This window comes from Mycobacterium pseudoshottsii JCM 15466, from assembly GCF_003584745.1.
Lineage (GTDB): Bacteria > Actinomycetota > Actinomycetes > Mycobacteriales > Mycobacteriaceae > Mycobacterium > Mycobacterium marinum.
Genome location: NZ_AP018410.1, coordinates 807,400 through 922,742, shown reverse-complemented (window position 1 = coordinate 922,742; position 115,343 = coordinate 807,400). Strand labels below are relative to the sequence as shown.

Below are 115,343 nucleotides of genomic sequence, written 5' to 3'. Positions count from 1 at the left end.
GGCCTCGGTGGTCACCCGATTGCGTAACGCCTCGGCGAACTCGGCTGCGGCGGGGTTGCTGATAGCAGGCTGCGGTTGTGTCTGCGTCTGCGTCTGCGTCTGCGTCTGCGTCGACCAGCGAACGCAACCCACCACAAGGAAAGCAACAACAGCCACGGCAACCATCGCCGGCATGGTCCGTGATTTTTTCACCATCGCGCCCAGATTAGACCGCATCGGATGCGCTTCGCCGCTTGACCGGCCGCCGGACCGGGGCGTGAACCCTTCCCTATTGCGAAAGCCGCACCCGCACAAGCGGATACGGCTTTCGTGGCGTACCAAATCAAATCAGACGAACAGCGCGTTGAACGGCGCAACCGGTATGTTGCGCACCACGAACCAGACCAGCACCAGCGACAACGTCACTGGTGCTGCCCAGCGACTGCGTTGCCAACCGCCTATTCGCCGGCCAACCAAACGACCGTACGTCCAAACCAGGTAGGCCCACACCAAGAGCGCTGTGGCCGCCAGACCAAGCGCGTTGAATCTGGCTGCGGCCAACAGATCGCCGTGCATCAGGCTGTACAGCATTCTCAGGCTGCCGCAGCCCGGGCAGTCAATTCCCAGTAGTGCCTTGGTGGGACACACCGGTAGTGGGCCGTGCGGAGTGGTTGGATCCCCCACCCAGATGGCGGCGCACACCAATGTCGTGGACGCCGCCACCGACAGCGGCGCGCCCAGACTCAGCCGGACCGCCCCTTGGTGGGTCACCATGAACTCAACCCTGCTTAGAACATCCCCGCCGCGAGCATCGCAGCGTTCGACGTCCCCGCGTTCAGCGCGCCCACGGCCATCAGGATGCCGTAGATGACGAACACGATGATCCCGGCGATCGCCGACCACATGGTGAACTTCTTGGCAGAGTCAGCAGCCGCTTGGGCCTCCGCGTAACGCCCTTGCGCCCACAAGCCACTCACCTGCGTGGACTTGACGATCGCAACGATCCCGAGGGGAAGACAGCAGAACAACGTCACCAGAATGGACCAGACCAAATAGTTGTCGGGTTGCTGCCCGGCAGGCGGCTGCTGCGGCGGGTATCCGGGCGGTGGTGGCTGTGTCATGGATTCTCCAGATCAAGAGAAGTTAGCTGACGTAAAGCGGTGCTTACCATACCGGAGTGACCGTCTCGATGGCAGCAACTACGAGCAAATTGTGCGGCCACGCATCTGCGGTCCAAGCACCCATGCACTCGTCGAAATTTTCGGCCCCGCTTGGCCGCCGCGCCGGAGCCTGAACCAGGCCCGTTCGGCCGAGCCTCGACGCCGGTTTCGCCGCCCCGGAGTATCCACTAAATAGACTGCTCCCCTTGTTATTTCAGCGAGACATCAGCTCGCGCCGGGGCTCGCCTGGAGGTACCTCGAAACAGTCGCGAATACGAGCGCGTGCACCGCGTATCACTATCGATTCCAAGACAGACAATTGCTATCGGAACATGTTGCATGGTCACATCGTCATGCCGCCAATTGCCGGAAAGGGTCTGTTTTCCCATGTGCAACACAAATAAACTCCTGGGTGCCAGCGTGAATCCGCCTCGCCCCGACGACCCGAAGGAGTCATGGATGACTCACCTCACCACCGTGCTGCGCGCCGCCACGACTGCCGCACTGATGGGAAGCTTCGCCTACCTAGGTATTGGCATCGGTACCGCAAGCGCAGAATCCGCCAACGGCAACCCGGCCGATGTGGACACGCTTGCCGAGTCATTGTCGAAGGGCTACGACCTCACCAATTGCGCCCCCCAACCCATCAACCCAGGCGAGCTGGCCGAACTCGTGTGCGACCAGAGCGCCGACTCCGCCGGACCCGCTGAGGCCAGGTACATCCTGTTTGCCAACACCGACGCCATGAACGGCAAGTTCAAAGCGGGTCTCAACGACGAGACACTGACCTCCTGTGGGGAGAGCCAGTCACCCACCACCTGGCACCAGGGCACCTCCGGGACAGCTGGACAGGTGGCCTGCGGCACCCACGACGGTGCGGCCGAGATCATCTGGACCACCGATGCCAAAAACGTTCTCAGCGACATACGTGGCGCCAATACCGACGTGCCCTCGCTCTACCGGTGGTGGCAGAACAACGGCTGACCTCACCGCCCCCACTGCGCTGTGATCGCCCGCGCCACCGCGTGCATCCCGGCCTCGTTAGGGTGAAGTGGCGCAGGCCGGCCCGGCAGCGGGACAACGTATCTCGCGAGTCTCCCGGTTTTTTCCGCCCAGGGTTGCACCGACCACGCGTGATGGTCGCGGCTGGCCGCCGCGGCACGCACGATCTCGCAACCCGTCTCGACGGCGGCCTCGGCGGTGAGTCGCTCCAGCGTTTCGGCGACATGGCGACCAAGCGCCGCGTCGGCCTCGGACAACGGCGGGGCGCCAACTCCCGCCGGCGGCAACAACGTCAGATAGTCGACAAACAGAACCCGGGCACTTGGAGATCGCTTCCGTATCGAACGGCCAACCTCACACAGTGAATCGAATACCGTTGCCAGGGCACGATCCCGGGCGTCACGGTCAAGCAGATCTGCTACCCAGCCGCGAAGCATCGGTAGTCGCCGCGCGAAGTTGGGCAGCGAGGCGACTATCAGCAACGGGATGTAGCCGACGTCGTTGCCCCCGACGGTGACTGTTACCAGGGCTTCCGATCCGTCCAATGCGCAGATCTGGGGCGGCGCCCCCCGCTGGTTGTCGGTCAGCACGGCAGCGGTGGTCGCACCCGAGTAGGTGACGTCGACCAGATCCAGATTCAGTCGTTCGGCCACCAGGTGCGGGTAGTTGCGTGCCGATCGCCCCGATCCCCGAGGCGCGCCCGGTGCGCGCGGGGAGATGCCTGGACCTGCCGCCATCGAACTACCGAGGGCGACATAACGTTTCATCGCCGTGGGGATGGAACTCAATTGCCCGACTCCGCACCGGGTGACTGCGTCGTCACCAGGGTGGGGCTCGACGCCTGGGCCCAGAAGCGCTTCGGTATCCGGCCGGCACGACGCGCCAGGTAGCCGGCGGTGACGGCGGCCGACATCGCCGCGGCCATCGCCGCCGGGTCCGCCGCCCGCGTCACCGCGGTGGCCAACAGCACGGCGTCACAACCCAATTCCATCGCCAGCGCCGCATCACTGGCGGTGCCGATACCCGCATCCAGAACCACGGGAACACCCGCGCTGGCAACGATCATCTCGATGTTGTGCGGGTTGGTGATCCCCAGGCCGGTCCCGATCGGCGATCCCAGCGGCATCACTGCCGCGCAACCGGCGTCTTCCAGGCGACGGGCCAGCACCGGGTCGTCATTGGTGTAGGGCAGCACGACGAAGCCGTCGTCGACCAACTGTTCTGCCGCTCTGACCAATTCAATCGCATCGGGCAACAAGGTGCGTTCGTCGGCGATCACCTCGAGCTTTACCCAATTGGTGGCGAGCGCCTCGCGAGCCAATTGCGCGGTCAGCACCGCCTCGGCCGCGCTGCGGCACCCGGCGGTGTTGGGTAACGGCGTGATCCCGAGCCGGTTGAGCAGGTCGAGCAGTCCGGTGCCGCCCTCGGCGTCAACCCGGCGGATCGCGACGGTGGTGAGTTCGGTACCCGAAGCCACCAGCGCCTCCTGCAGCACCGCCAGATTGCTCGCTCCCCCGGTGCCCATGATGAGCCGCGAAGCAAAGCTGCGGTCGGCGATCGTCAGCTTGGACTCAACCACCTTGCACCGCCGTTACCACCTCGAGTCGATCACCTTCGGAAAGCTCTGTCGCCCAGTCAGATCGTGGCAGCACCGCCAAGTCCAATGCCACCGCGATGCCCCGATCGGGGAAACCCAACGACTGCAACAACGCTGCCACGGTGGTCTGCTCCTCGACCTCGACACGGCGCTCGTTGACAACGACGATCATGAGTGCGCTCCGATCGGAACAAGCTCGGACACGATCTGCTCGGCGGTCCACGGTGCCAACAGGAATCCCGATCGGCCTAGGCCCGCGGCCACCAGCGTGCGTGCGTCCAGGCGGCCCACGATGGGCAGGTTGTCCGGTGTCATCGGACGCAATCCGGCTGTGCACTCAGCCAACTCGTACTCGCCGAGGGCCGGCATTACCGCACAAGCATCCTCGAGCAGGTCACGCACGCCCGACACCACCGGGGCCAAGTCACGTCCGTGCTCATACTGGGTCGCCCCCACCACCACCCCATCCGCGCGCGGCACCAAATACACCTGGCGCCCGTGTACGCGGGCGCGTACCACCCGCTGCAGCAAAGGCATACAACCCTTTCTCCAACGCAACCGCAGCACCTCACCCTTCACCGGACGAACCGGCAGGCCCGGCCACAAGGCGGGAGCGTCGATGCCATTGGCAATCACCACCGCGTCACCGGTGGCATCGGACAAATCGGCGACCGGCCCCGCCCAGGTGACGCCACGTCGCTCACAGTCGACGGCCAGTGCGTCGAGCAGGACGCGATTATCCACCGCCAGCTCGGTGGTGGCACGGAAGCCGTGCCGGATGCCCTGGGCCAGCAGGGGTTCGACATCGCGGGCGGCCGATTCCCAACTCGCCGGGTGCCCCTGCTCGGACAACCAATCCGCGACGGTGCGCAGGTCAGCGACGTCGGCTCGGTCCACCGCCACCACCAGCGATTCCCGCGCGGTAACCACCTGCGGTGGCAGCCCGTCCAGAAAGCCGCTCTCGTGCCACAGCCGCAGCGACTCCAGCCCGAGCCGCAGCAACCGTTCTTCACCGGGCCAACCCTCGCTGTGCGGGGCAAGCATTCCACCGGCTGCCCAGGAGGCGCCCGGTTCGGCACGGCGATGTACCCGCACGGCCCATCCGGCCTGTGCTGCCCGCCGTGCCACCGACAGGCCAATAACGCCGCCACCAATGACAGCCAGCGACCCCATGGATGGGGATGACATCTACTGCTCCCTTCGCCGGCATGACCCGGATCAGGTGTGACGGTCAGGACAGGCCCGGTTGTACACCGGCTGTGCCCACTCTCAGCCCCGCTGGTTACCCGGGATTCCCGTGTTCTTCAGGGTTGCGCTCCGGTTCTAAGCTAGCGCGCTAACGTCTCGGTATGCACTCCCGACTGGCTACCGCAAGGCTTTATCTGTGCACCGATGCCCGCCGTGAGCGCGGTGACCTGGCTGATTTCGCTGACGCCGCCCTGGCCGGCGGTGTCGACATCATCCAGCTGCGCGACAAAGGTTCGGCCGGTGAACAGCGGTTTGGCCCCCTCGAAGCGCGTGACGAGCTCGCCGCCTGCGAGATCCTGGCCGACGCGGCCGCTCGACACGCAGCCATGTTCGCGGTCAACGACCGCGCCGATATCGCCCGCGCGGCGCGCGCCGACGTGCTGCACCTCGGTCAGCGTGACCTTCCGGTCGACGTGGCACGCGCAATCACCGGACCGGCCACGCTGATCGGCCAATCCACTCATGACCGCGACCAGGTTTCCGCGGCCGCGATCGGGGCGGTCGACTATTTCTGCGTCGGGCCCTGCTGGCCCACCCCGACCAAGCCGGGCCGCACGGCGCCGGGCCTGGACTTGGTCCGTTTCGCCGCCGACGTCGCCGGCGCCAAACCGTGGTTTGCCATCGGCGGCATCGACGGGGTGCGCCTGCCCGAGGTTCTCGCCGCCGGTGCCCGACGGATCGTGGTGGTGCGGGCGATTACCGCGGCCGACGACCCGCGGGAGGCCGCGGCAAAGCTCAAGTCAGAGCTTCTAGCAGCGATATGACCCGCGGACTCAGCTGCGAGGGCACCTGATCGGCGTCCCCGGGCATGCGCCAGACGAACACGCCCGGCTCAACCTCCACAGTGCGCGGCAGGAGTTCACGACGTTGATCGCCCCGCTCCAGCGGCACGGTCACCGGGGCGCAGCGCAGCCCCTGCCAACTGGCGGCAAATCCGGGATGCAACGGAAAGTCCACCACTTCGGCCTCGGCAACCCAGCGCAGCTCCGCGCTCTCCCGATCGGGGACCGCGTGCAGCAACTCCCGGGTGTCGGCGATCACCGTCGTGTAGGTCCATGCGGTGCCGCTGGGCCTGGCCGTCACCGTCACCGCCCGCACGGTCAGCCGCTCGGCCGGCAGTCGTGCCTCTTCGTGGGCTTCGCGCAGCGCCGTCTGTTCCGGAGTCTCGTGGCTGTCGCGGGCGCCCCCCGGCAAGCCCCAGGTGCCGCCTTGATGGCTCCAGAACGCTCGATGCTGCAACAACACGGCTGCGGTGCCGTCGGGTCGCGGCGCTCGAAGCAGCAGCCCGGCCGAGCCAAATCGGCCCCAGTAGTGCACACCGCTCTCGGAGATGACCCAACCGTCGCCGTCGCCCCGCACGGATCAAGGATAGGCAGGCGGAGGTTCAACGAAGTTCCGGGGAATTTGGGGGCCAAATTTGGTCCGTCGCCACCGGCATCTGTCGGAACATTCTCTTAGAATCCGCTTATACGGTTTCCTGACACGGCCGAAAGACGAGGTCCAAGCAGACGTGACGGTTGAGTTGGCGCACCCGTCGACCGAACCGCTGGGATCGCGGTCACCGGCCGAGCCGGCCCATCCCCGCTGGTGGTTCGTCTCGACGACGCCCGGGCGCATTCTGACGATTGGCATCGTGTTGGCGGCGCTTGGCGTTGCCAGCGCGTTTGCCACCTCGACGACCATCAACCACCGCCAGCAGGTGCTGACCACGGTGCTCGACCACACCGAGCCGCTCTCGTTCGCGGCCGGACGGCTCTACACCACGCTGTCGGTGGCTGACGCCGCGGCGGCCACCGCATTCATCGCACAGGCCGAACCCCGCGCCGTCCGGCTCCGCTACGAACAGGCCATCACCGACGCGTCGGTGGCGGTGACCCGCGCGTCCAGCGGCCTCACCGATGAATCGCTGGTGCAGCTGCTGGGCCGAATCAACGCCGAGTTGTCCGTCTATACCGGACTCGTCGAGATCGCGCGCACCAACAACCGAGCGGGTAACCCGGTCGGGTCCTCGTATCTGTCCGAAGCATCGGGACTGATGCAGTCGACGATCCTGCCCGACGCGCAACAGCTCTACGAGGCGACATCGACGCGAGTGGACAGCGAGACCATCGCGTCCACCCAGATCCCGGCTCCGGTGATCCTCGTCGTTGCCACCACGGTGGCGTTCGGCGCATTCGCGCACCGCTGGCTGGCCCGCCGGACCAGGCGACGAATCAACCCCGGCCTTGTGGTCGGAGCGCTCGGTATTCTCGTCATGGTGGTGTGGGTAGGAACTGCGCTGACACTCTCAACGGCCGCGAGCCGTATCGCTAAAGACACCGCGGCCGAGTCCCTCAAGACGGTCACCAACTTGGCCATCACCGCCCAGCAGGCACGAGCCGATGAAACGCTGTCGCTGATCCGGCGCGGTGATCAAGAGGTCCGCAAGCAATCCTTCTACCAGCGCATCGAGGACATGCATCGCCAGCTCGACGAGTACATGGCCCGCCCCGATGCGGTCGACAAGCCCGACTTACAGGGCGCCGAACAGCTGTTGGTGCGCTGGCAACAGGCCAACGACCGGATCAACTCCTACATCTCGGTCGGCAACTATCGTGCCGCTACCCAGGTGGCACTGGGCGAGAGTGAGGACGATTCCACCCCGGCTTTCGACAAGCTCGACGAAGCGCTGACCAGGGCCATGGATCAAAGCCGCAATCACCTGCGTACCGACGTCCGCAACGCGCGCCGAGGATTGGCCGGCGCCCAAATGGGTGGTGTCGTGCTGAGCTTGAGCGCCGCGATCGCGGTGGCCCTCGGTCTGTGGCCCAGGCTGAAAGAATATCGCTGATGAGGCGCCTGCCCGGACTCCGGAGGGCGGCATCTGCGCTCGCAGTGCTCGCCCTGGTCATCACGCTGGACGGGTGTGGTCACTCCGAGCCGCTGAAAGTCGAGTCGACGCCCACCCTGCCGCTGCCCACCCCGGTCGGCATGGAAGTCATGCCGCCGGAGCCTCCGCTTCCAGCGGACAGCTCCAGCCAGGACTGCGATCCCACCGCCAGCCTGCGCCCCTTTCCCGCCAAAGCCGAGGCCGACGCCGCGGTGGCCGACATCCGCGCGCGGGGACGGCTGATCGTCGGACTCGACATCGGCAGCAACCTGTTCAGTTTCCGCGACCCGATCACCGGCGAGATCACCGGCTTCGACGTCGACATCGCCAGCGAAGTGGCACGCGACATCTTCGGCGGCCCCACCCATGTCGAGTACCGGATCTTGTCGGCGGCCGAACGCATCACCGCGCTGCAGAGCTCCCAGGTCGACGTGGTGGTCAAGACCATGACGATCACTTGCGAGCGGCGCAAGCTGGTGAACTTTTCCACCGTCTACCTCGACGCCAACCAGCGGATTCTGACCTCACGCGACTCGCCGATTTTCAAGGTGTCCGACCTGTCCGGCAAGCGAGTCTGCGTGGCCCGCGGCACCACGTCGTTGCGCCGCATCCGCGAGATCGCACCGCCGCCGGTCATCGTGTCGGTGGTGAACTGGGCTGACTGCCTGGTGGCACTGCAGCAACGCGAGATCGACGCCGTCAGTACCGATGACACGATCCTGGCCGGGCTGGTGGAAGAGGACCCCTACCTGCATATCGTCGGGCCAAACATGGCCAATCAGCCCTACGGCATCGGGATCAATCTGGACAACACCGGACTCGTCCGATTCGTCAATGGCACGCTCGAACGCATCCGCAATGACGGGACCTGGAACACACTCTACCGCAAATGGTTGTCGGTGCTCGGGCCGGCGCCCGCACCGCCCCGGCCTAGGTACGTGGACTGATGGCCGAGGCGGTCAAGAAGGGCCTGCAAGACACGTCGGGAACCGAGAATCCGCGGCCCGCCGAAGACGAACAGGAAGCGGGCCCCGGAACGCCGCCGGCCGACGTGCAGACCGGCGCGGCCGCCTGGAGCCGGCCGATCGGCACCCAGGCACTGTTCCGGCCGAATTTCGACGATGACGACGAAGACGACATCACGCTGGGCACCCTCGATATGCAGCCGCAGGGACCGCTGGCGGCCGCGACGCGAGCGCGGCTACCGGTCCGACGACTCGGCGGCGGCCTCGTCGAGATCCCGAGGGTGCCCGATACCGATCCGCTCAAAGCGCTGATGACCGATCCGGTAGTCCCGGAAGCCAAGCGGTTCTGCTGGAACTGCGGGCGTCCGGTCGGCCGCAGCGACTCGGAGACCAAGGGGGCATCGGAAGGCTGGTGCCCGTATTGCGGCAGCCCGTATTCCTTCTTGCCCCAGCTCAGCCCCGGTGACACCATTGCCGGCCAGTACGAGGTCAAGGGCTGCATCGCGCACGGCGGAATGGGCTGGATATACCTGGCCCTGGACCGCAACGTCAACGACCGGCCAGTCGTGCTCAAAGGCCTGGTGCATTCGGGCGATGCCGAGGCCCAGGCCATCGCAATGGCGGAGCGACAGTTCCTCGCCGAGGTGGTCCACCCGTCGATCGTGCAGATCTTCAACTTCGTCGAGCACACCGACAAGCACGGGGATCCGGTCGGCTACATCGTCATGGAGTACGTCGGCGGGCGGTCGCTCAAACGGCGCAAGGGCGAGAAGCTTCCGGTCTCCGAGGCGATCGCCTATCTCCTGGAAATCCTTCCGGCATTGGCCTACCTGCATGCTCTCGGCCTGGTCTACAACGACTTGAAGCCGGAGAACATCATGCTCACCGAAGAACAGCTCAAGCTCATCGACCTGGGTGCGGTGTCGCGGATCAACTCCTTCGGTTACCTCTATGGCACTCCCGGCTTCCAGGCGCCCGAGATCGTGCGGACCGGCCCCACCGTGGCCACCGACATCTACACGGTGGGGCGCACGCTGGCCGCGCTCACCTTGAACCTGCCTACCCGCAATGGCCGCTACCTCGATGGATTGCCCGACGACGATCCGGTGCTGGCCAGCTACGACTCGTTCGGCCGCCTGCTGCGCCGCGCCATCGACCCGGACCCACGGCGGCGGTTCGCCAGCGCCGAGGAGATGTCCGGGCAGCTGATGGGTGTCTTGCGCGAGGTGGTTGCCCAAGACACCGGGGTCCCCCGCCCCGGCCTGTCGACAGTGTTCAGCCCCAGCCGCTCGACGTTTGGGGTTGACCTGCTGGTCGCGCACACTGACGTATATCAGGACGGTCAGGTGCATTCGGAGAAGCTGACCGCCAAGGAGATCGTGACGGCACTGCAGGTACCGCTGGTCGATCGGACCGACGTCGCGGCCTCCGTCCTGCAGGCGACGGTGCTCTCCCAGCCCGTCCAGACCCTGGACTCACTGCGCGCCGCCCGACACGGCGCGCTGGACTCCGACGGCACCGACCTCTCCGAATCGGTGGAACTGCCGCTGATGGAGGTTCGTGCCCTGCTGGATCTCGGCGACGTCGCCAAGGCCACCCGCAAACTCGACGACCTGTCCGAGCGGGTGGGCTGGCGCTGGCGGCTGGTCTGGTACCGGGCCGTCTCCGAGTTACTCACTGGCGCCTATGACGCCGCGATCAAACACTTCACCGAAGTTCTGGACACCTTCCCGGGTGAACTTGCGCCCAAACTGGCGCTGGCCGCGACCGCCGAACTGGCCGGATACACCGACGGGACCAACTTCTACCAGACCGTGTGGAGCACCAACGACGGCGTCATCTCGGCGGCATTCGGACTGGCCAGAACCCTTTCCGCGCAAGGCGAACGCGCCGGTGCGGTACGCACCCTCGATGAAGTCCCACCTAGCTCGAGGCATTTCACCACGGCGCGGTTGACCAGTGCGGTGACCCTGCTCTCGGGACGGTCGCACGGCGAGATCACCGAAGAACAGATCCGCGACGCCGCACGCAGAGTCGAGGCACTGCCACCTACCGAACCGCGTGTGCTGCAGATCCGCGCCCTGGTACTGGGCGGCGCGATGGACTGGTTGCAGGACAACGAGGCCAGCACCAACCACATCCTTGGCTTTCCCTTCACCGATCACGGGCTCCGGCTGGGCGTGGAGGCCTCGCTGCGCAGCCTGGCCCGCGTCGCCCCCACCCAGCGGCACCGCTACACCCTGGTCGACATGGCCAACAAGGTGCGGCCCACCAGCACGTTCTAGGGTGCGCTCACGCTCTTTACATCGGGTGTGTGTCGGTGGACTCGGGTGTGCGATCCGGGCGTAAAAATCCGGGAACCATATCCCTGCCGGCACCTTCGAAGCCGCACACGCGCAGTCAAACTCGCTACGGCACGGCCGATCTGCGCTCAGCCAGGGCAGCGGTCACCCGGCGCAGGATATCGACGCGGCGGTCCTCGGCCACCACCCGTATGACGATCCACCCCATCCGCTCGAGCATTTCACCGCGCCGAATGTCTTTGACGTACTGCTGGCGGTCGCTGCGATGGTGATCGCCGTCGTATTCGACGGCCACCATGTACCGCTCCCACCCCATGTCGAGATACGCGACGGGCATACCGTTGACGCCCAGCACGGGCAGCTGGGTCTGAGGCCGAGGGAGTCCGGCGTCGATCAGGAACAGCCTCAGATAGCTCTCTCGCGGCGACTGTGCTCCCGGGTCGACCAATTCCAGCGCGGTCTCCAGTTGCCGCAATCCACGAGTTCCGCGGTGGTTTCTGGCGACCTGCAGCACATCGGCCACCGTGAACCCGGTTGCGCGCGCCAGCGCGTCCAGCCGTACCACCGCCGAACGCATGGCTCCACGGCGGCCGATGTCGAAAGCGGTGCGCTCGGCCGTGGTGACCGAGTACCCGCCCAGGAACTGAGTTTCGCCATCGATCAGCACGTCGCGGCGGGTCAGCACGCCACGAGGTGGGCGGGAGCGAGCACAGATCAGCTCAACCGGGACGTCCTCGGGAATCCACTTCGCGCCGTGCAAGGCCGCTGCCGCCGCACCGCCGACCGTCGCCGAACCGCGCGACCACAGCCAGGCGGCGGCAATCCTGCTCTGCAGGCACGGGTGCACCCCGGCGGACAGATAGACGTTCGGCAGGACCGGCCGGTACCGGGTCCGCAATTGATGGCGCGTAACCGCTCCACACGCCAGTGCCTTACTACCGATAAACGGAGCTCTCAAATCACACATGACGCGAAGACTCGCACGCCAACCGCGTTCGGCGTCTTCGTCTTTGCACAGGTTCGGCATCGAGTGTGCGCTGTGGGCTTCGGGCGTGCGCCGACGGCACCGCGGCTGGGCAGATTCCGCCCGACAGGCACGCTCAAAGCCCTGGACGCACGCTCACAGATCTCCCGCGCTCGGCTTCCTATACGGCGACCAACACCGAGCAGCAATGCCGGGCAATAGCCAGTTCTTCGTTGGTCGGTATCACCAAAACGGTGACCGGCGAGTCGTCGGCGGAGATCCGGCGCGCGCCACCGGACGGGCAGGCGTTACGCCCCTCATCCAGGCTGATCCCCAGTTCGGCCATCCCGGCCAGGGCGTCTCGGCGCACCGCCGCGTCGTGCTCGCCGATCCCGGCGGTAAAGCTCACCACGTCGGTGTGGCCCAGCACCGCCAGGTAAGCGCCAACGTACTTGCGCAGCCGGTGAATGAAGACGTCGTAAGCCAATTCAGCCGCCGGGTCGCCGTCGTCGATCATTGCCCTCAGCCGGCGAAAGTCCCGCTCGCCTGCCAACCCCAACATCCCGGACCGGTGGTTAAGCATTGATTCGATCTCATCAACACCCAACTTTGCGGTGCGCCAAAGGTATCCAATAACCCCGGGGTCCAAGTCACCACTGCGGGTGCCCATCACCAAACCCTCCAGCGGCGTCAGACCCATCGACGTCTCCACCGGCCGTCCTCCCGCAACCGCTGAAGCCGACGCGCCGTTACCCAGATGCAGCACAATCTGATTCAGATCACCAATAGGCTTGCCCAGGAATTCCGCGGCCTGTTGGCTGACGTACTCATGGGATGTCCCGTGAAAGCCATAGCGGCGAATTTTCCAGACGTCCGCCAACTCGCGATCGATGGCGTAGGTGGCCGCCGCGGGCGGGAGCTGGTGAAAGAAGGCGGTGTCGAAGACCGCGATGTGCGGTACGTCGGGCAGCAACGCACGCGCCACCCTGATGCACAACACCGCGGGCGGATTGTGCAGCGGGGCCAGCGGCGATAGCTCATCGAGCTTGCCGATCACCGCATCGTTGAGCAACGTCGGTTCGTAAAAGTCCTTGCCGCCGTGCACTACCCGATGCCCCACCGCGACCAGGCCGCAGGACTGAAGGTCGATGTCGTCTTCGGCCAAGATCTCGAACACTCGGCGCAGGGCCGCGTCGTGGTCGGGCACCGATGACGATTCTTCGCCGATGCGCTCGATGTTTCCCGTCGCCCGTGACATACCTGAATCGGGTTCGACGAGCTGAAACTTCAGGGATGAGGATCCAGAGTTGAGGACCAGCACAACACGATTCGGACGGCTAGCGCTCATGAACACCCTGAGCTTGAATTGCGGTGATAGCGACGGTGTTGACAATGTCCTCCACCAGAGCACCCCGGGACAAGTCGTTGACCGGCTTGCGCAGGCCCTGCAGTACCGGGCCGATCGCCACCGCACCGGCGCTGCGCTGCACCGCCTTATAGGTGTTGTTGCCGGTGTTGAGATCCGGGAAGATTAGCACCGTCGCCCGGCCGGCAACCGCAGAATCGCGCATTTTGGTAGCCGCGACCGACAGGTCCACCGCGGCGTCGTACTGGATGGGGCCTTCCACCATTAGCTGCGGATCCCTTTCGCGCACTAGTTCGGTTGCCGCTCTTACCTTGTCGACGTCCGCCCCGGATCCCGATGCGCCGGTGGAGTAGGAGAGCATGGCCACTCGCGGCTCGACGCCGAACTGCGCGGCGGTGCGCGCCGAACAGACAGCGATATCGGCCAGCTCCTCGACGGTCGGGTTCGGGATGATCGCGCAGTCACCGTAGGCCAGCACCCGATCGGGCAGGCACATCAAGAAGATGCTGGAGACGGTGGACACGCCCGGAACGGTTCTGATGATCTGCAGCGCGGGGCGAACCGTGTGGGCCGTGGTATGTGCGGCGCCGGAAACCATGCCGTCGGCCATGCCGTTGTATACCAGCATGGTACCGAAATAGGTTGCGTCGTTCATGATCTCGCGGGCCTGCTCGTGGGTGATCCCCTTGGCCTTACGCAGCTGCGCATACTGATCGGCGAACTCGTTGCACAAGCTACTGGTACGCGGGTCGATCACCGTGGCGCTATCCAGGCTGACACCGAGTTCAGCCGCACGCAAACGGATTTCGGCCTCGTCACCGAGAATGGTCAAATCGGCAACGTTGCGCTGCAATAGCCGCCCAGCGGATTTGAGAATCCGGTCGTCTTCACCTTCGGGCAAGACGATGCGCTGGCGATCCGAACGCGCCTGCTGCTGCACGCGGTACATGAACATCTGCGGTGTGGTGACCGTCGGGATCGGGATCGCAAGCTTCGCCAACAGATCCTCGATGTCAACGTAGCGGTCCATCAATCCCAGAGCGGTGTCGATCTTGCGCTGCGACGTCGCCTTGACCCGGCCGCGAGCCGTCGCGGCAGCGCTGGCGGTGTCAAAGGTGCCCAGATCGGTTCCGATGATGGGCAGTCGCAGCCGCAGCCCGGCAACCAGCGAGGCGATCGACGGGTGCAACTCGAACCCGCCATTGAGGACGATGCAGGAAAGCGATGGAAAGCCCTCGGCCGCATGGGCACTGGCCACGGCGAGCACCACATCGGAGCGGTCACCGGGAGTTATCACGGCCATGCCGTCACGCAGCCGCTCCAGCACATGATCGGCGGTCATCCCGGCGACCAGCAGGCTGGTGACCTCCCGGCCCCACAGCGAGGCATCGCCACTGATCGGTGTTCCGTTGACGGACTTCTCCAACTCGGACACCGTCGGCGCGGACAACAACTGTTCTTCGGGCAGCACATAGCTGGGCGGGGCGAAGGCCCGCAACGCATCACCGACGGCCGCCAACTGCGCGGGCTCACATCGGTTGGCCACCACGGCCGCGGTGTGGGCGTGCTGTGCGGCCAGCTCGGCCAGGCACACCGCGACGACTCCGGAGACCTGATCCGCGTCACGGCCTTTTGCGCTCACGGCCAGCAGCACCGGGGCTCCGAGGTCGACCGCGATGCGCGCGTTGACCGACAGCTCGGTGGGCGTAGTGACGTCGGTGTAGTCGCTGCCGACGATCACCACCGCGTCGCACGCATCGGCCATCGCGTGGTAGGCGGCGACGATGTCCGCTATCGCGGCTTCGAGGTCGTCGTGCAGCTGTTGGTAGGTGACGCCGACGCATTGCTCGTAGGACAGTCCGGCAGTGGTCTGCTCCAGCAGCAATTCGAGAATGTAGTCACGCCGCTCGCCGCGGCGGGTGATCGGCCGGAACACACCGACCTTGGCCACGGTGGCGGCCAATCTGTGCAGGATACCCAGGGCAATGGTTGACTTGCCGCTCTCCGGTTCCGGGGCGGCGATGTATATGCCGGTGGCGCCCGAGCCGGTCGACACCTGTTGGTCAGCCAAGTCGCCGCAATCTGGGGGCCAGGTCCTTTTCGAACAGTTCCAGGAACCGGAGCTGGTCGTGGCCGGGCGCGTGCAACACCAGATGGTTCAGACCCCAGGCCACGTACTGGCCGACCTTCTCGACGGCTTCGTCGGGGTCCGAGGCCACGATCCAGCGCTTGGCAATCTGCTCGATGGGCAGTGCTTCGGCGGCCGCCTCCATCTCGATCGGGTCCCCGATGCTGCGCTTCTGCTCGGCGCTCAGCGACAGCGGCGCCCAGAACCGAATGTTGTTCAAGGCCAGTTCAGGATCGGGGTCGTAGGAGATCTTGATTTCGATCATCTTGTCGATGTCGTCGATATTGCGGTTGTTGATCGCGGCGCCTTCGCGGACCGCTGGCATCAGCTTCTCGCTGTAGAGGTCCTCGCCCTTGCCGGAGGTGCAGATAAAACCGTCGCCGGCACGGCCCGCATACTTGGCCACCGCCGGACCGCCCGCGGCGATGTAGACCGGCACTCCCCCTTCCGGCACGTCGTAAATCGAAGCCCCTCGGAGCCGGTAGTACTCGCCGTCGAAGTCGACGCGGTCGCCGCGCCACAGTTCGCGCATCAATCGCACCGATTCGCGTAGCCGGGCGAATCGCTCCTTGAATTCGGGCCAGACGCCCTGGTAGCCGGTGGCAACCTCGTTCAGCGCCTCACCGGTACCAACGCCGAGGAAGATCCGGTTCGGGTAGAGACAGCCCATGGTGGCAAACGCCTGGGCGATGACGGCGGGGTTGTAGCGGAAGGTGGGGGTCAGCACCGAGGTCCCCAACTGCATCCGTTTGGTCCGCTCGCCCACCGCGGTCATCCAGGCCAGCGAGAACGGGGCGTGCCCACCTTCGTGACGCCACGGCTGAAAGTGGTCGCTGACGGTGGCGCTGTCCATGCCGTGCGCTTCGGCGGCCACGGCAAGCTCGACGAGCTCACGCGGCGCAAATTGTTCGGCCGATGCCTTGTATCCGAGTTTCAGTTCAGCCACTAGTTCTTTCTACTCCTAGGCCCTCGGGCTGGGAGTAGGACCTCGGTCGCGACCCGCCGCGCCCGGCTCCGCCGCGCTCGCGATCGCTCCACGCCCTCGGTCGCGACCCGCCGCGCCCGGCTCCGCCGCGCTCGCGATCGCTCCACGCCCTCGGTCGCGACCCGCCGCGCCCGTCCTACACTCGCGGGCATGCCCCACCAGCGCACGGAGCTCGTCCAGGTCACCGACAAGGTCCATCTCGCCCAAGGACCCGCGGTCAACTGGGTGCTGGTCACCGACGAGACCGGTGTCATGCTGATCGATGCCGGCTATCCCGGCGACCGCAACAACGTGCTGACGTCGCTGCGCACGCTGGGCTACGGCCCCGGCGACGTACGCGCGATCCTGCTGACTCACGCCCACATCGATCACCTGGGCACCGCGATCTGGTTCGCCGCCCAGCACGGCACCCCGGTGTACTGCGATGCCAACGAAGTCGGGCACGCCAAGCGCGAGTACCACGAGAGCGCCTCGCCGCTCGACGTCGTGTTGCGCAGTTGGCGCCCACGCACCGCGTTGTGGGGCATTCATCTGGTGTTTAGGGGCGGCCTACGGCGCGCCGGCGTTCCGAGCACGCAGGCCCTGAGCGCCGAAGTGGCTGCGGCCCTGCCAGGTCACCCGATACCCATTCCCACGCCGGGTCACACCAGCGGACATTGCTCATATCTGGTCGACGGCGTACTAGCCAGCGGCGACGCACTGATCACCGGTCATCCCATGCTGCGCCATCGGGGGCCCCAACTGCTACCGGCGGTGTTCAGCAAGGTCCAGGAAAGGTGCATCCGCAGCCTGTCCACGCTGGCCCAGGTGGAAGCAGACACCTTGGCGCCCGGCCATGGGAGCCTCTGGCGCGGGCCAATTCGGTTGGCCACAGAGGAGGCCCGGGCTCGCGCCCAACGCTGAGCCGGCGTCTGGGATCGCGCCCTTTACCCGGCGCGGATCAATCCAGAAATCCACCCGTGAAGCGCCGTCGTTGTCGCATCACTGGATGTGGTGATCATGTCGAAATGATCACCGGGGACTTCAACCACAGAGTAGGAAGCCTCTGCGGTGGCGACTCGCCAGCGATTGATCCGTTCTGCGCGCACCCGCTCGCAGGCAGCTGTTTCGTCCATCGCGATCATGTTGAGCAGCGGAACAGCCGACACGACGGGTTCCCAGGTACCAAAGAGCGCGGCGTAGCTTGCGGCAGCGGTCAACCGGGTCGCATTCAGTTGATCCAGCTCGCGGGCCATGCTGGTCACTCGCCGGGAAAAGAGGGCTCCCGTTTCGTTGACGCCGACCTGATCGGGGTTGTCGGCGTTCACGATCTGGCTCGGCAGATAGGTGTCGATGAGGGCGACTCCGAGCGGTGTCCGTTGGTGTCGCTCGGCCAGATAGGAGCCGAGGGCATGGGCCAACACCCCACCCGAGGAAGAGCCGGCCAGCACCAAATGCGGATGGTCGCCCACGGCATGAAGGATTGCCTGGGCGGCGCCTTCGAGAACCACCTCTCGGTCTTGGGGCAACGCGTCGTCGGGATCGAAACCAGGTAGCGAAAGAGCGTGGACTGAATGGCGGCCCGCCATCGCACGCGCAACATCGAGATACGCATGCGGACTGGACAGGACTGTCAAGGTGGGCAGGCACATCACGGCCACATCCGATCCGCCGCCCGCTAGTAGAACGACCTCTTTCCACTCCCGCTTGGGGACCGGCGTGGTCATCCGCTCGCGGCCGTTGGCCGCCAGCGCGACGATCTGCCAGCCGTCATCATCCCGACCCGCGTCGCACGTTTGAAGAAACAGGTCGGTGAGCGCATCGACTCGATCGAGTTCTGGCGTTGCACCGGTGGGGTTTTGGTGGTGTAGGTGCGATAGCAGGTGATCGGCTAGTTGGGTTGGGGTGGGGTAGTCGAAAGCGGTGGTGGCTGAAAGTGTTACCCCGGTCAGGGTCTTGAGCCGGTTACGTAACTCGACCGCGCTCAGCGAGGTGAGCCCGGCGTCGCTAAACGCCTGCCCGGCATCGAGCTGGGCTGCCCCGTCACGACCCAACACCGCCGCGGTGTGTTCACACACCATCGCCAGCACCGCCGCCTGCTGCTCGGCATCGGACAAACCCTGCAACCGGGCGGCAAACCCCTGGCCCACCGCCGCGCCAGCAGCCTCGTGGGCGCCCGGACCGGCCTCATCGGCGAGCACCTGCCCAACACAAACCTGCTGCCCCACCCCGAACCGATCGGCCAGCCAAAACCGTTCATGGGCAAAGGCATAGGTCGGCAACCCCACCCGCTGCCCACCACACCCGGCCAACACCGAAGCCCAATCCACACCCGCACCCCGGACAAACGCCTGCGCCACCGCGCCCACCACAGCGAAAGGCTCGGGCCGATCCTTACGCAACGTCGGCACCGCCACCACCGACACCTGCGCCAACGACTCCTCGATCAACGACGTCAAACCACCGGCCGGCCCCACCTCAACAAACCGGGTAGCCCCCGCCGAATGCGCGAAACACACACTGTCGGCAAAACGCACCGCCTCCCGAATGTGGCGCACCCAATAATCAGCCGACCCGTAATCCTCAGCCACCAACTGACCGGTCACATTCGAGATCACCGGAATAGCCGGCCGCCCCGCATACACCTCATCAGCCACCGCCCGGAACTGCTCGAGCATCGGCTCCATCAACACCGAATGAAAAGCATGCGACACCGCAAGCCGACGCACCCGCCGCCCCTGAGCCGCCAACCGATCCACGACCACACTGACCGCCTCCCGGGCACCGGAAAGCACCACCGACCCCGGACCATTGACCGCGGCCACACTGACCTGCTCACCCAGCAACGGCCGCAGCTCCTGCTCACCAGCCTGCACCGCATACATCACCCCACCACCGGGCAACGCCTGCATCAACCGCCCCCGCATCACCACCAACAACGCCGCATCCGCTAAATCCAGCACCCCACTGACATGAGCAGCACTCAACTCCCCCACCGAATGGCCCATCACCAAACCCGGCCGCATCCCCCACGATTCCAACAACCGATACAGCGCCACCTCCACGGCAAACAACGCCGGCTGCGCAAACTCGGTGGTGTTCAACAGCTCCGCGTCAGCACCCCACACCACCTCACGCAACGGACGAGCCAAATGCCGATCCAACTCAGCAACCACCGCATCAAAAGCCGCAGCGAAAACCGGATACCCCGCACACAACTCCCGACCCATACCCAGCCACTGCGCACCCTGACCGGGAAACACGAAAACCGTCTTGCCCCCAGGCATCGCCACACCACTAGCCACCCCAACACCCGGACGGCCCTCAACCACCTCAGCCAACCCCGCCAACAACTCATCACGGCCCGCACCGACCACCACCGCCCGATGCTCAAACAACGACCGCGTCGTCACCAACGAATACCCAACATCCCCCGCATCAAGCTCCCGACCAGCCCGCACAAACTCCAACAACCGCCCCGCCTGAGCACCCACCCCCGCCGCCGTCCGCGCCGACACCACCCACGCCAACACACCCGGACCCACCTCAACAACCCGCTCAACAACCCGCTCAACAGCCTGCTCAACAATCACATGCGCATTCGTGCCACCAAAACCGAATGAGGACACCCCAGCCCGCCGCGGCCGCCCCACCACCGCCGGCCACTCCTGAAACTCTTCGACGACCGCAAGTCCCAATTCTGCGAACGGAATATTGGGGTTCGGAACCTCAAACGCGCCGCTGGGCAACAACTGTCCGCGCTGCAGCATCAAGACGGTCTTTATCAGGCCGGCGATTCCGGCTGCGCCTTCCAGATGCCCGATATTGGGCTTGATGCTGCCAATCATCAGGGGCTTGGCCGCCTGTCGCCCGCGGCCAAAGACTTGGCCTAGCGCGTGCGCCTCGATCCTGTCGCCCACCGATGTTCCGGTGCCGTGGGCTTCGACATAGTCGATTTCCGCGGGATCGATGTCGGCACACTTGCAGGCGCTATCAAGAACAGAAATCTGCGCTCTGGGATTGGGGGCCATGATCCCGTTGGACCGGCCATCCTGATTGACTGCCGAACCGGTCAGGACCGCCAGCACGGTTCGCCCGGCACGTCGCGCATCACTGAGACGTTCCAGGACGACAACGCCACACCCCTCACCGCGCACCATTCCGTCGGCTCGCGCGTCGAAAGCGCGGCAGGATCCGGTGGGCGACACCACGCCGGCTTCTTGAAATCCGCGCCATACTTCCGGCGAGATAAGAACGTTTGTTCCCGCCACGACGGCCAGGTCGCATTCCCCCGAAGCCAGGCTCTTGCGGGCCAGGTGTGCGGCGACCAGCGACGATGAGCAAGCCGTGTCGATAACGAGTGACGGCCCGTTCACGTCCAGGAAGTACGAAAGCCTGTTGGCGATGATGCTTGACGATCCACCCGTGTTGTCCCAAATGGTGGGCTTTCGCCCGCCGGGGAACAAGAGCCGCACATAGTCGGTCGACGAGACCCCGACAAATACCCCGGTGTGAGAAAGCTTCAATGTCTTGGGAAGAATCCCCGCGTGCTCCAGCGCGGCCCATGACGTCTCCAGCCGCAAGCGCTGCTGCGGATCCATCAGCGCGGCTTCATCCGGCGGAATGTCAAAGAACTTGTTGTCGAATCCTTCGACGTCTTCCAAGAAACAGCCATAGATCGTCTCTTGTTCGTCGCCGAGCCAGTCCGCCGCTGCCGCACCCAACCTGCGAGCCGGATATTCGGTGATTGCCGATTTCTTCTCGGCGAGAAAGTCCCATAGCGGCCCTACTCAGGGCTCCGGCGTTGTTGATTAGCAGGCTTGTGAGCTGGGGAATTGTGGATTGAGGAGGTCGAGGCGGCGGTTGGCGGTCAAAGCGGTGATCCGGCAGGCTTCGGCGATGTTGTCGGCGCCGTTGAGGCGGTGCAGATTGATCGCGGTGTTGCGTAGCGTTGCTAGGACCTGTGCGCCGTTTCCGGTATGTGCCCTTTGACGGTCTTCGTCGAAGGTGACGTCGCGTATCCAGTGCAGGCTGTTCTCGATTCCCCAGTGTTGACGCATCCAGGTCATGATCGCGGTAGGGCGGGCGTGCTCGAACGGCAGGCTGCAGATGGCATAGACCACCTCCACGCTGCGCTGGTCGGTGTGCCCGGCCGATTCCGAGGCGAGCCGAATGCTCCATGTAGTCGCACAACGACGGCGGCGAGCAATGCCGATTCGATTGTTGCATTTAATCCGAAGCGCGTCCTGTACGAAGTCACCGGCCCGCCAGGATCGTTGGCCACCATCAACTACCTGGACGCCGAGGCCCAACCACACGAAGTCACCAATACGGCGATACCGTGGTCGCTTACCGTCGTGACCACACTTTCAGCCGTCATCGCAAATGTGGTGGCGCGAAGCGACAGTACATCTTTGGGTTGTCGCATCACCGTCAATGGCGTGGTCCGCGCCGAACGGGAAGTCGAGTCATATAACGCTCATACAAGCTGCCTAGTGAAATCGGCATGAGTTCCTTGAATTCAACCGGGTACGTACTTGGCGCCGCCCGGTGGGTGCGGAGATTGTCGCTGCCGATCGTCTTGTTCTGGGTGGGGCTAGCCGTCCTCGTGAATGTCATCGCACCGCAACTGCAAGCGGTCGTCAAGGCGCGTTCGGTGGCGCTGGGGCCACACGACGCTCCGTCGCTACTCGCAATGAAGCGCATCGGCAAGAACTTTCAGCAATTCGAGTCCGACACTATAGCGATGGTGGTGTTGGAAGGGCAGCACGAATTGGGCGAGGACGCGCACCGCTACTACGACAGGCTCGTAGGCAAGCTGGCGCAAGACAAGATTCATGTCGAACATATCGATAACTTCTGGGGCGATACGCTCACCGCGGCCAGCTCGCAGAGCGCCGACGGCAAAGCCGCCTACGTCCAGCTTTATCTCGCCGGGGATCAGGGCGGCTCGCAAGCCAACGAGTCGGTCACCGCTGTGCAACGCATCATCGGCGACATGCCGCCGCCGCCCGGTATCAAGGCATATCTAACCGGCCCGGGCCCGCTAGGCGCCGATCGCGTCATCTACGGCGACCGAAGCCTGCAAGTGATTACCGGTATCAGCATCGCGGTGATCGCACTGATGTTGGCAATTACCTACCGCTCACTTTGGACGGTTCTTTTCACGCTACTGACGGTCGGGATTGAACTCATCACGGTCCGTGGCGTCATCGCGGTGCTTGCCACCAACGGACTGATGGACCTGTCGACGTTTACCGTCAATGTCCTGGTGGCACTGGCGATAGCCGCATCAACGGACTACATCATCTTTCTGGTCGGCCGCTACCAGGAGGCGGTAGCTGCTGGCCAGGACCGAGAACTGGCCTACTACACCATGTTTCGCGGCACTGGTCACGTAGTCCTGACCTCGGGCCTGACCGTCGCCGGCGCGATGTACTGCCTGAGTTTCACCCGGCTTCCCTACTTTCAAACCCTCGCACTGCCGTGCTCGATAGGTCTGTTCGTGGTAGTCCTGGCTTCGCTGACCTTCGCGCCCGCCGTGATCGTGCTCACCAGCCGCTTCGGTGCGTTCGACCCCAAGCGCGCGACCACCACCCGCCGCTGGCGACGCATCGGCACCATCGTGGTCCGCTGGCCCGGCCCGGTGCTGGTGGCCACCCTGCTGATATCGCTGATCGGGTTGCTCGCCTTGCCCAAGTACGAGACCAATTACGACGAGCGCCATTACATCCCCGCCGAGGCACCCTCCAACATCGGCTACCGAGCGTCAGACCGGCATTTTCCACCAGCCCGCATGGAGCCAGAGCTTCTGATGGTCGAGGCAGACCACGACCTGCGCAACCCCACAGACATGCTGATCCTGGACAGAATCGCCAGAGGCATCTTCCACACCCCCGGCATCGCCCGAGTACAGGGCATCACCAGGCCGTTGGGTTCCCCCATCGAGCACAGTTCGATCCCGTTCCAGCTCAACATGCAAAGCGCGGTGACACTCGAGAACCTCAGCGACCTCAAAGAACGCGTCACCGATCTGTCCACGCTGACCGATCAGATTCAACGCATGATCGACATCACCCAGCGTCAGGAGTACCTAACCCGACAGCTCACCGAGGCAAACCACGACGTCACCGCTCATACCAGGCGGATGGAGCAGAACACCAACGAGTTCCGCGACCAGCTCGCGGACTTCGACGACACGTGGCGGCCGATTCGAAACTATCTGCACTGGGAACGCCATTGCTTCGATATCCCGATCTGCGCGTCGCTGCGGTCCCTGTTCGACGCCATCGACGGTGTCGACAAGCTCAGCGAGGACGTCGGCGGTATGGCTCGTGCCACGGATCGAATCGACATGATCCAGCCACAGCTGCTCGCGCAACTACCCCAGTTGATCGCCACGATGCAGACCGTCAAGACGCTTGCCTAAACCCTGGCCAGCACCTTCTCGGCACTGATCACTCAAATGGAGGACATGACCCGCAACTCGACCCAGATGGGCCAGGCACTGGACGGGTCAAAAAACGACGACTCCTTCTACCTGCCACCAGAAGCCTTCCAGAACCCAGACTTTCAGCGCGGACTGACGCTGTTCCTGTCCCCCGACGGCGCCTCGGCCAGATTCGTCATCACCCACATGGGTGATCCCGCCACCGCCGAAGGCATCTCACATATCGACAAGATCATGCTGGCCGCCGACGAGGCCGTGAAGGGAACACCGCTGCAGGCGGCTCACATCTACCTGGCCGGCACCGCGGCCACATTCAAGGACATCCACGAGGGCACCACGTATGACCTGATGATCGTGGTCGTTGCCGCGCTCTGCCTGATCTTCATCATCATGCTGGGCATCACCCGAAGCCCGGTCGCCTCCGCGGTCATCGTCGGCACAGTCGCCCTGTCGCTGGGCTCAGCGTTCGGGCTGTCCGTGCTCATCTGGCAACACATCCTGCATATGCCCTTGCACTGGCTCGTGCTACCGATGGCAATCATCGTCATGCTGGCCGTCGGTTCGGATTACAACCTGCTGTTGGTCGCCCGGTTTCGGGAGGAAATCGGTGCCGGCCTCAAAACCGGCATGATTCGATCGATGGCCAGCACCGGGCGCGTCGTCACCACCGCCGGCCTGGTCTTCGCTTTCACCATGGGCTCGATGCTGTTCAGCGATCTACGCGTGGTGGGCCAGATCGGAACCACGATCATGATCGGGCTGCTGTTCGACACCCTCGTCGTGCGGTCGTTCATGATGCCCGCCGTCGCAACGCTATTGGGCCGCTGGTTCTGGTGGCCACGCCCACTAGCTGGGCAAACCCGCAAGCCCCAGATGGTCTCGCAGCGTCTGACCGGTGTAGGCAGTGCGAAAGGCGCCGCGCTCCTGCAGTAGCGGCACCACCCGGTCGACGAATTCATCCAGACCGTGCGGTGTCAGATGTGGCACCAGGATGAACCCGTCACAGGCATCGGCCTGAACGTAGCGGTCGATCTCGTCGGCGATGTGCGAGGGGGTACCGACGAACTGCTGACGGCTGGTCACCGCGATGACCAGCTCACGGATCGAGAGGTTCTCGGCCTGGGAGCGCTCGCGGTACCGGCGGGCGACGGCGACCGGATCGGCATGGCGGACCCGCCCCTGACTGATGGCGGCATCGGCGATCGGGTCGATGTCGGGTAGTGGACCGTCCGGATCGTAATCGGAGAGATCACGACCCCATACCTGCTCGAGCATCGCGATCGCGGTCGCGCCACTGACCTGCTGGTAACTGATCTGGCGGGCCTTTCCCCCGCCTGGTCCGGGGTATCGCCGATGACAAAGGTTGCCGCCGGAAAAACCTTGAGCTGGTCGGGATCTCGCCCGTAGGACCGCGCCCGCCCTTTGACGTCGGCGTAGTAGCGTTGGCCGTCCCGCAATGACGAGTGCAGGGTGAACATGGCATCGGCATGCCTGGCGCCGAAAGCACGCCCCTGCTCGGAATCGCCGGCTTGCAACAACACCGGGTGCCCCTGCGGTCCCGCCGGCAGGGTGGCGAATCCACGCACCTCGAACTGCGGGCCCGAGTGTTCAACGCTGCGTATCCGCTCCGGATCAACGTAGTCGCCGTTCTCGATGTCGGCCAGCACCGCGCCGGGCGCCCAGCTGTCCCAGAACTTTCGGGCTACGGTCAAGAACTCCTCGGCCCGCTGGTAGCGGTCAGCATGATCGAGATAGCCGCCGCGCCGGAAGTTAGCCCCGGTGAATGCGTCCGATGAGGTGACGATGTTCCAGCCGGCGCGCCCCTCGGACAAGTGGTCCAGCGTCGCGAATTGCCTCGCCACTTCGAATGGTTCGTTGAAGGTGGTGTTGATCGTACCGGTCAGACCGATACGATCGGTGACCCCCGCCAGAGCCGCCAGCAAGGTAAAAGCATCGGGGCGTCCCACCACATCCAGGTCGTGGATTCGGCCACGGTGCTCACGCAGCCGCAGGCCCTCGGCCAAAAAGAAGAAGTCGAACAACCCGCGTTCGGCGGTACGGGCAAGGTGCACAAACGATTCGAACTCGATCTGACTGCCCGCGCCGGGATCGGCCCACACGGTGGTGTTATTGACGCCCGGGAAGTGGGCGGCCAGGTGAACCGGTTTGCGGATCATGACCACAGCCCCCAACGCCGTGCAATCAGCTCATGGGAACGAAGGCGGTCTTGGTGCCCGTGCGTTACCGAGGTCACGACGAGTTCGTCCGCGCCGGCGACCCGCTGTAAGGCCAGCATCCGCTCGGCAACCTCGTCCGGGTTACCGGCGAATTGCGTCGCCAGTCGATCCGACACCACCGCAAGCTGGTCATCGGTCAGCGCGGCGCAATCGTCGGGATCCGGGTAGGGGGCTGCGCCGCCACCAGCCCGAATCGAATACACCCAGTGGCCGTAGCTGGATGCCAACCGCCGCGCGGTCGCGGAGTCTTGGGCAACAACGATGTCGGCCGACACGACGACGTATGGGCGCTGCAGCGCCGCCGACGGAACAAACGCATCGCGATAGGTCTCGATGGCTTCCAGCGCGGTGGCCGGGGTGAGATGATAGCTGGCCACGAAGGGCAGCCCCAGCGCGCCGGCGACCTGGGCGCTTCGCCCCTTGCTGCTGCCGAAGATCCACGGAGTAAGTGCCGCATTCTCACCCGGCACCGCATGTACGTCAAAACCCTCCGCCCGGTAGGTGCCGGCCAGCAGCGCGAGGATGTCGCCGACCTGCTCGGCGAAGTCGGGCGCGACGGCCTCGGGTTGCTGCAGGATCGCCATGGTGGCTTGGACCCGGCCGCCCGATAGCAACGTGCGCAGGTCGAACGGCGGCGGGATCACCACGCCATCGCTTTCCCGCCACTCCGGAGCAGGTTGTGGGGCACGGGATTTGGCTGGGTCCCTCGGCTTCACGCCGCGTCGCTGCGCCGATCGGCCAACGCCCAGGTCGATCCGTCCGGGATGGAAAGCATCAAGCATGCCGAAGCTCTCGACAACCGCGGCCCCAGTGGTATGGCTGAGTTGAACGGCCGCCGATCCCACCCGGATTCGATTGGTGGCCGCGGCGATTTGTCCGATCAGTACGGCCGGTGACGCACTGGCGACAGCCACAAAGTGGTGCTCGGCGACCCAAAAGCGGCGATAGCCCCACCGCTCGGCGTGCTGGGCCAGCTCGATGGTGTTGCGCAGCGCGGTCGCGGCGGTGCTGCCGGCGCTGATCGGTGACAGATCCAGGATGGACAGCGGGATCATCGGCTCACCGCCGCATAGCGGTTGGGCGCCGGGGGCAGGCCGAGTCGCTCCCGCAGTGTTTCGCCGTCCCGATAGCCGGTGCGGAAGCACCCGGCGCGCTGCAACAGCGGCACCACCTCATCGACAATGCCGGCCAGGTCGGTGGCGTTGACGGCGGGCCGCAATCGGGCTCCGTCGATGCCGAGGCGTTGCCAATCCAGCAGCATCTCGACCAACTCGGTGGGGCTGCCCGCCCAGACCAGCGCATCAGATCTGAAGTCGGCGCCATCATGCAACGAAACCACCACGTCAGCAAACACTTTCAGCGCCGCACCGGTTGCCCGCACTTCGCCGAGGATGCTGCGCAGCGAGTCTTCGTCGGTGGGCGTGATGAACACGACGTCGGCGCTGGCCGCGGCAAATTCGTAGATGGGCCCCGCGTGCGCCAGGGCAGCCACCACCGGCTGGCCTTGCGGTGGGCGCGGGGTTATCGAGGGGCCCTTGACCGAGAAGTATGTTCCGACGAAGTCGATGTAGTGCACCTTGTCCCGGTCGATGTATCGGCCGGTGGTCACATCGCGGATGACCGCGTCATCCTCCCAGCTGTCCCAGAGCTTGCGCACCACTTCGACAAAGTCGCGGGCCTCGCCGAAGGCCTCGGCGGATGACTCGCCGCGGCGCACAGTACGACGGCCGAACAGGGCCACTTCGTGCGTCGTTGCGCTGACCCGAGCCTGCCAGCCCACCCGGCCGTGCGAGACATAGTCCAGAGTGGCAATGGCTTTGGAGATATGGAAGGGCTCGGTATGGGTTACCGTGGCCACCGGAATCAGCCCGATGTGCCGCGTCAGCGGGGCAATGCGGGCGGCCACCAGCACCGCGTCGGCGCGTCCCGCCAGCCGCTTGGGGTCGATCCGCTCGCGGCGGCCTGGCTGCGGCATCAAGGTGTCGTCGATGGTGAGGAAGTCGAGCAGCCCGCGTTCGGCTGTGATCGCCAGATCGGCCCAGTAGTCACCGCTAAGCACCGACCGGGTCTGTGCGTCGGCGGCCAACGTCGTTTGCCATGCCTGCGGGTGCCACCCGTACCCGTCCAGCGCCACGCCCAGATGCAGTGGGCGCGTCATGGCAGCGCCTTGCCGAACGCGATGGGCAGAACCGGGCCCTCCGAAGGCTGCGGTGCAGGCAGCCGGGTGTATCCGCAAGCCCGGTACAGCTCTTCGGCCTCCGGCTGACGATTGCCGGTCACCAGATAGACCTTCCGATAGCCGCGAGCGGCGATCTCGCCCTCCAACCTGGCCAGCAGTGCTCGAGCGTGTCCGCGGCGGCGATGTTCGCGGTGCGTCCAGATGCGCTTGAGTTCGGCCGTGTCAGGGTCATGTCGGCAAAATGCTCCGCCGGTGACCGGGCGCCCATCCCGCAGCCCGATCAGCATGCCGCCATCGGGCGGGGCGAACTCGAGCGCCGCGCCGTCCTGCAGCCAGGCCAGCACCGCGGGCTGCTCGACACCGTATCGCTGCGCGTATTCGGCGGCCAGTTCCGTCAGCAACGGCTGAGCCAGCGGATCCCCCAGGGCCACCGGGACAAATCGCAGCTCGACGGCTCCGGTTGGCTGGGTGGCTTCGGGCATCGGTTATCGCTCCAACGCTTTCACTCGCCGCTAGACCAGTAGCCGAGTGCGGGTGGCGACCAGGTCCATGGGTGGGCGCACCGCCCTGGCGGTAGCGCCGAAGATCGCGGTGATCTCGGCACCGGTGGCCGTACCCCGCTCCTCGCCCGTCCGAACCATCAGGCTCGGCTTCGTCAGGCGTCCGGGCGGTGTCGCAGCCTGAGCCCGACGACCGCCCGCCAGCCGAGCAACAGCACCGCGGTGACCGACGATGCCACTATGACGAAGCTGGTAGCCACACCCGCCGAACTGGCCTTGCGCAACACCATCCCGACGGTGACGGTGGATACCCACACGATCACTCCGGTTGGAGCCACGCTGGTAGGTCGGCGCCAGCCGCGCGCCACCAGCCAACCCAGGATGGTCCCGGTGAGAAACGGCCAAGCCGTGCTGGCAACGCCTCCGATGGTGACGCCTTCGGCATGACTGCGGCGACCGACGGCACAAAAAACCAGTACCCCGACGATGTCGGCGGCCAGCCAACCCAGCCAGGAGAGCCCGCGGCGTGGTTGCATGCAGCGAGACTACCGGGCCCAGGCAGGATTGAGTCATGAGCACCGAGACACCGCCCACCTTCGACCCGCACGACCCGCTCGGACTGGATGCTTCGCTATCCGACGACGAGATCGCGGTCCGCGACACCGTAAGAAAGTTCTGCGCCGAGCACATCACTGCCCATGTCGCCGAATGGTTCGAGAACGGGGACTTGCCCGCCGCGCGCGACCTGGCCAAGCAGCTAGGCGGACTGGGCCTGCTCGGAATGCATTTGCAGGGCTACGGCTGCGGCGGCGCGTCGGCCGTCCACTACGGCTTGGCGTGCCTGGAATTGGAAGCCGCCGATTCCGGGATCCGGTCGCTGGTTTCGGTGCAGGGATCGCTGGCAATGTTCGCGATCGCACACTTCGGCTCCGAGGAGCACAAGCAGCGGTGGTTGCCGCCCATGGCCGCCGGTGAGCTGATCGGCTGCTTCGGCCTGACCGAACCCGACGTCGGTTCCGACCCGGCCGCGATGAAAACCCGGGCGCGCCGCGATCGTTCGGATTGGGTGCTCAACGGCCGCAAGATGTGGATCACCAACGGCTCGATCGCCGACGTGGCGATCGTGTGGGCCGCCACCGAGGAGGGAATCCGCGGCTTCGTCGTGCCCACCGAAACGGCCGGCTTCGCCGCCAACACCATCCACCACAAACTGTCCCTGCGGGCATCGATCACCAGCGAGTTGGTCCTCGACGATGTGCGGTTGCCGGCCGAGGCGATGTTGCCCGGCGCGACCGGCGTCAGGGGACCGTTGACCTGCTTGTCGGAGGCTCGCTACGGAATCGTCTGGGGAGCGATGGGCGCGGCGCGTTCGGCCTGGCAATGCGCGTTGGACTACGCCAAAGAACGCACCCAATTCGGCCGTCCCATCGCCGGGTTTCAATTGACCCAGGCCAAGCTGGTCGACATGGCGGTCGAACTGCACAAGGGACAGCTCCTAGCGCTACAGCTCGGCCGCCTCAAAGACAGTGTCGGCCTGCGGCCCGAGCAGGTCAGCTTCGGCAAGCTCAACAACACCCGGGAGGCGATCAAGATCTGCCGGACCGCCCGAACCATACTGGGCGGCAACGGAATTTCGCTCGAATACCCGGTAATTCGGCACATGGTCAACCTGGAATCGGTATTGACCTACGAGGGCACACCCGAGATGCATCAGCTGGTGCTAGGGCAGGCTTTCACCGGTCTGGCCGCCTTCCGCTGAGCCGGTCCGCGATGACCTCCCGGCCCGAGTACACACCCGAGCATCACCAGTTCCGGCAATTGGTCCGCGATTTCGTCCACCGCATCGTCGTCCCGGCCCACGAACCCGGGGAACGCCGGGGGCAGTGGGATCGGGCACTGTTCACCGAAGCCGCAAGGCTGGGGCTGCTGGGATTCTCGGTTGCGGAACGGTTCGGCGGACCGGGAGTGAACGACTTCCGCTACAACGCGATCGTCATCGACGAACTGCAGCGAGCCGGCGCCGCATCCGAAGCCATCGCCTTCACCCTGCAAAACGATGTCGTGCTGCCCTATCTCACCGACCTGACCACACTCGAACAGCAACAACGCTGGCTACCCGGCGTGGTGACCGGTGACACCGTGCTCGGCATCGCGATGACCGAACCCGGCGCCGGCAGCGACCTGGCCGGTATCCACACGACAGCGGTACGAGACGGTTCGCACTACGTTGTCAACGGCGCCAAGACATTCATCTCCAACGGTCAAAGCGGCGACCTGTTCGTCATCGCGGTGCGCACCTCACCGGAACGCCACCAGGGGCTCTCGCTGCTGGTGGTGGACGCAACCACACCGGGCTTTCACCGCGGCCGCAGTCTGGAGAAGATCGGCCTGCACGCCCAGGACACCAGCGAACTCAGTTTCACCGATATGCGGGTTCCCGTGGAGAACCTGTTGCAGAACGAGGGCATGGGGTTCTACCAGCTCATGCGGAACCTGCCGCAGGAGCGACTGGCCTTGGCAGTTGGCGCGGTCGCCGCCGCCGAAGGCATCTTGGCCGAGACTCTGGACTACGTGCGGCAGCGCAAAGCCTTCGGTTCGCCGATCGCCAGCTTTCAGCACAGCCAGTTCCTGCTGGCCGAACTAGCCACTGAGATCGACATCGCCCGAACCTATCTCGATGACTGCCTGGCCCAACACCTCGCCGGCGAGCTGACCGCCGCCCGCGCGGCACGGCTGAAATGGTGGACCACCGAACTTCAGGTGCGTACCGCAGACCGCTGCCTACAACTGCATGGCGGCTACGCCTATATGCGGGAATACCGGGTGTCGCAAGCATTTGTCGATGCCCGCATCCAGGCCATCTACGGCGGCACCAACGAAATCATGAAGACCATCATCGCCAAGGACTTGGGTATCTGAATTACCCCGAAATCGGTGCGGTCGGGTGGGTTGCGGTAGAACAAAGCACATGCCAATTCTGCGGCGAGTTGCTGGTGTGGTGTTCGGCGTCTGTCTATTGGCAGGGTGCGCAGCGCTGCACCCACCGCAACAATCCTCCGCACCGACCGGACCGGACGGCAAGGGCACCAAGGCAGATGCGGTGATGAAGGTCGTCCGCGACTTCATGGGGCCAGCTCACCTGCGGTCGGTGATCGTTCGAGTCAGCGTGGATGGCAAGGAGATCGTCACCGAGGCCGTGGGCGATTCGATGACCGGTGTACCGGCCAGCACCGACATGCACTTCCGCAATGGCGCGGTCGCCATTTCCTACGTGGCGACGCTGTTGCTCAAGCTGGTCGACGAACACAAACTGAGCCTCGACGACAAATTGTCGAAGTGGTTGCCCGATTTTCCGCACGCCGACCGGGTCACTTTGGGCCAACTCGCCCAGATGACGTCGGGGTATCCGGACTACGTCCTGGGTAACGATGAATTCGGCGACGCGCTTTATGCCGACCCGTTCCGGCAGTGGACGCCCCAGGAGCTCCTTGCACAGATATCCTCTCGGCCATTGCTCTACGAACCCGGCACGAACTGGAATTATGCGCACACCAACTACGTGCTGTTGGGGCTGGCGCTGGAGAAGGCCACCGGCCAAGACATGGCGACGCTGCTGAAACAGAAGGTGCTTGCGCCACTGGGGCTGACTGCCACCGCCAACTCCGAAACACCCAGCATCCCCGACCCGGCCCTGCACGCGTTCAGCGCGGAGCGTCGCGCGTTCTTGAAAATCCCGGCGGATACCCCGTTTTCCGAGGAGTCGACGTTCTGGAATCCGTCCTGGACCATCACTCACGGAGCCATCCAAACCACCACTATCTACGACATGGAGGCCACGGCGGTAGGCATCGGATCAGGCAAGCTGCTCTCGGCGGACTCCTACCAGAAAATGGTGTCCACTGCGCTGCGTGGCAAGACCCGCGCCCAGCCCGACTGCCCCACCTGTTTCGGGCAAAGCGAGGGTTACACCTACGGCCTGGGGATCGTCATCTCCGGCCACTGGTTGCTGCAGAACCCCTTGTTCTCCGGGTACGCGGCCACCGAGGCGTACCTGCCATCGCAACGAGTCGCGATCGCGGTCGCCCTCACCTACACCCCCGAGGCCTTCGACGACGAATGCAACTACCCCAACCAAGCGGATATCTTGTTTCGCAAGATCGCCGCGGCACTAGTCCCCGATGACGCCCCACCGATGCCGCCAGGGAGATAGCCAATGAAAGTTGTCGCACCTCGGATCAGATGCATTGCCACCGTCGCCACCTGCGTCCTGTCGCTAGCCACGTTGGCGGCGCCGGCCACAGCGGCGGCCGATCCGACCGTGACGCTGCCGCCGATGACTTCAACCGGCAGCGGACCGATCATCGGCGGCGGCAGTACATCGCTTGGGCAGCTCATCTCGCAGCAACTGATCAGCTTCGACAAACCTGACATCCAGGAGGTCGACGGCTCCGATGCCGCGCAATTCGTTGCGGCCGCGGCCGGGGTGGACGACCGTGAACTTGCCTCCGTTTTCCTGCTGCTGCAACGGGCGTTGGGATGCCAGCCGGACCCAGCAGGATCTGGTACCGGATTCGGGGCCCGCGCCTACCGTCGCAGCGACGGGCAGTGGGGTGGAGCGATGCTGGTCATCGCCAAGAGCACCGTCACCGACGTCGACGCCCTCAAGGCCTGCATCAAGTCCGGTTGGCGCCGGGCCACCGCGGGCGGACCGGATTCGATGTGCAACAGCGGTTGGACCTATCCCCCCTTCACCGGCCGCCGCGGCGGCGAAGGCTACTTCGTCTTGTTGGCCGGAACGGCCTCGGACTTCTGCAGCGTGCCCAACGCCAAATACCGAACGACGGCCAGCTCCTGGCCGATATGACGCCGAACTGAGGGGATCGGCCACCGCCGGGCGGTCCGGTACCCCATACCCGTACTAGGAATTTGCGGCTACGACGCCCGCCCGCCACACTCATCGCGGCAGGTGGGCCCGAGGGCACACCCTCAGACCGGCGCTCGACAACCGGTGCCGAGGCCAGGAGAACCTGCCCGCACGATTCTTGAGACATTCGGCTATAAAAATTGACATTGTCGTATCAAATTAGACATTCTCGTTTCGAGATTTTCGATATGACTTCAATGTCAAATCATTTGACTAATAGTATGAATTCCCTATTCGTGATGTCAGCGAAACCATTCATTGAAATACTGCTGCCCAAGTCAGCGAAACACGGAGGGCACTGTCAAATGTTGAATGCATTATCGCCAGACGCACAACAGGAATCGGGTGCCGCCTGCGCCATCCCCTCCAGCGGCGGAGCCCAACCCCAGTCCAGCACGGAGTCGGGCGGGCCCGCGAGTCACGACTACACCGACGCCATGACCCGTGACTTCTACGACCACGAGGACTCGACCTACCGCGGATTCTGGGATCCAGACGGCAGCCTGCATTGGGGTGTCTTCGAGGACGACGACACCGGGTTCATCGCCGGCTGCCAGCACTGGAACGAACAGATGCTGCGCGCCGCGCGCATCGGGCCGCAGTCGCGAGTGCTCGACCTTGGCTGCGGCAATGGGACCGTCTCCGCATGGCTGGCACGACAAACGGGTGCACAGGTCACGGGAATCGACCTGAGCGCCGTGCGGATCGCCAACGCGCAACGGCTGGCGGCGGACAATCCGCAGTTGCAGCTCGAATTCATGGCCAGCTCGGCGTCGGCGCTGCCATTCGCCGACGGCACGTTCACCCACGTCTTCAGCCAGGCCGTCCTCTACCACGTGCACGACCGCGAGCGAGCGCTTGCCGAGGTGGCGCGGGTACTGCAACCCCAGGGCCTGTTCGTGTTCGACGATCTGGTGACACCGCAGCGCCCGGTGAGCGCGCTCGCCCGCGAGGTGGTCTACGACCGGCTGCTATTCGAGCCAACGTTCTCGGCCGACGACTACCGCAAGGCCCTGGCCCGGCACGGCTTCGTCGTCTACGAGACCCGCGACCTGAGCCCACACCTGGCGCAAAGCTACAAACTGCTGGCGGATCTGGCCGAGCCATCGTGTCCACGGCTGGCCACGGCCTACCGACAGATCCCGGAAGTCATCCAGGACGCGGAGGTCGGCTGGAGCTTCTTCCTCGGCAAGAAAGTCGTCGACCGGCTGGAGTGGATCTACAACAGCGATCCTGACCTCAGCCTCGAACAGAAATATGACGCCTGGGCCGAAAGCTACGACTCCGACCTGCGCGATAACTATCAGGAGAATCCCCGTCGGGCGGCGGCGTTGTTGGCGGCGCACCTGCCCGAGCGCAGCGGACCCGTGCTCGATGCGGGTGCGGGCACCGGGTTGGTGGGCGAGGAACTGCACAAGCTCGGCTATGACAACCTGACCGCGCTGGATCGCTCACTCGGCATGCTTTCCCACGCGCGTGCCAAGAATGTCTACCGCGACGTGGTTCACGGCGCGCTGGGAGCAGCGCCGACCCTGTTTCCGGATCAACGTTTCGCGGCGATCGTCGCCGTTGGCGTCTTCACGTTCGCCCACGCCGGGCCGGAGGACCTCGCGGCGCTGGACCGGGTCCTCGAGCCCGGCGGCTGGCTGGTCATCGCGGTGCGCGCCGACTACCTCGATCAACATCGCACGCTAGAACAAACGCTCGCCAAACTCGGCTACCGGATCGAGGCACGCGACGAATACGAGATCTTTGACGCCGAGCCAATGGTCGCGCTCGGCTGCCGCAAGCCCATCAACGACGACGGCGCATCGCGATGAGCCGGATCAGACTGTTGCGCGCCAAGCTCCATCAGGTGCGGGTGACGCACCGCGAACGCGACTACGTCGGCAGTATCGCCGTCGACGTCGACCTGATGGAACAAGTCGGGATGCTGCCGTTGGAGGAAGTCGAAGTCGTCAACCTCGAAAACGGCAATCGGTGGTCGACCTACCTCATCCCGGCCGACCGTGGATCTTCGCGGATCTGCCCGAACGGGGGCGGGGCGCTGCTGTGCGAGCCGGGCGACCGGTTGATCATCTTCAGCTACGCAACCGTGCGCAGCGGCGTGCTGCGTCGCCGCCCGCACGTGGCTCGGGTATTGCTCAGCGACGCCGATAACCGCGTCGAGAGCTTGTTCGAACAAGTCCTCGAGCAGGACGACGACCGTCTTCGATACAGCGTGCGCGGCTGTTATGGGGACATCCCGGCCCAGCCCGATCTGCTACTGCGCGCCGAAACACAGCTGCTCGACGGGCCGCACTGATGCACAGCGACGTGGTCCTCGAGGTCTCCCCGCTCGGATCGGTTCGCTTGGACTTCGATGGGCGATCAACCGAACTGAGCCCGTGGTGGCTGCGAAGCCAATGCCCCTGCCGGAATTGCCGAACCGAAAGCGGACAGCGCACCACAGCAGCGACGGCGCAGGACACCCGGCTGGCCGAGCTGCGGCGTGGTCGAGGCCGCGTAGTCGAGGTCCTGTTCCGGGACGGACACCGCAGCACTTTTGCCGAAGAGGAGCTCATACGGTACGCGAACTGGCGCGAGCAACCACTGCCGTTCGGATTCGCCAGCAGATCCGCGCTTGGGCTCGAGCGGCGGCGCTGGGAACCCGACCCCGATGCGGCCACGATCGGTGACTGGCTCGGCGCCCTGGCGGACAACCGGGTGCTGGTGCTCGAGGGAGCCCCTACCCGGGTCGGAGTGGTAGGCCCGACGGCGGCCCAGATCGCGCCCGTCATGCCGACCATCTATGGCGACACCTGGCTGGTGCGGGTCGAAGACAGGCCGGTCAACATCGCCTATACCGCTTGCGCGCTGCCATTTCACCAAGACTTGTGCGCCTACGAGACGCCCCCCCGGCCTGCAGCTGCTGCACTGCATCGCGTTCGACGCCGCGGTAACCGGCGGGCAGACGTGGTTCTGCGACGGACTGGCCGCCGCCGAGCGGGTGCGGGCCCAAGCACCCGACGACTTCGAGACGCTGTGTCAGGTATGGGCGACGTTTGCGACGGTGAATCGCCAACAGCACATGGTGGTCCGAAAGCCCCACCTGGTGGTCGACGATCGCGCCAATCTGGTCGGCATCAACTGGGCGCCCCCGTTCGAGGGGGCGTTCGCCGGCGACCCGGCCGACGAGGAGCGCTACCGCCACGCCTACCAGACCTTCACCAGCGCCGTCGAGGACGGACCACGGCTGGCTCTGCGGCTGCAGCCGGGCGAGATCGTGGTGTTCCAGAACCGTCGCACGCTGCACGCACGCCAGGCATACACCCAGCCGACCGCATCGGCCCGACGCGTGCTGGAGGACTGCTACCTGTCGGCGGACGACGTCGCAAACCGATCTCGGCTGCTGGCGCGGACCCGTCCGGCACCGGTGGGGACGGGGCCGACGACATGACCTACCTGGGTCTACGCATGGAACTACTGCGTCGGCTGCTCACCTGGCAGGGCTGGATGGACGCTCCGTCATCGCGGCGCACCAAGGCATGGGGGGGCGGCGGTGCGCGCCCTGAGTCCGAACCAAACCGGGCCAGGCGCACTCGACCGGTTCGAGCAGGTACTTCCGCGGCTGCCACTTCCGTCGATCGAGGAGACGCTGCAGACGTTCATCGCCTCGGTGGACCCACTGCTGGACGCCACCGGACGGGCCGAAGTGCGCACCGCCGCGGACCAATTTCGCGGCAGTGACACCGCCGCATACCTGCAGGACCGCCTCGAGACACGGCGAGCCCGGCACGAAAACTGGCTGGCGGAGTACTGGGAGCACTACGCCTACCTCATCGACCGCCGCTCGCTGCTCTACAGCACCGGCTACACGGTCGACTCCCCGACGATGGCTCGCCTCGGCGTCTCCCAGCTGCAGCAGGCCGCCATGACAACGGTGGCCTTGCTCGACATTCGCCGCCGCCTCGCTGCGGAGCAGGTCGCGCCCCAGCGAATTCAGGGCGTGGTGCCGCTGTGCATGAAACAGCTCCGCAACTGCTATTCGATCGTTCGACTGCCCGGCATCGACGTCGACACCATCGAGCGCTTCGACGACCAACGCGCCATCGTGGTGCTGGTCAACGGACACTTCTTCGAGGTCGAGGTGATCTTTGACGAGGGCCGACGCGACATCTCCTACCCGCAGCTGTTGGCGGCCCTAGAAGAAATCCAGCAAGTGGCCACCGCGCTGCCGCCCGGTCCACCGATTCCCGCTCTGACTCTGGAACAACGCGATGTCTGGTCCCGGGCGCGGGCGGGGCTGATCCGGGACGGCGGGGTCAACGCCGACAGTCTCGACCGCATCGAGCGGGCTCTGCTGGTCGTCATCCTCGATGACGCCGAGCCCGAGGGGCTGACCGAGCTGGGGCGCACGTCGCTGTGCGGTACCGGCGCCAACCGCTGGCTGGACAAGTCGATGAACCTTGTTGTGTTCGCCAATGAGCGAACCGGCGGCATCATGGAGCACAGCAGAGGCGACGGCGAAGCGATGATGCTGCTGTGGGAGGAACGGCTGCTCTACGAGCGCCGCTTTGCCTCCGCGTTCGACCAGAAGCCGACGCCACCGCCATCGCCCCCGCGCCGCCTGGTGTTCGAGGTGACCCCCACCCTGGACCGGGCCATCAGCGCTGCCGTCGCCAATGCCCGCACCCTGATCGACGACGTCGACGTCTACGCCGATGACCTCGGCGCCGCCGGGGCCGCGGCAATCAAGGCGGCGCGCTGCTCCCCCGATGCCTTCATACAGTTGGCGCTGCAGCTCGCTTATGGCCGCCTGCATCCCGACCGGGGACCGTGCCTTACCTATGAGACGGCCACCACGCGGCTGTTCGCGGCGGGACGAACGGAATGCTTGCGCTCGGCAACCGCCCAAAGTCGGGCCTTCGTGCTGGCGATGATGGACCCCACCTGCACCAGGGCCCGCCGCGCCCGCCTGCCCCGGGCCGCCGCCAGCGCCCACCGCGCCAATCGGTTGCGGGCGATGCGTGGACGAGGCTGCGATCGCCACCTCCTCGGACTTTTCATCGAAGCACTGCGCGAGGGCAAGGACGTTGCGCTGTTCGGCACGGACGCGTGGAGCCTGCCGTTCGAGCTCGCGACGTCACAATCACCCGTGCGCCAGACGGCCGCCTGACGCCCGGAGAGCTCCTCGCGCGGGGTCGGGTTCCTGCCCATAACGCAAACGGGCTACGGCGTCTCATACGCCTTTGTCGGCGACGACGACGTGTACCTGTTCGTGAGTGCGTCCAACGGCTGCGACCAGACTTCCGCTCAGCGGTTCTGCGACGCCGTCGGGGCAGCCATGCGTGACATGCTGCGCGTTTTGAGCGGCCACGCCGAGCTGGCGACCACCCCGGCGCCCGCACCGGAATTACAGCTGCAGTGACCGACGCCCTCAGGCATCGCTGACCGCTCGCCGGACCACTGCGGCGTGGACGAGTGCCGCCAGCACACCGCAGGTCAACGTCACAACGGCGATCAGCATCGCGGCATCTTGAAATGAGCGAAGGTCGGCCATCCAGCCGGCAAGCGGGCCACCTGCCACCGTGCCGGCACTGAAGGCGAGGTTGTAGGCGGCCGCGGCCGTCCCGGGCCGCTGGGCTCCCCCCGCCGACTCCATGGCATCGGCAAGGGCGGGCATGATCGTCGCGATCATCGCCCCGAGGCCGGCCCCCAGCAAGACCAACGCGGCCGCTTGGATGCCCACCGCCGACGGCACGCCCATGACGGCCAAGGCGACACCGAGGGTGACCCAGCCCGCCGCCAGGACCGGCGCCCGGCGTCTGATAGTCGGCCGGCGTACTGCGAGGTGACGATGAAGGCCACCGTGGTCAGCGCGAACAGCAACCCAACGGTTACCCCCGAGGCGTCGAAGCGGGCGACCAGGTCGATCGGCAGTGTTGCCTCGACGGCGCCCAGCGCGAGCCCCACCGCCAGGCCCGCCACCAGCCACGGGACCGCCAGGCCCGGAAACGCCCGCTCACCGGACCACATGCCCGGCCCCGACGCCTGGCCGCCCGCCGCCTGCGGTAGCGACGCGGCGAGGGCGGCCACCGCCAGCGCGGACAACCCGGCCGCGCCTAGAAAGGGCGCGTGGGGTCCGCTGGCCTCATAAGCCAGGCCGCCCAACGCGGGTCCGAGAAGCGCGCCCAGCGCGGTACCGATGCTCGCCAGCCCCACCGCGCGACCGCGCTGCTCACGCGGGAATATCTCGACCAGGGTCGCGTAGCCCGCCACCCAGGTTGCCGCCGCCGCACCACCCTGCAGTACGCGGCAGGTCACGAGTCCGACGGGGCTGCTGGCGTAACCGAACGCGAGCGTCGCCAGCATCAGGATGATGGCCCCGGACAGGAACACCTACCTGCTTCCGCGACGATCGATCAGCCATCCGGCCACGGGGGTCAGGACGAAATACGCCAACCCGTAGCACGCGAAGACCACACCCACACCCAAGAACTCGAGCCCGGCGGGTTTGGCCAACCTCGGCAGTACCGGCACGACGATGCCGTACACCAGCATGTCGATGAAGAACGTGAAGCCGACGGCGGCTAGGACCACCCGCCGCGAGGAGTCGGTCATCGTCGCGGTGACCGGCTCTATCCGCCCGATCGGGTGGCGCCACCCGGAACTTCGCGACTGCCGCCCCCGGCCTTCCGGCCCGGAAAGTGTCGGGCACCCGACCCGTGGTCGAGGCGAAGCCGCTCTCGAGCCGACCCGCTCGCTGTAGCGGTGACGCTTCTTTGATAACCGAGCAAGAAGCGTCACCACCATAAGAGAATATTGTCGTGGAACGTCGGCATGGAAGTGGGGTTATCACCGAAAAGGATGCCCGAATGATGGGGCAACGACCCGATCCGGAAATCCATTTCGTAAGCACTCCGTAAATTGCGTGTGACGCCATACCGCCGTCAGCCCAAATATCGGCACCACTCACCGGCCGGCAGCCGTCCGAGCATCGATGAGCTGTCCTGGCCAGCAAGCCGCCGCAGCTTATTGGATAGTCCCAGCTCGGTGGGGCGATGCCGGATTCCGGACATACCGCATACCCGTATGTCTGTGCGGCCAAAGGTCTCGGGAAGGCACGGGCGCGACTATCGCGCCCAGCATCGGCGGACGCCGCGGCCAAACGATCGACGTGGCCACGGCGGAGTCGTACGGTGTACATGCGCCGCAGTGATCACCACGGCTGACGGAGAACTGAAGGAGGACCATGACGCCCCCATCCAGCGAATCCTCGGCCGCAGGCAGGCGCCATCACGTCGTCATCATCGGAAGCGGATTCGGCGGACTGAGCGCGGCCAGAGCGCTCAAGCGGGCCGACGTCGACATCACCCTCATCTCGAAGACGACCACTCATCTGTTCCAGCCGCTGCTGTATCAAGTGGCCACCGGGATCTTGTCCGAAGGTGACATCGCCCCGACCACGCGGCTGATCCTGCGCAGGCAAAAAAACGTGCGGGTCTTGCTGGGTGAGGTCATAGGCATCGGCCTGAACGCGCAGACGGTCACCTCGAAGTTGATGGACATGACGATCGTGTCGCCCTATGACAGCCTCATCGTGGCGGCCGGCGCGCAGCAGTCCTACTTCGGCAATGACGATTTCGCCATCTTCGCCCCCGGCATGAAAACCATCGATGACGCGCTGGAGCTGCGCGGCCGCATCCTCGGCGCGTTCGAAGCCGCCGAAGTCGCCACCGATCACGACGAGCGCGAGCGGCGCCTGACCTTCGTCGTGGTCGGGGCCGGGCCCACCGGTGTCGAACTCGCCGGAGAGATCGTGCAACTCGCCGAGCGCACCCTGGCCGGGGCATTTCGGACCATTACCCCCAGCGAATGCCGGGTCATCCTGCTGGATGCCGCGCCAGCGGTGTTGCCGCCCATGGGCCCGAAGTTGGGCCTTAAGGCGCAGAAAAAGCTGGAAAAGATGGACGTCGAAATTCAGCTCAACGCGATGGTGACCGCCGTCGACTACAAAGGCATCACCGTCAAGGACAAGGACGGAACCGAGCGCCGCATCGACTGTGCGTGCAAGGTGTGGGCGGCGGGGGTGCAGGCCAGTCCGCTGGGCAAGATGATCGCCGAGCAGTCCGATGGAACCGAGACGGACCGCGCCGGACGCGTGATCGTGGAACCCGACCTCACCGTCAAGGGGCACCCGCACGTCTTCGTGATCGGCGACTTGATGTCGGTACCCGGCGTACCCGGGATGGCCCAGGGCGCGATCCAGGGAGCGCACTACGCCACCAAGACCATCAAGCAAGCGGTGAAAGGTCACGACGACCCGGCCAACCGCAAGCCATTCCAGTATTTCAACAAGGGCAGCATGGCACTTATCTCCCACTACAGTGCCGTCGCCAAAGTCGGCAAGGTGGAGTTCGCCGGCTTCATCGCCTGGCTGGCATGGCTGTTCCTGCATCTGCTGTACCTGGTGGGCCACCGCAATCGCGTCGCCGCCGCGTTCTCTTGGGGGCTAGCCTTTTTGGGCCGCACTCGCGGTCAGATGGCGATCACCAGCCAGATGGTCTACGCCAGATTGGCGATGCGCTATCTTCAGGCGCGGACCGAAGAAGACGCGCTGTCGGCGGCCGAACACGCCGAACAGGCCGAGCAACGGGCGACCGGTTGATGCGGCGAAATTCGCCCTAGCACAACGGCTTTAGCGGGTGCATCCGCGTTGCCGCTAGCCGAGTGCCTGATCAATATCGGCGATCAGATCCTCGGCGCCCTCCAGCCCGACCGAAATGCGCACCACTGCGTCACCGAGCCCGATCGCGGCGCGACCCTCCGGGCCCATCGCCCGGTGCGTCGTGGTTGCCGGGTGGGTGATCAACGATTTGGTGTCGCCGAGGTTATTGGAGATGTCAATCAATCTCAGCTTGTCGAGCACTTCGAAAGCGCGCCGCTTGGCCGCACTTTCCGGGGCGTCGAGTGCAAACGTCACCACGGTTCCGCCGCCAGACATCTGACGCTTGGCCAGGTCATACTGCGGATGTGAGGGCAGATACGGATAACGCACCCATCGCACCGCGGGGTGGCCCTGCAGAAACTCGGCGATGCGCAGCGCCGAGGAATTACTATGCCGAACCCGAATCGCAAGCGTATCAAGACCTTTGAGTAGAATCCAGGCGTTGAAAGCGCTGAGCGCCGGACCGGTGTGGCGCATCAGCTTCTGCACCGGCCCATCGATGTAGTCCTGGCCGCCAAGAATGGCACCGCCCAGCACCCTGCCCTGACCGTCGATGTGCTTGGTACCCGAGTACACCACCACATCGACCCCGAGCGGAATTCCCTGCTGCAGCAGCGGAGTAGCAAAAACGTTGTCCAGCACAACTTTTGCGCCCGCGGCATGCGCCAGCTCGGTCACCGCGGCGATGTCGACCAGCGATTGCATCGGGTTGGACGGCGTTTCGAAGAACACCGCCTCGGTGGGCACCGATAGCGCTTGCTCCCACTGCTCGAGGTCGTCACCGTCAACGAACACCGTTTCCACGCCCCAGCGCGGCAGGATCTCGTTGCACACCACAAAGCACGACCCGAACAGACTGCGAGACGCCACCAGCCGGTCGCCCGCACCCAGCAGCGCACCCAGAGCGGTGAATACCGCTGCCATACCGCTGGCCGTGGCGAACACGGCCGGAGCTGCTTCGATCAGCCGAAGGCGTTCTTCGAACATGGCCACGGTCGGATTGCCGTAGCGCGAGTACAAAAAGTGGTCGAGTTCGCCGGCGAACGACTGCTCGGCCATCGCGGCCGACTCGTATACGTAGCCCGAGGTCAGATACAGCGCTTCGGCGGTCTCGTCGAATCCAGACCGCAACATGCCCCCGCGCACGCCGATGGTGGCCTGGCTGACGCCATCGGGCAACTTCCGGGGATTCTTGGGCCGCTCGGCCTCTGGCACCGACCGATCGTCGGTCACGGGCGCAGTCCTGCGACACAAGCCGTCGTCGGCATCGCCAGCATCGGCAGCGCCTCCACGTACTTGTCGACGCAGGTCATCGCGGCTTCATCCCTGCCGCCAGGGCAAGCCGACCGCCCGCCAGCCCACCACACCTCGATGCCCCTGGGCGTCCAGGTGTCCTTCGAACCCGTCCAGCACGTTGTAGGCCGGCGTGATCCCCGCCGCGGTCGCGGCTTCTGCGGCGCCGATCGAGCGGGCGCCGGAGCGACACAGGAAAACGACGGGCCGCTCCCCCTCCGCGGTGGAACCCGCTGGCGCGACGGCATCCTGCAGTTCGGTGAGGAAGTCCGCGTTGGGCCTACCGTCGAGAGTGCTCCATTGGATGTAGATCGCGTCCCGGCCAAGGCTCGACAGGTCCGGTACGCCGACGAAATGCCACTCGGCGGTGGTGCGCACGTCGACCAGCACCGCCGCAGCGTTGTCGCGCAGCATCGTCCAGGCCTCGAGCGGCGTGATATCTCCCGCGTAACTCACCCGCGTGAGTCTCGCACATTCAGCCGGTGCACGACCTCGCGGGCGCAATCGCGAGCGACAGCGACATCGGGTGCGGTGGCCAGTGCCACGCCGAGGCCGGAGGAACCGGCACGCGGACGCCCGAACACCCGGACATCGCTTTCGGGCACGGCGAGTGCCGCGGCCAGCGCATCGGCGCCCGGCACCGGACCAACGGTCGCCGCACCGATCAACCGAGCGGCACCGGGTGACACCATCAACGTGTCCGCCGCAAAGCCCAAGATCGCCCTTGCTTGCAACTCGGAGACAGAAAAGCGCTGGCTAAGCAGGGTAACCCGCGCGGTATCCCTCGGGAATGGTTGGACGTCGACAAAGTAGACCTCGTCGCCGTTGACCATCAACTCGACACCGAAAACCCCACATCCCCCCAGCGCCTTGACGATGCGGGCGGCGATCGACTTCGCCGCATCGAGTGCGGCCACACTCACCTTCTGCGGCTGCCAGGATTCCTGGTCACCACCGTCGCCACCGTGGCCGATGGGTGCGCAGAAGTCGATGCGCGGACCTTGCGGCCCCTGGCTGCACACCGCGATCAAAGTGACCAAAAACTCGACCTCAACCTGGGTCTCGGCCCACACCCGGGGTGGGGCTCCCGCAGGCCCGCCCGCGACAGCCCGCGCCCAGGCGGCCTCCACTTCGTCGGGCCCACGGACCAAAGACCGCCGCGGACCGTCGGCGCCGGCTACCGGCTTGACGAGCAGCGGGTAGCCCACGTGTGCGGCGACCGCCTCGAGCCCGCCAAGGGATCCGACGAACCAGAACGGCGCGGTGGGCAGGCCGAGCTGGTCGGCGGCCAGCTTGCGCAGGGCCTCGCGATCGCCAGCAAGCCGGACACACCGGGCGCTGGGCACCAGCCCGATCGACCCGCCTTCGGAGGGCGCGCGGTCAGCCAGGGCGTCGAGGGCAGCGACGCTCACCGCGTCGGTAAGCGGCACCACAAGATCCGGCCGTAGCCGCGTGAAGACCACCTTCAGCTCGTCGGCATCGGTCATCGCCACCACCAGCGCCTGATCGGCGACGCGGCGCGCGGGCGCATCGGCGTCTGTGTCAACGGCGATCACCTCGGCTCCAAGGCCCTGCAGCGCGATCGTCAGCTCGCGGCCCTGCTCGCCACCTCCCAAGAGCACGACCCGAGGCCTGACGTGGACGTCGGCTTCGGCTCGCCGTGGTGTCCCAACGGGCGGAACCGCGATGGTGGTCGTCTTGTCGCCTTCGGGAGCGTTGGCGCCTTCGGTCGCCGGGCGTTGATGCTTGCCGATGGCTTCGTCGTGTCCTTCGGTCAAGCCGTCAGTCACCAGCTCACCCTCTCGCTCGGAATTTCATCCCTGCCGCTCAAGGATAGGGGCGCCAGATGGAGCAGCGAACGGCGCTAGGACTCCTCTACCAGAGGGCTCTATAGGAGAACGGCGCTTCCGTGCTCATTTTTTGACAAATTGTGTAACTCTGCAAACAGCTCGCTGTGTAACTTGGCCATAAGGAGGTGGGGGCGAGTGAGCGACGAGCGATGGTCCGAGGTACCCGAAATCTGACGGCCGCAGGCGCGGACTGAACCGGTCAGCGCGGCCCCATCCGATTTCAGCGGCAACGGGGGCCTTCGCGGTCCCACCCAATCCGTCGAGGAGAAGCCGATGTTCCTGACGACGCAGCCTGAGACGCTGGCACCAGCCAACGTCGCTCGGGTCGTCACCGACGCGGCTTCCCACGCCCAAGACGCCGTCGCCGGCGTCGCCGCGGCCAGCCGGGGAGGTAGGCCGCAATGACCATGGGGATGGACTTCGGGGCGCTGCCCCCGGAGATCAATTCCGCCCGGATGTATGCCGGTCCGGGCTCGGCCCCGCTGGTGCAGGCGGCCCGGGCCTGGGGGCGGCTGGCAAACGAACTGAACGCCACGGCCGCCTCCTATTCTTCGGTGATCGCCGGGCTTGGCGCCGCTGACTGGCAAGGCCCCTCGGCACTGTCAATGGCGGCCGCCGCGGCCCCCTATGTGGCGTGGATGCGGTCCACCGCCGCACAGGCCGAGCAGGCCGCGGCCCAAGCCATCAGCGCCGCCAACGCCTACGAGTCCGCGCACGCGGCGATCGTTCCTCCTGGCCAGATCGCGGCCAATCGCAGCACCATGCTGTCGTTGGTGCGGAGCAACATTTTCGGGCAGAACACCCCGGCGATCGCAACCAGCGAAGCCGACTACAGCGAAATGTGGGCCCAGGACATCGTCGCGATGGACGGCTACGCCGGCACCTCGGCGGCCGCGACGGACTTGGCACCCTTCACCTCGCCACCTGCGACAACCACCGGGACCGAAGCGCTCAGCGCGGCCACGGTGCCGGCGGCCGCCGCCGCTGCCGCACCGGCGGAAACCAGCATTTTGCCCCTCCTCCAGTCGTTCCTGCCCGCCCCGTTCAACGCCATACCAAACCCATTCGAGGACCTCGACCTGCTGGTCCTCGCAGCCGTGGTGGTCTCCCTGGGCGCCTTGGGCGTCTCCGCGATTCAGCTCGGCGAGGTGTACCGCCACGACATCGTCGACGAAGACGAGAACGCTCCGCTCTGCGGCGGGGAGTACGACGAGCTACCGGCCGCGGGCCTGAGGAACCCGGACCGAGACGCCATCACCACACCGGGCGGGCAACGGCCGGCGAGCCCGCCGTCGCCGCCGGTGGCTGCACTTTCGGGCTACTCGGCCAACATCGGCGGACTCTCGGTGCCACCGGCCTGGAATCTTCCTCCGGCGGTGCGCCAGGTGGCGGCGATGTTCCCCGGCGCAACCCCGATGTATCTGACCGGCGGGTCCGATGGCCAATACACCGGTATCGCGGCGGCGGGGATAGCCGGGGCCAGCCTGGCCGGTTTTGCCGCCCGGGGCAGCGGTTCGGCACCCGCGCCAACCACGGGAGCGCCATCAGCGGGCGGCGGTGGGGCCGCGGCGGCCGCCAGACCGGCCGCGAACACCCCATCGGTTCCGGCCGCCGCCGCCGCGGCAAACATTCCGGGGTTGCCCTCTGGTCTACCGCCGGGGGTCGTCGCCAACCTGGCGGCCACCCTGGCGGCAATTCCCGGAGCGACCATCATCGTGGTTCCGCCCGATCCGAACGCCGCCCAATAACCCCACCGCGACGGCCGGCGACCGGCCCGAACTGCCGCACGCCCGTCACCAACTTCGGTTGCGGGCTTGCAGATAGTTGTCAATTACGGTTGCCTACTCTAGCGAGCGTCGCTAATATACATAGCCGGGTGCGCATGTGTGCATGCGTAATCCGTCCCTATAAAATAGATTCGCTATGCATTTATGTGCCGGAGGCATGGTTGCCTGACATTGATTCATGTCGTCGGGGCCAGCCGAGTGCACCGTCAAGCGCGCGAACGACCGCGTCCAGTGGACCGCAGCGTCCAGATGCGAAGGAGTACCGGAGTACCAATGCCCCGAAAGAGCGCAACGTTTCGCAAAGTACCCAGGGCTCCGGCGTTGTTGATTAGCAGGCTTGTGAGCTGGGGAATTGTGGATTGAGGAGGTCTAGGCGGCGGTTGGCGGTCAAAGCGGTGATCCGGCAGGCTTCGGCGATGTTGTCGGCGCCGTTGAGGCGGTGCAGATTGATCGCGGTGTTGCGTAGCGTTGCTAGGACCTGTGCGCCGTTTCCGGTATGTGCCCTTTGACGGTCTTCGTCGAAGGTGACGTCGCGTATCCAGTGCAGGCTGTTCTCGATTCCCCAGTGTTGACGCATCCAGGTCATGATCGCGGTAGGGCGGGCGTGCTCGAACGGCAGGCTGCAAATGGCATAGACCACCTCCACGCTGCGCTGGTCGGTGGCGGTGATCAAGCGTTCACGAGTGATCCGGATGATTTGTTTTGCGTAGGGGAAGCCGATTCCTCGTGCAGCGGTGATGATTTGCAGGGTGCGGGTCTCGACACGGCCGTGGCCGCGGGAGTCGTCGGTAGCGGCTGCGGGCACCTCGGCCCAGGGCAGCGCGGTGATACGCGCAAGTATTTTGGCTTGGTTGGACTTGACGATCATCAGGTAGTGCGACTTCAAGGTGGCGCAGATCAACTTCGCGGTGACGACCTGGGTATGCATCGCATCCACGGTGACCAGCCACCGCAAGCTACCCGGCAGCAGCGTGAGCAGGGCACGTACGCAGGGAATTTCATTGCTTTTCTCGGCGACAGCGAGTTGACCGAGCACCAATCGGGCACGGTGGGCGAACACCGACACGAGATGCGTGGCTGTCGCTTTGGCGCGTAAAGCACCACGCAGCATCTTGCCGTCCAACGCGATCGGCACCAATCCACTGGGGTCGCTGCTGGCCACGTGTGCAGTGAAGTAACTGCCCATCCTGGCGTTGAGGTCGGCGGGGTCTAGCCGAGACAAAACAGCGCGGAAGGTCTTCTCACTGGGCCGCCGGAACCGGACCCCTAATTGGGCCAACACATCATCGGGAGCGGTGGCCGCCCATGTGGCAAAACCAGCATAGCCGCGCATCCCCGCGGCAGTGGCCAGAACCGCGATCGCCAACAAAGCCATCAGCGAATACCTCCGACCGCGTGGGCCCCTCGGGTCTGGCACCGAGGCCAACACATCGAGAAACTCCGATCCGATGAGCTCGCTGCGCTCACCAGGACTCCAGCGGTCGAACACCTCTGGAACCGACGACACACGCAATACTGAAACGGTAGGCACGGGCAACTCCAGACCAACGACGAACAGTAACCAACTCGATCGTTCTCCAGATAGCCCGTGCCTACACTCCGGCCCCAATAGCGCGGCACCAAAGATCATCAACCCAGCTCACAAGCCTGCTAATCAACAACGCCGGAGCCCTGGTCATCTGTTCCAACCCCATCCAGTCGGCCGATTTGAGGTCGACAGCCAGCGCCGCCTCGCTGCGCGGAAAGGTGGGCACGCGGTAGCGGTCCGCGAGCGGCCAACACATTGGGGTACTGCGGTGTGATGACGACGGCACCCAGGTCGTAGTCGCGACCATCGACTTCGACCGAGCAAGCCTTGCCCCCCACCTGTTGCGCGCCTTCGAACACGGTGACGTCGTCGTAGCCGCGATCTCGCAACCGCACCGCGGCACTCAGTCCGGCGGCTCCGGCGCCGACTATCGCGATCCGCTTGGTCATGATGCATCCGCCGCGGTACCGGTGGGCCCCGCCAACGTCGGCCGACCGGGAGGGCGCAACGGCATTGACGATTTCCTCTCCAAGGATCTGACGCTCAGCCCGGATCGGTTGATCCGCGACGACGGGGCCGAGCCGATCTCGGCACCAGCTACATTTAGCATCGCTAAAAATTCGTGTACAACTCGCATTTAAAACGCGGGGAACTTGCCGTCGGCAATTGCGAGAACATCGACGTTGTTGCTCATTTTCTTTCGGTGATCCGCCGCCGGAGCCAAACCTGATGTCGCCAATACTCGCCGCCCGCTCGTAGCACCGCCCGCCGAATTTGGCCCGAATTGTTCAACCATCCGCTCGGGACAGCTCGCGGGAGACACCACCACCAGAGGGTGTCCGCGGATCGCCAGAGCCCGGACCGGACTCCGGGCCCAGCCGCCCTAAAGTTGGCCTTTGGCTACATAATCCGCACAGCACGTCTACTCGGATGGCACGCCACCGCCGTGGGACGTGCGGCAATCCCGGCGACCCTAGCTGGCGAGCGGCGCCCGAGCCGGCACCCCCCGCCGCGCCACCGCGACCGCGTTGACCAGCCGTTCCGCCGCCGCGCGCGGCGCCCAGAAATGCGAATAGAACGCGATCGAGAATTTGTGTTATCCATAGCGCTCTAGAAACATCCGAACGATGGGTCTAGAGGGAGTATTGACTGCCGACATCAATTGTTGTGGCAACGATTCTTGCGGAAAGAACAACAACGCGTGAAGTGTCACGAGTGACCACATTTGACAAGCTATTCGGCCCGCCGTACGACGCGATTCGCCCGCGTCGGAATCGACGTGTGGGGCGCAGAGCTGCGAGCGGCCACGGTGCCCACGTCGAGGTCGTCGAGTCCGGCCCCAGTATCGCTGCCCGGGTGGTCTCGCTGGCATCCCGACTGACGGTCCGCCCGGTTATTGCGGTCGCTAGCCACTTCCCGCACCTACCGTGGCCGTGGAGCCTGGTCGATTTCGCGCTGCTGCCCATCACCTGGGCATCGGGCATCATCGGGGAAAGGGTGAGCCTGCCAAATGCCTCGGGACATCTGGTCCGCGCGTCGGGCGTGCCACCGCCAGACGGCAGCCGTCGGGTAGTCCTTTACATGCACGGCGGCGCCTTCCTGAAGGGTGGAATTCACTCGCACGCCAGGCTCGCCGGCACGCTGTCAAAATTTGCGGACTCACCTCTTCTGGTCGTGAACTATCGGCTGGTGCCCAAGCACACGGTCGGGATGGCGCTCGAGGATTGTCATGACGCGTACCTGTGGCTGCGGCTGCGCGGACATGCCCCGGAGCAGATCGTGCTGGCCGGCGATTCTGCGGGCGGCTACCTCGCGTTTGCCTTGGCGCAGCGCCTGCGAGCACGCGGCGAGGAACCGGCCGCCCTGGTGGCAATCTCACCACTGCTGCAGCTGGCAATGCGGTCCAAGAAGGCCCATCCCAACATCAAGTCAGACGCGATGTTTCCGGCCAGGGCGTTCGATGCGCTGGTCGCCATCGTTGCGGGCGCTGCCGCCCGCAACGAAACCGCCGGCCGGCGTGAAGAAATCTACGAGCCGCTCGAACACATCGCCCCCGGCCTGCCCCCTACCCTCATCCACGTCTCTGGGGCCGAAGCGCTCTTGCACGACGCACGGCTGGCCGCGGGCAAGTTGGCGGCAGCGGGGGTTCGGGCCGAGGTTCGCGTCTGGCCCGGCCAACTGCACGACTTCCAGGTGGCCGCGCCGATGCTGCCCGAGGCGACGTACAGCCTGCGCCAGATCGGCGAGTACATCCGCCAGGCGACGGGCTAGGGCTGGTCCGGTAGCAGTCGCACCATCAGACCGTTGGCTTCGGCCAACAACACCTCGTCGGCGTCGACCAGTTCCGCGGCCACGAACGCCTTGCGGCCCTCGGTGCGGGTGACCCGCCCACGCACCAGCAACGGGGTATCGATCGGGGTGATCCTGCGGTAGTCGACGTGCAGGAAGGCGGTTCGGCTAATGGGCCGTGCCGCCGCGTGCGAGATCATGCCGAACATGTGGTCAAACAACAGCGGCAGCACGCCACCGTGCACCGCCGAGTTGCCGCCGACATGGAATCGGCTGAACGATCCCCGCATTTCCACACCGTCGGGGGCGTAGCGGGTCAATGTCCACGGTGGCAGCAGCAGGCTGCCCATGCCGGGCAGATCGGGTGTTCGCCCGGCGGGCCCTTGTCCCTCATCGGCCTGGAACGGACCGAGCAGGCTTGCCAGTGCGTCGGCCTGCTCGGCGGCTTGGTCCCACACGCCGTCACCGGGATCGGCAGACACGGCCAGATCCTGCAATCGGCGCATCGCTGCCACGAATCGGCCAAAGCCAGGACCGGGGCTGGCGGGTGCGTACTCCGGGAACCCGCCGTGATGCTCGTATTCGGGATCGACTTCTTCCCCGGATCCTTCCGATCCGAGCGAAGAATAATGGGTCACGCGCGTTCCTGCAGGATGTCCCGTCGAACGATGGTCTGGTCCCGTCCGGGACCGACACCGATGCACGAAACCGGCGCTCCGGCAATCTCTTCGAGCCGCAGCACATAGTCGCGGGCCTTGGCCGGCAGGTCGTCGAATTCGCGTGCCGCCGAGATGTCCTCCCACCAGCCCGGTAGCTCCTCGTAGACCGGTTTGGCACGGCACAGATCGCTTTGGGTCATCGGCATCTCACTGGTGCGTTTGCCGTCGATCTCATATCCGACGCACACCGGCACCGTTTCCAGGCTGGAGAGCACGTCGAGTTTGGTCAAGAAGTAGTCGGTGATGCCGTTGACCCGGGTGGCGTAGCGCGCGATGACGGCGTCGAACCAGCCACAGCGGCGGCGCCGGCCGGTGGTGACGCCGAATTCGCCACCGGTCTTGGACAGGTATTCGCCGCTCTCGTCGAACAGCTCGGTGGGGAACGGGCCGGAGCCCACCCGGGTGGTGTACGCCTTGAGAATCCCCAACACCGTGCGAATCCGGGTGGGTCCGATGCCGGAACCAACGGCAGCCCCGCCGGCCGTCGGATTGGAGGACGTCACGTACGGGTAGGTGCCGTGGTCGACGTCGAGCAGGGTGCCCTGGGAACCTTCCAGCAACACCGTCTCGCCGGCCTCCAGCGCGTTGTTGAGCAGCAAGCGAGCGTCGGCGATGCGATGGCGGAAACCCTCGGCCTGCTCCAATAGCGACTCGACCACCTGGTCCGGATCCAGCGCCTTGCGGTTGTAGATCTTGACCAGCACCTGGTTCTTGAATTCGAGGGCCGCCTCGACCTTGTGCGCGAGCTGGTCGGTGTCGAGCACATCGGCCACCCGAATGCCCATTCGGGCGACCTTGTCCTGGTAGCACGGGCCGATACCGCGACCGGTGGTCCCGATTTTCTTGCTACCCATGTAGCGCTCGGTCACCTTGTCGATGGCCACGTGGTACGGCATCAGCAGATGCGCGTCCGCGGAGATCAACAGCTTGGAGGTGTCGACCCCGCGATCTTCCAGCCCTTTCAGCTCGCTGAGCAGGACCCCTGGGTCTATCACGACTCCGTTGCCGATCACGTTGGTGACCCCCGGCGTCAGCACGCCGGACGGAATGAGGTGCAACGCGAAGTTCTCGCCGGAGGGCAAGACCACGGTGTGCCCGGCGTTGTTACCGCCCTGGTAGCGCACCACCCACTGCACCCGTCCACCGAGTAGATCGGTGGCTTTACCTTTGCCCTCGTCGCCCCACTGGGCTCCGATGAGGACGATTGCCGGCATGACGCGCTCCCTGGTCTCACGGGTTAAGCCCGCTTGTTTTATTGTGTTCCAGCCGGTGACCTACCCTACCCAGGAGGTCAGGAGGAGCTTCAAGAATGGGCAGCAATATGGGGGTGAAATCGGCCGCGAACACGCCAAGCATGGCGGTACTGGTGTTCGATGGTCAAGCCGTGCCCGCCGCACTGACCGGCCTGCCGGCCCATCAAGTCGGCGATTCCGCCTCCATCGACGCCGCGCTGGCCGCCTACCCACGGCTCGCTGTGATCGGCGGTGATGCCGACCTGGCCGCGATGCTGACCCGGCTACTGCGGACCGACCGACTCGACATCGAGGTGGCCTATGTGCCGCGCCGGCGCACCACAGCGACCCGGGTGTACCGGTTGGCCGCGGGACGCCGCGGCGCATGGCGCGCCCGGCGCGGCAGCGCGGGGCGGGTGCCGCTGATTCGCGACGAAACCGCGACGGTGATCGTCGGCCGCGCCCGCTGGCTACCCGCCGATGACGAGCAGACGATCCACGGCGAGGCGGTCGTCGACGACAACACGCTGTTCGACGGCGACATTGCCGGTGTCTACATCCAGCCGACGCTGGAGCTTCCCGGCCTGCGGGCCGCCTTGCACGAGCGCAGACCATGGCGACGTTGGATTGGCGGACGCGCCGCCCAGCTGGGCACCAGCGGCGCCCGAGTGATCCGCGACGGTATCCCGGCACCCCGGGCCGTGCGGCGCTCCACGTTCTACCGCAACGTCGAAGGCTGGCTGCTGGTCCGGTAGCTTTCGACCGGTGAGCGAAATGGGCCTGCACGAGTCGGTGCGACCCAGCCCGATCTTTCTGGGCCTGGTCGGGCTGACGACAGTTGGAGCGGCGCTGGCCTGGCTGGCGGGATCCAGCGTCCGCCCCTTGGCGTATGCCGGGGTGTTCGTCTTCGTCATCGCCGGCTGGCTGGTCTCGCTATGCCTGCACGAGTTCGGGCATGCGTTCACCGCCTGGCGATTCGGTGATCATGACGTCGCGGTGCGCGCTTACCTGACCCTGGACCCGCGGCGCTACAGCCACCCCGCGCTGTCGCTGCTGTTGCCGATGGTTTTCATCGCGTTGGGCGGAATCGGACTACCGGGTGCCGCGGTGTACGTGCGGACGTGGTTCATGACGCCGACCCGGCGCACCTTGGTCAGTCTGGCGGGGCCGGCCGCCAACGTGGTGCTGGCGGTGTTGCTGCTTACCGCAACCAGATTGTTCTATGACCAGGACCACTGGGTGTTGTGGGCCGGAGTGGCGTTCCTGGGTTTTCTGCAGATCATGGCGGTGGTGCTGAACCTGCTGCCGATCCCCGGTCTGGACGGCTACGACGCATTGGAGCCCCATCTGAGCCCACAGACTCAGCGCGCGCTGGCACCCGCCAAGCAATTTGGCATCTTCATCCTGCTGTTCTTGCTCTTGGCGCCGGTACTCAACCAGTGGCTGTTCGAGTTTGTCGGTTGGGTCTTCGATTTTTCCGGGGTGCCCCATCTACTGGCGATGGTCGGCAACTCGCTGACCCGCTTCTGGAGTCAGTGGATCTGACCGCGGTTGCAATATATGCATAAGTAAGCATATATTGCTCTGCCATGGGCGCTGGACACAATCACACCCCCGCTACGGCCTACGCCTCACGGATGATTCCCCGGATGGTCTGTGCGGCGACGATCCTGGCGATGTTTTTCGTGGTGGAACTGACCACCGCATGGCTGATCAATTCGATCGCGCTGCTCGCCGATGCGGGCCACATGCTCACCGACGTGGTCGCGGTGTTCATGGGACTGGCCGCCGTCATCCTGGGCAGGCGGGGCAGCTCGTCACCAAACCGCACCTACGGCTGGCATCGCGCCGAGGTGTTCACCGCGGTCGCCAACGCGGCGCTGCTCATCGGGGTCGCGCTGTTCATCGTCTATGAAGCGATCGATCGCCTGCGCGAGGCGCCCTCGGTGCCCGGCCTGCCGATGATCGTGGTGGCACTCGCCGGCCTGTCCGCCAACATCGTGGTTGCGCTGCTGCTGCGTTCGCACGCCGATAGCAGCCTGGCGGTCAAGGGCGCCTACATGGAAGTGGTCGCCGACACCGTCGGCAGCCTCGGTGTGCTGGCCGCGGGCGTGGTTACGGTCACGACCAGCTGGCCTTACGCGGACGTTGTGGTCGCCGTGCTGGTCGCGCTGTGGGTGGCACCGCGGGCGGTCTCGTTGGCCCGCGCCGCGCTACGAATCCTTTCCGAATCCTCGCCGAGACATATCGACGTCGACGAGCTTCGTTCGGCGCTGCGCGCCGTGGACGGCGTGACCGAGGTGCACGACCTGCATGTGTGGACGCTGGCCCCCGGCAAGGACATGGCTACCGCCCACCTGACCAGCAGCGCGGACTCCGCGCGGGTGCTGCACGACGCGCGGGCCGTGCTCTCCGACCGTGGGCTGCACCATGCCACGGTCCAGATCGAGCACACCGCGGGCATCCAGGAATGTCCCGATAGCTGTTCGGACGCGGTGCCCGCGATCGGCTGAGCCAAGCGGGCCCGCTTCGGCCAGCCTGCCTACCCGACAGCGGGGTCGCGGGCGTGCCGACCGCCGTGCGCCCAGGCGGCCAAATCCGGCGGAGCCAGTGCGGCGACACGCTCCTCGTATCGCTGTTGCTCAGCCCCACAAAGGATCTCCCGCCACTCACCCCGACCCCCCGCCCGAAAGAAGCGCTCGTTACTACGCCACACACCGTCTGTGGCGTTGGGAGCGAAGTCGAAAGCGCGCTCCCGCATGGCATCCAGCGTGGCGTAGGCGGCCAGCTTCCGGGCGCGAGCACACCCCAGCTCAATACCGAGCACCTCGGCCAGCCGGATCAGCTCACCCACCAAATCCGCTTGATAGTCGGCAAAGTGGAACATGGCGACGTTGGGCAGATGGCGCCGCTGCCAGAGCGAGCCGAAGTGATGCAGGATGGCGGCCAGGGATCCGATCTCGGTAGGCGGCCGAAACCGCATCTCCGACGACGGCACGGCCGCCGCGTCCATCCAGCTTCGGAACGCCTCAATCCGGCCAGGGGCGCAATCCAAGGTGAGCCGGAAGTCGGCGCCTGACTGAACAAATCGCTGGTGCGGCATCGCCGTCACTTCGGGGGTCCGCAATGCGCTGGCTTCCACGTTGGCCCACTGGAACAGCTCCGATACCGCGGCGTCACGCGGATCGCGGCCCACACCGATGTAGGTAACCCGATCGTCGAGCACCAGACCATCCAACGGCGTGTGAGTCTTGATGAACCGGCGATGCCGCTGCGCATCCAGGGCCCTCACCACATCCTCGATCGGGCGAATCGTCTGGTCGAGCCACGGTGACACCCTCGACATTGGCGCCGGCAGCTGCGGGCCGTTGAAGACGAGCAGTGAGACCAACCGCTGGGTCCAAGTCACGCCGCATTTCCACGGCGCGGAAATGACGATGTCGCCCTCGCGCAGTTCAAGCGCGTACCAACGCAGGTTGTCGCTCATCAACGAGCGGTACAGGACAGGTCCGGCCATCTAGGGCAACTTCTCTCGATCGTGGCCCCACTCGCCACGAAGCATTTGCGCTGACTTGTTGCCGATACCGACGGGATGTGAGCCCAACTTGCCCACATCCCGTCGGATCGGCGTCTCACTGTGCCGGTCAGAAGCCAACTCTCACTCGGTGAGTTCGTTGGCGCTGAACACGTAGCACGAGTGGGTGCTCTCTTTCTCGCAGAACAACACTTCGTGGGACATACCCTCACCTCCTGTCGGTGCTCGACGATGCACGTCGGCGCAGCCTATATACAAAAACGTATGGTTGTCCATACGAAATAGTTCGTACCAGGGCAGTGGAGGCAGCACCCGACGGGCGACGATGCCGCAGGAGAGGCCGAGATGGGCTTGCGCCCTTAGTGATTCAGTTGCCGTCGGCAACCCGCCGACCGGCCTTAGAGCGGCTTGCGAGCCTCAATGAGTGCCCGGGTTGAATGTGTGACAAACGAGCCTTCGGACTGGATATGGTCGTGCAGCGCCCGCAGCTGATCGTGGTAGCACTCGACGGTGAAGTCCGGCAGAAACCAGATCACCTTTCGCAGAAAATAGATGACGGCCCCGACGTCGAAGAACTCCACCCGAAGCCGCTCGATCCGCATATCGACGATCTCGAGGCCGGCGCCGGTGATTTCCGTGCGCACCCGGTCGGCGTACTGATCGGGCCGGCCGTGCTGTCGCGGCCCCAGGAAATGCTCGCGCAGGCTCCACAACGTGGCAGGCCCGACGTGCTGGGCAAAATACGTGCCACCCGCCTGCAGCACCCGGGCGACCTCTCCCCAGCACAGGTTGGACGGGTGACGGCTGGTCACCAAGTCGAACGCGGCGTCCGTGAACGGCAACGGCGGCTTGTCACCGGTGGCGACCACCACCACACCCAACGGATGCAGCAGCTTGGTGGCCAGAGCCGCGTTGGGCGGCCATGATTCGGTGGCGGCCATGGTGGTCGGGAAGTTGCCCGCACCGGCTAACACCTCGCCGGCGCCGGTTTCCAGGTCCAAGGCGGCCGTCGCGTTCGCCAGACGCTGACCTAGCAATCGTTGATAGCCCCATGACGGTCGTTCTTCGGTCGCGCGGCCAACCAACCAAGAGAAGTCCCAGCCCGCCACGGGCACTGACGTAGATTCGGCCACCAGATCGTCGAACGTTCTTGCCACGCCTCACGTTATCAAGGCTTCTCAGGGCTTCGGGGCTCCTTATTGGATGGCGAACCGCACGAAGGGTGCCGCGAAGTGGCTTCGGTGCATGACACACGGATGCCCGCGAAGCGGCTAGCGTCGCCAAGCTCGGAAGTGTCGGGATAACGCCTGGGCCCGGTTCGCAGCCTCGACGGCCGGCGCCAGTTGGCCAGCAAGCCGCCCAGCAAGCAGAGTTGCTCGCCTAGAACCCGAGCACCGAACGGGCCGTCGGGTCGCAATCGTCGAGCAGGTCCAAACACCGCCGGTACTCGTCGGTCTCGCCGATGGAGTCAGCGGCACGCGCCAGAGCGGCCACGCACCGCAGGAAGCCTTGGTTGGATTCGTGCGCGTAGGGCACCGGCCCGAAGCCTTTCCAGCCGTTGCGGCGCAACTTGTCCAGGCCACGGTGATAGCCGGTGCGCGCGTACGCGTAGGCGGTGATGACCTTGTCGTCGTCGAGCGCCTCCTCGGCAAGCGCCGCCCAGGCCACCGACGCCGACGGATGGGCGGCGGCGACGGTGGCGGGACTTTCGTCTGCCAGCAACTTCTGCTCAGCCTCACTGTCGGGGGGCAGCAGAATAGGATCGGGCCCCAGAAGATCACCCATCGACGTCATGGGCGTCATTTTGCCAACCGCTTTGGGCGTGGCCAAACCCGCCTGCCTGGCCGCCACTCAAACGGTTCCTAGCTCGGCAATCACCCCAAGCGGGGGTAGGGTCGCTAAGCTCCAACCTACCCACTCAATAGCGGGAGGAAAGCAGCACTCATGCCCAACGCACCCGAGCCCGACCGCGACGGGACCGAAACCAGGGACGCAGCGGCCGGGGAAGCAGGCACCGAGAGCTTTCCCCTGATCCCCGATGACACTGAAACCGAGACTGTGGTCATCTCCAAGGCTGATCCCGTTACCGATCCCGAACCGTCAGGCGCGGACGCGCAACCTGAGCGGCGCTTCACCGCGCCAGGCTTCGACGCCAAGGAGACCCAGGTCATTGCGACCGCACCCGAGCCGGCCACCGAGGTGTTCCAAACCCACCAAGCGCCGCCCGCTGGCCCACCGCCAATCGGCATGCCACCGAAAACTGCGGTGCCGCAATCGATCCCGCCGCGCGATAGCGGCAGACCGGCTGCCCTGAAACAGCGCAACTGGGGCTGGGTACTGGCAATTGTCGTGATCGTGTTGGCGTTGGCGGCGATCGCCATCCTGGGCACCGTCCTACTGACCCGCAACAAGCACCCGAACGTGTCCCAGGAAGACCGGGTGCGCCAAACCATCCAGCACTTCGACGCCGCGGTGCAGACCGGCGATCTAACCGCTCTGCGCAGCATCACCTGCGGTACCACCCGCGACGGCTATGTGGACTACGACGAACGCTCGTGGGACGAAACCTACCGCCGGGTCTCAGCGGCCAAGCAATATCCGGTCATCGCCAGCATCGACCAGGTCGTGGTCAACGGCCAGCACGCCGAGGCCAACATCACCACCTTCATGGCCTACGACCCGCAGGTTCGTTCGACGCGCAGCCTTGATCTGCAGTTCCGCGATGATCAGTGGAAAATCTGCCAGTCACCGAGCAGCTAGTAGCGCACGCCGCAGCTTCCACCGGGCAACAATTCTCCCGCTCGACCCGCCTGCGCTTCGCGCAAAATCTGTTGCACTGCAATAACTTTCAAATATGACCGCGGTTAGCACTGGCCCCGGGTGCGCCAGCGCGCATTTTCCAGGTCCAACCATTTGTGGCCAATTCCCGGACTCGATCAAGAACAGATTCGCCGCGGGGGCTTTCGGCGGCGACCGGTTGCACTGTTCGTCGAGGAACCACGACTCCCCCGAGGCATTCCCCATCCAGCCCCATCCAGCGGGACCCACGTCGCACCGGCCGCGCCGGGCAAGCTGCGTCCCGCCAGGATTGAGGCGGGCTTCACGACGGTAAAAGGCGCGCAGTGATCCGCTCGCAATGACCTCGACTATTCGTTTACCACCGCCGGGGGTCTACCCTGTGAGTCGCGGCGGCTACTGCATATTCGGATGTCTCCACAAACACCGAAGAATGCCGCGGTCACCGCCCCCCATCAGTGCAGACATGCCAGAACACGCGAACCACAGTTGCGGAACTAGCCGAACAATTGGCCCATTCGTTACCTGTAGTTTCGGGCTAGTTCCGGCCCGCACCACCCGTTCGTCAAATTGACGGAGTAGCTCGGTTTCCAGCGTGGGGGATCGACTGCTGCCGAAATGCGCCGACATGCATTCTGTGGCAGGGTGTTGGCGAATTGCCTGCTCCTGCGGGGATTTCGACCCGATTCGCTGTTCCAGGAGAGGCAGGTGAGTTTCACGTGAGCATCCACTACCCAGGGCTCCGGCGTTGTTGATTAGCAGGCTTGTGAGCTGGGTTGACGATCTTTGGTGCCGCGCTATTGGGGCCGGAGTGTAGGCACGGGCTATCTGGAGAACGATCGAGTTGGTTACTGTTCGTCGTTGGTCTGGAGTTGCCCGTGCCTACCGTTTCAGTATTGCCTGTGTCGTCGGTTCCAGAGGTGTTCGACCGCTGGAGTCCTGGTGAGCGCAGCGAGCTCATCGGATCGGAGTTTCTCGATGTGTTGGCCTCGGTGCCAGACCCGAGGGACCCACGCGGTCGGAGGTATTCGCTGATGGCTTTGTTGGCGATCGCGGTTCTGGCCACTGCCGCGGGGATGCGCGGCTATGCTGGTTTTGCCACATGGGCGGCCACCGCTCCCGATGATGTGTTGGCCCAATTAGGGGTCCGGTTCCGGCGGCCCAGTGAGAAGACCTTCCGCGCTGTTTTGTCTCGGCTAGACCCCGCCGACCTCAACGCCAGGATGGGCAGTTACTTCACTGCACACGTGGCCAGCCGCGACCCCAGTGGATTGGTGCCGATCGCGTTGGACGGCAAGATGCTGCGTGGTGCTTTACGCGCCAAAGCGACAGCCACGCATCTCGTGTCGGTGTTCGCCCACCGTGCCCGATTGGTGCTCGGTCAACTCGCTGTCGCCGAGAAAAGCAATGAAATTCCCTGCGTACGTGCCCTGCTCACGCTGCTGCCGGGTAGCTTGCGGTGGCTGGTCACCGTGGATGCGATGCATACCCAGGTCGTCACCGCGAAGTTGATCTGCGCCACCTTGAAGTCGCACTACCTGATGATCGTCAAGTCCAACCAAGCCAAAATACTTGCGCGTATCACCGCGCTGCCCTGGGCCGAGGTGCCCACAGCCGCTACCGACGACTCCCGCGGCCACGGCCGTGTCGAGACCCGCACCCCGCAAATCATCACCGCTGCACGAGGAATCGGCTTCCCCTACGCAAAACAAATCATCCGGATCACTCGTGAACGCTTGATCACCGCCACCGACCAGCGCAGCGTGGAGGTGGTCTATGCCATCTGCAGCCTGCCGTTCGAGCACGCCCGCCCTACCGCGATCATGACCTGGATGCGTCAACACTGGGGAATCGAGAACAGCCTGCACTGGATACGCGACGTCACCTTCGACGAAGACCGTCAAAGGGCACATACCGGAAACGGCGCACAGGTCCTAGCAACGCTACGCAACACCGCGATCAATCTGCACCGCCTCAACGGCGCCGACAACATCGCCGAAGCCTGCCGGATCACCGCTTTGACCGCCAACCGCCGCCTAGACCTCCTCAATCCACAATTCCCCAGCTCACAAGCCTGCTAATCAACAACGCCGGAGCCCTGATCCACTACCCGACCGTCGAGCAATCGACTATTGATATCCGACAAGTTGTCGGCATCGGGACGCCCAAAGCCGTCGATTTGTGGCTCGATGTGGTCACCGACGCGCCGGATCGCGTCCGTGAACTTGCCTCCTTGTCCAAAGCTGAATTGGCCAAGCTCGGTGACCTGCTCGACACCACCAGCGGCGTTGAGTTGTTCGAATCGGTTGACGACATGCTGGCTGCCGAGGCGCTGCAAGCGATGGACTCGGCGGTGGCGGCCAGCCTGCTGGATGCGCTGGACTCCGATCACGCCGCCAACATTCTGCGCGAGTTCAAGACCGCCAAGCGCGATGCCCTGCTGGCCTCGCTGCCGCTGAAGCGCGCGGTTGTCCTGCGTGGCCTGCTGAGCTGGCCCGAGGACTCCGCCGCGGCGCACATGGTGCCCGAAACGCTGACCGTGGGCGCCAATATGACTGTGCTGGATGCCATCGCTACCGTGCGCGAGCACGCCGCAGGATTGCGCAGCGACTCCCGGACCACCGCCTACGTCTACGTGATCGACGCCGACTCGCATCTGTTGGGCGTCGTCGCCTTTCGGGCCCTGGTTCTGGCCGACCCCGAGCGCCTGGTATCCGAATTGATGACCGAGGATCTCATCGTCGTCTCACCGCTGACCGACAAGGAATTGGCGGCACAGACGCTGATGACTCACAACCTCATGGCGGTCCCCGTCGTCGATGGGGAAAACCGCCTGCTCGGCATCATCGCCGAGGACGAAGCCCTCGACATCACCCAGGAGGAAGCGACCGAAGACGCCGAGCGTCAGGGCGGGTCGGCCCCGCTGGAGGTGCCGTATCTGCGTGCGTCGCCATGGCTGCTGTGGCGCAAGCGCGTGGTGTGGCTACTCGTGCTCTTTGTCGCCGAGGCCTACACCGGCAGCGTGTTGCGGGCGTTCGCCGACGAGATGGAGGCGGTGATCGCGCTCGCCTTCTTCATCCCGTTGCTGATCGGCACCGGCGGCAACACCGGCACCCAGATCGCAACCACGCTGGTGCGCGCGATGGCCACCGGTCAGGTCAGGTTCCGCGATGTCCCCGCGGTACTGGTCAAGGAACTGTCCACGGGCGCACTGGTCGGCTTCACCATGGCGGTGGCCGCGGTGATCCGCGCTTGGACGCTGAACGTGGGTCCGCAGGTCACGGTGACGGTGGCCGTCACGGTGGCCGCCATCGTGGTGTGGTCATCGCTGGTGGCGGCGATCCTGCCGCCGCTGCTCAAGAAGTTGCGCATCGACCCCGCGATCGTTTCGGGGCCGCTGATCGCCACCATCGTCGACGGCACGGGGCTGATCATCTACTTCATGATCGCGCACCTGACCCTGACGCAGCTGCAGGGCCTCTGACCTGCTCCGCTAGCCGGCTCCGCTCAGCCGGCTGGCCCGGCTCCGCTCAGCCGGCTGGCCCGGCTCCGCTCAGCCGGCTAGCGACTTCCCAGCGCAGTGCAAGTCGTTGCAGGCCTCGATCACCCGTTCAGTCATCCCGGCCTCGGCCTTCTTGAGGTAGCTGCGCGGGTCGTAGACCTTCTTGTTGCCGACCTCGCCGTCTACCTTGAGAACGCCGTCGTAGTTGGTGAACATGTGCCCGACGATCGGTCGGCTGAACGCGTACTGGGTGTCGGTGTCGACATTCATCTTCACCACGCCGTACCGAAGTGCCTCCTCGATCTCGGACTTCAGGGAGCCCGAGCCGCCGTGGAAGACGAAGTCGAACGGCTTGGCGCTGTCGGGCAGCCCGAGCTTGGCCGCGGCCACCTTTTGCCCCTGGTCGAGAATGTCGGGGCGCAGTTTGACATTGCCCGGCTTGTAGACGCCGTGCACGTTGCCGAAGGTCGCGGCCAGCAGGTAGGTGCCCTGCTCACCGGCGCCCAGCGCGTCAACCGTCTTCTCGAAGTCCTCGGGGGTGGTGTAGAGCTTCTCGTTGATCTCGGCCTCGACGCCGTCCTCTTCGCCTCCGACCACGCCGATTTCGATCTCGAGAATGATCTTGGCGGCTACGGCCGCCTTGAGCAGCTCCTGCGCGATGACCAGGTTCTCATCGATCGGGACCGCCGAACCGTCCCACATGTGCGACTGGAACAACGGGTCTTTTCCGGCCGACACCCGTTCGGCGGAGATCGCCAGCAGCGGCCGGACGTAGGTGTCGAGCTTGTCCTTGGGGCAGTGGTCGGTGTGCAGCGCCACGTTGATCGGGTACTTGGCCGCGGCGATGTGAGTGAATTCGGCCAGCGCGACGGCGCCGGTCACCATGTTCTTGATACCTAAGCCGGAACCGAACTCCGCACCACCGGTGGAGAACTGGATGATCCCGTCACTGCCGGCGTCGGCGAAGCCTTTGAGCGCGGCGTTGACTGTCTCCGAAGATGTGCAGTTGATGGCAGGGAAGGCGTACGAATTCTCTTTGGCACGTCCCAGCATCTCGGCATAGACCTCGGGCGTTGCGATGGGCATGAAAGACTCCTCCTGAAGGCTGGGTGTACCCAGTATTGCAAGACCGGGGAATGTGTCCACTCCGGTGGGCCACCTGTTCAAGCCGGTATGTTGAGACACCATGAACACCGCCGAGATGGCCTTGCCGGACATTCTCGACCCGATGTATTGGCTGGGCGCCGACGGAATTTTCGGGTCCGCCGTGCTTCCCGGCATATTGCTCATCGTCTTTATCGAGACCGGTTTGCTGTTTCCGCTGCTGCCGGGCGAATCGCTGCTGTTTACCGGGGGCCTACTGGCCGCCAGTGCGCATCCACCGGTCACGATCGGTGTGCTCGCCCCGGCCGTGGCTGTGGTGGCGGTCCTGGGCGACCAGACCGCATATTTCATCGGGCGCCGGATCGGACCCGCGCTGTTCAAGAAGGAAGATTCGCGGTTCTTCAAGAAGCACTATGTGACCGAATCGCACGCCTTCTTCGAGAAGTACGGGCCCTGGACCGTCATCCTGGCCCGCTTCGTGCCGTTCGCGCGAACCTTCGTGCCGGTGATCGCCGGCGTGTCCTACATGCGCTATCCGGTGTTTCTGGCATTCGACATCGTCGGCGGGATCAGCTGGGGCGCCGGAGTCACGCTGGCCGGCTACTTCCTGGGCAATGTGCCATTTGTGCACCACAACCTGGAAAAGATCATCTTGGGCATTCTGATCGTGTCCCTGATCCCGGCCGTGACTGCGGCCTGGCGGGGCTACCGGTCGCGGCGGCGCTCCCCCAACAACGAGTCCGACTCCTCCAACCCGGTAGTGCTACCCGAGTGAGCTGACCGCCGCGACACTGTGGGCCGCCTCCATCAGCATCCAGCCCGACAGTTGCACCGACAGGTCTCGCTCGGCGATCTCCGAGCCCTGCACCGCGCCCTCGACAAACTGTGCCTGCTGCCCCTCGGCGGTGGGCAACTCGGCGTCGCGGTCCCAGAACGCCCCGAACACCGGCAGCCCGTCCGCTGTTTGCCGGCAATCCCACGCTGATTTCGCCGACGCGAGGACTATCGCGCGGGCGGTGTCGCGCGCTTGCGCGTCGTCGGCGGAATCACCCGGCAGGGTGGTGGCCACCAGAGCCAGATACCGAGCGGTGATTCCCGCGAAGAGGCCGCCGTCTCCGCCGCCCGCCCCCTTCAACACGCCTGCGGAAGCCATGTGTTCGGCAACAGCGGCGACCAGTCGATGGACGCGAGGCGCATGCCGATCGTTTCCGGTCCGCGCCGCCAGCTCCGTCTCCAAACCGAGCACCACCCCCTGGCAATAGGTGTACTGAGCGCGGACCAGCGACCCGCCCTTGATGCCGTCGAAGACCAGGTGCGTCTCCGGGTCGATCAGCGTGCGGTCGATCCAGTCACCCATCTGCTCGGCGCGAGCAAGCCGGTCGTCATAGCGGGCCAGAAATATCCCCGCCGGACCATTGGCAGGAGCATTGAAGAACTGGTCCTGCTTGCGCCACGGGATGCCGCCACCGTCCTCGGGCACCCAGGCTTTGACGAACTGGTCGGCGAGCTTGGGCAGCGCCCGGCGCCGCTGCACACCTGCTATCCGCGCCGCCCGTTCCAGTGCCAGCGCCAGCCAGGCCATGTCGTCGTAATAGCTGTTGGTCCAGGAGAAATTGTTGCGCAACCGGTGTGAGCGGACCTGCCGATTGATCCTGCTGCGCCGCTCGGCCTGCGGGTCGCGCAACTCCGCGTCGATCAGGCAGTCCAGCAGATGCGCCTGCCACCAGTAATGCCAAGTGCCGAACATGCGGTCTTTGCGTTCCGACGGCCATGACACCACGCCCAACTGGGTTCCGGGTAGCCCCCACAGCCGCTTGAAGTGACGCCCGGTGATGGCGGCTTCAGAACTCGCGGCCCGGTTCGCCCATAGCTGGTCCATAGCCCCCGATCCTGCCTCAGACATTCCGGGCCCACGCCGCCAGTGCGGCACCAGCCGGCTTGGCATCCAAGAACCAGGGTCGCAGACGTGGACGCTCGTCAATCACCGGCGGCCACGACGGACCCACCCACCGGCGATGACTCGGAGGTGCGCTCGCCGACCAGAAACCAGGTGTGCAGCATCCCCTTGCCCTTCACCGCCACGGTGCCGCGCTCCTCGAAGACAAAACGCTCCCTGAGGCGCTCGTACACATCCTGCGGAACCTGAATGCGTCCCGGGAAACCCGTGGACTCCATGCGGGCAGCGACGTTGACGGGATCGCCCCAGACGTCATAGAAGAACCGGCTGGTGCCGACCACGCCGGCCACCACCGGACCGGCCGCCAGGCCGATCCGGATCGATACCGTCTCACCGGTGTGATCGGTAAGGTGACCCACCGAATCCGAGAGGCTGAGCGCAAACCGGGCCAGCGCCTCCAGGTGGTCCGACTTGGGCTGCGGCACACCGCTCACCACGATGTAGCAGTCTCCGGAGGTCTTGACCTTCTCGAGCCCGTGGCGCTCGACCAGGTCGTCGCATTCGCCATAGAAGCGGTTCAGAAACTTCACCAGCTCCTCCGCAGTGGCGCGACTGGCGCGTTCGGTGTAGCCGGCAATATCGGCGAACAGTATCGAGACGTCGTCGTAGTTGTCGGCAATGATCTTGGTCGCCGGGTCCTTGAGCCGGGCCGCCACACTCGCCGGCAAGATGTTGGTGAGCAACGACTCCGCACGTTCATACTCGAGCTCGATGGCCTCCTTGGCCCGCTCAATCTCATTGAGCGCGTACCAGATCGTCGCCATGACTACCACCGATGCCGAAATCGTGGTGACCGCAAAGCCCGCATCGGTGGCCCAGACCGGCATCTTTCTGGCATGGAACGGGGCCACGACTCGCGCCGCGATGTTGATCACGACCCCGAAGGTCACCACCGCCGCCGCCAACATGAGGTGATCGATGCCCAGCACGAGCGCCGCAACCAACACCGACATCAGGAAGTAGAACGCGATCCCGACGTGCGAGTCGATCATCCAACTGACCACGACCAGTGACACGTTGGCGGCAATCACCAAGGCCAGCGCCGGAACCAGCTCGCCGAGCCGGTATAGCAGCGGTATCACCGCAAACACCACGGCCATTACGGCGTTGAGCGAGACCACGTACCACTGACTGGTGGCCAGCACCTCGATCACCGCGAAACTCGCGCTGACCACCGAAGCGGTGCACGCAACGATGGCAACGACGCGACGACGCCTGGTCAGGCTATCGGCGTATTGGCGGTCGCGATCGACAATCGCCGACTTCAGCCACAGCAACGGCCCGCTAAACGACCAACCGGCCGGCTCCGCTGTCAGCTCCGTGGATTCGACATCGACGTGAGCCACACCGGAAGCCTATCGGAAAAGGCCCCGAATTAACCGGCTTCACCTCGACAATTCGCAGTTCGGCCACTACCCGCGCACGATCGACGCCAATCGCCGATCCGATTTATCAAGCCCGACACGCACCCTCGCTGCGGCCGCCAAATACCGAGACCGCTGGTCCCAGAATGAATCCGGACCGCCCGCCGCGCACCGCCTCGATCCGCCACTCCCCGAAGGGTTCCCAGCGGCACCCACCGTCGTCTAAGGTGGCGCGCAGCCGATGGCGGACTGGGGCTCACGGCCCCGGTTTGCCCGTGCCCGGTCACCACCAACCGGGCGGGCTGCACCGTTGACCCAGCCGTCCCAGGCTTGCTCGTAGACCGACCGCCAACCCTTGTCGACCCGGCGCAAAAAGTTAAGTCTGTATTGCACCGGTTGGCTTTCCCGCGGGCCGGAACAGATGCTGAAGGCCCATCGATTGAACGGAGGTCGACGAGGTGGCAGGCGATCACGAGGTTGCACACCTCGCGGGGGGACACTTGGCTGGCACCGACAGCCACCTGGAGTCACCGACCTATCTGCAGAAACGACAGTTGTGGACCGGTAGTGCCGGCTGGCTGCTGCTGGCGGGGCTGGGCGTGAGCTACGTGATCTCGGGGGACTATTCGGGTTGGAACTTCGGGCTGGCGCGCGGCGGCTTCGGCGGATTGGCGATCGCGGCCGTGGTGATCGCCGCGATGTATCTGGCCTTGGTGCTCAGCATGGCCGAATTGTCCTCGGCACTGCCGGCCGCGGGCGGCGGGTACACCTTCGCCCGGCGCGCGCTGGGGCCGTGGGGCGGATTCGCAACGGGCACCGCCGTCCTGATCGAGTATTCAATCGCACCGGCGGCGATCGCCACCTTCATCGACGCATACGTACAATCGCTGGGCCTGTTCGGCATTCGCAATGGATGGTGGGTTTACCTGACCATTTATGCACTCTTTATCGGCATTCATCTGTCGGGTGTGGGTGAAGCACTGAAGGTAATGTTCATCATCACCGGTGTGGCACTCTACATCGGGCTGGCCGGTCTGGTCGCCAGCTTCTTTTCCATCATCTATGCCTACTCGCGGCAGCTGTTTGCGCTGTCGCGGGCGGGTTACCTGCCGACCGCGCTGTCGATCACCAACTCCCGCAAGGCGCCGACGCTGGCCCTGATCGTTCCCGGTGTCATCGGTTTCGCGCTGTCGGTCACCGGTGAAGGTGATCTTCTGCTGAACATGGCGGTCTTCGGAGCCACTCTCAGCTACGTGTTGATGATGATCAGCCATATCGTATTGCGGCGGCGGGCAGCCGATATGGCCCGCCCTTACCGCACCCCGGGCGGTATTGCCACGTCCGGCTTCGCATTGCTGGTCGCCGCGACCGCGCTCATTGCCACATTCCTGGTGGACACCGTGGCCGCTTTGTGCTGCCTGGGCGTATTCTGTGCGTTCATACTGTATTTCGCCTTATATAGTCGGCATCAACTGGTCGCCAATTCTCCGGACGAAGAATTGGCGGGCTCGCAAGATTTCGAAAGCGAACTGCAATGAGCTACCGGCAGACTATTTCGGGTACCACGTATGCCTTCGACGGGCTGGTCGACGTGTTGGCCAAGGCAACGCCGCTGCGCTCTGGTGACCAGCTCGCCGGCTGTGCCGCCGAACATGACGCCGAACGTGCCGCCGCCGCTTGGGTACTCGCCGACATGCCGCTGACAACGTTTCTCAGCGACGTGGTCGTGCCCTACGAAACCGACGAGGTCACCCGGCTCATCATCGACAGCCATGACCGCCAGGCATTCGCTCCGATCTCCCATCTGACGGTCGGCGGCCTTCGCGATTGGTTGTTGGACACCGCGGCTCGCGACGACAGTGCGGCACGCATCGCGGCGATCGCGCCGGGCCTGACCCCGGAGATGGTTGCCGCGGTCTGCAAGATCATGCGCAATCAGGATCTGATTCTGGTCGCCGCGGCCACGACCGCCACCGCCGCCTTCCGCACCACCATCGGGTTGCCGGGCCGGCTCGCCACCCGGCTGCAGCCCAACCATCCCACCGACGACCCGCGTGGAATTGCGGCCGGGATGCTCGACGGCTTGCTGATGGGCTGCGGCGACGCCGTGGTCGGCATCAATCCGGCGACCGACTCGCCTCAGGCAACCGCGGACCTGCTTCACCTTCTCGATGACATCCGGCAACGTTTCGAGATCCCCATGCAGTCGTGCGTGCTGTGCCACGTCACCACCACCACGGAATTGATCGACAAGGGTGTGCCCGTTGACCTGGTGTTCCAGTCCATCGCCGGCACCGAGGGCGCCAATTCCAGTTTCGGTGTGAACATCCCAATGTTGTTGGAAGCCAACGAAGCCGCGCGGTCGCTGGGCCGCGGCACCGTTGGCGACAACGTCATGTACCTGGAGACGGGACAGGGTTCGGCCCTGTCTGCCGGTGCGCACCTGGGCACCGGTGGCAAGCCCGTCGATCAGCAGACATTGGAGGCGCGGGCCTATGCGGTGGCCCGGACGCTGCAGCCGCTGTTGATCAATACCGTGGTCGGATTCATCGGTCCGGAGTACCTCTACGACGGTAAACAGATCATCCGGGCCGGGCTCGAAGACCACTTCTGCGGGAAACTACTGGGCCTGCCGATGGGCGTCGACGTCTGCTACACCAACCACGCCGAAGCCGACCAGGACGATATGGATACGCTGCTCACCCTGCTGGGCGTGGCGGGCGCGGCCTTTGTGATCGCCGTCCCCGGCGCCGATGACATCATGCTGGGCTATCAAAGCCTGTCGTTTCACGATCCGTTGTACGTGCGACAGGTGCTGCGGCTGCGCCCCGCACCCGAATTCGAAGCCTGGCTAACCGGTCTGGGGATGGCCGACGCCAACGGACGGATTCTGCCCATCGATCTGGCGACCTCGCCGCTGCGGGCATTGGCAACCGGTGCATGAACGCACCGGACGCACGGGCCGCCGATGAGGTGTGGGCATTGCTGCGCGACGTCACCCAAGCGCGCATCGGACTCGGCCGCGCCGGCAACTCATTGCCCACCCGGCGGGTCCTGGAGTTCCAGGCCGCCCACGCCGCCGCGCGGGACGCCGTGCACGACCCGCTCGACGTCGCAGGGCTCACCGAACAGGTCCGCGACCTGGGCCTCGGCGCACCGCTGGTGGTGCGCAGTCAGGCCAGCTCACGTAGCGAGTACCTGCGCCGGCCTGATCTAGGCCGCGCTCCGGCGGACCTGTCCATCCTGCCCAACACCGGCGCCGGCATCGGCATCGTGCTCGCCGACGGCCTATCGCCTCGCGCCCTCACCGATCACGGCGCCGGCCTGCTGGGTGCGCTGGTGCGCGAGTTCCATGACCGCTATCGCATTGCCCCGCCAGTGATCGCGACCCAGGCGCGCGTTGCCCTCGGCGACCACATCGGTCAGGCGCTGGGAGTGCGCACGCTGCTGGTGATCATCGGCGAACGCCCCGGGCTATCGGTTGCGGACAGCTTGGGCATCTACCTGACGCACCTGCCGAGACCGGGTTTGACCGATGCGGATCGAAACTGCATCTCCAACATCCACCCTCCCGACGGCCTCGACTACCAGACCGCCGCCGGCATCGCCGCTGCCCTGGTCACCGGGGCCCGTAAACTCGGCCGCTCAGGGGTGGCCCTCAAAGACACCTCGCGCACCGAACTGACCGCCGACGACACGCTCGGCATCGGCTGACGTCACCGCAGATCGCCGCCCAGCGCCCGGAGCAACTGCTGTACCCCGGTCAACGAATGCGCCGGCAAGAACAGGTCACAGTAGGGCAGCGCCGCGGCCATCGAGCCGGTCAGCGGCTCGAAATCGCTCTGTGCCGCACGCGGATTGAGCCAGACCAGCAACTGGGCGCGCCTGCGCACGCGAGCCAGCGCGTGACACAGGACCTTAGGTGCTTCGCTGTCCCAACCGTCGGAGGCAATGATCACCACCGCGCCGCGTAACGCGTTGCCGTGCGGCGGTTCCAGCAGCGCACCGACACTACGACCGATAAAGGTGCCGCCATACCGGTCGGCTACCTTCGCATTCGCCCGGTCCAGGGCCACCTCCGCCCAGGGCTCCGGCGTTGTTGATTAGCAGGCTTGTGAGCTGGGTTGATGATCTTTGGTGCCGCGCTATTGGGGCCGGAGTGTAGGCACGGGCTATCTGGAGAACGATCGAGTTGGTTACTGTTCGTCGTTGGTCTGGAGTTGCCCGTGCCTACCGTTTCAGTATTGCCTGTGTCGTCGGTTCCAGAGGTGTTCGACCGCTGGAGTCCTGGTGAGCGCAGCGAGCTCATCGGATCGGAGTTTCTCGATGTGTTGGCCTCGGTGCCAGACCCGAGGGACCCACGCGGTCGGAGGTATTCGCTGATGGCTTTGTTGGCGATCGCGGTTCTGGCCACTGCCGCGGGGATGCGCGGCTATGCTGGTTTTGCCACATGGGCGGCCACCGCTCCCGATGATGTGTTGGCCCAATTAGGGGTCCGGTTCCGGCGGCCCAGTGAGAAGACCTTCCGCGCTGTTTTGTCTCGGCTAGACCCCGCCGACCTCAACGCCAGGATGGGCAGTTACTTCACTGCACACGTGGCCAGCAGCGACCCCAGTGGATTGGTGCCGATCGCGTTGGACGGCAAGATGCTGCGTGGTGCTTTACGCGCCAAAGCGACAGCCACGCATCTCGTGTCGGTGTTCGCCCACCGTGCCCGATTGGTGCTCGGTCAACTCGCTGTCGCCGAGAAAAGCAATGAAATTCCCTGCGTACGTGCCCTGCTCACGCTGCTGCCGGGTAGCTTGCGGTGGCTGGTCACCGTGGATGCGATGCATACCCAGGTCGTCACCGCGAAGTTGATCTGCGCCACCTTGAAGTCGCACTACCTGATGATCGTCAAGTCCAACCAAGCCAAAATACTTGCGCGTATCACCGCGCTGCCCTGGGCCGAGGTGCCCGCAGCCGCTACCGACGACTCCCGCGGCCACGGCCGTGTCGAGACCCGCACCCTGCAAATCATCACCGCTGCACGAGGAATCGGCTTCCCCTACGCAAAACAAATCATCCGGATCACTCGTGAACGCTTGATCACCGCCACCGACCAGCGCAGCGTGGAGGTGGTCTATGCCATCTGCAGCCTGCCGTTCGAGCACGCCCGCCCTACCGCGATCATGACCTGGATGCGTCAACACTGGGGAATCGAGAACAGCCTGCACTGGATACGCGACGTCACCTTCGACGAAGACCGTCAAAGGGCACATACCGGAAACGGCGCACAGGTCCTAGCAACGCTACGCAACACCGCGATCAATCTGCACCGCCTCAACGGCGCCGACAACATCGCCGAAGCCTGCCGGATCACCGCTTTGACCGCCAACCGCCGCCTAGACCTCCTCAATCCACAATTCCCCAGCTCACAAGCCTGCTAATCAACAACGCCGGAGCCCTGCACCTCCGCCGAACGATGAGCCAGCACCGGGGTGAGCCGGGTCAGCGAGGTCGAAAACGCGAAGACCTCCGGGCGAATGCCGGGTTGGCGCGCCACCAGCGCCCGCATGAGATGCAGATAGATCGCCGCATAGGGCTGCATCGAGCGGCTTACGTCGCAGAGCAACACCACCCTCCTGGGCCGTCGGCGCGGCCGGATCCGCGCCAGGCGCACCGCTTCCCAGCCGGTGGCGCGCGAAGCGTTCATCGTGGCTCGCAAGTCGATGCGCTTGCCGTGCGGGCTGGACTCGAAGCGCAGGCTGCGCCGGCGCGGCCAGCGCGCCACCGTCGACTCCAGCCAGCCACCAATACGCCGCAAGTCTTCGGCGTCGAATTGGTCGAACGGTTCCTCGGCGAGTGCGGCGATCCGGCTGGGCAGCAAGTCGGGCAACTTGATGCTGGGTCGAACACTTCCGTCCTGATCCCCGACCCGGCTGGCCCAGGGCAGCGGTTGGCCGCCGGCGGCACCGGAGGGCCCGCCGTTGCGATGCACGATGCCGGCCGCCGGTGTCTTGGGGCCCGGCAGCGGCCGGGCAGCATCGGCCGCCTCAGGCCCGGCCGCATCGAGCGCGCCGAACACGGCGGCAAAGGCGAGGTCAAAGGCAACCAGATCCTCCATCCGATTGACCAGGGTCAACCTCGCGGCCCAATACAGCGCGGACCGGGAGTCGGGCACCAACTGCCGCATTGCCTGCACAAAATTCGCCTGACCGCTGGCCGACACCAGCACCCCGACCCCGCGCAGCCGTGCCACCAGCGCGGCGGCGAACGCCGCCAGGTCGACGCCGCGCAGCAGCAACGGAGCGGTCATCGGCGTTCAGCCCCGTCTGCGCAGCACCCAGATCAGCACCAGCACGGCCAGCACAGCCAGCACGGCGGGGCCATACTTCTTGAGCTGGTCACCGCCGGCGAGCTCGAGCAGATCGATCGGCTCGGGCTCCGCAGACGTGGTGGGCTTGCGGGCCTCGACGGGCCGCGGCTGCGGGCTGACCGGGCTTTCCGGACTTCCGGGGCTTTCCGGGCTTTCGGGAGCCGCCGTCGCGGCATTGCGGGAGGCCAGTTCGGCTTCCAGCGAGTCCACGAATTGACCGAGCAACTTCTCCGACACCTGCTGCAGCATTCCGCTGCCGAACTGCGCCAGCTTGCCGACGATCTTCAGGTCGGTGTCGACGGTGACCTGGGTGCGCTCGCCCGCCTCCGCCAACTGAGCGGTCACCGTCGCGGCCGCGTTGCCGGTGCCGCGCGACTCCTTGCCCTTGGCGTCGATGACCGCGCGATGCTGATCGCGATCCCGCTCAACGAAATGCACCTTGCCGCTGAACTCACTGGTCACCGGCCCCACCTTGACCTTGACCTTGCCGAGGTAGGCGTCGTCCTGGTGACCGGTCAGCTGCGCGCCGGGCATCAGCGGGATCACCTGCTCCAGGTCGCACAGCACATCCCCAGGCCTGCTCGATCGGCGCGCTGACGGTGAACTGGTTGGCGATCTTCATTCGATGAGTCCTCTCATGTTCGGCTGTATTCGGTCAACGCGTCGCGTATCAGGGTTCGGTCATCAGGAGTCTTGGCCAATGCCCCGAGACTGGCCAATGCCGATGCGTCGACGAGGTCCGCGACACCCAGCGAGACCAGTGCGGCGACCCAGTCGATAGTCTCGGCCACGCCCGGCGGCTTGTCCAGATCGAGATCTCGTGCGCTGCCGACGAATTGAGTGGCATGCTCGATCAGCGCGGCGCGGGCCCCGGGAACCGTCCGCCGCACGATCGCGGCCGCCCGAGCCGGCTCCGGGTAGTCGATCCAGTGGTACAGACAACGCCGGCGCAACGCGTCATGCAGATCGCGGCTGCGGTTGGAGGTCAACACCGCGATCGGCGGCAGCGGTGCAACGAAGGTGCCTAATTCGGGAACCGTCACCGCCGCCTCACCGAGGAACTCCAGTAGCAGCGCCTCGAATTCATCGTCGGCCCGGTCAATTTCGTCGATCAGCAGCACCGGCGGTGTCGAGCCGCGATGGCGCACGCACTGCAGGATGGGCCGATCCACCAGATACGCCTCGCTGTACAGATCGGCCTCGGAGATATCGGCGCCACGCGCCTCGGCGAGCCGGATGGACAACAGCTGGTGCTGGTAGTTCCAGTCGTAGAGCGCCTCGTTGGCGGTCAGCCCTTCATAGCACTGCAGCCGGATCAACGAGGTATCCAAAACCGCGGCAAGGGCTTTCGCAGCGGTCGTCTTACCCACACCGGGCTCACCCTCGAGCAGTAGCGGGCGCCCGAGGGTGACCGCGAGATAGATGGCCGATGCGGTCCCGGTGTCCAGCAGATAGTTCTGCGCGTCGAACCGGCGAACCACATCTTGGGGGTCTGCAAAGGTCGTCACGCTCATTCAAGGCACCGATTCCACGAGCCGCCGGTAGTCGTCCCAGGTATCCACGTCCAACGGTACCGAATCGTCCACCACCAGTTCCCGCACCGGGTGCCGGCCGGATTGAATGAGCTTCCACACTCCCTTATCGCCGTGCAGCTGTGTTAATTCACCGAATAGTCTGCGGCTAAACCAGAATGGATGCCCGATTCCATCGTTGTACCGGCACACCATGAGGTCGCAGCCCGGCCCCTGGCCGACCAGGCGGGCGACGGTGGCCGGGTCGACGCCCGGCTGATCCCCAAGCATCAGCACAATGCCGGCGGATTGCGGATCCACCCGTCCCAGCGCAACGCGCAACGCGCAACGCGCAACGCGCAACGCGCAACGCGCAACGCGCAACGCGCAACGAAGCCGAACACCCGGCACCAAAGTCCTCGACCGTCACCACCTCGGCCTCATCCAGCGGCACCAGCGCGCGGACCCGTTGGGCGGCCCCGCCCAGGGTCACGATCAGCTGATCGAATCCGGCGCCCCGCGCTACCCGCAGAGTAGCCCCGAGCAGCGTCGTATCGCGATAAGACAGCAGCTGTTTCGGCGTGCCCAGACGACGGGATCCGCCGGCCGCCAGCACCACACCGGTGATGCTAGGCGCCCTCACGCGCCGCCGTTTCTGTCGCTGAACGCCGTTCGGCATGCGGGGCAGCAGAACCAGTAGTCGGCACCCGCCAGCCGCAGGTGTTCGGTCGCCGGCCCGATCAGGACCGTCATCCCGCACACCGGGTCCACCGCCTCGGCGGCAGTCGCATCCACCGGCGCGGGCCGGCCCCCGCCGCCGGCGCGCACCGCCGCAATGATTTCGGCGGCGATGGCCACCGCGATCTCGGCGGGCGTCTTGGCACCGATAGCCAGTCCGACCGGGGTGCGGATGCGCGCCCGCTCGGTCGCCGAGAGGCCCAGCGAGTCCAGGACCGCGGCGCCACGGACCTTGCTGGCCACCAGACCGATGTAGCCAACGCCGTTATCCAATGCCGCGCGGATGTTTTCGGCTTCCGGGCCGCCATGGCTGGCGATCACGACGGCAGTCGGCAAGGCGGCGGCGCCGACCGGGTCGCTGTCGCGGCGGGCGTCGTAGCCCAGCACGCCGCAGACCTCGATCAACGCCTCGGCGATCGGCGTGGCACCGTAGATTCGGACCAGCGGCGCCGGCAGCTGCGGGGTCAAGAAGATCTCCAGCGACCCGCCCGACAGGCACGGATTGACCACCACGCATGCGCCGGGGGCTTCGGGGAAGTGCACGTCCCCATCGGGAAGCACGCGCAGCAGCACACTTTCGCCCGCCTGAAGCACCCCCAACGCCGCCTTGCGAACGGAGTTCTGCGCGCACTGCCCGCCGACGAAGCCCTCGATAGTGCCATCGGGCAACAGGATCGCCTCGTCACCGGGGTAAGCCGAGGTCGGCGGCTGGGCTCGGACCACCGTGGCATGCACAAACGGTGTCCGCGCAGCCAGCAGCTGCGCCGCCCGCTCACTAATGGTCATCTGCAACCCTTAAATCGGAGGTGTGGCCCGGCCCTGCATGGCCTCCCAGACTCGGGACGGCGTCAGCGGCATGTCGGCATGGCGAACCCCATATGGCGCCAACGCATCCACCACCGCGTTCACCACCGCCGGGGGCCGAGCCCACGGTGGCCGATTCACCGATTCCCTTGGCCCCGATCGGGTGATGCGGCGAGGGCGTCACCGTGTGCCCGGTTTCCAGGTGCGGCACCTCGAGCGCGGTCGGGATCAGATAGTCCATCAGCGAGCCGCCCAGACAGTTACCGTCCTCATCGAAGGCGATCATCTCCATCAACGCCATGCCGATGCCGTCGACGATGCCGCCATGCACCTGGCCCTCGATGATCATCGGGTTAATGCGGGTGCCGCAGTCGTCGACGGCCAGGAAGCGCCGCACCTTGACCACCCCGGTGCCCGGATCGACGTCGACCACACAGAAGTACGCGCCGTACGGGTAGGTCAGGTTCGACGGGTTGTAACACACCTCGGCGTCCAGGCCGCCCTCGATGCCCTCCGGCAGATCGCCGGCTCCATGGGCCCGCATCGCGATGTCGGCGATGGTGACCGATGCCGACGGATCTCCCTTGACGTGGAATGAGCCCTTCTCCCATTCCAAGTCGGCAACCGATACCTCGAGCATGCCCGAAGCGATGATCTTGGCCTTGTCGCGCACCTTGCGGGCCACCAACGCCGCTGCGGCGCCCGAGACCGGGGTCGAGCGGCTGCCGTAGGTACCCAGCCCGAACGGGGTCTGATCGGTGTCACCGTGCACCACGTCGATGTCGTCGGGTTGGATCCCCAGCTCCTCGGCGACGATCTGGGCGAACGTCGTCTCATGGCCCTGGCCCTGGGTCTGCACCGACAGTCGCACCACGGCTTTGCCCGTCGGGTGCACCCGGAGCTCGCATCCGTCGGCCATGCCCAGCCCGAGGATGTCCATGTCCTTGCGCGGGCCGGCGCCGACGGCCTCGGTGAAGAAGGAGATGCCGATGCCCATCAGCTCACCGCGATCGCGCTTTTCTTTTTGTTCGGCGCGCAGGGCATCATAGCCGATCATGTCCATGGCCTGGCGCATGGTGGACTCGTAGTCGCCCGAGTCATAGACCCATCCCGTTTTGGTGGTGTACGGGAACTGCTCGGGCTTCAGCAGGTTGCGCAGCCGCACTTCGGCGGGGTCCATCTTGAGTTCGAAGGCCAAGCAATCCACCAGCCGCTCAACGAAATACACCGCCTCGGTGATGCGGAACGAACACGCGTAGGCCACCCCGCCGGGCGCCTTGTTGGTGTACACCGCGGTCATGTGGCAGTAGGCGGCTTCCAGGTCGTAGCTGCCGGTGAACACGCCGTAGAAACCGGCCGGGTATTTCGTCGGTGCCGCCTGGCCGTTGAAGGCACCATGATCGGCCAGCACGTGAGAGCGCAGCGCCAGAATCTTGCCCTCGTTGGTCGCGGCGATCTCACCGACCATGATGTAGTCGCGCGCGAAGCTGGTCGAGGTCAGGTTCTCGCTACGGTCCTCCATCCATTTGACCGGTTTACCCAGCACCAACGAACCGACGATGGCACACACATAGCCGGGATAGATCGGCACCTTGTTGCCGAAGCCGCCGCCGATGTCGGGCGAGATGACCCGGATCTTGTGTTCGGGCAGCCCGGCGACCAACGCATACAGCGTGCGGTGGGCATGCGGCGCCTGCGAGGTGGTCCATAGCGTGAGCTTGCCGGTGACCGGGTCCAAATCGGCTACCGCTCCGCAGGTTTCCATCGGCGCCGGGTGCACACGCGGATAGACCATCTCCTGTTTGATCACCACGTCAGCCTTGGCGAACACGGCGTCGGTGGCCGCCGCGTCACCGGTCTCCCAGTCGAAGATGTGATTGTCCTGCTTGCCGTCGAGGTCGGTGCGGATCACCGGCGCCGACGGGTCCAAGGCCTTGCGCACGTCGACAACCGGGTCCAGCGGGTCGTACTCGACGTCGATCAACTCGAGCGCGTCGCGGGCCGAATAACGGTCCTCGGCAACGACGAAAGCCACCTCCTGGCCCTGGAAGCGCACCTTGTCGGTGGCCAGCACGGCCTGCACGTCGTTGGACAGCGTGGGCATCCAGGCCAAGCCCTTCTCGGCCAGATCCGCGCCCGTCACCACCGCCTTGACCTTCGGATGGGCAAGGGCCGCAGTCACATCAATGCTGACGATGCGGGCGTGCGCATACGGTGAGCGCAAGATCGCCAGGTGCAACATGCCCGGCAACGCGACGTCATCAACATAGTTGCCGCGGCCGCGGATGAAGCGAGGATCCTCTTTGCGCAGCATCCGGCCGTGGCCGCAAGGCTTTTGGTCGTTGTCGGCCAGGTCTTCTGGCCGTGATTCGATGGTGGTCACGAGCTGGCCACCTCCTTGGCGTTCTTGGCGGCCCACTGGATGGACCGCACGATGGTGGTGTAGCCGGTGCACCGGCAGATCTGCCCGGAGATCGCCTCGCGAATGGTCTCTTCATCGGGGTCCGGATTGCGGTCGAGCAGGGCGCGGGCGGTGATCATCATTCCCGGCGTGCAAAAACCACACTGCAGTCCGTGGCAACGCATGAACCCTTCCTGCACCGGGTCGAGTGAGCCATCGGCCGCCGCTAGCCCTTCCACGGTGCGAATGCTGCGCCCGGAGGCCATGACGGCCAGCATGGTGCAGGACTTCACCGGCACACCGTCGACGTCAACCACGCAGGTCCCGCAATTGCTGGTGTCACAGCCCCAGTGGGTTCCGGTGAGCCGCAGCTGATCCCGCAGGAAGTGGACCAGAAGCATTCGGGGTTCGACTTCGGCGCTGACCGGTTCGCCGTTGACGGTCATGTTCACCTGCATCATTAGTTCCCTTCCGGTGCCGGCTGGTTGCGCACTCGCCCGACGGCGCTGCGCAGGGTTCGAATGGTCAGTTCCGCGGCCAGATGCCGCTTGTAGTCGGCGGTGCCACGGATGTCGGTGACCGGCTCGCATGCCTGCCCGGCACGGCGGCCCGCTTCGGCGAACGTGTCTTCATTGGCCGGCCGACCAACCAGCGCCGCCGCGAGTTCGGCCAGCGCGGCCGGGTCCGGATTGACCGCGGTCAATCCGGACCCGGGCGGCGGTAATGGTGTCGTTGTTCAGCGTGACGGCCGCCCCGGCCGCCGTCACCGCCCAATCACCGACCCGCCGCTCCACCTTCGCGTAGGCGCTGGACGTGTTGTGCCGGACCGGGATGCGAACCTCGACCAGCATCTCGCTCGGGGCCAGGGTGGTCTCGTAGGGCCCGGCCTGGAATTCGTCGATGGCGATCTCACGCTCCCCCGAGGACCCGCGGGCCAGGCACACCGCGTCCAGCACGGTGCAGACCGTCGACAGGTCCTCGGCCGGGTCGGCCTGACACAGCGAACCCCCCAGGGTGCCGCGATTGCGCACCACCGGGTCGGCGATCACCCGCTCGGCGTCGCGGAAGATCGGGCACACCGCCGCCAGCGCCTCGGACTCGAGGATCTCGCGATGACGGGCCATCGCCCCGATGCGCACTAGCGTCGGATCGGTGATCAGGTACCCCAGCTCTGGCGCCAGGTCATTGATATCGACCAGGTACTCGGGGTTTGCGATCCGCAGCTTCATCATCGGCAGCAGGCTGTGGCCGCCGGCGACGAGGCGCTCCCCCTCCCCCAACCGGTCCAATAGTCCGATGGCGTGATCGACGCTGGTCGCACGCTCGTATTCGAAGGGCCCAGGTACTTGCATGTCGAAAGTGTCGGCCCCGCCCGAAATGGCCGTCAATATCGAATTAAGTAATCGTTGAACTTAGCCCGCACTTGCTTCGAAATCGTCTGCGACCTGCAGATCTCGGTGGATGCGCCCCGATGTCTCGGCCAACGGGCGGCCACCGCCGCCCCAACGCCGGGCGATGATGTCGGCCGCGATCGAGACCGCGGTCTCCTCTGGGGTGCGGGCTCCCAGATCCAGGCCGATCGGGCTGGACAACTGGCTCAGCTCGGCGTCGGTCAGCCCCGCCGCGCGCAGCCGGCTCATCCGATCGTCATGGGTTTGGCGTGATCCCATCGCCCCGATGTAGCCGATCCGGGGCAGGCGCAGCGCTACCTCAAGCACCGGGACATCGAACTTCGGATCATGAGTGAGCACGCAGATCACCGTGCGTTCGTCGATGGCACCCGCCTGCACCTCGGCGGCGAGATACCGGCTGGGCCATTCGACGACAACCTCGTCGGCCGTCGGGAAGCGCGCCCGCGTCGCGAACACCGCGCGGGCGCCGCAGACGGTAACCCGGTAGCCAAGAAACGAACCCTGCCGGGCCAGCGCCGCGGCGAAGTCGATGGCACCGAACACCAGCATCCGCGGGCGCGGCGCGAAGCTGGATACGAAGATCTCCATCCCTTCGCCGCGCCGCTGCCCGTCGGGCCCGTACTTGAGGATTTCGCTACGCCCCAGGGCGAGCAGACCCCGCGCATCATCGGTGACCGCAGCGTCGGCACGCACCGATCCCAGCGATCCCGCCGTCGGCCTGCTGGGGTCGGTCCGGACCACCAGCCGGCGGCCTACCCACTGCGGGTCCGGGTGCGCGATGACGGTGGCGACAGCGACCGGCACATGGGCCGCGATATCCTCGGCCACCGCGACCAGCTCGGGAAACGTCGCCGGCGAGACGGCTTCGATGAAGATGTCGATGATGCCGCCGCACGTCAGGCCCACCGCGAACGCGTCGTCGTCGCTGACACCGTAGCGCTCCAGCCTCGGTATGCCGGTGCGCGTCACCTCGCCGGCGCTCTCGTATACCGCGCCCTCCACACAGCCACCCGACACCGAGCCGCTCACCGAACCATCCGGCGCCACCACCATCGACGCGCCCGGAGGCCGGGGCGCCGAGCGCAATGTGCGAACCACCGTGGCCAGGCCGGCCGTGTCACCCGCGCGCCAGATCGTTATCAGGTCGGTAAGCACATCCCGCACACATCCCAAAGTAAGCTCAAACTCGTGACCCCGGCTCAACTTCGGGCCTATTCGGCGGTGGTGCGCTTGGGCTCGGTGCGGGCTGCCGCCACCGAACTCGGCCTCTCGGATGGCGGCGTCTCGATGCACGTCGCGGCATTGCGCAAAGAACTCGACGACCCGCTGTTCACCAGGACCGGCGCGGGGCTGGCGTTCACTCCTGGCGGCCTGCGGCTGGCCAGTCGCGCGGTGGAGATCCTGGGGCTGCAGCAGCAAACGGCGATCGAGGTCACCGAGGCGGCTCATGGCCGCCGGTTGTTGCGCATCGCGGCGTCCAGCACTTTCGCCGAGCACGCGGCGCCGGGGCTGATCGAGCTGTTCTCGTCGCGAGCCGACGACCTCTCCGTCGAGTTGAGCGTGCATCCCACCAGCCAATTCCGCGATCTGATCTGCTCGCGGGCGGTGGACATCGCGATCGGCCCGGCCAGCGAGAGTTCGATCGGTTCGGACACCTCGTTGTTCGTGCGGCCATTCCTGAAGTACCAGATCATCACCGTCGTGGCACCCAACAGCCCACTGGCCGTGGGGATTCCAACGCCCTCCCTGCTGCGCCAGCAACAGTGGATGCTTGGCCCACCGGCGGGAAGCGTGGCCGGTGAGATCGCAACCATGTTGCGCGACTTGGCGATTCCGGAGTCACAGCAGCGCATCTTCCAGAGCGACGCCGCCGCGCTGGAAGAGGTGATGCGCGTTGGTGGCGCGACGCTGACCATCGGATTTGCGGTCGCCAAGGACCTTGCCGCGGGGCGGCTGGTGCACGTGACGAGTCCGGGGCTGGACAAGGCGGGTGAGTGGTGCGTGGCGACCCTGCCGCCGGCCGCACGTCAACCCGCGGTGTCTGAGCTGGTCCGCTTCATCACCACGCCGAGGTGCATTCAAGCCATGATCCGGGGCAGCGGGGTCGGTGTGACGCGGTTCCGGCCGAAGGTGCACGTCACGCTGTGGAGTTAGCTATACGCTTTACCCCCATGAGCGTGTACAAGGTGATCGACATCATCGGGACCAGCCCCACGTCATGGGAGCAGGCCGCGGCCGAAGCGGTGCAGCGAGCGCGGGAAAGCGTCGATGACATCCGCGTAGCCCGGGTCATCGAGCAGGACATGGCGGTGGATTCCAGCGGGAAGATCACTTATCGCATCAAGCTCGAGATCTCGTTCAAGATGAGGCCTTCGCAACCGCGCTGATCCCGCCGAATGCGCGTCCTGGGCCTTGACAGTGCGCCGGGGGCGGTGGAATCACGAAATGCTCGCCGCCGGCGCACACTCGAAGCCGTCAGCGCAGCGTCGAGTCACTCACCAGGCGTGTGAGAGGTCTCCGTGCTGGCGGATCCAGGCGTGCATCGCGATCCCTGCCGCAACTCCGGCGTTAATGCTGCGTGTTGAGCCAAACTGGGCGATCGACACGGTGACCACGGCCCCGACCCGGGTGTCGTCGGTGATGCCGGGCCCTTCCTGGCCGAACACCAACAGGCAATCCCGCGGCAGCGTGGTCTCTTCGAGTCGCGCCGCTCCGGGCACGTTGTCCACCGCCACCACGGTCAACCCGGCCCCCACGGCGAACTCCAGCAACTCCGCAATGCTGTCATGGTGGCGCAACCGCTGGTAGCGATCGGTCACCATGGCGCCGCGCCGGTTCCAGCGCCGACGCCCCACGATGTGCACGGTGTCCACCGCAAACGCGTTGGCGGTACGCACCACCGAGCCGATGTTGGCATCGTGGCCGAAGTTCTCGATCGCGATGTGTAGCGGGTGCCGCCGCTTGTCGATGTCGGCAACGATCGCCTCGCGCGTCCAATACCGGTAGGCATCGACGACATTGCGGGCATCGCCGTCGCGCAGCAGGTCCGGGTCGTATCTCGGGTCGTCCGGGTGTTCACCCGGCCACGGGCCGACACCGGCGGCCGACGCCCCCCATTCGGTGGGACCAGGTTCGCTCATCGCGACGTCCACACCGCGGCATGCGTACCCACCACCGCCACCGTGGCATACAGCAGCGCGTCGTTGATTTCGCCTTGCGTGCACAGCGACGCGTTGACCTGCACCGCGTCCATCGATGCGTCCGGCAGGATCAGCACCGAGGAACCGTAGACCGCACAGGACGGGCTGAGCCCCCGGCCGGGCAGCGTCGGCGAGGTGAGCAACATCATCGGACCGCCGCGGGCGGCGGAGTCGTCGCGATAGCGGGCCGCCAGGGCGTCCACCTGCAAGCCGAGCAGCATGAACCCGTTGCCGGTGAAGGCCGCCGGGTCGCCGAGCTGCGCCTTGGTCAGCGGCGTACCGTCCGCACGCCATGCCGACAGGCTGGTGGTCTTGACCGTAAGACCGGTGTCGTTTTGGTTGGTCGGCAGCATTCCCACCGGAAAGGCAGCCGGATAGGCGGCCGCGGTCTTGGCGATCCGGTCATGAGGTGAATACGCGTAGACACCGCGGACCGCGCTGCGATCGGTGAGCGGGCCCAGACACACCGTCCCAAGGAGCCGATCCTGTGCCCCCGAGAGCGGCGAGCCAATGTCGCGCACCTTGGTCATCGCGTCGTCGCAGCTGCCCAGGCCGTTGGCCTCCATCGGGTGCGATAGCGCTCCGTAGAGGCCGTAGCGAACATCCTCGGGTTTGGCGTGGGGTGTGTCCTGCTGGGTCGGCGATGCGTCGACATTGACCAGTACGTAGTCCCCCGACCAGCGCAAATTCGACACCCGCATGTTCCAGCCCAGCACCGGCAGCGCCTGGCCGAACCGCGCGCGCTGGGCGCCGTAGACCAGATCGGACTCCGATCGCGAGCAGGCCACCAAGCAGGACAAAGCGATGGCCAGCGCAATCAGGAAACGCACGGCAGGCGGCCTAGCCCAGCCCCAGATCGGCAAGGCCCAGCACACTGCGGTACGGCAGTCCTTCGGCTTGGATCGCCTCGGCCGCGCCGGTGGCCCGGTCCACCACGGTGGCCACGCCGATGACCTCGCCTCCGGCATCTTGAACGGCATGCACCGCCGTCAGCGCCGAATTGCCGGTGGTGCTGGTGTCTTCGACCACCAGCACTTGCTTGCCCGATACCTCGGACCCTTCGATAAGTCGTTGCATGCCATGCACTTTCGCGGCCTTACGGACCACGAAGGCGTCGATCGGGCGGCCCGGTGCGTGCATCATTGCGGTCGCCACCGGGTCGGCCCCCAGGGTCAGACCCCCGACGACCGCATAGTCCCAGTCCTGGGTCAGTTCGCGCATCAGGCTGCCGACCAGCGCCGCCGCCCGATGGTGCAGCGTCGCGCGGCGAAGGTCGACGTAGTAGTCGGCTTCCTTCCCCGACGACAGCGTGACACGGCCGTGCACGACCGCCAGCTGGCGCACCAGCTCGGCAAGCTCTTCACGCTCACGTACGGCCACGACCACCACCTACTCGTTTCATCACGGCCCGTAGCAGGCCTCGGGGAATCATTCGTCCGGCACCGACCAGCGCCTTGTACTGCACACCCGGAATGCTGATCACCTTGCCGTCGGCGATGTCGGCCAGGCTTTCCTGGATCACATCGTCAACGTCGAGCCACATGAACGACGGCAACTTGGTCATGTCGATACCGGCCCGGGCGTGAAATTCGGTATGGACATAGCCCGGGCAGACGGCGTGCACGCCCACGCCGGTGCCCTCCAGCCCGGTGGAGAGCCCTTCGCTGAACGAGATGATCCAGGCCTTGGACGCGGAATAGGTAGACCCCCGCCCGGAGAGCAGCCCGGCAACGCTGGCGATGTTGATCACCGTGCCCGCACCGGCGGCCAGCATGGGCGGCAGCGCCGCCCGGGTCAGCTGCATCACCGCGGTCACGTTGACATCGAGCTGTGCCTGTAAAGCGGCGGGCTCGGTTTCCCAGAACTCCCCGGAGGTGGCGAACCCGGCATTGTTCACCAACACCCGGACTCCACGGGAGAGCCGCTCGGCGACTTTGTCGCGACCGGCCGCGTCGGCGAGATCGGCAGGCAGTATCTCCACGTTGCCGGCATCGTCCTCGAGCTCGACCGCTAATTGCTTCAACCGGTCGACGTCGCGGGCAACCAGTATCAGGTCGTAACCGTCTTGGGCGTAGCGGCGCGCATAGCCGGCGCCTATCCCGGACGTCGGCCCGGTGATCAACGCAACGGGGCGTGGCATGAGCGTCAGTCTACTGACCGGGTGCTGGCGTCCCCGGCGCGCTATTAGCGCTGGTACTTCGTGGCCTGCTGGCCGTTACGGCCCCCCAGCGGTGGCCGCCGGGAGCCCTCGGAACGGCCCTCCTCGCGACGCATCGGCTCGGGGGTGCGGCGCGACGCGTCGGGCAACAAGCCGGCCGCGGGATCGACCTGAGCACGCCGCGGCGGCAGCTCGGGGCGGCGGGACGGAGTCAAAGAGCGGTTCCCGCTTTGGGCCGGCTCGGATTCCTCGGCCTCTTGTGGGCTCTCCTGCGGCAGCGGCGGCAATACCCGCAACAGGTCGTTGAACTGGCGCACGGTGCGCAGCCCCTCGTCCCACTGCGCGCGCGAGCTGGCGATTGGCATGCTGACCAGCGTCCAGTTCTGCTCGTTCCACATGATTTCGGCACAGTCCGGAGCGGTGTGCGCGAAGGTCACCATGCGCCGGTCGCAGGCCCGCCGGGCGGCATCGAGATTGGTGGAATACACCATCCGCGGCCCGATCGCGCCGAGCAGCCAGATGTCGCTCTCGCGCGGCTCCTTCAGGCCCTTGAGCCGCAGGTCAACCACGACGTTGGTGCCCACCTTGCGGTGCAGCGCGATCACCGTGGCGACTTCCTCGAGATCGAAGATGTACACGGCCTCGCCCCGAATCTGACCAAGCACCACGTTCTTGGCCGGGACTTCGCCGACCGTGGACATCACGCCGCGCGTCCAGCGCTGCAGAATGTCGGTCGACTCGCGCTCGTAGTCAAATCCGTGCGACCGCGCCCAAGACTTACGACGTCTGCTGCGCCCGCGGCGTCGATCGATGTCGACGTATAACAGCACCACCGCACTGACGAAGCACAGTGCGGAGAGCGTGAACCAAAGCGGGACCATTCCGCACAGCCTATCTGCTCTGCGGACCCAGTAAATAATCCGAGCAGGTCACAACCCAATCACAGGACTTTATACCCCGGCCTGCCCCCACCCGGTAACCCGCCTTTTCGGGTTTGATGTGCCGGGTTGGACACCCGTTGCGGTGCGCTGATGTGAGCCTTGGGTGAGCCGATGTGAGGTTTGTCGCCTTGCGATGAATCGCAAGGCGGCGTGCGCGGCGACGGGAGTTTGGCCTGGTGCGCGACGCCGGCAGGGGCTCCCCGGGTGACGCAATGGGCGAACTCTTTGCCGCAGTAATGGCCAGACAGCACGGCGATGGCAATATCGGCGGTACGTGAATTTCTCGGAGGCCTAGGGATGCACCAGGATTTCCGGCTCTTACGAGTCGTCAGCGCCGACGGGATTTGCCGGGCCACCATCGACCACCCGCCGGTCAACCTCTTAGACGTTGACCTGCTGACCGAAATCGAAATCCTCACCAACCAAGTCGCGGCCGACAACGAGGTGCGGGTGTTGATCGTCGACTCGGCCGATCCGGAATTCTTCATCGCGCACGCCGATGTCTCGCTAATCAGTGACTTGCCGGCCGACGACACCGCCCGCCATGACGAGCTGTCGCGATTCAATGCCGCCATGCAAGCGTTGCGCGGCCTGCCCAAGGCCACGATCGCCGTCATCGAGGGCGCGTGCCGCGGCGGCGGCTGCGAGTTCGCGATGGCGTTCGACATGCGCTACGCCGCGCTGGGCACGACGGTGCTGGGCCACCCCGAGGTGTCGGTGGGCATCATCCCCGGGGGCGGCGGCACCCAACGGCTACCGCACCTGGTCGGCCGTGCACGGGCGCTCGAGGTGATCCTCGGATGCCGGGACATCGACGCTGCGACGGCCCAGGCCTGGGGGTATGTCAATCGGGCGCTGCCGGGCGAGGAGCTGTGGCGATTCGTCGACAAGCTCGCCGGGCGCATCGCGTCGTATCCCGAAGAGGCCATCGCGGCGGCCAAGCGCGCCGTGGACGTCGCACTGGACCCGCGAACAGATCTGACTACCGGTCTGCGCATCGAGGATCAGCTCTTACGCGAAACGCTCGCGCTGCCGGACACCCGCCGGCGATTGCAGGCGGTCATCGAGGCCGGCGCCCAGACCCGAGAATTCGAGCTGGGCGCCGCCCCGAAACCTCCTGCGACTTAACCGAGGACCAGCGACTCGCCGTCGGCGCTGACATTGACCGGCACCGTGTCGCCGTCGTGCACCTGACCGGCCAGCAGCATCTTGGCCAACTGGTCGCCGATCGCCTGTTGCACCAACCGGCGCAACGGGCGGGCGCCGTACACGGGGTCGAATCCGCGCTGCGCCAGCCATTCCTTGGCCGGCAGCGACACCTCGAGTTGCAGACGACGCTGGGCCAGCCGCTTGTCCAGCTGTTGGAGCTGGATGTCGACGATCTGCACCAGTTCGTCGGGGTTGAGGGCGTCGAAGATCAGCACATCGTCGAGCCGGTTGATGAACTCCGGCTTGAAGGCCGCCCGCACCGCCGCCATCACCTGGTCCGGGGTGCCGCCCGACCCGAGGTTGGACGTCAAGATCAGGATGGTGTTGCGGAAGTCGACCGTACGGCCCTGCCCGTCGGTCAGCCGGCCCTCGTCGAGAACCTGCAGCAGCACGTCGAACACGTCCGGGTGGGCCTTCTCGATCTCGTCGAACAGGATCACCGTGTAGGGACGCCGCCGCACCGCCTCGGTCAGCTGACCGCCCTGGTCGTAACCGATGTAGCCGGGAGGGGCCCCGACGAGGCGGGCCACCGAGTGCTTCTCGCCGTACTCGCTCATGTCGATGCGCACCATCGCGCGCTCGTCGTCGAACAAGAACTCCGCCAGCGCCTTGGCCAGCTCGGTCTTGCCGACACCGGTGGGGCCGAGGAACATGAACGAGCCGGTCGGCCGGTTGGGGTCGGCGACCCCGGCCCGAGAGCGCCGCACGGCGTCAGAGACGGCCTGCACTGCCTTCTTCTGCCCGATGACGCGGTGGCCCAGCTCGTCTTCCATTCGCAGCAGCTTGGCCGTCTCGCCTTCGAGCATGCGTCCGGCGGGAATGCCGGTCCATGCCGACACCACCTCGGCGATGTCGTCGGGACCGACCTCTTCCTTGAGCATCACCTGCTCTCGGGCTTGCGCGTGCGGCACGGCAGCGTCGAGCTTCTTCTCCATCTCCGGTATGCGCCCGTAGCGCAGCTCGGCTGCCTTGGCCAGGTCACCATCGCGCTCAGCGCGCTCGGATTCCCCACGCAGGGCGTCCAACTGCTCTTTGAGCTCGCGGACGATCTCGATGGAGTTCTTCTCGTTCTGCCATCTGGTCGTGAGTTCTGCCAGCTCTTCTTTCTTGTCGGCCAGCTCGGCGCGCAGCTTTTCCAGCCGATCTTTGGAGGCGTCATCCTCTTCCTTGGACAGCGCCATTTCTTCGATCTCCAGCCGGCGCACCAGCCGCTCGACCTCGTCGATCTCGACGGGGCGCGAATCGATTTCCATCCGCAGCCGGCTGGCAGCCTCGTCAACGAGGTCGATGGCCTTGTCCGGCAGGAACCGCGCGGTGATGTAGCGGTCGGACAGCGTCGCGGCGGCCACCAGCGCGGAGTCGGTGATCCGGACGCCATGGTGCACCTCGTAGCGGTCCTTGAGTCCGCGCAGAATGCCGATGGTGTCCTCCGCCGAGGGCTCACCGACGTACACCTGCTGGAAGCGGCGTTCCAGTGCGGCGTCCTTCTCGATGTGCTTGCGGTACTCGTCGAGCGTGGTGGCACCGACCAACCGGAGCTCGCCGCGGGCCAGCATGGGCTTGATCATGTTGCCGGCGTCCATCGCACCTTCACCGGTCGCGCCGGCACCGACGATGGTGTGCAGCTCGTCGATGAAGGTGATGATCTGCCCGGCCGAGTTCTTGATGTCGTCGAGGACGGCCTTGAGCCGCTCCTCGAATTCACCCCGGTACTTCGAGCCGGCCACCATCGAGCCGAGGTCCAGCGCGACGATCGTCTTGTCACGCAGACTCTCTGGGACGTCGCCGGCCACGATGCGCTGGGCCAGACCCTCCACGATCGCGGTCTTGCCGACGCCGGGTTCACCGATGAGCACCGGGTTGTTCTTGGTGCGCCGCGACAGGACCTGAACCACGCGGCGAATCTCGTTGTCTCGCCCGATCACCGGGTCGAGCTTTCCTTCACGGGCCCGCGCGGTCAGGTCGGTCGAGTATTTCTCCAGCGCCTGGTACGTCGCTTCCGGTTCGGGGCTGGTCACCCGGGCGCTACCGCGTACCTTGACGAACGCCTCGCGCAGAGCCTGCGGCAAGGCTCCGTGCCCGGTCAATAGCTTGGCGACCTCGGAGTCGCCGGTGGCCAGCCCGACCAGCACGTGCTCGGTGGAGACGTACTCGTCGTCCATCTCGGTAGCCAGTTGCTGGGCGGTGGTGATGGCGGCCAGTGACTCGCGGGATAACTGCGGCTGCGTGCTGGCCCCACTGGCCTGCGGCAACCGGTCAACTAGGCGCTGCGCCTCGGTGCGGATGGTGGCGGGGTCGACGCCAACGGCCTCGAGCAGCGGCGCGGCTATGCCATCGGCCTGCGTCAACAGGGCCATCAGCAGATGCGCCGGCCGAATTTCGGGATTGCCGGCAGCCGAAGCCGCCTGCAGAGCCGACGTCAGGGCCGCCTGCGTCTTGGTGGTCGGGTTGAAAGAATCCACGACAGCTCCGTTCGGGGTAAGTATCTGAAAAAATGGTTCTCGGGTTGTGCAACGCCGTCAAGATTGAGTCCGTTCCGCTCAACTCTAGCTTTTTTGTCTGCCGGTAATCCAGGGCGGGTCCGACCTACCGGCCAGCGCCCGGCAAATAGCTCGGCAACCCCGGCGGGCATGGCGGCGCGGGGTCGGGTGGGCCCCGCATGACCATCTCTCATCGGCGACTAGCTGCGAGTTCCAGCGGCACCGCGGACCACCTTGGGCCGTGCACCGCGCGCCAGTAGCCCAATCGCGATCCCCGGTGCGTCCCGGCAAGCCTAGAATCGTGGTCCGTGGGCCTTGAGGACCGAGACGCGCTGCGGGTGCTGCGGGACGCCTTCGCACCGCAACCCGACTTAGACCACAAAACGCAATCCAGCGAACTCGTCCGCAGCTTCTACACCAACTGGTTTTCCCTGGACAGTTCGGTGCGCGACTTGTTCCCACCCGAAATGAGCGGCCAGCGCGCAGCTTTCACACGTGCGCTGCGCTGGGTGTACAGCGAGCTCGTCGCACAGCGCGCCGAGGAGCCGATTGCCTTCCTGGCACAGCTCGGCCGGGATCACCGCAAATACGGTGTGCAGCCAACCCAATACGAGACGTTGCGGCGCGCCCTGCAGACCACGTTGCGCAGTCATCTCGGCAGTTCCTGGACCGATTCGGTCGCGCGCGCCGCTGAGCAATCTCTCAATCTGATCGTCGGGGTGATGAGCGGCGCGGCCGATTCCGAGGACGGACCCGCGTGGTGGGACGCAACGGTAATCGAGCACATCCCGGCGTCGCGCGATCTGGCGGTGATCAGGCTGCAACTGGACCACCCAATGCCCTATCACCCCGGCCAATACGTCAATGTCCAAGTCCCGCAGTGTCCGCGTCGCTGGCGTTACCTCAGCCCCGCCATTCCGGCCGACCTCGAAGGGCGGATCGAATTCCATGTCCGCGTAGTACCCGGCGGGCTGGTCAGCACCGCGATGGTCAACGAAACTCGGACCGGCGACCGGTGGCGCTTGGCGAGCCCGCACGGCGGCTTGCACGTCGACCGCACCGGCGGTGACGTGCTCATGGTCGCCGGCAGCACCGGTCTGGCCCCGTTGCGGGCGCTGATTTTGGATATGGGCCGCTTTGTCGAGAATCCACGAGTGCACCTGTTTTTCGGCGCGCGCTACTTCTGCGAACTCTATGACCTGCGCACGCTTTGGCAGGTTGCGGCGCACAACCCGTGGCTTTCGGTTTCTCCAGTCGCCGAATACAAACTCGACCCGTCCTGGGCCACCGACTATCCCGATGTATCACCGCCGCGCGGCCTGCACGTGCGCCAGACCGGCCGGCTGGCCGAAGTGGTCACCAACTACGGCAACTGGGGCGATCGGCAAATCCTGATCTGCGGCGGGCCGGCCATGGTTCGCACCACCAAGGCCGCACTGATCGCCAAAGGCGCTCCGCGCGAACACATCCAGCATGATCCACTGCCCTAGCGGCAAGCCACGACTACCAGGAAAGGCCCCGCGCTCAGCCACCGCAGCGGGGCACGCACGCTAGTCTGGCCGGCGTGCATGCCGCAACTCTGCGCGACCCGTTGTCATCGGTGGAAGCACAGTTCGTGCCCGCGGCTGGAATGATCGGCACCTCGCTGACCGACGCCGGAGTGCAACTGCTCGGCCAACGGCGCGGCCTGGACGGCTACCTTGCCGCGGGCAAGACAATGGGAATACCGATTCTGTACCCCTGGGCAAATCGACTGGGCGAGAACACATATGACGCCGAAGGCAAGGAGGTAACACTGAACCCCGGCGCAAACGGGGTTCGGGTGGACCCCGCCGGCTTGCCGATCCATGGGGTCCTGGCCGCCTATCCCGGCTGGCGGGTCACGGCTCAATCGGGCAACGAGCTCACCGCAGAGCTGGACTTCGGGGCCGACCCGGTGCTGCTGGCCAGCTTTCCGTATCCGCACGTGCTGTCGTTGACGGCGCGGCTGGCCGAACGGGTGCTGACACTGCGCACCACGGTGACCCCAACCGGTGACACGGCCGTGCCGTTGTGCTTCGGCTTCCACCCGTATCTGCAGTTGCCGGGTGTGCCCCGCACCGAGTGGGTCATCGAGACACCCCCGCTGCGGCAGCTCTGCCTCGACCAGCGCGGACTGCCCACCGGCGAGTCGGACCACCGGCCGGCGAAGACAGCGCCCCTGGGCGAGGGCACCTTTGACGACGGCTATGACCAGGTGACCGAGGGAGCGGTGTTCACCGCGTCCGGTGGCGGGCGCCGCCTGGAGGTGCACTTCGAACAGGGGTATCCCGCGGCGCAGATCTTCGCGCCGATCGCCGAGGACGTGATCTGCTTCGAATCGATGGCCACCCCGACCGACGCGCTCCGGCGCGGCGGCTACCGTTGTGCGCCGATTGGCGAGTCGGCGATCGCGGTGTTCTCAATCCACGTCTAGCCAGAACAAGTCGCCTAGTCTGGTTTCGCCCCGCGGCGGCGGATATCGAGAGCGCGGCCGAAATTGAGCGCTGGGTGCAACAACCGATCACCGCGGCTCGCATATTTCGCCGTCCATCAATATCCGCCAACACAGGTTGTTTTCACAAAAGCCGCAATACCGGGTTAATGTTTCCGCTTCCTGCCGCACAGCCCATTTAGTGTCACTCCGGATATCTACGCGCATCACCGTTGGCCACTCGGATACGGCGCGGTTGCCGATATTGACCAAAGCCCACGGCGCCGAAATGAACAGGGCAGCCGCGCAGAATTCGGCCCCCTCGATTCGGGCTGGCCGCAGGGCTCCGGCGTTGTTGATTAGCAGGCTTGTGAGCTGGGGAATTGTGGATTGAGGAGGTCTAGGCGGCGGTTGGCGGTCAAAGCGGTGATCCGGCAGGCTTCGGCGATGTTGTCGGCGCCGTTGAGGCGGTGCAGATTGATCGCGGTGTTGCGTAGCGTTGCTAGGACCTGTGCGCCGTTTCCGGTATGTGCCCTTTGACGGTCTTCGTCGAAGGTGACGTCGCGTATCCAGTGCAGGCTGTTCTCGATTCCCCAGTGTTGACGCATCCAGGTCATGATCGCGGTAGGGCGGGCGTGCTCGAACGGCAGGCTGCAGATGGCATAGACCACCTCCACGCTGCGCTGGTCGGTGGCGGTGATCAAGCGTTCACGAGTGATCCGGATGATTTGTTTTGCGTAGGGGAAGCCGATTCCTCGTGCAGCGGTGATGATTTGCGGGGTGCGGGTCTCGACACGGCCGTGGCCGCGGGAGTCGTCGGTAGCGGCTGTGGGCACCTCGGCCCAGGGCAGCGCGGTGATACGCGCAAGTATTTTGGCTTGGTTGGGCTTGACGATCATCAGGTAGTGCGACTTCAAGGTGGCGCAGATCAACTTCGCGGTGACGACCTGGGTATGCATCGCATCCACGGTGACCAGCCACCGCAAGCTACCCGGCAGCAGCGTGAGCAGGGCGCGTACGCAGGGAATTTCATTGCTTTTCTCGGCGACAGCGAGTTGACCGAGCACCAATCGGGCACGGTGGGCGAACACCGACACGAGATGCGTGGCTGTCGCTTTGGCGCGTAAAGCACCACGCAGCATCTTGCCGTCCAACGCGATCGGCACCAATCCACTGGGGTCGCTGCTGGCCACGTGTGCAGTGAAGTAACTGCCTATCCTGGCGTTGAGGTCGGCGGGGTCTAGCCGAGACAAAACAGCGCGGAAGGTCTTCTCACTGGGCCGCCGGAACCGGACCCCTAATTGGGCCAACACATCATCGGGAGCGGTGGCCGCCCATGTGGCAAAACCAGCATAGCCGCGCATCCCCGCGGCAGTGGCCAGAACCGCGATCGCCAACAAAGCCATCAGCGAATACCTCCGACCGCGTGGGTCCCTCGGGTCTGGCACCGAGGCCAACACATCGAGAAACTCCGATCCGATGAGCTCGCTGCGCTCACCAGGACTCCAGCGGTCGAACACCTCTGGAACCGACGACACAGGCAATACTGAAACGGTAGGCACGGGCAACTCCAGACCAACGACGAACAGTAACCAACTCGATCGTTCTCCAGATAGCCCGTGCCTACACTCCGGCCCCAATAGCGCGGCACCAAAGATCATCAACCCAGCTCACAAGCCTGCTAATCAACAACGCCGGAGCCCTGGGGCTGGCCGCACCACACTCCCCAATCCGCCGCGCTCGGCGGGCGGCCCAATCTCCAACATTTCCGAGCCCTGACAATGCGCGTGACGGGACCGATGCAGGCGCCGTCGTCAGCGGCCAGATCACCTGGCCAGGCGATACCTGCGACCACCCGACACGAACCGTCACGCGGGGGTGCGCGGACCGCCCACGGTCGCGTGGCACAGCGCGCCCAACACCTACCGATTAGAGCATTGTTCTAGAACCAGCTTCGAGTACCGGCACCCTGGAGCCATGGGGCACTGCACCATTCGGCGCCGACACTGATGAATATTTTGGCTGATCCAGTCGCTTGAATGACGCGGCTACCTCCACCCGCACGACCGACCGGGAGCATCCCCATCGCCGACGCAATGGCGGTCCGTTCGCCGGCCTGGGGCGACTTGGCGCACAACGCGCCCTCGTTCGAGCCCGCGCGGTGCCGCTGGTTGCTGGGGCATGAACCTCACGCGCAACGATGGCGGGCCCGCGCGCGCCAGGCCCGTAGCCAACACCGAAAGCCGTTCACACTTGCGGTGCTCGAATTTGCCTCGTTCGACGACATTTTTGACAGTTTCATTTATACCTGGATGAATTTCGCTCGGCGATAGGTGCGCACAACGCGCATGTCAACGTCGCGTGTTTGCCCCAAACCCTGGAGCATGCCGACGGCACTCCGAGTCGAATCCGGCGGGATTAAGAAACCCAGATTTTTTTGAGCAAATCAGTGGCTTTTTCGCCGTGCGCAACTGAATAATCTTGCTGCTGTCGGCACCGGACTCAGGGAGGTCGTGCGGATGCCGTAGCGCCACTGCACGTACCGGTCAAACGGTTCGAGTTAAGGATCTGAGTTAGGGACGGGTGATGAATTTCGCGGTGCTGCCGCCGGAGATCAACTCGGCGCGCTTGACCATCGGCGCCGGGCTGGGACCGATGCTGGAGGCGGCCAATGCCTGGCAGGGTCTGGCTGGTGAGCTGGGCTCGGCCGCCTCGGCGTTCTCGTCGGTAACCACCGATCTGGTGAGCGGCGGCTGGCAGGGTGCGGCGTCGGCAGCGATGGCGAGTGCGGCGGCGCCGTACCTGAAGTGGCTGACGACCGCGGCAGCTCAGGCCGGGCAAGCCGCGACGCAAGTCCGATTGGCTGCGGCCGCATTCGAGGCGGCGCTGGCCGCGACGGTGCACCCAGCCGCGATCTCCGCCAACCGCTCCCAATTCGTATCCCTGGTGGTCTCTAACCTATTGGGGCAGAATGCCCCCGCGATCGCCGCCGCTGAGGCCGCCTATGAGCAGATGTGGGCCCAAGACGTTGCCGCGATGTTTGGCTACCGTTCCGGAGCGGAATCGATCGCCGCGGCGTTGACACCATTCCCGCTGCAGGCCGCCGGGTCGGTCGTCACCGCCAACCTGGGCTTTGCAAACGTCGGCTTCCGCAACTTCGGTAATGGAAATGTCGGCGACTACAACCTCGGCTCGGGAAACCTCGGCTCGGAAAATGTCGGCAGCTCCAACATCGGCAGCGGCAAAATTGGTTTCGGAAACTCGGGGCCCGCACTGACAGCGGCCCTCAACAACATCGGCTTCGGCAACACCGGCGACAACAACCGCGGCATCGGACTCACCGGCACCGGCCGATTCGGGTTCGGCGGCCTGAACTCGGGCAGCGGCAACATCGGGTTGTTCAACTCGGGCACCGGCAATTTCGGTATTGGGAACTCGGGAACCGGCAACTGGGGAATCGGGAACTCCGGCAACAGCTACAACACCGGCATCGGCAACTCGGGTGACGCCAACACCGGCTTCTTCAATGCCGGCGTCGCCAACACCGGCATCGGCAACGTGGGCAACTACAACACCGGTGGCTTCAACCCTGGCGATGCCAACACCGGCGGTTTCAACACGGGTAGCTACAACACGGGTTACCTGAATCGCGGCGACTACAACACCGGCGTTGCGAACTTCGGCAATGTCAACACCGGCGCCCTGAACACCGGCGACTACAACAACGGCTTCCTCTGGCGCGGCGACAACCAGGGTCTGATCTTCGGAGAGCCCGGTTTTGGGAACTCGACCACCGTCCCCTCCTCGGGTTTCTTCAACAGTGGCGAAGGTAGCGCCTCAGGGTTCTTCAACTCCGGCGCCAACAACTCTGGCTTCTTCAACGATTCCTCGGGGCCCGTCGGCAACTCGGGTTTCGCCAACACCGGCGTGCTGCAGTCAGGTCTGGTGAACTCGGGCAACACCATATCCGGTTTGCTCAACTCGAGCCTGGTGCCCATAACGACGCCGGCCTACATCTCCGGTGTCTTGAACACCGGTAGCAGCCTAGCCGGATTCCTGCTTGGCCCAACACTGTTCAACATCGGCTTCGCCAACGACGGCGTCGGAAACATATTGGCCCATGCCAACGTTGGCAACTACAACATCGGCGGAAACGGCAACGTCGGCGACTACAACATCTTCGGCAGCGACAATGCCGGCAGTTACAACATCTTCGGCAGCGGCAACATCGGCAGCCTCAACCTCGGCTCGGCCAATATCGGCAGTTACAACATCGGTTCGGCAAGCCTCGGTAGCTACAACGTCGGATTCGGAAACCTCGGTGACTACAACACCGGCTTCGGCAACGCCGGCAGCTACAACCAAGGTCTGGCCAACACCGGCAGCAACAACACCGGGTTCGCCAACACCGGCAACGGGAACATCGGCATCGGACTGACCGGTGACGGCCAGATCGGAATCGGCGCACTGAACTCCGGCATCGGCAACGCGGGCTTGTTCAACTCGGGAACCGACAACGTCGGCCTGTTCAACTCGGGCAGCGGAAACATCGGGATCGGAAATTCGGGCAGCGGGAACACGGGCCTGCTCAATGCGGGCGTTGCGAACTGGGGCCTGGAGAATCCCGGCACCGCGAACACCGGTATCGGTAACGCCGGCCAGTACAACACGGGCCTGCACAACGTCGGAGCGGCCAACACCGGCTTCTACAACAACGGCAGCTACAACACCGGTGGCTTCAACGTGGGCAGCACCAACACCGGCAGCTTCGATGCGGGTAGTGCGAACACGGGCAACTTCAACCCCGGTGACACCAACACGGGCTCCTACAACCCCGGGAACGTCAACACCGGCTTCTTCGACACCGGGAACTACAACAACGGCTTCTTCGTGACCAGCGACAACCAAGGTCAGATCGCGATCAACCTATCGGTCACCACTCCGCACATTCCCATCGATGTGCAGTCGATCGTGCCGGTGAATCAGGTATACACGCTGGGCGGCGACACGATACAAGTCAGCGAGGCTGGATCGGTCTTCCCCAGGACCTACTATCTGGGCGGCCTGTTCTTCCTGGGACCGATCAACCTCGGCGCCTCCACCCTGACGATTCCCACCGTGACAATCGCCCTCGGTGGACCGAGCACGAACATACCGATCAGTATCGTCGGCGCCGTCGAAAGCCGCGCGATCACCTTCCTGGACATCCCGGCAGCGCCCGGCTTCGGAAACACCACCGCCGGCCCGTCGTCAGGCTTTTTCAACGCCGGCACCGGAGGCGACTCCGGCTTCGCCAACTTTGGCGCCGCCAGTTCGGGCCTGTGGAACAGCGGGGTGGCGGCGGCCGGAAACTCGGGCGTGCAAAACTTCGGCTCGCTGGCATCAGGCTGGGCGAACCTGGGCAACACGCTGTCGGGCTTCTACAACACCAGTACGGCGAACCTCGCTGCACCAGCCAATCTTTCGGGTCTATTCAACGTCGGCACCGACCTGGCGGGTGTGCTTCGCGACGCCAACGGAACAATCTTGAATCTGGGCCTTGCCGACCTGGGCCACCTCAACGTGGGCAGCGGAAACGTCGGCGACTTCAATGTGGGCAGCGCAAACATCGGTAGCGCGAACTTCGGATTCGGCAACGTCGGCTCCGACAACCTCGGCAGCGGGAACATCGGCAGCGGCAACATCGGGTTCGGAAACGCCGGAGCGCGGCTGACGGACGCGTTCAACAACATCGGCTTCGGCAACACCAGCGACAACAACATCGGCTTCGGCAACACCGGCAACACCGGCAACAACAACATCGGCATCGGCCTTACCGGTGCTGGCCAGCGGGGCGTGAATTTCGCCGGCGGGTTGAACTCGGGTAGCGGCAACATCGGGTTGTTCAACTCGGGCACCAACAACGTCGGTATCGGAAACTCCGGAACCGGAAACTGGGGCATCGGCAACAGCGGCAGCCTCAACACCGGATTCGGCAATGCCGGCAGCACCAATACGGGCCTGTTCAACACCGGGATGGTCAACACCGGTATCGCCGATGTGGGTGACTACAACACCGGCTGGCTCAACACGGGTGACGTCAACACCGGCGCCGCCAACCGCGGCGACTACAACACGGGCTGGTACAACACGGGCAACTACAGCACCGGCTTTGCCAACGCTAGCAACATCGATACCGGCCTGCTGATCAGTGGTGACATGGGCAACGGCTTCGCCTGGCGCGGCGACCAGCAGGGCCAGGTGAGCGCCAGCTATGTCATCCATGTTCCGGAGATTCCAGCGCATGTCAACGCCAGCGCCCCCATCAACATCCCGCTCACCGCCAACTTCACCAACACGCTGTACAGCGGAATAACGATGGAGGACATCAACTTCGGTTTTACCGTCGCGATTGGGCCGCTACCTGTCTTGACCGGAACGATCGACTCCGTCACCCTTGCCCCGATCACGGCCACCGGTCCGGCGATTTCGTTCAACATCGGCGACCCCAAGGGGACGACGGTGGTGTCGATCCCCGCCACGGCCAGTCTCGGCCCCGTCGACTGGACCATATTCGACATCCCGGCGGTCACCGGCTTGTTCAACTCCACCAGCAGCCCGTCATCGGGTTTCTTCAACGGCGGCACCGGAACGGTATCGGGGATCGCGAATTTCGGCGGCGACATCTCCGGCTTCCAGAACTTCGGGACCTCGGCAGTATCGGGCTTCAAGAACGTCGGCTCGCTGCAATCGGGTCTGCTGAACATCGGCGACACGGTCTCCGGCCTGTTCAATACCGGCATCGGGACACCCGCCAATGTCTCGGGCGTGTCGAACATCGGCACCACCCTCGCGGGCATCCTCGTCGACCAGGCGTCTGGAATGTCAACCTTCAGTTTGGGACTGGCCGACATCGGCCAGGCCAACGTGGGCTTCGGCAACACCGGCGACTTCAATCTCGGCTTCGCCAACCTTGGCGACGAGAACCTGGGCCTTGGCAACAGTGGATTCAACAATCTCGGCTTGGCCAACCTCGGCAACTTCAACGTCGGCTCGGCGAACCTGGGTGGCTACAACATCGGCTCGTCCAACCTCGGCGACTACAACGTCGGATTCGGCAACGCGGGCGGCTTCAATCAGGGCCTTGCCAACAGCGGCAACAACAACATCGGTATCGGGCTCACCGGCGACAACCAGCAGGGCTTCAATTTTGGTGGCGGCCTGAACTCCGGCACCGGCAACACCGGACTGTTCAACTCCGGCAACGCAAACTGGGGCATCGGCAACACCGGCGTCACCAATACGGGCGTCTTCAACTCGGGTCAGATCAACACCGGATTGTGGAATGCGGGCAACGTCAACACCGGAATCGGCAACCCGGGCAACTACAACACCGGAAGCTTCAACACCGGAAGCTTCAACACGGCCGGTCTCAACCCGGGCGACTACAACACCGGCTACCTCAACAGCGGCAACTACAACACTGGTTTTGCCAACTCCGGCGACGTCAACACCGGCGCATTCATCTCGGGCAACTACAGCAACGGCTTGTTGTGGCGGGGCGACTATCAGGGCCTGTGGGGCATCGATTACGCGATCACCATTCCCGACACCGCCATCCCACTGAACCTGGATGTGCCGGTCTACCTCGACATCCCCATCACCGGCACACTCGGGGTCTTCACCGTCGACGGATTCACCATCCCGGCGTCCACCGTCGAATTGGACATCGTCGGCATCGGGTTCAAGGCCGTCCATGTCAGCGCGATCAAGTTCCCCAACCTCGAGCTGGGCCTACCCGCAATTGACATCAACATCGGTACCGGACCGGAACCGTTGATCCACATCGTCGGCACCGGCGGCCTGCTGCCGATCAAGATCCCGATCATCGACATTGCGGCCGCCCCCGGTTTCGGTAACTCCACGACAACTGCGTCCTCGGGCTTCTTCAACACCGGCAGCGGCACCGCCTCCGGGTTCGGTAACACAGGCGGCAACAATTCCGGGTTCTTCAACCTCGCTTCGGGCAGCTCCGGAATATCGGGCTACCAGAACCTCGGCGATCTGGTGTCGGGCATGTCCAACCTGGGCAACAGCGTCTCGGGCTTTTTCAACACGAGCTCCCTGGGCGTATCGATACCGGCCGACATCTCCGGCGCCGCCAACATCGGCACCAACATCGCAGGGTTCTTCAATGACAACCCAATCGGCAACCTGGGCATCGCCAACCTCGGCAACGGAAACATCGGCGACGGAAACATCGGCAGCAACAACGCCGGTTTCGGCAATGTCGGTGCCAACAACTTCGGCAGCGGCAATATCGGGAGCTTCAACTTCCTCTCCGGTAACCACGGGACATACAACTTCGGGCTGGGAAACCTGGGCGACTACAACGTCGGCCTGGCAAACCTGGGCGACTACAACGTCGGCTTCGGGAACGCGGGCAGTCTCAACCAGGGCTTTGCCAACACCGGCGACCACAACATCGGCATCGGCAACACTGGCAACAACAACATCGGCATCGGGCTCACCGGCGACAACCAGGTAGGTATCAACCTCGCCGGCGGGCTGAACTCCGGCACCGGAAATGCCGGCCTGTTCAACTCGGGCACCGGCAACACCGGCATCTTCAACTCCGGCACCGCAAACTGGGGCATCGGCAACTCCGGGACCGCCAATTCCGGCATCGCCAACTCGGGCAGCACGAACTGGGGCCTGTGGAACCCGGGCACCGGCAACACCGGCATCGCAAACGCAGGCGACTACAACACGGGTCTGTACAACGCCGACCACACCAACACCGGCCTGGCCAACCCCACCGACTACAACACCGGCTTTTTCAACACCGGCGACTACAACACCGGCCTGGCGAACGCAGGCAACTACAACACCGGTTTCTTCAACACCGGCGACTACAACACCGGCCTGGCGAACACGGGCGACGTCAACACCGGCGCATTCATCTCCGGCAACTACAGCAACGGCATGTTCTGGCGCGGGGACTACCAAGGGCTAGTGGGCGCCCACTACGAGATCTTCATTCCCGAATTCCCGGTGCTCAACTTCGATTTGAACATCCCGGTCGACATCCCGATCTACCTCGATCTCGGCAGCCTGGCCCTCAACGGCTTCACGATTCCCACCATCACGATCGACGCCCTGTCGATCACCGATTTCAAAATCGGGCCGATCACCATCCCGACCATCAAGGGCATTCTGCCGGTCATCGATATCAACATCGGCAACCCCGACGGTTCCAGCTCGATCCCCATCGCGATTCGCAGCGGCTTAGGACCCATCAGCATCGTCTTGCTCGACATCCCCGCGGCGCCCGGGTTCGGAAACTCGACCTCGGCCCCGTCGTCGGGCTTCTTCAACTCCGGCACCGGAACCGCCTCGGGCTTCGGAAACGTCGGCGCAAACAATTCGGGCTTCTGGAACACCGGCTTCGGCGACATCGGCAGTTCCGGCTTGCAGAACTACGGCCAACAACTCTCCGGCTGGGCGAACCTGGGCAACACCGTCTCGGGCTGGTACAACAGCAGCACGGCGGATCTTCCGACCGCGGCCAACCTCTCGGGCCTCTTCAACATCGGCACGGAGCTATCGGGGGTGCTGCGCGACTCGGCCGGCACGATCTTCAACGCGGGCCTGGGCGATTTGGGCCAGCTGAACCTGGGCAGCGGAAACGTCGGCGACTTCAACGTGGGCAGCGCAAACATCGGCAGCTTCAATGTCGGATTCGGAAACGTCGGCGCCGACAACCTCGGCAGCGGGAACATCGGCAGCGGCAATATCGGGTTCGGAAACGCCGGAGCGGGCTTGACGGAGGCGTTCAACAACATCGGCTTCGGCAACGTCGGCGACACCAACATCGGGTTCGGCAACACCGGCAATGGCAACCTCGGCTTCGGCAACACCGGCAACGGCAACATCGGCATCGGGCTCAGCGGCGACGGCCAGATCGGGTTCGGCCCGCTCAATGACGGCGTCGGCAACGCGGGCCTGTTCAACCTGGGCGACTTCAACACGGGACTGGCCAACGCCGGCAACGACAACCAGGGCTGGTCGAACACCGGAAGCAACAACATCGGGCTGTTCAACACCGGGGACAACAACGTCGGCATCGGGCTCACCGGCGACGGCCGAGTCGGGTTCGGGTCGCTGAGTTCGGGTGCCGGCAACACCGGCTTCTTCAACTCCGGGACCTCGAATGCCGGCATGTTCAACTCCGGCACCGGCAACGTCGGCTTCTTCAACTCCGGCACCGGCAACGTCGGCATCGGGAACATGGGTACCGGCGGCATCGGCATCGGTCTGCAGGGTGACAACCTGGTGGGCATCGGCGGCCTGAACTCGGGCAGCTTCAACGTCGGCCTCTTCAACTCCGGCACCGGCAATGTCGGCATCGGCAACTCCGGCACCAGCAACTGGGGCATCGGAAACTCCGGCAGCCACAACAGCGGCATCGGCAACACGGGCAGCTACAACACCGGCTTGTTCAACTCCGGTTCCTTCAACACCGGCATCGCCAACCCCGGCAATTTCAACACCGGCTTGTTCAACATCGGCGTCTTCAACACCGGCATCGCCAACCCCGGCGACTACAACACCGGCTTCTACAACACCGGTGACTACAACACCGGCCTGGCAAACATCGGCAACTTCGACACCGGCGCCTTCATCACCGGCAACATGGCCAACGGCGTCTTCTGGCGGGCCGACAGCATGGGGCAGCTGTCCGCCCACTACGCCATCACGGTCAACAGGATTCCGGCATTCATGACCATCGATGCCCCGGTCAACATCCCTATCACCGGCACCATCACCGACATCTCGATCCCGGCCGTGACCTTCCCGAAAGTGCCCGCCACGGGCAAGGTCGACCTCGCCATCATCAGTGGCACGGTCATCGCACCGATCGGCCCCATCACCATCCACGGTGGCGACGCGTCGGCCCCGTTGAACACACCCATCGTCATCGACTTCGGCACCCAACCGGCGTTGCAGCTCAATCTCGGTAATCCCGATGGTTCCACCGTCGTTCACGTCGGTGGCTACTTCAACTTCTGCCCCGGCCAGATTCCGCTCATCGACATCAAACCGGCCGCCGGCTTCTTCAACGCGACCACCGGCCCGTCGTCGGGCTTCTTCAACCTGGGCGACGGAAGCGCGTCCGACTTCGCCAACGTGGGTGCCAACAACTCGGGCATCTGGAACGTCGCCACCGCCGCCCTGGGCAACTCCGGCTTCCAAAACATCGGGTCGCAGCAATCCGGCCTGGCCAACCTCGGCAACGCCATCTCCGGTTTCCTCAACACCGGTGGCGCAACGCCGGCCAACCTCTCCGGATTCCAAAACATCGGCACCGACCTGGCCGGCTGGTACCGCAATGGGCCGGACGCAACGACCTTCAGCTTCGGCATCGCAAACCCCGGATTCTGGAACGTGGGCAGCGCCAACATCGGCAGCTACAACCTCGGAAACGCCAACATCGGCGATTCCAACTTCGGCTTCGGCAACCTCGGCAGCGCCAACCTCGGCAGCGCCAATCTCGGCGGCTTCAACCTCGGCAGCGCCAACATCGGCAGCTACAACTTCGGCTTCGCCAACACCGGCCCGGCGCTGTCGGACGCCATCGGCAACATCGGGTTCGGCAACACCGGAAGCTACAACATCGGGTTCGGCAACCCCGGCAACGGCAACCTCGGCTTCGCTAACACCGGCGACGGAAACATCGGGATCGGACTCGCCGGTGACACTATGACCGGATTCGGGGGCTGGAACTCGGGCAGCGGCAACATCGGCTTGTTCAACTCCGGCACCAACAACATCGGCTTCGGAAATTCCGGCACCGGCAACTGGGGGCATCGGCAACTCCGGCAGCTACAACACCGGCATCGGCAACACCGGCACAACTAACACCGGGTTCTTCAACTCCGGCATGGTCAACACCGGCATCGGCAACGCGGGCAACTACAACACCGGCTGCTACAACAGCGGCGACTTCAACACCGGCAGTTTCAACCCGGGCGACTACAACACCGGCGGCTTCAATCCGGGCAACTACAACACCGGCTACTTCAACGAGGGCAATTCCAACACCGGCCTGGCCAACTCCGGCAACGTCAACACCGGCGCGTTCATCTCGGGCAATTACAGCAACGGGTTGCTGTGGCGCGGCGATTACCAGGGCCTGCTCGGCTTCACCTACGAGTCCACCGTTCCAGCGATCCCGTGGAATATCGGGGTGCACTCCCAGGGCTCCGGCGTTGTTGATTAGCAGGCTTGTGAGCTGGGGGATTGTGGATTGAGGAGGTCTAGGCGGCGGTTGGCGGTCAAAGCGGTGATCCGGCAGGCTTCGGCGATGTTGTCGGCGCCGTTGAGGCGGTGCAGATTGATCGCGGTGTTGCGTAGCGTTGCTAGGACCTGTGCGCCGTTTCCGGTATGTGCCCTTTGACGGTCTTCGTCGAAGGTGACGTCGCGTATCCAGTGCAGGCTGTTCTCGATTCCCCAGTGTTGACGCATCCAGGTCATGATCGCGGTAGGGCGGGCGTGCTCGAACGGCAGGCTGCAGATGGCATAAACCACCTCCACGCTGCGCTGGTCGGTGGCGGTGATCAAGCGTTCACGAGTGATCCGGATGATTTGTTTTGCGTAGGGGAAGCCGATTCCTCGTGCAGCGGTGATGATTTGCAGGGTGCGGGTCTCGACACGGCCGTGGCCGCGGGAGTCGTCGGTAGCGGCTGCGGGCACCTCGGCCCAGGGCAGCGCGGTGATACGCGCAAATATTTTGGCTTGGTTGGACTTGACGATCATCAGGTAGTGCGACTTCAAGGTGGCGCAGATCAACTTCGCGGTGACGACCTGGGTATGCATCGCATCCACGGTGACCAGCCACCGCAAGCTACCCGGCAGCAGCGTGAGCAGGGCACGTACGCAGGGAATTTCATTGCTTTTCTCGGCGACAGCGAGTTGACCGAGCACCAATCGGGCACGGTGGGCGAACACCGACACGAGATGCGTGGCTGTCGCTTTGGCGCGTAAAGCACCACGCAGCATCTTGCCGTCCAACGCGATCGGCACCAATCCACTGGGGTCGCTGCTGGCCACGTGTGCAGTGAAGTAACTGCCCATCCTGGCGTTGAGGTCGGCGGGGTCTAGCCGAGACAAAACAGCGCGGAAGGTCTTCTCACTGGGCCGCCGGAACCGGACCCCTAATTGGGCCAACACATCATCGGGAGCGGTGGCCGCCCATGTGGCAAAACCAGCATAGCCGCGCATCCCCGCGGCAGTGGCCAGAACCGCGATCGCCAACAAAGCCATCAGCGAATACCTCCGACCGCGTGGGTCCCTCGGGTCTGGCACCGAGGCCAACACATCGAGAAACTCCGATCCGATGAGCTCGCTGCGCTCACCAGGACTCCAGCGGTCGAACACCTCTGGAACCGACGACACAGGCAATACTGAAACGGTAGGCACGGGCAACTCCAGACCAACGACGAACAGTAACCAACTCGATCGTTCTCCAGATAGCCCGTGCCTACACTCCGGCCCCAATAGCGCGGCACCAAAGATCATCAACCCAGCTCACAAGCCTGCTAATCAACAACGCCGGAGCCCTGGGTGCACTCCGACATCGACATACCGATTACCGGCGCGATCAACACCATCACCCAGGACATGTTCACCATCGCCGAATTCGAGATACCAATCAGTCTGGAGACCACGATCTGCCTGATCTATGTTCCGTTCGTCGGCTGTGTGCTGCACGTATCGGTCACCGTTCCGATTACCACCGAACACGTCGGGCCGTTCGTCATCGATCCCAGTGTGATCAACCCGCAAAGCCCGATAAACACGGCCATCACGGACACCATCGACTTCTCCGACGCGGGCACCGTCGGCCCCGCCACCTTCGGCTTCAACTGGCAGCAGAGCCCTGGATTCTTCAACTCGTCGGACACGCCGTCGTCGGGCTTCTTCAATTCCGGAGCCGGAGGCGCGTCGGGCTTGCTCAACGACGCCCAAGGGGCCGTCTCGGGGATCGGAAACGCCTTCTTGGAGAGTTCGGGATTCTTCAACGCGGGCGGCCCGGGACTGTCCGGCCTCCAAAACGTCGGCACGCTCGAATCAGGCTGGGCGAACTTCGGCAACTCGCTGTCGGGCATCTACAACACCAGCATTCTGAACCTGATGGCCCAGGCCTTTGTCTCCGGCTTGGGCAACACCGGCCATGAGCTTTCCGGCTTCCTGAACGACGCGATGGCGTAACGGCACCCGGACCCGCGATCGGGGACGTCGCTCAATCCACCTGCGGCACCGCCTGATCGGCCGCGCCTGCCGCAAGTTGGCCCAGCGGACAATTCGAGGTGCGGCAGCGGACAAAGCCGCATCGAATATCCCGCCGATTCCTGCCGAACCAATCCAAATCCAAAACGGACAAGACAAATCGGGCTAGCCTGGCCAGCAGAGAGTAGCCATTGGAAATTGTGAATAGGTTTCACATTTTGCTATGCGAATGGTTTTCGCATTTGCCGTGTGCGCGGGGAGTGTTATGAGACAGCTCGCCATCCGCCTAGTAGCGGCGAGTAGGCGTTTCCGATGAGTTTTGTGCTGTTGCCGCCGGAGATCAATTCGGCCCGGATGCACCTCGGTGCTGGGCCGGGGCCCATGCTGGCGGCAGCGACGGCCTGGGATGGGCTGGCGGCCGAGTTGTTCGCCGCGGCAAGTGCGTTCGGGGCGGTGACCTCCGGCCTGGCGGGCGGGTCTTGGCAAGGTCCGGCGTCGACCGCGATGGCCAGCGCCGCACAGCCCTATCTGGTGTGGCTGACCACGGCAAGCGCCCAGGCCGAGCAGGCCGCCAGTCAGGTCCGGGCGGCGTTGGCTTCTTTCGAAGCGGCGCTGGTGGCCACGGTCAGTCCGCCGGCTATCGACGCAAACCGCACCGTCCTGACCGCACTGGTGAATGCGAACGTGCTGGACCTGGCCGCGCCGGCGATCGCGGCCGTCGAAGCACAGTACGAGCAAATGTGGGCCCAGGACGTCGCCGCCATGCTCGGTTACCACGCCGGCGCCTCGGCGGCCGCCCCAGCATTGACGCCCTTTGCCGTGAGCGGATTGGTGCGCCAGCTTGGCAACGCCGCCGCCGCGAGCCTGGCCAGCGCGGCCCCGGCCAGCGCGGCGGTGGCCGCCGCCGCCGAGGCCGCGGTCGCCGACCCGGTGAGCGCGCTGGGCCTGCCCAGCTTGGGCCTGGCCGCCGCGACCCCGTTGAACCTGGGGGCGGCCAACGTCGGCACATCCAATCTGGGCTTCGGGAACATCGGTAGCGGGAACATCGGAAACGGCAATAACGGTGATGGCAACCTCGGTGGCGGCAACCTCGGCAGCTATAACCTCGGTTGGGGCAACCTAGGCGGCGCCAACCAGGGCTTTGGCAACGCGGGCAGCAACAACCAGGGCTTCGCCAACACCGGCAGCTTCAACGTCGGCTTCGGCAACACCGGCAGCAACAACATCGGCATCGGGCTCAGCGGTGACGGCAAGATCGGGTTCGGCTCCTTGAATTCCGGGAGCGGCAACATCGGGCTGTTCAACTCGGGCACCAACAACATCGGCTTCTTCAACTCGGGCACCGGCAATTTCGGTGTGTTGAACTCGGGCAGCTACAACACGGGCTTCGGCAACTCGGGTGAGGCCAGTACCGGGGTGTTCAACCCGGGCAACGCCAACACCGGCTGGGCGAACACCGGCAACCACAACACGGGCAGCTTCAACGCCGGAAACACCAACACCGGCGGCTTCAACCCGGGCAACCTCAACACCGGCTGGGCCAATACCGGCGATGTCGATACCGGCGCATTCATCTCGGGCAGCTATAGCAACGGCCTGTTCTGGCAGGACGATTACCGGCTGCTCGGCATCGATCTCAAGATCAACTTCGGCGGAACCAGCGGCGACTACGCCGTCAGCATCCCCCTGGACAACACGTTCAGCGCCACCGTGCCCACCATCACCACCCCGGGCACCACCATTCCCAAGCAGACCTTCCTCAACGGGGGATACATCGGCCCCATCACCATCCCATCGATCACGATCGTCGGTCCCCCGATCAATGCCACCGTGGGCCCCGCAACGCTGGATCTGTCCCTTTCCTATGACGTCAGCCCCATCCAGCTGCAACTTCTCTACATCCCGCCGACCACGGGGCTTGGGAACACGAGCTCGAGCCCGTCGTCGGGATTCTTCAACCAGGGCGACGGCGGCTCGTCGGGCTTGTTCAACACCACCTCCGGCCCGTTCGGCGTCTCCGGGCTGCTCAATTACGGCGATCTGGAATCGGGCGCGCTGAACTTCGGCAACACGATCTCGGGCATTCACAACACCAGTGGGCTCGAACTCGCGACCCTGGAGCCGGCCCGGATATCGGGAGTCGGCAACATCGGCAGCGATCTGGCCGGTGTGTTTCGGGACGGCCCGGACGCGACCACCTTCAACGTGGGCGTCGGCAACGACGGCGGGCTGAACTTCGGTAGCGCAAACATCGGCGACTACAACTTCGGCAACGCGAACATCGGCAACCTCAACCTCGGCAGCGCAAACATCGGGTTCGGCAACATCGGCGGCGGCAACGTCGGCGACTACAACCTCGGCAGCGGAAACCTCGGCAGCGCCAACATCGGATTCGGCAACGCCGGTCCCGGGTTGACGGCCGCCTTCAACAACATCGGCTTCGGCAACACCGGCGACAACAACATCGGCTTCGGCAACACCGGCAACGGCCAACACCGGCGGCGCCAACCAGGGCGACTACAACACCGGCTGGTTGAACCTGGGCGATTACAACACCGGACTGGCAAACGTCGGCAACGTCAACACCGGCGCCCTGATCAGCGGCAACTACGACAACGGCATCTTGTGGAGATCCGACTACCGGGCGCAAGGCGGCTTCAGCTACGCGATTGGCCTGGTGCCCATCACCACCAGCCTCAACCTCAGCGTCCCGATAGACATCCCCATCAGCGCCACCGTCGGCAACACCGTGATCGAGGGCTTCACCATTCCGGAGATCCCGATCGGCGCGTACGGAGTGGTCAGCGGCAACATCGGGCCGGAAACCTTCCCGACCATCACGATTGTCGGTCCAACGATAGACATCGGCGTGGGCGGGACACAGTCCGTGTTCACGCCCAGCTTTGTTGTCGACACGGGGCTGGTCCAGGCGATCGTCCTCGACCTGCCTTCTGGCCCGGGAGTCGGCAATTCGACCAGCGTCGAGTCGTCGGGTTTCTTCAACTCGGGTGACGGTAGCGCGTCGGGCTTCGGGAACGGGGGCGGCAGCAACTCCGGCTTCCTGAACTTTGCCACCGACAGTCTCGGAAACTCCGGTTTCAAGAACTACGGCACGCTGGAGTCCGGCATCGCAAACCTGGGCAACAACGTTTCCGGTGTGTTCAACACGAGCGCGCTGGACCTGCTGACGGCGGCCAATGTGTCGGGTGTTTCAAACTTCGGCAGCAACCTTTCGGGCTTCTTCCTCGCCGGTGACTCTGCCGATCGAATCTTCAACGTGGGTGTGGCCAATGACGGCAGTTTCAACATCGGCAGCGCCAACCTCGGCGACTACAACTTCGGTCTCGGCAACGTCGGTAACACCAACTTCGGCCCCGGGAACCTCGGCAGCACCAACATCGGCGGGGCAAACATCGGCGACACCAACTTCGGCTTCGGCAACATCGGTAACAACAACTTCGGCTTCGGCAACTCCGGCGCCTCGTTGACCAACGGCAACCACAACATCGGCTTCGGCAACACCGGTGACGGCAACATCGGCTTCGGCAACACCGGCGATGGCAACATCGGAATCGGGCTCAGCGGCGACGGTTTGCGCGGGTTCGGCGCCCTGAACACCGGCAGCGGCAACATCGGCCTGTTCAACTCCGGCACCAACAACATCGGCCTGTTCAACTCGGGCAGCGACAACATCGGCATCGGGAACTCGGGCATCGGCAACGCCGGGCTGTTCAACTCGGGCAACTACGACACCGGCGTGTTCAACGCGGGCATCGTCAACACGGGCATCGGCAACGCCGGAGACTTCAACACCGGAACCTTCAACGCCGGCGACGCCAACACCGGCAACGCGAATTCGGGCAGCTACAACACCGGCGGCTTCAACTCGGGTAACTACGACACCGGTTGGGCCAACACGGGCGATGTCGACACCGGCATCTTCATCTCCGGCAACTACAGCAACGGCATCCTGGCAAGGGGCGACTACCAGGGCTTGGTCGGCGTCCCACTGTTCGACATCGCCGCCGCGCCGGGCTTCGGAAACACGACCACCAGCTACTCTTCGGGCTTCTTCAACAACGGTGCTGGCAGCGGATCGGGCTTCTTCAACTCCGGCACCGACGTATCGGGCTACGGAAACCTGGGCGCGGTGCAATCCGGCCTGGCCAACTACGGCAACAGCGTCTCGGGCCTGTTCAACACCAGCAGCCTGGACACCGCGACGGCGGCCTACGTCTCCGGCGTCGGAAATGCCGGCGCCAACCTTGCCGGGTTGTTCCGGGACTCCGCGGGCGGCACCACCCTCAACGTGGGCTTCGCCAACCTGGGCGTCCTGAACCTCGGTGCCGCCAACGTCGGCGACTACCACGTGGGCACCGCAAACGTCGGCGGCATCAACTTCGGTGGCGCAAACATCGGCGACCTCAACTTCGGCGCCGGAAACCTCGGCAGCACCAACTTCGGCTTCGGGAACCTGGGCAGCAATAACTTCGGCTTCGGCAACTCCGGCGTCTCGCTGGCCAACGGCAACCACAACATCGGCTTCGGCAACACCGGCAGCAACAACTTCGGCTTCGGCAACACCGGCGACGGCAACATCGGCTTCGGCAACACCGGTGACGGCAACATCGGAATCGGGTTAAACGGCGACGGCTTGCGCGGTTTCGAAGCCCTCAACAGCGGCACCGACAATGTCGGCTTGTTCAACTCCGGCACCGGCAACGTCGGCATCGGCAACTCGGGCACCGGAAACTGGGGCATCGGAAATTCGGGCAACTACAACACCGGCGTCGGGAACACCGGCGCCGCGAACACGGGCATGTTCAACTCCGGCATCGCCAATACCGGCGTGGCCAACGCGGGCAGCTACAACACCGGCAACCTCAACGCCGGCGACATCAACACCGGCTCGTTCAACACCGGTGTCGGCAATACCGGCTACTTCAATGTGGGCGACACCAACACCGGAATTGCCAACCTCGGCGATATCAACACCGGTGGTTTCAACTCCGGCAGCATGAACAACGGCTTCTTACTCAGGGGCGACGAGCTAGGCCAGCTGGGCTTCAACTACACGCTCAATATCCCGACTCTGCCCGTGGACCTGGATATTTATGCCAACTTCCAGACACCGATCAGCCTCGACGTCGGTGGAACGACCATCCACAGCTTCGACATTTCAGCGTTCACCATCTCCGGAAAGTACGGCTACTCGTACAAGGTCCTCGGAATCAAGTTCAACTACCCGTTCAAGTATTCCTTCGACATCCCCGCGATCACGATCCCGAGCATCCAGATCGGCGGGTCCAGCCAGAACTTCACGGTGGGTCCCCCGGCTCTCAATACCACCATCAATTTCGATGGCGGGCCACTGAACATCGCGGTCGACATGGACCCGGCGCCGGGCTTCTTCAACTTCACCAACAACGACTCGTCGGGATTCTTCAACTCCGGTAAGGGCTTCACGTCGGGGCTTGGCAACATCGGCGGCTACGACTCGGGTTTCCTCAACGGCAGCATGGATCCGTTCGGCTCCGGAAGCAGCCAGACCTCGGGCGTCTACAACTTCGGCGAGCTGCAATCGGGCCTGGTGAACGTGGGCAACACCGTCTCGGGCTTCTTCAACACCAGCAAGGTCAAAGACGCCGCAGCTTACATCTCGGGCTTCTTCAACACCGGATCCAACCTCTCCGGGTTCTTCAATACCGACACCGGGCCGTAGCCCGGCGGGGTGTGGCGGAAAGCCGGCTCAGCGGGGCCGGCGCGGCTGCCACACGACCAGCGCCGTGCTCTTGGGCACCAGCGCCACCTCGCGGCGCTGCTTTGCCCGCATCGTCTCGAGCTCGTCGGCCATTTCCTGCAACCTCGACTGCAGCGCCTCGACCTGGTTGGTCAGCTCGATGATGCGCTTGATGCCCGCGAGGTTGACCCCCTCTTCCTGAGAGAGCTGCTGAACCTGACGCAGCAGATTGACGTCATGTTCCGAATAGCGGCGCCCGCCACCGGATGTCCGGCGCGGGCTGACCAGACCAAGCCTGTCATAGGTGCGCAGCGTCTGCGCGTGCATTCCGGCCAGCTCCGCCGCCACCGAAATCAGAAACGTTCGGGCTTCCCCTTCTCTCGAGTTCTTAGCCATCTAGCGATTACCTGCCCAACCGGCCCTGGGATCGAACCCACTGGACCGCTCGGCCGCCGCGTAGGCTTCCAGCGCCTCCTTGGCAGCCCCTTCCAAATTCGGCGGGACGGCCACCTTGACCGTGACGAGCAGGTCGCCGCTACCTCCGCTGCGTTTGGGCACGCCACGGCCGCGAACCCGCAGGATGCGCCCGTCGGCGGTGCCCTGCGGCACCTTGACACCGACGCTGCCGTCCAGCGTTGGCACCGAAAGCGTTGAGCCCAAAGCTAGTTCGGTGAAGCTGACCGGAACCGTGACGGTGAGGTCTTCGCCGTCACGGCCGAAGACCTGGTGCGGCCGCACGTGCACGGTGACATAGAGATCTCCCGACGGTGCACCGCGCAACCCGGCCTCGCCCTGCCCGGCCAACCTGATCCGCTGCCCGTCCTCCACGCCGGGTGGAATCCGGACATTGATGGTGCGGGTGCGGGTCGTGACGCCGGTGCCTTTGCACTCGTCGCAGGGGTGCTCGATGATCGAGCCGCTTCCCCGGCAATCGGTGCAAGGTTCGGAGAAACCGAACGCGCCCTGGTTGCGGTTGACCACACCCGCACCGTTGCAGTTGGGACACACCTTCGGGCTGGTGCCCGGCCGCGCGCCACTGCCGTGGCAGTTCGTACACGGCGCCGGACTGGTCAGCCGCAGTGGCATCGCCACGCCTTTGGCTGCCTCCACGAAGTCCAGTTCGGTCTCGGTCTCCAGGTCGTTGCCGCGGCGGGGCCGGCTCGGACGAGCGCTGCCGCCGCGTCCGAACAGGCCGCCGAACAAGTCGCCGATGTTGGTGCCCCCGGACCGGCCGGCGGCGTCGAACAAGTCATTGAGGTTGAACTCGGCGCCATCGGAGCCATATGCGGCCCCCCCTGTGAAGCCGCCGAAGCCACCCGTGTCGAAGCGGCGGCCCCCGAATCCGCCTCCCGCAAAGAGCCGACGAGTCTCGTCGTACTCCTTGCGTTTGGCCGGATCCGTGAGCACCTCTTTGGCCTCGGATACCGCCTTGTAGCGGTCCTCGGCCGACTTGTTCCCCGGGTTGCGGTCGGGATGATTCTCGGCGAGCAGCTTGCGAGCCGCCCGCTTGATCTCTTCAGGTGCGGCGTCGGAGGAGACGCCCAACTCCTTGTAGAAGTCCTTCTCGACCCATTCACGCTGGGCCATGCCGCGTCACCTCCTTACCTTCATGTCCATTTTTTGTTGTCGTCCTGATTCTGGGCCCTATTCAGCTGGGGCGTCGGCGTTATCGGCGGTGTCGGGTCGCCCGGCTTCGCCGCTATCGGCCGGCTGCTGAGTGGATCCCGCTTCGGAGGTGTCGTCGGCAATCGTTTCGACGACCGCGACCAGCGCGTTTCGCAACACGTGCTCACCGAGCTGGTAACCCTGACGCATGACGGTGCCGATCACCGGTTTGGCGTCCTGCCCGCCGTCGCCCTCGTGTTGCACGGCCTCGTGGAGCACGGGGTCGAAGTCCTCGCCCTCGGCGCCAAACGACTTGAGCCCCAGCCCGGTCAACACACTCATCATCTTGTCGGCGACCGCCTTGAGCGGACCGGAATCCAGGTCCCCGTGTTTGCGCGCCCGTTCGATGTCGTCGACGGCATGCAGCAATTCGCTGACCACCGAGGCCTTGGCCCGATCCGCGGCGGCCTGCTGATCGCGCAACGCCCGCTTGCGGTAGTTGGCGAAGTCAGCCTGCACGCGTTGCAGATCGGCGGTCAGCTCGGCGACTTTGGCGGCCGAA

Annotated in this window: 84 protein-coding genes and 15 pseudogenes (2 of these 99 only partly in view); 43 read left to right on the top strand and 56 right to left on the bottom strand. The window is 65.1% G+C overall.

Features of this window, described 5'->3' with window-relative positions:
• From MPSD_RS04195 to MPSD_RS04185, 3 genes are all read right to left on the bottom strand, one after another.
• A protein-coding gene (locus MPSD_RS04195) for a M28 family metallopeptidase (RefSeq protein ID WP_086085184.1) crosses the window boundary here: on the bottom strand, positions 1 to 195 show its beginning. The gene continues 1,335 nt to the left of window position 1, outside the view; the window shows 195 of its 1,530 coding nt (coding positions 1–195); it begins with the start codon at positions 193 to 195; its stop codon lies beyond the left edge, outside the window.
• Positions 196 to 327: 132 nt separating this feature from the next.
• Positions 328 to 753 carry a DUF2752 domain-containing protein gene (locus MPSD_RS04190; protein ID WP_020788784.1) on the bottom strand — a complete coding sequence of 142 codons (426 nt, stop codon included), beginning with the start codon at positions 751 to 753 and terminating at the stop codon, positions 328 to 330.
• A 14-nt stretch (positions 754 to 767) separates the two neighbouring features.
• Entirely contained in the window at positions 768 to 1,100 is a 333-nt protein-coding gene (locus MPSD_RS04185; protein WP_012392672.1) for a CD225/dispanin family protein, read from the bottom strand.
• A 498-nt stretch (positions 1,101 to 1,598) separates the two neighbouring features.
• On the opposite strand from MPSD_RS04185, the gene MPSD_RS04180 reads away from it, so the two are divergent.
• Positions 1,599 to 2,123 (top strand): hypothetical protein, encoded by a 525-nt coding sequence (locus tag MPSD_RS04180; RefSeq protein WP_020788785.1) that lies wholly within the window; start codon positions 1,599 to 1,601, stop codon positions 2,121 to 2,123.
• Positions 2,124 to 2,125: 2 nt separating this feature from the next.
• Here MPSD_RS04180 and MPSD_RS04175 read toward each other — a convergent pair whose 3' ends face one another.
• The 4 genes from MPSD_RS04175 to thiO are packed head-to-tail and all read right to left on the bottom strand — an operon-like array spanning position 2,126 to position 4,926.
• Complete coding sequence (locus MPSD_RS04175) at positions 2,126 to 2,908, bottom strand: SGNH/GDSL hydrolase family protein (RefSeq protein ID WP_161960986.1); 783 nt, start codon at positions 2,906 to 2,908, stop codon at positions 2,126 to 2,128.
• A gap of 17 nt (positions 2,909 to 2,925) precedes the next feature.
• Entirely contained in the window at positions 2,926 to 3,720 is a 795-nt protein-coding gene (gene thiG, locus MPSD_RS04170) for a thiazole synthase (RefSeq protein WP_020788787.1), read from the bottom strand.
• Positions 3,713 to 3,910: a sulfur carrier protein ThiS gene (thiS, locus tag MPSD_RS04165; protein WP_011740713.1), complete on the bottom strand. Its 198-nt coding sequence runs from the start codon at positions 3,908 to 3,910 to the stop codon at positions 3,713 to 3,715. The genes thiG and thiS overlap by 8 nt, the downstream gene beginning before the upstream one ends.
• The gene (thiO, locus tag MPSD_RS04160) at positions 3,907 to 4,926 is read right to left on the bottom strand and encodes a glycine oxidase ThiO (RefSeq protein ID WP_086085182.1); all 1,020 of its coding nucleotides are present in this window, start codon (positions 4,924 to 4,926) and stop codon (positions 3,907 to 3,909) included. Before thiO ends, thiS begins: the two co-directional genes overlap by 4 nt.
• A 161-nt stretch (positions 4,927 to 5,087) precedes the next feature.
• On the opposite strand from thiO, the gene thiE reads away from it, so the two are divergent.
• Positions 5,088 to 5,750 carry a thiamine phosphate synthase gene (thiE, locus tag MPSD_RS04155; protein ID WP_012392666.1) on the top strand — a complete coding sequence of 221 codons (663 nt, stop codon included), beginning with the start codon at positions 5,088 to 5,090 and terminating at the stop codon, positions 5,748 to 5,750.
• Here the strand turns inward: thiE and MPSD_RS04150 are convergent.
• Complete coding sequence (locus MPSD_RS04150; protein WP_086085181.1) at positions 5,722 to 6,345, bottom strand: NUDIX hydrolase; 624 nt, start codon at positions 6,343 to 6,345, stop codon at positions 5,722 to 5,724. The two genes, thiE and MPSD_RS04150, sit on opposite strands and share 29 nt — an antisense overlap.
• 151 nt (positions 6,346 to 6,496) lie before the next feature.
• Between MPSD_RS04150 and glnX the strand changes: the two genes are divergently transcribed.
• Genes glnX through MPSD_RS04135 form a run of 3 tightly spaced genes read left to right on the top strand, consistent with a single transcriptional unit; the run spans position 6,497 to position 11,105 of the window.
• Positions 6,497 to 7,816 carry a protein kinase G-activating protein GlnX gene (gene glnX, locus MPSD_RS04145; RefSeq protein WP_020788789.1) on the top strand — a complete coding sequence of 440 codons (1,320 nt, stop codon included), beginning with the start codon at positions 6,497 to 6,499 and terminating at the stop codon, positions 7,814 to 7,816.
• The gene (locus MPSD_RS04140) at positions 7,816 to 8,802 is read left to right on the top strand and encodes a glutamate ABC transporter substrate-binding protein (protein WP_036426954.1); all 987 of its coding nucleotides are present in this window, start codon (positions 7,816 to 7,818) and stop codon (positions 8,800 to 8,802) included. Before glnX ends, MPSD_RS04140 begins: the two co-directional genes overlap by 1 nt.
• The gene (locus tag MPSD_RS04135; RefSeq protein ID WP_020788791.1) at positions 8,802 to 11,105 is read left to right on the top strand and encodes a serine/threonine-protein kinase PknG; all 2,304 of its coding nucleotides are present in this window, start codon (positions 8,802 to 8,804) and stop codon (positions 11,103 to 11,105) included. The genes MPSD_RS04140 and MPSD_RS04135 overlap by 1 nt, the downstream gene beginning before the upstream one ends.
• Before the next feature lie 124 nt (positions 11,106 to 11,229).
• Here MPSD_RS04135 and MPSD_RS04130 read toward each other — a convergent pair whose 3' ends face one another.
• From MPSD_RS04130 to fgd, 4 genes are all read right to left on the bottom strand, one after another.
• Entirely contained in the window at positions 11,230 to 12,090 is an 861-nt protein-coding gene (locus tag MPSD_RS04130) for an endonuclease domain-containing protein (protein ID WP_015354394.1), read from the bottom strand.
• 178 nt (positions 12,091 to 12,268) lie between these two features.
• Positions 12,269 to 13,435, bottom strand: a complete 1,167-nt coding sequence (locus MPSD_RS04125; RefSeq protein WP_015354393.1) for an acetate kinase — start codon at positions 13,433 to 13,435, stop codon at positions 12,269 to 12,271.
• Positions 13,425 to 15,509 carry a phosphate acetyltransferase gene (gene pta, locus MPSD_RS04120; RefSeq protein WP_020788794.1) on the bottom strand — a complete coding sequence of 695 codons (2,085 nt, stop codon included), beginning with the start codon at positions 15,507 to 15,509 and terminating at the stop codon, positions 13,425 to 13,427. Before pta ends, MPSD_RS04125 begins: the two co-directional genes overlap by 11 nt.
• Positions 15,510 to 15,516: 7 nt before the next feature.
• Positions 15,517 to 16,527, bottom strand: coding sequence for a glucose-6-phosphate dehydrogenase (coenzyme-F420) (gene fgd / locus MPSD_RS04115; RefSeq protein WP_020788795.1), 1,011 nt, complete (start codon positions 16,525 to 16,527; stop codon positions 15,517 to 15,519).
• A gap of 189 nt (positions 16,528 to 16,716) precedes the next feature.
• Between fgd and MPSD_RS04105 the strand changes: the two genes are divergently transcribed.
• On the top strand, positions 16,717 to 17,469 hold the full coding sequence (locus MPSD_RS04105; RefSeq protein ID WP_011740723.1) for an MBL fold metallo-hydrolase: 753 nt from the start codon (positions 16,717 to 16,719) through the stop codon (positions 17,467 to 17,469).
• A 23-nt stretch (positions 17,470 to 17,492) separates the two neighbouring features.
• Here MPSD_RS04105 and MPSD_RS04100 read toward each other — a convergent pair.
• Positions 17,493 to 21,326 (bottom strand): annotated as a pseudogene (locus MPSD_RS04100) (type I polyketide synthase); the annotation flags it as partial.
• A 30-nt stretch (positions 21,327 to 21,356) separates the two neighbouring features.
• A pseudogene (locus MPSD_RS04095) lies at positions 21,357 to 21,689 on the bottom strand (ISAs1 family transposase); the annotation flags it as partial.
• Here MPSD_RS04095 and MPSD_RS04090 point away from each other — a divergent pair.
• Positions 21,633 to 22,055 carry an MmpS family transport accessory protein gene (locus MPSD_RS04090; protein WP_372509767.1) on the top strand — a complete coding sequence of 141 codons (423 nt, stop codon included), beginning with the start codon at positions 21,633 to 21,635 and terminating at the stop codon, positions 22,053 to 22,055. The pseudogene MPSD_RS04095 and the gene MPSD_RS04090 overlap by 57 nt on opposite strands.
• Positions 22,052 to 24,928, top strand: a pseudogene (locus MPSD_RS04085) (MMPL/RND family transporter). The gene MPSD_RS04090 and the pseudogene MPSD_RS04085 overlap by 4 nt, the downstream one beginning before the upstream one ends.
• Here MPSD_RS04085 and MPSD_RS04080 read toward each other — a convergent pair.
• The 6 genes and pseudogenes from MPSD_RS04080 to MPSD_RS04060 all read right to left on the bottom strand — a co-directional run bounded on the left by MPSD_RS04080 (position 24,842) and on the right by MPSD_RS04060 (position 29,447).
• Positions 24,842 to 26,172, bottom strand: a pseudogene (locus MPSD_RS04080) (NtaA/DmoA family FMN-dependent monooxygenase). The pseudogenes MPSD_RS04085 and MPSD_RS04080 sit on opposite strands and share 87 nt — an antisense overlap.
• Positions 26,169 to 27,287, bottom strand: coding sequence for an LLM class flavin-dependent oxidoreductase (locus MPSD_RS04075; protein WP_086085179.1), 1,119 nt, complete (start codon positions 27,285 to 27,287; stop codon positions 26,169 to 26,171). The pseudogene MPSD_RS04080 and the gene MPSD_RS04075 overlap by 4 nt, the downstream one beginning before the upstream one ends.
• On the bottom strand, positions 27,284 to 28,390 hold the full coding sequence (locus MPSD_RS04070; RefSeq protein ID WP_086085178.1) for an LLM class flavin-dependent oxidoreductase: 1,107 nt from the start codon (positions 28,388 to 28,390) through the stop codon (positions 27,284 to 27,286). The genes MPSD_RS04075 and MPSD_RS04070 overlap by 4 nt, the downstream gene beginning before the upstream one ends.
• Positions 28,387 to 28,893: a GNAT family N-acetyltransferase gene (locus MPSD_RS04065; protein ID WP_011740725.1), complete on the bottom strand. Its 507-nt coding sequence runs from the start codon at positions 28,891 to 28,893 to the stop codon at positions 28,387 to 28,389. The genes MPSD_RS04070 and MPSD_RS04065 overlap by 4 nt, the downstream gene beginning before the upstream one ends.
• A 30-nt stretch (positions 28,894 to 28,923) precedes the next feature.
• Complete coding sequence (locus MPSD_RS30110) at positions 28,924 to 29,052, bottom strand: hypothetical protein (RefSeq protein WP_015354388.1); 129 nt, start codon at positions 29,050 to 29,052, stop codon at positions 28,924 to 28,926.
• Positions 29,053 to 29,066: 14 nt separating this feature from the next.
• Positions 29,067 to 29,447: a DUF3054 domain-containing protein gene (locus MPSD_RS04060; RefSeq protein ID WP_011740726.1), complete on the bottom strand. Its 381-nt coding sequence runs from the start codon at positions 29,445 to 29,447 to the stop codon at positions 29,067 to 29,069.
• A 35-nt stretch (positions 29,448 to 29,482) separates the two neighbouring features.
• Between MPSD_RS04060 and MPSD_RS04055 the strand changes: the two genes are divergently transcribed.
• The 10 genes and pseudogenes from MPSD_RS04055 (at position 29,483) to MPSD_RS28830 (ending at position 39,245) form a co-directional block, all read left to right on the top strand.
• Positions 29,483 to 30,670 (top strand): acyl-CoA dehydrogenase family protein, encoded by a 1,188-nt coding sequence (locus MPSD_RS04055; RefSeq protein ID WP_020788802.1) that lies wholly within the window; start codon positions 29,483 to 29,485, stop codon positions 30,668 to 30,670.
• An 11-nt stretch (positions 30,671 to 30,681) separates the two neighbouring features.
• The gene (locus MPSD_RS04050) at positions 30,682 to 31,830 is read left to right on the top strand and encodes an acyl-CoA dehydrogenase family protein (RefSeq protein WP_086085177.1); all 1,149 of its coding nucleotides are present in this window, start codon (positions 30,682 to 30,684) and stop codon (positions 31,828 to 31,830) included.
• Between the two features lie 49 nt (positions 31,831 to 31,879).
• Positions 31,880 to 33,121: a serine hydrolase domain-containing protein gene (locus MPSD_RS04045; RefSeq protein WP_020788804.1), complete on the top strand. Its 1,242-nt coding sequence runs from the start codon at positions 31,880 to 31,882 to the stop codon at positions 33,119 to 33,121.
• Between the two features lie 3 nt (positions 33,122 to 33,124).
• Positions 33,125 to 33,775, top strand: a complete 651-nt coding sequence (locus MPSD_RS04040) for a hypothetical protein (RefSeq protein ID WP_020788805.1) — start codon at positions 33,125 to 33,127, stop codon at positions 33,773 to 33,775.
• A gap of 365 nt (positions 33,776 to 34,140) precedes the next feature.
• Complete coding sequence (locus MPSD_RS04035; protein ID WP_015354385.1) at positions 34,141 to 35,655, top strand: methyltransferase domain-containing protein; 1,515 nt, start codon at positions 34,141 to 34,143, stop codon at positions 35,653 to 35,655.
• Positions 35,652 to 36,140 (top strand): aspartate 1-decarboxylase, encoded by a 489-nt coding sequence (locus tag MPSD_RS04030; RefSeq protein ID WP_020788806.1) that lies wholly within the window; start codon positions 35,652 to 35,654, stop codon positions 36,138 to 36,140. Before MPSD_RS04035 ends, MPSD_RS04030 begins: the two co-directional genes overlap by 4 nt.
• Positions 36,140 to 36,319: pseudogene (locus tag MPSD_RS28840) on the top strand (gamma-butyrobetaine hydroxylase-like domain-containing protein); the annotation flags it as partial. The gene MPSD_RS04030 and the pseudogene MPSD_RS28840, both read left to right, overlap by 1 nt.
• Before the next feature lie 307 nt (positions 36,320 to 36,626).
• Positions 36,627 to 37,274, top strand: a complete 648-nt coding sequence (locus MPSD_RS28835; protein ID WP_232022747.1) for a TauD/TfdA family dioxygenase — start codon at positions 36,627 to 36,629, stop codon at positions 37,272 to 37,274.
• Positions 37,275 to 37,376: 102 nt separating this feature from the next.
• Positions 37,377 to 39,092: pseudogene (locus MPSD_RS04020) on the top strand (choline/carnitine O-acyltransferase); the annotation flags it as partial.
• Positions 39,093 to 39,095: 3 nt separating this feature from the next.
• On the top strand, positions 39,096 to 39,245 hold the full coding sequence (locus MPSD_RS28830; protein ID WP_232022920.1) for a hypothetical protein: 150 nt from the start codon (positions 39,096 to 39,098) through the stop codon (positions 39,243 to 39,245).
• 9 nt (positions 39,246 to 39,254) lie between these two features.
• Here the strand turns inward: MPSD_RS28830 and MPSD_RS28825 are convergent, their stop codons facing one another.
• Positions 39,255 to 39,515: a hypothetical protein gene (locus MPSD_RS28825; RefSeq protein WP_232022746.1), complete on the bottom strand. Its 261-nt coding sequence runs from the start codon at positions 39,513 to 39,515 to the stop codon at positions 39,255 to 39,257.
• Positions 39,512 to 40,378 (bottom strand): annotated as a pseudogene (locus MPSD_RS28820) (MFS transporter). The gene MPSD_RS28825 and the pseudogene MPSD_RS28820 overlap by 4 nt, the downstream one beginning before the upstream one ends.
• A gap of 691 nt (positions 40,379 to 41,069) precedes the next feature.
• On the opposite strand from MPSD_RS28820, the gene MPSD_RS04010 reads away from it, so the two are divergent.
• A complete protein-coding gene (locus tag MPSD_RS04010) occupies positions 41,070 to 42,485 on the top strand; it encodes an NAD(P)/FAD-dependent oxidoreductase (protein ID WP_020788814.1) in 1,416 nt (471 codons plus the stop codon).
• Between the two features lie 54 nt (positions 42,486 to 42,539).
• Here MPSD_RS04010 and MPSD_RS04005 read toward each other — a convergent pair whose 3' ends face one another.
• The 3 genes from MPSD_RS04005 to purT form a co-directional block, all read right to left on the bottom strand.
• Positions 42,540 to 43,760, bottom strand: coding sequence for an O-succinylhomoserine sulfhydrylase (locus MPSD_RS04005; protein ID WP_174524080.1), 1,221 nt, complete (start codon positions 43,758 to 43,760; stop codon positions 42,540 to 42,542).
• Between the two features lie 105 nt (positions 43,761 to 43,865).
• Complete coding sequence (locus MPSD_RS04000) at positions 43,866 to 44,294, bottom strand: rhodanese-like domain-containing protein (RefSeq protein ID WP_012392641.1); 429 nt, start codon at positions 44,292 to 44,294, stop codon at positions 43,866 to 43,868.
• A complete protein-coding gene (gene purT / locus MPSD_RS03995; protein ID WP_086085176.1) occupies positions 44,291 to 45,628 on the bottom strand; it encodes a formate-dependent phosphoribosylglycinamide formyltransferase in 1,338 nt (445 codons plus the stop codon). The genes MPSD_RS04000 and purT overlap by 4 nt, the downstream gene beginning before the upstream one ends.
• 333 nt (positions 45,629 to 45,961) lie before the next feature.
• Here purT and MPSD_RS30105 point away from each other — a divergent pair, with 333 nt between their 5' ends.
• On the top strand, positions 45,962 to 46,093 hold the full coding sequence (locus tag MPSD_RS30105) for a hypothetical protein (protein WP_015354378.1): 132 nt from the start codon (positions 45,962 to 45,964) through the stop codon (positions 46,091 to 46,093).
• Positions 46,094 to 46,101: 8 nt separating this feature from the next.
• The gene (locus tag MPSD_RS03990; protein ID WP_174714231.1) at positions 46,102 to 47,436 is read left to right on the top strand and encodes a PPE family protein; all 1,335 of its coding nucleotides are present in this window, start codon (positions 46,102 to 46,104) and stop codon (positions 47,434 to 47,436) included.
• 367 nt (positions 47,437 to 47,803) lie between these two features.
• On the opposite strand, the gene MPSD_RS03985 is transcribed toward MPSD_RS03990, so the two are convergent.
• Positions 47,804 to 49,006, bottom strand: a complete 1,203-nt coding sequence (locus tag MPSD_RS03985; RefSeq protein ID WP_420811854.1) for an ISAs1-like element IS2404/ISMul1 family transposase — start codon at positions 49,004 to 49,006, stop codon at positions 47,804 to 47,806.
• Positions 49,007 to 49,125: 119 nt separating this feature from the next.
• Positions 49,126 to 49,452: an FAD-dependent oxidoreductase gene (locus MPSD_RS03975; protein ID WP_145987914.1), complete on the bottom strand. Its 327-nt coding sequence runs from the start codon at positions 49,450 to 49,452 to the stop codon at positions 49,126 to 49,128.
• 766 nt (positions 49,453 to 50,218) lie between these two features.
• Here MPSD_RS03975 and MPSD_RS03970 point away from each other — a divergent pair.
• Positions 50,219 to 51,274, top strand: coding sequence for an alpha/beta hydrolase fold domain-containing protein (locus MPSD_RS03970; RefSeq protein WP_020788819.1), 1,056 nt, complete (start codon positions 50,219 to 50,221; stop codon positions 51,272 to 51,274).
• On the opposite strand, the gene MPSD_RS03965 is transcribed toward MPSD_RS03970, so the two are convergent.
• Together MPSD_RS03965 and MPSD_RS03960 are read right to left on the bottom strand one after the other, a co-directional pair.
• Positions 51,271 to 51,930 carry a PaaI family thioesterase gene (locus tag MPSD_RS03965; RefSeq protein ID WP_036426956.1) on the bottom strand — a complete coding sequence of 220 codons (660 nt, stop codon included), beginning with the start codon at positions 51,928 to 51,930 and terminating at the stop codon, positions 51,271 to 51,273. The genes MPSD_RS03970 and MPSD_RS03965 overlap by 4 nt on opposite strands.
• Positions 51,927 to 53,225: an adenylosuccinate synthase gene (locus MPSD_RS03960; protein ID WP_012392636.1), complete on the bottom strand. Its 1,299-nt coding sequence runs from the start codon at positions 53,223 to 53,225 to the stop codon at positions 51,927 to 51,929. The genes MPSD_RS03965 and MPSD_RS03960 overlap by 4 nt, the downstream gene beginning before the upstream one ends.
• Positions 53,226 to 53,320: 95 nt before the next feature.
• Between MPSD_RS03960 and MPSD_RS03955 the strand changes: the two genes are divergently transcribed.
• The 3 genes from MPSD_RS03955 to MPSD_RS03945 are packed head-to-tail and all read left to right on the top strand — an operon-like array spanning position 53,321 to position 55,756.
• Positions 53,321 to 53,998 carry a hypothetical protein gene (locus MPSD_RS03955; RefSeq protein WP_020788821.1) on the top strand — a complete coding sequence of 226 codons (678 nt, stop codon included), beginning with the start codon at positions 53,321 to 53,323 and terminating at the stop codon, positions 53,996 to 53,998.
• A 10-nt stretch (positions 53,999 to 54,008) separates the two neighbouring features.
• The gene (locus tag MPSD_RS03950) at positions 54,009 to 54,788 is read left to right on the top strand and encodes a site-2 protease family protein (protein WP_020788822.1); all 780 of its coding nucleotides are present in this window, start codon (positions 54,009 to 54,011) and stop codon (positions 54,786 to 54,788) included.
• A 44-nt stretch (positions 54,789 to 54,832) separates the two neighbouring features.
• Entirely contained in the window at positions 54,833 to 55,756 is a 924-nt protein-coding gene (locus tag MPSD_RS03945; protein WP_011740736.1) for a cation diffusion facilitator family transporter, read from the top strand.
• Positions 55,757 to 55,785: 29 nt separating this feature from the next.
• Here MPSD_RS03945 and MPSD_RS03940 read toward each other — a convergent pair whose 3' ends face one another.
• The 3 genes from MPSD_RS03940 to MPSD_RS03930 form a co-directional block, all read right to left on the bottom strand.
• A complete protein-coding gene (locus MPSD_RS03940) occupies positions 55,786 to 56,760 on the bottom strand; it encodes a sulfotransferase domain-containing protein (protein WP_086085829.1) in 975 nt (324 codons plus the stop codon).
• 416 nt (positions 56,761 to 57,176) lie between these two features.
• A complete protein-coding gene (locus MPSD_RS03935; RefSeq protein WP_020788825.1) occupies positions 57,177 to 57,935 on the bottom strand; it encodes a methyltransferase domain-containing protein in 759 nt (252 codons plus the stop codon).
• A 223-nt stretch (positions 57,936 to 58,158) separates the two neighbouring features.
• Positions 58,159 to 58,572 carry a DUF3151 domain-containing protein gene (locus MPSD_RS03930; protein ID WP_036427538.1) on the bottom strand — a complete coding sequence of 138 codons (414 nt, stop codon included), beginning with the start codon at positions 58,570 to 58,572 and terminating at the stop codon, positions 58,159 to 58,161.
• A 150-nt stretch (positions 58,573 to 58,722) separates the two neighbouring features.
• Here MPSD_RS03930 and MPSD_RS03925 point away from each other — a divergent pair, with 150 nt between their 5' ends.
• The 3 genes from MPSD_RS03925 to mgtE all read left to right on the top strand — a co-directional run bounded on the left by MPSD_RS03925 (position 58,723) and on the right by mgtE (position 63,058).
• Positions 58,723 to 59,538 carry an Rv0361 family membrane protein gene (locus MPSD_RS03925; RefSeq protein ID WP_011740742.1) on the top strand — a complete coding sequence of 272 codons (816 nt, stop codon included), beginning with the start codon at positions 58,723 to 58,725 and terminating at the stop codon, positions 59,536 to 59,538.
• A 914-nt stretch (positions 59,539 to 60,452) separates the two neighbouring features.
• Entirely contained in the window at positions 60,453 to 61,655 is a 1,203-nt protein-coding gene (locus MPSD_RS03915; protein WP_420811868.1) for an ISAs1-like element IS2404/ISMul1 family transposase, read from the top strand.
• Between the two features lie 20 nt (positions 61,656 to 61,675).
• Positions 61,676 to 63,058 carry a magnesium transporter gene (gene mgtE / locus MPSD_RS03910; RefSeq protein WP_086085861.1) on the top strand — a complete coding sequence of 461 codons (1,383 nt, stop codon included), beginning with the start codon at positions 61,676 to 61,678 and terminating at the stop codon, positions 63,056 to 63,058.
• A gap of 69 nt (positions 63,059 to 63,127) precedes the next feature.
• On the opposite strand, the gene fbaA is transcribed toward mgtE, so the two are convergent.
• Complete coding sequence (gene fbaA, locus MPSD_RS03905; RefSeq protein ID WP_020788830.1) at positions 63,128 to 64,162, bottom strand: class II fructose-bisphosphate aldolase; 1,035 nt, start codon at positions 64,160 to 64,162, stop codon at positions 63,128 to 63,130.
• 100 nt (positions 64,163 to 64,262) lie between these two features.
• Here fbaA and MPSD_RS03900 point away from each other — a divergent pair, with 100 nt between their 5' ends.
• Positions 64,263 to 64,955 carry a DedA family protein gene (locus MPSD_RS03900; protein WP_020788831.1) on the top strand — a complete coding sequence of 231 codons (693 nt, stop codon included), beginning with the start codon at positions 64,263 to 64,265 and terminating at the stop codon, positions 64,953 to 64,955.
• Here the strand turns inward: MPSD_RS03900 and MPSD_RS03895 are convergent.
• Positions 64,944 to 66,059, bottom strand: coding sequence for a glycoside hydrolase family 76 protein (locus MPSD_RS03895; protein ID WP_015354361.1), 1,116 nt, complete (start codon positions 66,057 to 66,059; stop codon positions 64,944 to 64,946). The two genes, MPSD_RS03900 and MPSD_RS03895, sit on opposite strands and share 12 nt — an antisense overlap.
• Before the next feature lie 98 nt (positions 66,060 to 66,157).
• On the bottom strand, positions 66,158 to 67,483 hold the full coding sequence (locus tag MPSD_RS03890; protein ID WP_012392625.1) for an adenylate/guanylate cyclase domain-containing protein: 1,326 nt from the start codon (positions 67,481 to 67,483) through the stop codon (positions 66,158 to 66,160).
• Between the two features lie 476 nt (positions 67,484 to 67,959).
• On the opposite strand from MPSD_RS03890, the gene MPSD_RS03885 reads away from it, so the two are divergent.
• The 3 genes from MPSD_RS03885 to eutC are packed head-to-tail and all read left to right on the top strand — an operon-like array spanning position 67,960 to position 71,215.
• The gene (locus MPSD_RS03885; RefSeq protein ID WP_020788834.1) at positions 67,960 to 69,039 is read left to right on the top strand and encodes an amino acid permease; all 1,080 of its coding nucleotides are present in this window, start codon (positions 67,960 to 67,962) and stop codon (positions 69,037 to 69,039) included.
• The gene (locus MPSD_RS03880) at positions 69,036 to 70,445 is read left to right on the top strand and encodes an ethanolamine ammonia-lyase subunit EutB (RefSeq protein WP_012392623.1); all 1,410 of its coding nucleotides are present in this window, start codon (positions 69,036 to 69,038) and stop codon (positions 70,443 to 70,445) included. The genes MPSD_RS03885 and MPSD_RS03880 overlap by 4 nt, the downstream gene beginning before the upstream one ends.
• Positions 70,442 to 71,215 (top strand): ethanolamine ammonia-lyase subunit EutC, encoded by a 774-nt coding sequence (gene eutC / locus MPSD_RS03875; protein WP_020788835.1) that lies wholly within the window; start codon positions 70,442 to 70,444, stop codon positions 71,213 to 71,215. The genes MPSD_RS03880 and eutC overlap by 4 nt, the downstream gene beginning before the upstream one ends.
• Before the next feature lie 2 nt (positions 71,216 to 71,217).
• Here eutC and MPSD_RS03870 read toward each other — a convergent pair.
• Positions 71,218 to 71,583, bottom strand: a pseudogene (locus MPSD_RS03870) (VWA domain-containing protein); the annotation flags it as partial.
• 144 nt (positions 71,584 to 71,727) lie between these two features.
• On the opposite strand from MPSD_RS03870, the gene MPSD_RS03860 reads away from it, so the two are divergent.
• Positions 71,728 to 72,930, top strand: coding sequence for an ISAs1-like element IS2404/ISMul1 family transposase (locus MPSD_RS03860; RefSeq protein WP_420811867.1), 1,203 nt, complete (start codon positions 71,728 to 71,730; stop codon positions 72,928 to 72,930).
• A 20-nt stretch (positions 72,931 to 72,950) separates the two neighbouring features.
• Here the strand turns inward: MPSD_RS03860 and MPSD_RS03855 are convergent.
• The 9 genes and pseudogenes from MPSD_RS03855 to MPSD_RS03815 form a co-directional block, all read right to left on the bottom strand.
• Positions 72,951 to 73,799, bottom strand: a pseudogene (locus tag MPSD_RS03855) (VWA domain-containing protein); the annotation flags it as partial.
• Between the two features lie 6 nt (positions 73,800 to 73,805).
• A pseudogene (locus tag MPSD_RS03850) lies at positions 73,806 to 74,481 on the bottom strand (SRPBCC family protein).
• A gap of 13 nt (positions 74,482 to 74,494) precedes the next feature.
• Complete coding sequence (locus MPSD_RS03845) at positions 74,495 to 75,373, bottom strand: AAA family ATPase (protein ID WP_020788838.1); 879 nt, start codon at positions 75,371 to 75,373, stop codon at positions 74,495 to 74,497.
• Positions 75,374 to 76,013: pseudogene (locus MPSD_RS03840) on the bottom strand (nucleotidyltransferase family protein). It lies immediately after the preceding gene.
• Entirely contained in the window at positions 76,010 to 76,894 is an 885-nt protein-coding gene (locus tag MPSD_RS03835; RefSeq protein WP_012392617.1) for an XdhC family protein, read from the bottom strand. The pseudogene MPSD_RS03840 and the gene MPSD_RS03835 overlap by 4 nt, the downstream one beginning before the upstream one ends.
• A 9-nt stretch (positions 76,895 to 76,903) precedes the next feature.
• A pseudogene (locus MPSD_RS03830) lies at positions 76,904 to 79,295 on the bottom strand (aerobic carbon-monoxide dehydrogenase large subunit).
• Positions 79,292 to 79,771 carry a (2Fe-2S)-binding protein gene (locus MPSD_RS03825; protein ID WP_036426958.1) on the bottom strand — a complete coding sequence of 160 codons (480 nt, stop codon included), beginning with the start codon at positions 79,769 to 79,771 and terminating at the stop codon, positions 79,292 to 79,294. Before MPSD_RS03825 ends, MPSD_RS03830 begins: the two are co-directional and overlap by 4 nt.
• A 2-nt stretch (positions 79,772 to 79,773) precedes the next feature.
• A pseudogene (locus MPSD_RS03820) lies at positions 79,774 to 80,665 on the bottom strand (FAD binding domain-containing protein).
• Positions 80,666 to 80,725: 60 nt separating this feature from the next.
• Complete coding sequence (locus MPSD_RS03815; RefSeq protein ID WP_036426960.1) at positions 80,726 to 81,889, bottom strand: XdhC family protein; 1,164 nt, start codon at positions 81,887 to 81,889, stop codon at positions 80,726 to 80,728.
• Positions 81,890 to 81,913: 24 nt separating this feature from the next.
• Here MPSD_RS03815 and MPSD_RS03810 point away from each other — a divergent pair, with 24 nt between their 5' ends.
• A complete protein-coding gene (locus MPSD_RS03810) occupies positions 81,914 to 82,879 on the top strand; it encodes a LysR family transcriptional regulator (protein ID WP_020788844.1) in 966 nt (321 codons plus the stop codon).
• 17 nt (positions 82,880 to 82,896) lie between these two features.
• Complete coding sequence (gene secE2 / locus MPSD_RS03805) at positions 82,897 to 83,112, top strand: calcium dodecin (protein WP_012392611.1); 216 nt, start codon at positions 82,897 to 82,899, stop codon at positions 83,110 to 83,112.
• Positions 83,113 to 83,220: 108 nt separating this feature from the next.
• On the opposite strand, the gene MPSD_RS03800 is transcribed toward secE2, so the two are convergent.
• Genes MPSD_RS03800 through ttfA form a run of 5 tightly spaced genes read right to left on the bottom strand, consistent with a single transcriptional unit; the run spans position 83,221 to position 86,964 of the window.
• Complete coding sequence (locus MPSD_RS03800; RefSeq protein ID WP_015354350.1) at positions 83,221 to 83,865, bottom strand: TrmH family RNA methyltransferase; 645 nt, start codon at positions 83,863 to 83,865, stop codon at positions 83,221 to 83,223.
• On the bottom strand, positions 83,862 to 84,755 hold the full coding sequence (locus MPSD_RS03795) for a hypothetical protein (protein WP_020727971.1): 894 nt from the start codon (positions 84,753 to 84,755) through the stop codon (positions 83,862 to 83,864). Before MPSD_RS03795 ends, MPSD_RS03800 begins: the two co-directional genes overlap by 4 nt.
• A gap of 10 nt (positions 84,756 to 84,765) precedes the next feature.
• Positions 84,766 to 85,305, bottom strand: a complete 540-nt coding sequence (gene pyrE / locus MPSD_RS03790; protein ID WP_015354348.1) for an orotate phosphoribosyltransferase — start codon at positions 85,303 to 85,305, stop codon at positions 84,766 to 84,768.
• Positions 85,292 to 86,065 (bottom strand): SDR family NAD(P)-dependent oxidoreductase, encoded by a 774-nt coding sequence (locus MPSD_RS03785; RefSeq protein WP_015354347.1) that lies wholly within the window; start codon positions 86,063 to 86,065, stop codon positions 85,292 to 85,294. Before MPSD_RS03785 ends, pyrE begins: the two co-directional genes overlap by 14 nt.
• 44 nt (positions 86,066 to 86,109) lie before the next feature.
• The gene (gene ttfA, locus MPSD_RS03780) at positions 86,110 to 86,964 is read right to left on the bottom strand and encodes a trehalose monomycolate transport factor TtfA (protein ID WP_012392606.1); all 855 of its coding nucleotides are present in this window, start codon (positions 86,962 to 86,964) and stop codon (positions 86,110 to 86,112) included.
• A gap of 357 nt (positions 86,965 to 87,321) precedes the next feature.
• Between ttfA and MPSD_RS03775 the strand changes: the two genes are divergently transcribed.
• The gene (locus tag MPSD_RS03775) at positions 87,322 to 88,152 is read left to right on the top strand and encodes an enoyl-CoA hydratase/isomerase family protein (protein WP_015354346.1); all 831 of its coding nucleotides are present in this window, start codon (positions 87,322 to 87,324) and stop codon (positions 88,150 to 88,152) included.
• Here MPSD_RS03775 and clpB read toward each other — a convergent pair.
• Positions 88,149 to 90,695, bottom strand: coding sequence for an ATP-dependent chaperone ClpB (gene clpB / locus MPSD_RS03770; protein ID WP_086085725.1), 2,547 nt, complete (start codon positions 90,693 to 90,695; stop codon positions 88,149 to 88,151). The genes MPSD_RS03775 and clpB overlap by 4 nt on opposite strands.
• Positions 90,696 to 91,021: 326 nt before the next feature.
• Between clpB and MPSD_RS03765 the strand changes: the two genes are divergently transcribed.
• Positions 91,022 to 92,203: an FAD-binding oxidoreductase gene (locus MPSD_RS03765; RefSeq protein ID WP_086085724.1), complete on the top strand. Its 1,182-nt coding sequence runs from the start codon at positions 91,022 to 91,024 to the stop codon at positions 92,201 to 92,203.
• Between the two features lie 74 nt (positions 92,204 to 92,277).
• Positions 92,278 to 93,168, top strand: a complete 891-nt coding sequence (locus MPSD_RS03760) for an aldose 1-epimerase (protein WP_020788849.1) — start codon at positions 92,278 to 92,280, stop codon at positions 93,166 to 93,168.
• A gap of 356 nt (positions 93,169 to 93,524) precedes the next feature.
• Here the strand turns inward: MPSD_RS03760 and MPSD_RS03755 are convergent, their stop codons facing one another.
• Positions 93,525 to 94,727, bottom strand: a complete 1,203-nt coding sequence (locus MPSD_RS03755) for an ISAs1-like element IS2404/ISMul1 family transposase (protein WP_420811866.1) — start codon at positions 94,725 to 94,727, stop codon at positions 93,525 to 93,527.
• A 1,024-nt stretch (positions 94,728 to 95,751) separates the two neighbouring features.
• Here MPSD_RS03755 and MPSD_RS03740 point away from each other — a divergent pair.
• Positions 95,752 to 105,066: a PPE family protein gene (locus MPSD_RS03740; RefSeq protein WP_372509746.1), complete on the top strand. Its 9,315-nt coding sequence runs from the start codon at positions 95,752 to 95,754 to the stop codon at positions 105,064 to 105,066.
• Positions 104,990 to 105,427 (top strand): hypothetical protein, encoded by a 438-nt coding sequence (locus tag MPSD_RS30655; protein ID WP_375341560.1) that lies wholly within the window; start codon positions 104,990 to 104,992, stop codon positions 105,425 to 105,427. Before MPSD_RS03740 ends, MPSD_RS30655 begins: the two co-directional genes overlap by 77 nt.
• On the opposite strand, the gene MPSD_RS03735 is transcribed toward MPSD_RS30655, so the two are convergent.
• Positions 105,424 to 106,626, bottom strand: coding sequence for an ISAs1-like element IS2404/ISMul1 family transposase (locus MPSD_RS03735; RefSeq protein ID WP_420811865.1), 1,203 nt, complete (start codon positions 106,624 to 106,626; stop codon positions 105,424 to 105,426). The genes MPSD_RS30655 and MPSD_RS03735 overlap by 4 nt on opposite strands.
• A 147-nt stretch (positions 106,627 to 106,773) precedes the next feature.
• On the opposite strand from MPSD_RS03735, the pseudogene MPSD_RS03725 reads away from it, so the two are divergent.
• From MPSD_RS03725 to MPSD_RS31000, 3 genes and pseudogenes are all read left to right on the top strand, one after another.
• A pseudogene (locus MPSD_RS03725) lies at positions 106,774 to 107,418 on the top strand (hypothetical protein); the annotation flags it as partial.
• Between the two features lie 330 nt (positions 107,419 to 107,748).
• Positions 107,749 to 109,797: pseudogene (locus MPSD_RS31005) on the top strand (PPE domain-containing protein); the annotation flags it as partial.
• A 172-nt stretch (positions 109,798 to 109,969) separates the two neighbouring features.
• Positions 109,970 to 113,158 carry a beta strand repeat-containing protein gene (locus MPSD_RS31000; protein ID WP_232022744.1) on the top strand — a complete coding sequence of 1,063 codons (3,189 nt, stop codon included), beginning with the start codon at positions 109,970 to 109,972 and terminating at the stop codon, positions 113,156 to 113,158.
• A gap of 27 nt (positions 113,159 to 113,185) precedes the next feature.
• Here MPSD_RS31000 and MPSD_RS03715 read toward each other — a convergent pair whose 3' ends face one another.
• The 3 genes in view from MPSD_RS03715 to grpE are tightly spaced (at most 57 nt apart) and all read right to left on the bottom strand, a layout consistent with a single transcriptional unit that may run on beyond the window.
• A complete protein-coding gene (locus tag MPSD_RS03715; RefSeq protein WP_012392599.1) occupies positions 113,186 to 113,572 on the bottom strand; it encodes a heat shock protein transcriptional repressor HspR in 387 nt (128 codons plus the stop codon).
• Positions 113,573 to 114,763: a molecular chaperone DnaJ gene (dnaJ, locus tag MPSD_RS03710; RefSeq protein WP_020788855.1), complete on the bottom strand. Its 1,191-nt coding sequence runs from the start codon at positions 114,761 to 114,763 to the stop codon at positions 113,573 to 113,575. It lies immediately after the preceding gene.
• Between the two features lie 57 nt (positions 114,764 to 114,820).
• Positions 114,821 to 115,343, bottom strand: the 3' portion of a protein-coding gene (grpE, locus tag MPSD_RS03705; protein ID WP_012392597.1) for a nucleotide exchange factor GrpE. The gene runs 131 nt beyond the window's last position; 523 of the gene's 654 nt are visible here — the last part of the coding sequence; its start codon lies beyond the right edge, outside the window — the gene reads right to left on this strand; its stop codon occupies positions 114,821 to 114,823.

Coding starts and splice junctions, on each gene's coding strand:
- MPSD_RS04190 (WP_020788784.1), bottom strand. CDS start 753: ATGGTGACCCACCAAGGGGCGGTCCGGCTGAGTCTGGGCGCGCCGCTG.
- MPSD_RS04185 (WP_012392672.1), bottom strand. CDS start 1,100: ATGACACAGCCACCACCGCCCGGATACCCGCCGCAGCAGCCGCCTGCC.
- MPSD_RS04180 (WP_020788785.1), top strand. CDS start 1,599: ATGACTCACCTCACCACCGTGCTGCGCGCCGCCACGACTGCCGCACTG.
- MPSD_RS04175 (WP_161960986.1), bottom strand. CDS start 2,908: ATGAAACGTTATGTCGCCCTCGGTAGTTCGATGGCGGCAGGTCCAGGC.
- thiS (WP_011740713.1), bottom strand. CDS start 3,910: ATGATCGTCGTTGTCAACGAGCGCCGTGTCGAGGTCGAGGAGCAGACC.
- thiO (WP_086085182.1), bottom strand. CDS start 4,926: ATGTCATCCCCATCCATGGGGTCGCTGGCTGTCATTGGTGGCGGCGTT.
- thiE (WP_012392666.1), top strand. CDS start 5,088: ATGCACTCCCGACTGGCTACCGCAAGGCTTTATCTGTGCACCGATGCC.
- MPSD_RS04140 (WP_036426954.1), top strand. CDS start 7,816: ATGAGGCGCCTGCCCGGACTCCGGAGGGCGGCATCTGCGCTCGCAGTG.
- MPSD_RS04135 (WP_020788791.1), top strand. CDS start 8,802: ATGGCCGAGGCGGTCAAGAAGGGCCTGCAAGACACGTCGGGAACCGAG.
- MPSD_RS04130 (WP_015354394.1), bottom strand. CDS start 12,090: ATGTGTGATTTGAGAGCTCCGTTTATCGGTAGTAAGGCACTGGCGTGT.
- MPSD_RS04125 (WP_015354393.1), bottom strand. CDS start 13,435: ATGAGCGCTAGCCGTCCGAATCGTGTTGTGCTGGTCCTCAACTCTGGA.
- MPSD_RS04105 (WP_011740723.1), top strand. CDS start 16,717: ATGCCCCACCAGCGCACGGAGCTCGTCCAGGTCACCGACAAGGTCCAT.
- MPSD_RS04075 (WP_086085179.1), bottom strand. CDS start 27,287: ATGATCCCGCTGTCCATCCTGGATCTGTCACCGATCAGCGCCGGCAGC.
- MPSD_RS04070 (WP_086085178.1), bottom strand. CDS start 28,390: ATGACGCGCCCACTGCATCTGGGCGTGGCGCTGGACGGGTACGGGTGG.
- MPSD_RS04065 (WP_011740725.1), bottom strand. CDS start 28,893: ATGCCCGAAGCCACCCAGCCAACCGGAGCCGTCGAGCTGCGATTTGTC.
- MPSD_RS30110 (WP_015354388.1), bottom strand. CDS start 29,052: ATGGTTCGGACGGGCGAGGAGCGGGGTACGGCCACCGGTGCCGAGATC.
- MPSD_RS04060 (WP_011740726.1), bottom strand. CDS start 29,447: ATGCAACCACGCCGCGGGCTCTCCTGGCTGGGTTGGCTGGCCGCCGAC.
- MPSD_RS04055 (WP_020788802.1), top strand. CDS start 29,483: ATGAGCACCGAGACACCGCCCACCTTCGACCCGCACGACCCGCTCGGA.
- MPSD_RS04050 (WP_086085177.1), top strand. CDS start 30,682: ATGACCTCCCGGCCCGAGTACACACCCGAGCATCACCAGTTCCGGCAA.
- MPSD_RS04045 (WP_020788804.1), top strand. CDS start 31,880: ATGCCAATTCTGCGGCGAGTTGCTGGTGTGGTGTTCGGCGTCTGTCTA.
- MPSD_RS04040 (WP_020788805.1), top strand. CDS start 33,125: ATGAAAGTTGTCGCACCTCGGATCAGATGCATTGCCACCGTCGCCACC.
- MPSD_RS04035 (WP_015354385.1), top strand. CDS start 34,141: ATGTTGAATGCATTATCGCCAGACGCACAACAGGAATCGGGTGCCGCC.
- MPSD_RS04030 (WP_020788806.1), top strand. CDS start 35,652: ATGAGCCGGATCAGACTGTTGCGCGCCAAGCTCCATCAGGTGCGGGTG.
- MPSD_RS28835 (WP_232022747.1), top strand. CDS start 36,627: ATGGCGACACCTGGCTGGTGCGGGTCGAAGACAGGCCGGTCAACATCG.
- MPSD_RS28825 (WP_232022746.1), bottom strand. CDS start 39,515: ATGATCGCGACGATCATGCCCGCCCTTGCCGATGCCATGGAGTCGGCG.
- MPSD_RS04010 (WP_020788814.1), top strand. CDS start 41,070: ATGACGCCCCCATCCAGCGAATCCTCGGCCGCAGGCAGGCGCCATCAC.
- MPSD_RS30105 (WP_015354378.1), top strand. CDS start 45,962: ATGTTCCTGACGACGCAGCCTGAGACGCTGGCACCAGCCAACGTCGCT.
- MPSD_RS03990 (WP_174714231.1), top strand. CDS start 46,102: ATGGACTTCGGGGCGCTGCCCCCGGAGATCAATTCCGCCCGGATGTAT.
- MPSD_RS03975 (WP_145987914.1), bottom strand. CDS start 49,452: ATGACCAAGCGGATCGCGATAGTCGGCGCCGGAGCCGCCGGACTGAGT.
- MPSD_RS03960 (WP_012392636.1), bottom strand. CDS start 53,225: ATGCCGGCAATCGTCCTCATCGGAGCCCAGTGGGGCGACGAGGGCAAA.
- MPSD_RS03955 (WP_020788821.1), top strand. CDS start 53,321: ATGGGCAGCAATATGGGGGTGAAATCGGCCGCGAACACGCCAAGCATG.
- MPSD_RS03945 (WP_011740736.1), top strand. CDS start 54,833: ATGGGCGCTGGACACAATCACACCCCCGCTACGGCCTACGCCTCACGG.
- MPSD_RS03940 (WP_086085829.1), bottom strand. CDS start 56,760: ATGGCCGGACCTGTCCTGTACCGCTCGTTGATGAGCGACAACCTGCGT.
- MPSD_RS03930 (WP_036427538.1), bottom strand. CDS start 58,572: ATGACGTCGATGGGTGATCTTCTGGGGCCCGATCCTATTCTGCTGCCC.
- MPSD_RS03925 (WP_011740742.1), top strand. CDS start 58,723: ATGCCCAACGCACCCGAGCCCGACCGCGACGGGACCGAAACCAGGGAC.
- fbaA (WP_020788830.1), bottom strand. CDS start 64,162: ATGCCCATCGCAACGCCCGAGGTCTATGCCGAGATGCTGGGACGTGCC.
- MPSD_RS03900 (WP_020788831.1), top strand. CDS start 64,263: ATGAACACCGCCGAGATGGCCTTGCCGGACATTCTCGACCCGATGTAT.
- MPSD_RS03895 (WP_015354361.1), bottom strand. CDS start 66,059: ATGGACCAGCTATGGGCGAACCGGGCCGCGAGTTCTGAAGCCGCCATC.
- MPSD_RS03880 (WP_012392623.1), top strand. CDS start 69,036: ATGAGCTACCGGCAGACTATTTCGGGTACCACGTATGCCTTCGACGGG.
- eutC (WP_020788835.1), top strand. CDS start 70,442: ATGAACGCACCGGACGCACGGGCCGCCGATGAGGTGTGGGCATTGCTG.
- MPSD_RS03845 (WP_020788838.1), bottom strand. CDS start 75,373: ATGAGCGTGACGACCTTTGCAGACCCCCAAGATGTGGTTCGCCGGTTC.
- MPSD_RS03835 (WP_012392617.1), bottom strand. CDS start 76,894: ATGACCATTAGTGAGCGGGCGGCGCAGCTGCTGGCTGCGCGGACACCG.
- MPSD_RS03825 (WP_036426958.1), bottom strand. CDS start 79,771: ATGCAGGTGAACATGACCGTCAACGGCGAACCGGTCAGCGCCGAAGTC.
- secE2 (WP_012392611.1), top strand. CDS start 82,897: ATGAGCGTGTACAAGGTGATCGACATCATCGGGACCAGCCCCACGTCA.
- MPSD_RS03800 (WP_015354350.1), bottom strand. CDS start 83,865: ATGAGCGAACCTGGTCCCACCGAATGGGGGGCGTCGGCCGCCGGTGTC.
- MPSD_RS03785 (WP_015354347.1), bottom strand. CDS start 86,065: ATGCCACGCCCCGTTGCGTTGATCACCGGGCCGACGTCCGGGATAGGC.
- ttfA (WP_012392606.1), bottom strand. CDS start 86,964: ATGGTCCCGCTTTGGTTCACGCTCTCCGCACTGTGCTTCGTCAGTGCG.
- MPSD_RS03775 (WP_015354346.1), top strand. CDS start 87,322: ATGCACCAGGATTTCCGGCTCTTACGAGTCGTCAGCGCCGACGGGATT.
- MPSD_RS03740 (WP_372509746.1), top strand. CDS start 95,752: ATGAATTTCGCGGTGCTGCCGCCGGAGATCAACTCGGCGCGCTTGACC.
- MPSD_RS03715 (WP_012392599.1), bottom strand. CDS start 113,572: ATGGCTAAGAACTCGAGAGAAGGGGAAGCCCGAACGTTTCTGATTTCG.
- dnaJ (WP_020788855.1), bottom strand. CDS start 114,763: ATGGCCCAGCGTGAATGGGTCGAGAAGGACTTCTACAAGGAGTTGGGC.